This is a genomic window from Clostridium tunisiense TJ (genome assembly GCF_000300195.1).
GTDB classification, from domain to species: domain Bacteria; phylum Bacillota; class Clostridia; order Clostridiales; family Clostridiaceae; genus Clostridium_J; species Clostridium_J tunisiense.
This window is the reverse complement of the sequence record NZ_AMQH01000018.1, coordinates 1-115,343: the sequence shown is the minus strand read 5'-3', so window position 1 is coordinate 115,343 and position 115,343 is coordinate 1. Positions and strand designations below refer to the sequence as shown.

The 115,343-nt window shown below is 31.5% G+C and carries 115 protein-coding genes, 22 tRNA genes and 1 riboswitch; of the genes, 123 read left to right on the top strand and 14 right to left on the bottom strand.

What is annotated here, in order from left to right; all coding sequences use genetic code 11:
• The first annotated feature begins 228 nt into the window (after nucleotides 1–228).
• The 4 genes from C661_RS0118540 to C661_RS0118520 all read left to right on the top strand — a co-directional run bounded on the left by C661_RS0118540 (nucleotide 229) and on the right by C661_RS0118520 (nucleotide 4,837).
• Nucleotides 229–1,116, top strand: coding sequence for a YegS/Rv2252/BmrU family lipid kinase (locus tag C661_RS0118540; protein ID WP_017416834.1), 888 nt, complete (start codon nucleotides 229–231; stop codon nucleotides 1,114–1,116).
• Nucleotides 1,117–1,182: 66 nt separating this feature from the next.
• The gene (locus tag C661_RS0118535; protein WP_017416833.1) at nucleotides 1,183–1,827 is read left to right on the top strand and encodes a hypothetical protein; all 645 of its coding nucleotides are present in this window, start codon (nucleotides 1,183–1,185) and stop codon (nucleotides 1,825–1,827) included.
• 473 nt (nucleotides 1,828–2,300) lie between these two features.
• A complete protein-coding gene (gene rsgA / locus C661_RS0118525; protein ID WP_017416832.1) occupies nucleotides 2,301–3,377 on the top strand; it encodes a ribosome small subunit-dependent GTPase A in 1,077 nt (358 codons plus the stop codon).
• A gap of 155 nt (nucleotides 3,378–3,532) precedes the next feature.
• Entirely contained in the window at nucleotides 3,533–4,837 is a 1,305-nt protein-coding gene (locus tag C661_RS0118520) for a S41 family peptidase (RefSeq protein WP_017416831.1), read from the top strand.
• Nucleotides 4,838–4,982: 145 nt separating this feature from the next.
• Here the strand turns inward: C661_RS0118520 and C661_RS0118515 are convergent, their stop codons facing one another.
• Nucleotides 4,983–6,914, bottom strand: coding sequence for a YgiQ family radical SAM protein (locus C661_RS0118515; RefSeq protein WP_017416830.1), 1,932 nt, complete (start codon nucleotides 6,912–6,914; stop codon nucleotides 4,983–4,985).
• Between the two features lie 539 nt (nucleotides 6,915–7,453).
• Here C661_RS0118515 and C661_RS0118505 point away from each other — a divergent pair.
• On the top strand, nucleotides 7,454–8,716 hold the full coding sequence (locus C661_RS0118505; protein ID WP_017416828.1) for a magnesium transporter: 1,263 nt from the start codon (nucleotides 7,454–7,456) through the stop codon (nucleotides 8,714–8,716).
• 66 nt (nucleotides 8,717–8,782) lie between these two features.
• Here C661_RS0118505 and C661_RS0118500 read toward each other — a convergent pair whose 3' ends face one another.
• A complete protein-coding gene (locus C661_RS0118500) occupies nucleotides 8,783–9,823 on the bottom strand; it encodes a M42 family metallopeptidase (protein WP_017416827.1) in 1,041 nt (346 codons plus the stop codon).
• Nucleotides 9,824–9,975: 152 nt separating this feature from the next.
• Between C661_RS0118500 and C661_RS0118495 the strand changes: the two genes are divergently transcribed.
• The 19 genes from C661_RS0118495 to C661_RS0118390 all read left to right on the top strand — a co-directional run bounded on the left by C661_RS0118495 (nucleotide 9,976) and on the right by C661_RS0118390 (nucleotide 32,243).
• Complete coding sequence (locus tag C661_RS0118495; protein WP_017416826.1) at nucleotides 9,976–11,310, top strand: VanW family protein; 1,335 nt, start codon at nucleotides 9,976–9,978, stop codon at nucleotides 11,308–11,310.
• A 298-nt stretch (nucleotides 11,311–11,608) separates the two neighbouring features.
• The gene (locus C661_RS0118490; protein WP_017416825.1) at nucleotides 11,609–12,559 is read left to right on the top strand and encodes an AAA family ATPase; all 951 of its coding nucleotides are present in this window, start codon (nucleotides 11,609–11,611) and stop codon (nucleotides 12,557–12,559) included.
• Nucleotides 12,552–13,721, top strand: a complete 1,170-nt coding sequence (locus tag C661_RS0118485) for a DUF58 domain-containing protein (RefSeq protein WP_017416824.1) — start codon at nucleotides 12,552–12,554, stop codon at nucleotides 13,719–13,721. The genes C661_RS0118490 and C661_RS0118485 overlap by 8 nt, the downstream gene beginning before the upstream one ends.
• A gap of 24 nt (nucleotides 13,722–13,745) precedes the next feature.
• Nucleotides 13,746–16,112: a transglutaminase-like domain-containing protein gene (locus tag C661_RS0118480; protein ID WP_017416823.1), complete on the top strand. Its 2,367-nt coding sequence runs from the start codon at nucleotides 13,746–13,748 to the stop codon at nucleotides 16,110–16,112.
• A 10-nt stretch (nucleotides 16,113–16,122) separates the two neighbouring features.
• Nucleotides 16,123–16,959, top strand: a complete 837-nt coding sequence (locus C661_RS0118475) for a Cof-type HAD-IIB family hydrolase (RefSeq protein WP_017416822.1) — start codon at nucleotides 16,123–16,125, stop codon at nucleotides 16,957–16,959.
• A 136-nt stretch (nucleotides 16,960–17,095) separates the two neighbouring features.
• Complete coding sequence (locus tag C661_RS0118470; RefSeq protein ID WP_017416821.1) at nucleotides 17,096–17,563, top strand: tRNA (cytidine(34)-2'-O)-methyltransferase; 468 nt, start codon at nucleotides 17,096–17,098, stop codon at nucleotides 17,561–17,563.
• Between the two features lie 13 nt (nucleotides 17,564–17,576).
• Nucleotides 17,577–18,428 (top strand): DegV family protein, encoded by an 852-nt coding sequence (locus C661_RS0118465; protein ID WP_017416820.1) that lies wholly within the window; start codon nucleotides 17,577–17,579, stop codon nucleotides 18,426–18,428.
• A gap of 372 nt (nucleotides 18,429–18,800) precedes the next feature.
• A riboswitch (glycine riboswitch) is annotated at nucleotides 18,801–18,915 on the top strand.
• A 114-nt stretch (nucleotides 18,916–19,029) separates the two neighbouring features.
• Nucleotides 19,030–19,407, top strand: a complete 378-nt coding sequence (locus C661_RS0118460) for a GrdX family protein (RefSeq protein WP_017416819.1) — start codon at nucleotides 19,030–19,032, stop codon at nucleotides 19,405–19,407.
• A gap of 13 nt (nucleotides 19,408–19,420) precedes the next feature.
• Nucleotides 19,421–20,347 carry a thioredoxin-disulfide reductase gene (gene trxB / locus C661_RS0118455; protein ID WP_017416818.1) on the top strand — a complete coding sequence of 309 codons (927 nt, stop codon included), beginning with the start codon at nucleotides 19,421–19,423 and terminating at the stop codon, nucleotides 20,345–20,347.
• Between the two features lie 92 nt (nucleotides 20,348–20,439).
• The gene (locus C661_RS0118450) at nucleotides 20,440–20,769 is read left to right on the top strand and encodes a thioredoxin family protein (protein ID WP_017416817.1); all 330 of its coding nucleotides are present in this window, start codon (nucleotides 20,440–20,442) and stop codon (nucleotides 20,767–20,769) included.
• A gap of 84 nt (nucleotides 20,770–20,853) precedes the next feature.
• A complete protein-coding gene (locus C661_RS0118445) occupies nucleotides 20,854–22,140 on the top strand; it encodes a glycine/sarcosine/betaine reductase component B subunit (protein WP_017416816.1) in 1,287 nt (428 codons plus the stop codon).
• A 54-nt stretch (nucleotides 22,141–22,194) separates the two neighbouring features.
• Nucleotides 22,195–22,662, top strand: a complete 468-nt coding sequence (grdA, locus tag C661_RS0118435) for a glycine/sarcosine/betaine reductase complex selenoprotein A (RefSeq protein WP_083861716.1) — start codon at nucleotides 22,195–22,197, stop codon at nucleotides 22,660–22,662.
• A 94-nt stretch (nucleotides 22,663–22,756) separates the two neighbouring features.
• Nucleotides 22,757–24,061: a glycine reductase complex selenoprotein B gene (gene grdB / locus C661_RS0118430; protein WP_083861715.1), complete on the top strand. Its 1,305-nt coding sequence runs from the start codon at nucleotides 22,757–22,759 to the stop codon at nucleotides 24,059–24,061.
• Nucleotides 24,062–24,256: 195 nt separating this feature from the next.
• Nucleotides 24,257–25,795 (top strand): glycine/sarcosine/betaine reductase complex component C subunit beta, encoded by a 1,539-nt coding sequence (grdC, locus tag C661_RS0118415; RefSeq protein WP_017416810.1) that lies wholly within the window; start codon nucleotides 24,257–24,259, stop codon nucleotides 25,793–25,795.
• Nucleotides 25,796–25,941: 146 nt separating this feature from the next.
• Nucleotides 25,942–27,105: a glycine/sarcosine/betaine reductase complex component C subunit alpha gene (grdD, locus tag C661_RS0118410; protein WP_017416809.1), complete on the top strand. Its 1,164-nt coding sequence runs from the start codon at nucleotides 25,942–25,944 to the stop codon at nucleotides 27,103–27,105.
• Between the two features lie 292 nt (nucleotides 27,106–27,397).
• Entirely contained in the window at nucleotides 27,398–28,495 is a 1,098-nt protein-coding gene (locus C661_RS0118405; RefSeq protein ID WP_017416808.1) for a BMP family lipoprotein, read from the top strand.
• 212 nt (nucleotides 28,496–28,707) lie between these two features.
• Nucleotides 28,708–30,252 (top strand): ABC transporter ATP-binding protein, encoded by a 1,545-nt coding sequence (locus C661_RS0118400; protein ID WP_017416807.1) that lies wholly within the window; start codon nucleotides 28,708–28,710, stop codon nucleotides 30,250–30,252.
• Nucleotides 30,242–31,318 (top strand): ABC transporter permease, encoded by a 1,077-nt coding sequence (locus C661_RS0118395; RefSeq protein WP_017416806.1) that lies wholly within the window; start codon nucleotides 30,242–30,244, stop codon nucleotides 31,316–31,318. Before C661_RS0118400 ends, C661_RS0118395 begins: the two co-directional genes overlap by 11 nt.
• A complete protein-coding gene (locus C661_RS0118390; RefSeq protein WP_017416805.1) occupies nucleotides 31,311–32,243 on the top strand; it encodes an ABC transporter permease in 933 nt (310 codons plus the stop codon). Before C661_RS0118395 ends, C661_RS0118390 begins: the two co-directional genes overlap by 8 nt.
• Nucleotides 32,244–32,265: 22 nt before the next feature.
• Here C661_RS0118390 and C661_RS0118385 read toward each other — a convergent pair whose 3' ends face one another.
• The 4 genes from C661_RS0118385 to C661_RS0118370 are packed head-to-tail and all read right to left on the bottom strand — an operon-like array spanning nucleotide 32,266 to nucleotide 34,921.
• Nucleotides 32,266–33,777: a recombinase family protein gene (locus C661_RS0118385; protein ID WP_017416804.1), complete on the bottom strand. Its 1,512-nt coding sequence runs from the start codon at nucleotides 33,775–33,777 to the stop codon at nucleotides 32,266–32,268.
• A gap of 55 nt (nucleotides 33,778–33,832) precedes the next feature.
• Nucleotides 33,833–34,039 (bottom strand): hypothetical protein, encoded by a 207-nt coding sequence (locus C661_RS0118380; RefSeq protein WP_017416803.1) that lies wholly within the window; start codon nucleotides 34,037–34,039, stop codon nucleotides 33,833–33,835.
• A gap of 19 nt (nucleotides 34,040–34,058) precedes the next feature.
• Entirely contained in the window at nucleotides 34,059–34,529 is a 471-nt protein-coding gene (locus C661_RS0118375) for a hypothetical protein (protein ID WP_026051116.1), read from the bottom strand.
• Nucleotides 34,530–34,552: 23 nt separating this feature from the next.
• Nucleotides 34,553–34,921 (bottom strand): helix-turn-helix domain-containing protein, encoded by a 369-nt coding sequence (locus C661_RS0118370; RefSeq protein ID WP_017416801.1) that lies wholly within the window; start codon nucleotides 34,919–34,921, stop codon nucleotides 34,553–34,555.
• A 180-nt stretch (nucleotides 34,922–35,101) separates the two neighbouring features.
• Here C661_RS0118370 and C661_RS0118365 point away from each other — a divergent pair, with 180 nt between their 5' ends.
• Nucleotides 35,102–35,329 (top strand): helix-turn-helix domain-containing protein, encoded by a 228-nt coding sequence (locus C661_RS0118365; protein WP_017416800.1) that lies wholly within the window; start codon nucleotides 35,102–35,104, stop codon nucleotides 35,327–35,329.
• A 44-nt stretch (nucleotides 35,330–35,373) separates the two neighbouring features.
• The gene (locus C661_RS0118360; protein WP_017416799.1) at nucleotides 35,374–35,646 is read left to right on the top strand and encodes a hypothetical protein; all 273 of its coding nucleotides are present in this window, start codon (nucleotides 35,374–35,376) and stop codon (nucleotides 35,644–35,646) included.
• Here C661_RS0118360 and C661_RS0118355 read toward each other — a convergent pair.
• Nucleotides 35,636–35,815, bottom strand: coding sequence for a hypothetical protein (locus tag C661_RS0118355; RefSeq protein ID WP_017416798.1), 180 nt, complete (start codon nucleotides 35,813–35,815; stop codon nucleotides 35,636–35,638). The genes C661_RS0118360 and C661_RS0118355 overlap by 11 nt on opposite strands.
• 83 nt (nucleotides 35,816–35,898) lie before the next feature.
• Between C661_RS0118355 and C661_RS23785 the strand changes: the two genes are divergently transcribed.
• The 37 genes from C661_RS23785 to C661_RS24465 all read left to right on the top strand — a co-directional run bounded on the left by C661_RS23785 (nucleotide 35,899) and on the right by C661_RS24465 (nucleotide 62,514).
• Nucleotides 35,899–36,042 carry a hypothetical protein gene (locus C661_RS23785; RefSeq protein WP_017416797.1) on the top strand — a complete coding sequence of 48 codons (144 nt, stop codon included), beginning with the start codon at nucleotides 35,899–35,901 and terminating at the stop codon, nucleotides 36,040–36,042.
• Nucleotides 36,043–36,114: 72 nt separating this feature from the next.
• Nucleotides 36,115–36,252 (top strand): aspartyl-phosphate phosphatase Spo0E family protein, encoded by a 138-nt coding sequence (locus C661_RS0118345; protein WP_017416796.1) that lies wholly within the window; start codon nucleotides 36,115–36,117, stop codon nucleotides 36,250–36,252.
• On the top strand, nucleotides 36,239–36,547 hold the full coding sequence (locus C661_RS0118340) for a hypothetical protein (RefSeq protein WP_017416795.1): 309 nt from the start codon (nucleotides 36,239–36,241) through the stop codon (nucleotides 36,545–36,547). The genes C661_RS0118345 and C661_RS0118340 overlap by 14 nt, the downstream gene beginning before the upstream one ends.
• Nucleotides 36,548–36,753: 206 nt before the next feature.
• The gene (locus C661_RS0118335; protein ID WP_017416794.1) at nucleotides 36,754–37,503 is read left to right on the top strand and encodes a rolling circle replication-associated protein; all 750 of its coding nucleotides are present in this window, start codon (nucleotides 36,754–36,756) and stop codon (nucleotides 37,501–37,503) included.
• 175 nt (nucleotides 37,504–37,678) lie between these two features.
• A complete protein-coding gene (locus C661_RS0118330; protein ID WP_017416793.1) occupies nucleotides 37,679–38,440 on the top strand; it encodes a ParA family protein in 762 nt (253 codons plus the stop codon).
• A gap of 32 nt (nucleotides 38,441–38,472) precedes the next feature.
• The gene (locus C661_RS22950; protein WP_017416792.1) at nucleotides 38,473–39,606 is read left to right on the top strand and encodes a ParB/RepB/Spo0J family partition protein; all 1,134 of its coding nucleotides are present in this window, start codon (nucleotides 38,473–38,475) and stop codon (nucleotides 39,604–39,606) included.
• 15 nt (nucleotides 39,607–39,621) lie between these two features.
• The gene (locus tag C661_RS23780; RefSeq protein WP_017416791.1) at nucleotides 39,622–39,786 is read left to right on the top strand and encodes a hypothetical protein; all 165 of its coding nucleotides are present in this window, start codon (nucleotides 39,622–39,624) and stop codon (nucleotides 39,784–39,786) included.
• Entirely contained in the window at nucleotides 39,779–40,183 is a 405-nt protein-coding gene (locus C661_RS0118315) for a single-stranded DNA-binding protein (protein ID WP_017416790.1), read from the top strand. The genes C661_RS23780 and C661_RS0118315 overlap by 8 nt, the downstream gene beginning before the upstream one ends.
• A gap of 90 nt (nucleotides 40,184–40,273) precedes the next feature.
• Nucleotides 40,274–40,645, top strand: coding sequence for a hypothetical protein (locus tag C661_RS0118310; RefSeq protein ID WP_017416789.1), 372 nt, complete (start codon nucleotides 40,274–40,276; stop codon nucleotides 40,643–40,645).
• The gene (locus C661_RS23775) at nucleotides 40,629–40,796 is read left to right on the top strand and encodes a hypothetical protein (protein ID WP_017416788.1); all 168 of its coding nucleotides are present in this window, start codon (nucleotides 40,629–40,631) and stop codon (nucleotides 40,794–40,796) included. Before C661_RS0118310 ends, C661_RS23775 begins: the two co-directional genes overlap by 17 nt.
• 2 nt (nucleotides 40,797–40,798) lie before the next feature.
• Entirely contained in the window at nucleotides 40,799–41,095 is a 297-nt protein-coding gene (locus tag C661_RS0118300) for a hypothetical protein (RefSeq protein ID WP_017416787.1), read from the top strand.
• On the top strand, nucleotides 41,089–41,265 hold the full coding sequence (locus C661_RS0118295) for a hypothetical protein (protein ID WP_017416786.1): 177 nt from the start codon (nucleotides 41,089–41,091) through the stop codon (nucleotides 41,263–41,265). The genes C661_RS0118300 and C661_RS0118295 overlap by 7 nt, the downstream gene beginning before the upstream one ends.
• Nucleotides 41,266–41,278: 13 nt before the next feature.
• Complete coding sequence (locus tag C661_RS0118290; protein WP_017416785.1) at nucleotides 41,279–41,497, top strand: hypothetical protein; 219 nt, start codon at nucleotides 41,279–41,281, stop codon at nucleotides 41,495–41,497.
• 46 nt (nucleotides 41,498–41,543) lie between these two features.
• Complete coding sequence (locus tag C661_RS22325; protein ID WP_017416784.1) at nucleotides 41,544–42,647, top strand: DNA cytosine methyltransferase; 1,104 nt, start codon at nucleotides 41,544–41,546, stop codon at nucleotides 42,645–42,647.
• A 193-nt stretch (nucleotides 42,648–42,840) separates the two neighbouring features.
• Nucleotides 42,841–43,755, top strand: a complete 915-nt coding sequence (locus tag C661_RS0118275) for a restriction endonuclease (RefSeq protein WP_017416783.1) — start codon at nucleotides 42,841–42,843, stop codon at nucleotides 43,753–43,755.
• Between the two features lie 174 nt (nucleotides 43,756–43,929).
• Entirely contained in the window at nucleotides 43,930–44,226 is a 297-nt protein-coding gene (locus C661_RS0118270; RefSeq protein ID WP_017416782.1) for a hypothetical protein, read from the top strand.
• Nucleotides 44,227–44,395: 169 nt separating this feature from the next.
• The gene (locus C661_RS22320; RefSeq protein ID WP_017416781.1) at nucleotides 44,396–44,941 is read left to right on the top strand and encodes a hypothetical protein; all 546 of its coding nucleotides are present in this window, start codon (nucleotides 44,396–44,398) and stop codon (nucleotides 44,939–44,941) included.
• A 281-nt stretch (nucleotides 44,942–45,222) separates the two neighbouring features.
• Nucleotides 45,223–45,699 (top strand): hypothetical protein, encoded by a 477-nt coding sequence (locus C661_RS0118255; protein ID WP_017416780.1) that lies wholly within the window; start codon nucleotides 45,223–45,225, stop codon nucleotides 45,697–45,699.
• A gap of 122 nt (nucleotides 45,700–45,821) precedes the next feature.
• Nucleotides 45,822–46,697 (top strand): DUF2971 domain-containing protein, encoded by an 876-nt coding sequence (locus tag C661_RS0118250; protein ID WP_017416779.1) that lies wholly within the window; start codon nucleotides 45,822–45,824, stop codon nucleotides 46,695–46,697.
• A 286-nt stretch (nucleotides 46,698–46,983) separates the two neighbouring features.
• Complete coding sequence (locus tag C661_RS0118245; protein ID WP_017416778.1) at nucleotides 46,984–47,931, top strand: hypothetical protein; 948 nt, start codon at nucleotides 46,984–46,986, stop codon at nucleotides 47,929–47,931.
• A gap of 246 nt (nucleotides 47,932–48,177) precedes the next feature.
• Nucleotides 48,178–48,630 carry a hypothetical protein gene (locus tag C661_RS0118240; RefSeq protein WP_017416777.1) on the top strand — a complete coding sequence of 151 codons (453 nt, stop codon included), beginning with the start codon at nucleotides 48,178–48,180 and terminating at the stop codon, nucleotides 48,628–48,630.
• Nucleotides 48,631–48,752: 122 nt separating this feature from the next.
• A complete protein-coding gene (locus C661_RS0118235; protein WP_017416776.1) occupies nucleotides 48,753–49,139 on the top strand; it encodes a phage terminase small subunit P27 family in 387 nt (128 codons plus the stop codon).
• Nucleotides 49,139–50,815: a terminase large subunit gene (locus tag C661_RS0118230; RefSeq protein ID WP_017416775.1), complete on the top strand. Its 1,677-nt coding sequence runs from the start codon at nucleotides 49,139–49,141 to the stop codon at nucleotides 50,813–50,815. The genes C661_RS0118235 and C661_RS0118230 overlap by 1 nt, the downstream gene beginning before the upstream one ends.
• Before the next feature lie 209 nt (nucleotides 50,816–51,024).
• Complete coding sequence (locus C661_RS0118220; RefSeq protein WP_017416773.1) at nucleotides 51,025–52,275, top strand: phage portal protein; 1,251 nt, start codon at nucleotides 51,025–51,027, stop codon at nucleotides 52,273–52,275.
• The gene (locus C661_RS0118215) at nucleotides 52,253–52,891 is read left to right on the top strand and encodes an HK97 family phage prohead protease (protein WP_017416772.1); all 639 of its coding nucleotides are present in this window, start codon (nucleotides 52,253–52,255) and stop codon (nucleotides 52,889–52,891) included. The genes C661_RS0118220 and C661_RS0118215 overlap by 23 nt, the downstream gene beginning before the upstream one ends.
• Entirely contained in the window at nucleotides 52,884–54,038 is a 1,155-nt protein-coding gene (locus tag C661_RS0118210) for a phage major capsid protein (RefSeq protein WP_017416771.1), read from the top strand. Before C661_RS0118215 ends, C661_RS0118210 begins: the two co-directional genes overlap by 8 nt.
• A gap of 52 nt (nucleotides 54,039–54,090) precedes the next feature.
• Nucleotides 54,091–54,372: a head-tail connector protein gene (locus C661_RS0118205; protein ID WP_017416770.1), complete on the top strand. Its 282-nt coding sequence runs from the start codon at nucleotides 54,091–54,093 to the stop codon at nucleotides 54,370–54,372.
• Complete coding sequence (locus C661_RS0118200; RefSeq protein WP_017416769.1) at nucleotides 54,369–54,704, top strand: phage head closure protein; 336 nt, start codon at nucleotides 54,369–54,371, stop codon at nucleotides 54,702–54,704. Before C661_RS0118205 ends, C661_RS0118200 begins: the two co-directional genes overlap by 4 nt.
• Nucleotides 54,671–55,057 carry an HK97-gp10 family putative phage morphogenesis protein gene (locus C661_RS0118195; protein WP_242826014.1) on the top strand — a complete coding sequence of 129 codons (387 nt, stop codon included), beginning with the start codon at nucleotides 54,671–54,673 and terminating at the stop codon, nucleotides 55,055–55,057. Before C661_RS0118200 ends, C661_RS0118195 begins: the two co-directional genes overlap by 34 nt.
• Before the next feature lie 8 nt (nucleotides 55,058–55,065).
• Nucleotides 55,066–55,431: a hypothetical protein gene (locus tag C661_RS0118190; protein ID WP_017416767.1), complete on the top strand. Its 366-nt coding sequence runs from the start codon at nucleotides 55,066–55,068 to the stop codon at nucleotides 55,429–55,431.
• Complete coding sequence (locus C661_RS0118185) at nucleotides 55,432–56,016, top strand: major tail protein (RefSeq protein WP_017416766.1); 585 nt, start codon at nucleotides 55,432–55,434, stop codon at nucleotides 56,014–56,016.
• A 54-nt stretch (nucleotides 56,017–56,070) separates the two neighbouring features.
• Nucleotides 56,071–56,403 carry a hypothetical protein gene (locus C661_RS0118180; protein ID WP_017416765.1) on the top strand — a complete coding sequence of 111 codons (333 nt, stop codon included), beginning with the start codon at nucleotides 56,071–56,073 and terminating at the stop codon, nucleotides 56,401–56,403.
• A gap of 59 nt (nucleotides 56,404–56,462) precedes the next feature.
• Nucleotides 56,463–56,621, top strand: a complete 159-nt coding sequence (locus tag C661_RS24065) for a hypothetical protein (RefSeq protein ID WP_192812676.1) — start codon at nucleotides 56,463–56,465, stop codon at nucleotides 56,619–56,621.
• A 12-nt stretch (nucleotides 56,622–56,633) separates the two neighbouring features.
• The gene (locus tag C661_RS22945) at nucleotides 56,634–59,915 is read left to right on the top strand and encodes a phage tail tape measure protein (RefSeq protein WP_017416764.1); all 3,282 of its coding nucleotides are present in this window, start codon (nucleotides 56,634–56,636) and stop codon (nucleotides 59,913–59,915) included.
• A 2-nt stretch (nucleotides 59,916–59,917) separates the two neighbouring features.
• A complete protein-coding gene (locus C661_RS0118165; RefSeq protein ID WP_017416763.1) occupies nucleotides 59,918–60,616 on the top strand; it encodes a distal tail protein Dit in 699 nt (232 codons plus the stop codon).
• A gap of 11 nt (nucleotides 60,617–60,627) precedes the next feature.
• On the top strand, nucleotides 60,628–62,367 hold the full coding sequence (locus C661_RS22310; protein WP_017416762.1) for a phage tail spike protein: 1,740 nt from the start codon (nucleotides 60,628–60,630) through the stop codon (nucleotides 62,365–62,367).
• Between the two features lie 15 nt (nucleotides 62,368–62,382).
• Nucleotides 62,383–62,514 (top strand): hypothetical protein, encoded by a 132-nt coding sequence (locus C661_RS24465; protein WP_017416761.1) that lies wholly within the window; start codon nucleotides 62,383–62,385, stop codon nucleotides 62,512–62,514.
• 1 nt (nucleotide 62,515) lies between these two features.
• Here C661_RS24465 and C661_RS0118150 read toward each other — a convergent pair whose 3' ends face one another.
• Nucleotides 62,516–62,722, bottom strand: coding sequence for a hypothetical protein (locus tag C661_RS0118150; protein ID WP_017416760.1), 207 nt, complete (start codon nucleotides 62,720–62,722; stop codon nucleotides 62,516–62,518).
• 71 nt (nucleotides 62,723–62,793) lie between these two features.
• On the opposite strand from C661_RS0118150, the gene C661_RS0118145 reads away from it, so the two are divergent.
• The 26 genes from C661_RS0118145 (at nucleotide 62,794) to C661_RS0118020 (ending at nucleotide 89,131) form a co-directional block, all read left to right on the top strand.
• Nucleotides 62,794–63,867: a hypothetical protein gene (locus tag C661_RS0118145; RefSeq protein ID WP_017416759.1), complete on the top strand. Its 1,074-nt coding sequence runs from the start codon at nucleotides 62,794–62,796 to the stop codon at nucleotides 63,865–63,867.
• A 12-nt stretch (nucleotides 63,868–63,879) separates the two neighbouring features.
• Complete coding sequence (locus tag C661_RS0118140) at nucleotides 63,880–66,606, top strand: hypothetical protein (protein ID WP_017416758.1); 2,727 nt, start codon at nucleotides 63,880–63,882, stop codon at nucleotides 66,604–66,606.
• A gap of 24 nt (nucleotides 66,607–66,630) precedes the next feature.
• A complete protein-coding gene (locus C661_RS0118135) occupies nucleotides 66,631–66,882 on the top strand; it encodes a hypothetical protein (RefSeq protein ID WP_017416757.1) in 252 nt (83 codons plus the stop codon).
• Between the two features lie 84 nt (nucleotides 66,883–66,966).
• On the top strand, nucleotides 66,967–67,251 hold the full coding sequence (locus C661_RS0118130) for a hypothetical protein (protein ID WP_017416756.1): 285 nt from the start codon (nucleotides 66,967–66,969) through the stop codon (nucleotides 67,249–67,251).
• A gap of 2 nt (nucleotides 67,252–67,253) precedes the next feature.
• Nucleotides 67,254–67,460 carry a hypothetical protein gene (locus tag C661_RS0118125; protein WP_017416755.1) on the top strand — a complete coding sequence of 69 codons (207 nt, stop codon included), beginning with the start codon at nucleotides 67,254–67,256 and terminating at the stop codon, nucleotides 67,458–67,460.
• A gap of 2 nt (nucleotides 67,461–67,462) precedes the next feature.
• Complete coding sequence (locus C661_RS22940; RefSeq protein ID WP_017416754.1) at nucleotides 67,463–68,239, top strand: N-acetylmuramoyl-L-alanine amidase; 777 nt, start codon at nucleotides 67,463–67,465, stop codon at nucleotides 68,237–68,239.
• A gap of 180 nt (nucleotides 68,240–68,419) precedes the next feature.
• Complete coding sequence (locus tag C661_RS0118115; RefSeq protein ID WP_017416753.1) at nucleotides 68,420–68,602, top strand: type II toxin-antitoxin system HicA family toxin; 183 nt, start codon at nucleotides 68,420–68,422, stop codon at nucleotides 68,600–68,602.
• A 53-nt stretch (nucleotides 68,603–68,655) separates the two neighbouring features.
• Complete coding sequence (locus C661_RS0118110; RefSeq protein ID WP_017416752.1) at nucleotides 68,656–69,063, top strand: type II toxin-antitoxin system HicB family antitoxin; 408 nt, start codon at nucleotides 68,656–68,658, stop codon at nucleotides 69,061–69,063.
• A 135-nt stretch (nucleotides 69,064–69,198) separates the two neighbouring features.
• Complete coding sequence (locus C661_RS0118105; protein ID WP_017416751.1) at nucleotides 69,199–69,786, top strand: hypothetical protein; 588 nt, start codon at nucleotides 69,199–69,201, stop codon at nucleotides 69,784–69,786.
• A 232-nt stretch (nucleotides 69,787–70,018) separates the two neighbouring features.
• A complete protein-coding gene (locus C661_RS0118100; RefSeq protein ID WP_017416750.1) occupies nucleotides 70,019–71,020 on the top strand; it encodes a hypothetical protein in 1,002 nt (333 codons plus the stop codon).
• Complete coding sequence (locus C661_RS0118095; protein WP_017416749.1) at nucleotides 70,980–71,348, top strand: hypothetical protein; 369 nt, start codon at nucleotides 70,980–70,982, stop codon at nucleotides 71,346–71,348. The genes C661_RS0118100 and C661_RS0118095 overlap by 41 nt, the downstream gene beginning before the upstream one ends.
• A complete protein-coding gene (locus tag C661_RS0118090) occupies nucleotides 71,329–72,024 on the top strand; it encodes a hypothetical protein (RefSeq protein WP_017416748.1) in 696 nt (231 codons plus the stop codon). The genes C661_RS0118095 and C661_RS0118090 overlap by 20 nt, the downstream gene beginning before the upstream one ends.
• Nucleotides 72,025–72,239: 215 nt before the next feature.
• Nucleotides 72,240–73,070 carry a hypothetical protein gene (locus C661_RS0118085; RefSeq protein ID WP_017416747.1) on the top strand — a complete coding sequence of 277 codons (831 nt, stop codon included), beginning with the start codon at nucleotides 72,240–72,242 and terminating at the stop codon, nucleotides 73,068–73,070.
• A 348-nt stretch (nucleotides 73,071–73,418) separates the two neighbouring features.
• Nucleotides 73,419–74,162: a DUF429 domain-containing protein gene (locus tag C661_RS0118080; protein WP_017416746.1), complete on the top strand. Its 744-nt coding sequence runs from the start codon at nucleotides 73,419–73,421 to the stop codon at nucleotides 74,160–74,162.
• 335 nt (nucleotides 74,163–74,497) lie between these two features.
• A complete protein-coding gene (rpoN, locus tag C661_RS0118075; RefSeq protein ID WP_017416745.1) occupies nucleotides 74,498–75,880 on the top strand; it encodes an RNA polymerase factor sigma-54 in 1,383 nt (460 codons plus the stop codon).
• Between the two features lie 358 nt (nucleotides 75,881–76,238).
• Nucleotides 76,239–77,267: a sugar-binding transcriptional regulator gene (locus tag C661_RS0118070; protein WP_017416744.1), complete on the top strand. Its 1,029-nt coding sequence runs from the start codon at nucleotides 76,239–76,241 to the stop codon at nucleotides 77,265–77,267.
• A 63-nt stretch (nucleotides 77,268–77,330) separates the two neighbouring features.
• The gene (gap, locus tag C661_RS0118065; RefSeq protein ID WP_017416743.1) at nucleotides 77,331–78,338 is read left to right on the top strand and encodes a type I glyceraldehyde-3-phosphate dehydrogenase; all 1,008 of its coding nucleotides are present in this window, start codon (nucleotides 77,331–77,333) and stop codon (nucleotides 78,336–78,338) included.
• A 221-nt stretch (nucleotides 78,339–78,559) separates the two neighbouring features.
• Nucleotides 78,560–79,756: a phosphoglycerate kinase gene (locus C661_RS0118060; protein ID WP_017416742.1), complete on the top strand. Its 1,197-nt coding sequence runs from the start codon at nucleotides 78,560–78,562 to the stop codon at nucleotides 79,754–79,756.
• A gap of 22 nt (nucleotides 79,757–79,778) precedes the next feature.
• Nucleotides 79,779–80,525: a triose-phosphate isomerase gene (gene tpiA, locus C661_RS0118055; RefSeq protein ID WP_026051113.1), complete on the top strand. Its 747-nt coding sequence runs from the start codon at nucleotides 79,779–79,781 to the stop codon at nucleotides 80,523–80,525.
• Between the two features lie 24 nt (nucleotides 80,526–80,549).
• Entirely contained in the window at nucleotides 80,550–82,079 is a 1,530-nt protein-coding gene (gpmI, locus tag C661_RS0118050) for a 2,3-bisphosphoglycerate-independent phosphoglycerate mutase (protein ID WP_017416740.1), read from the top strand.
• A gap of 179 nt (nucleotides 82,080–82,258) precedes the next feature.
• Nucleotides 82,259–83,557, top strand: a complete 1,299-nt coding sequence (gene eno, locus C661_RS0118045) for a phosphopyruvate hydratase (protein ID WP_017416739.1) — start codon at nucleotides 82,259–82,261, stop codon at nucleotides 83,555–83,557.
• 119 nt (nucleotides 83,558–83,676) lie between these two features.
• Nucleotides 83,677–83,913, top strand: coding sequence for a preprotein translocase subunit SecG (gene secG, locus C661_RS0118040; protein ID WP_017416738.1), 237 nt, complete (start codon nucleotides 83,677–83,679; stop codon nucleotides 83,911–83,913).
• A gap of 227 nt (nucleotides 83,914–84,140) precedes the next feature.
• Nucleotides 84,141–84,446 carry a YerC/YecD family TrpR-related protein gene (locus C661_RS0118035; protein ID WP_017416737.1) on the top strand — a complete coding sequence of 102 codons (306 nt, stop codon included), beginning with the start codon at nucleotides 84,141–84,143 and terminating at the stop codon, nucleotides 84,444–84,446.
• A 156-nt stretch (nucleotides 84,447–84,602) separates the two neighbouring features.
• Complete coding sequence (gene pcrA, locus C661_RS0118030; RefSeq protein WP_017416736.1) at nucleotides 84,603–86,843, top strand: DNA helicase PcrA; 2,241 nt, start codon at nucleotides 84,603–84,605, stop codon at nucleotides 86,841–86,843.
• Between the two features lie 20 nt (nucleotides 86,844–86,863).
• Nucleotides 86,864–88,861, top strand: coding sequence for an NAD-dependent DNA ligase LigA (ligA, locus tag C661_RS0118025; protein ID WP_017416735.1), 1,998 nt, complete (start codon nucleotides 86,864–86,866; stop codon nucleotides 88,859–88,861).
• Nucleotides 88,862–89,131 carry a hypothetical protein gene (locus tag C661_RS0118020; protein ID WP_017416734.1) on the top strand — a complete coding sequence of 90 codons (270 nt, stop codon included), beginning with the start codon at nucleotides 88,862–88,864 and terminating at the stop codon, nucleotides 89,129–89,131.
• Between the two features lie 163 nt (nucleotides 89,132–89,294).
• Here the strand turns inward: C661_RS0118020 and C661_RS22300 are convergent, their stop codons facing one another.
• Nucleotides 89,295–89,543: a hypothetical protein gene (locus C661_RS22300; protein ID WP_017416733.1), complete on the bottom strand. Its 249-nt coding sequence runs from the start codon at nucleotides 89,541–89,543 to the stop codon at nucleotides 89,295–89,297.
• A gap of 198 nt (nucleotides 89,544–89,741) precedes the next feature.
• Between C661_RS22300 and C661_RS0118010 the strand changes: the two genes are divergently transcribed.
• On the top strand, nucleotides 89,742–91,310 hold the full coding sequence (locus C661_RS0118010; protein ID WP_017416732.1) for a peptide ABC transporter substrate-binding protein: 1,569 nt from the start codon (nucleotides 89,742–89,744) through the stop codon (nucleotides 91,308–91,310).
• A 526-nt stretch (nucleotides 91,311–91,836) separates the two neighbouring features.
• On the opposite strand, the gene C661_RS0118005 is transcribed toward C661_RS0118010, so the two are convergent.
• Entirely contained in the window at nucleotides 91,837–93,216 is a 1,380-nt protein-coding gene (locus tag C661_RS0118005) for a hypothetical protein (RefSeq protein ID WP_017416731.1), read from the bottom strand.
• Between the two features lie 101 nt (nucleotides 93,217–93,317).
• Here C661_RS0118005 and C661_RS0118000 point away from each other — a divergent pair, with 101 nt between their 5' ends.
• The 25 genes from C661_RS0118000 to C661_RS0117880 all read left to right on the top strand — a co-directional run bounded on the left by C661_RS0118000 (nucleotide 93,318) and on the right by C661_RS0117880 (nucleotide 98,107).
• Nucleotides 93,318–94,292, top strand: a complete 975-nt coding sequence (locus C661_RS0118000) for an AIR synthase family protein (RefSeq protein WP_017416730.1) — start codon at nucleotides 93,318–93,320, stop codon at nucleotides 94,290–94,292.
• A gap of 123 nt (nucleotides 94,293–94,415) precedes the next feature.
• Nucleotides 94,416–95,012 (top strand): XTP/dITP diphosphatase, encoded by a 597-nt coding sequence (locus C661_RS0117995; RefSeq protein ID WP_017416729.1) that lies wholly within the window; start codon nucleotides 94,416–94,418, stop codon nucleotides 95,010–95,012.
• Between the two features lie 16 nt (nucleotides 95,013–95,028).
• Nucleotides 95,029–95,502 (top strand): YfcE family phosphodiesterase, encoded by a 474-nt coding sequence (locus tag C661_RS0117990; RefSeq protein ID WP_017416728.1) that lies wholly within the window; start codon nucleotides 95,029–95,031, stop codon nucleotides 95,500–95,502.
• 543 nt (nucleotides 95,503–96,045) lie between these two features.
• A tRNA-Pro gene (locus tag C661_RS0117985) sits at nucleotides 96,046–96,121 on the top strand.
• A 13-nt stretch (nucleotides 96,122–96,134) separates the two neighbouring features.
• A tRNA-Gly gene (locus C661_RS0117980) sits at nucleotides 96,135–96,208 on the top strand.
• A gap of 8 nt (nucleotides 96,209–96,216) precedes the next feature.
• Nucleotides 96,217–96,293 (top strand) — tRNA-Arg (locus tag C661_RS0117975).
• Nucleotides 96,294–96,297: 4 nt separating this feature from the next.
• Nucleotides 96,298–96,373, top strand: a tRNA-His gene (locus C661_RS0117970).
• A gap of 5 nt (nucleotides 96,374–96,378) precedes the next feature.
• Nucleotides 96,379–96,453: transfer RNA gene (locus C661_RS0117965), tRNA-Gln, on the top strand.
• Between the two features lie 71 nt (nucleotides 96,454–96,524).
• Nucleotides 96,525–96,598, top strand: a tRNA-Gly gene (locus C661_RS0117960).
• A gap of 7 nt (nucleotides 96,599–96,605) precedes the next feature.
• A tRNA-Arg gene (locus C661_RS0117955) sits at nucleotides 96,606–96,682 on the top strand.
• A 4-nt stretch (nucleotides 96,683–96,686) separates the two neighbouring features.
• A tRNA-His gene (locus C661_RS0117950) sits at nucleotides 96,687–96,762 on the top strand.
• Between the two features lie 5 nt (nucleotides 96,763–96,767).
• A tRNA-Gln gene (locus tag C661_RS0117945) sits at nucleotides 96,768–96,842 on the top strand.
• Between the two features lie 4 nt (nucleotides 96,843–96,846).
• A tRNA-Lys gene (locus tag C661_RS0117940) sits at nucleotides 96,847–96,922 on the top strand.
• A 7-nt stretch (nucleotides 96,923–96,929) separates the two neighbouring features.
• A tRNA-Leu gene (locus tag C661_RS0117935) sits at nucleotides 96,930–97,013 on the top strand.
• A 29-nt stretch (nucleotides 97,014–97,042) separates the two neighbouring features.
• Nucleotides 97,043–97,117: transfer RNA gene (locus C661_RS0117930), tRNA-Gly, on the top strand.
• A gap of 3 nt (nucleotides 97,118–97,120) precedes the next feature.
• Nucleotides 97,121–97,194 (top strand) — tRNA-Gly (locus C661_RS0117925).
• A gap of 7 nt (nucleotides 97,195–97,201) precedes the next feature.
• Nucleotides 97,202–97,278 (top strand) — tRNA-Arg (locus C661_RS0117920).
• Nucleotides 97,279–97,282: 4 nt separating this feature from the next.
• Nucleotides 97,283–97,358, top strand: a tRNA-His gene (locus C661_RS0117915).
• Nucleotides 97,359–97,363: 5 nt separating this feature from the next.
• Nucleotides 97,364–97,434: transfer RNA gene (locus tag C661_RS0117910), tRNA-Gln, on the top strand.
• An 82-nt stretch (nucleotides 97,435–97,516) separates the two neighbouring features.
• Nucleotides 97,517–97,591, top strand: a tRNA-Gly gene (locus tag C661_RS0117905).
• A 3-nt stretch (nucleotides 97,592–97,594) separates the two neighbouring features.
• Nucleotides 97,595–97,668, top strand: a tRNA-Gly gene (locus C661_RS0117900).
• 7 nt (nucleotides 97,669–97,675) lie between these two features.
• Nucleotides 97,676–97,752, top strand: a tRNA-Arg gene (locus tag C661_RS0117895).
• Between the two features lie 7 nt (nucleotides 97,753–97,759).
• Nucleotides 97,760–97,835, top strand: a tRNA-Pro gene (locus C661_RS0117890).
• A gap of 14 nt (nucleotides 97,836–97,849) precedes the next feature.
• A tRNA-Gly gene (locus C661_RS0117885) sits at nucleotides 97,850–97,923 on the top strand.
• 107 nt (nucleotides 97,924–98,030) lie between these two features.
• Nucleotides 98,031–98,107 (top strand) — tRNA-Arg (locus C661_RS0117880).
• A gap of 239 nt (nucleotides 98,108–98,346) precedes the next feature.
• On the opposite strand, the gene C661_RS0117875 is transcribed toward C661_RS0117880, so the two are convergent.
• The 4 genes from C661_RS0117875 to pflB all read right to left on the bottom strand — a co-directional run bounded on the left by C661_RS0117875 (nucleotide 98,347) and on the right by pflB (nucleotide 103,464).
• A complete protein-coding gene (locus C661_RS0117875) occupies nucleotides 98,347–99,432 on the bottom strand; it encodes an AI-2E family transporter (RefSeq protein WP_017416727.1) in 1,086 nt (361 codons plus the stop codon).
• 137 nt (nucleotides 99,433–99,569) lie between these two features.
• Nucleotides 99,570–100,019, bottom strand: a complete 450-nt coding sequence (locus C661_RS0117870) for a YbjN domain-containing protein (RefSeq protein WP_017416726.1) — start codon at nucleotides 100,017–100,019, stop codon at nucleotides 99,570–99,572.
• 266 nt (nucleotides 100,020–100,285) lie between these two features.
• Nucleotides 100,286–101,035 carry a pyruvate formate-lyase-activating protein gene (pflA, locus tag C661_RS0117860; RefSeq protein WP_017416724.1) on the bottom strand — a complete coding sequence of 250 codons (750 nt, stop codon included), beginning with the start codon at nucleotides 101,033–101,035 and terminating at the stop codon, nucleotides 100,286–100,288.
• A gap of 200 nt (nucleotides 101,036–101,235) precedes the next feature.
• Nucleotides 101,236–103,464: a formate C-acetyltransferase gene (pflB, locus tag C661_RS0117855; RefSeq protein WP_017416723.1), complete on the bottom strand. Its 2,229-nt coding sequence runs from the start codon at nucleotides 103,462–103,464 to the stop codon at nucleotides 101,236–101,238.
• 672 nt (nucleotides 103,465–104,136) lie between these two features.
• Here pflB and C661_RS0117850 point away from each other — a divergent pair.
• The 8 genes from C661_RS0117850 (at nucleotide 104,137) to C661_RS22295 (ending at nucleotide 115,041) form a co-directional block, all read left to right on the top strand.
• The gene (locus tag C661_RS0117850; protein WP_017416722.1) at nucleotides 104,137–104,946 is read left to right on the top strand and encodes a YncE family protein; all 810 of its coding nucleotides are present in this window, start codon (nucleotides 104,137–104,139) and stop codon (nucleotides 104,944–104,946) included.
• A gap of 203 nt (nucleotides 104,947–105,149) precedes the next feature.
• The gene (gene tig, locus C661_RS0117845; protein ID WP_017416721.1) at nucleotides 105,150–106,442 is read left to right on the top strand and encodes a trigger factor; all 1,293 of its coding nucleotides are present in this window, start codon (nucleotides 105,150–105,152) and stop codon (nucleotides 106,440–106,442) included.
• Nucleotides 106,443–106,580: 138 nt separating this feature from the next.
• A complete protein-coding gene (gene clpP / locus C661_RS0117840) occupies nucleotides 106,581–107,165 on the top strand; it encodes an ATP-dependent Clp endopeptidase proteolytic subunit ClpP (protein ID WP_017416720.1) in 585 nt (194 codons plus the stop codon).
• 18 nt (nucleotides 107,166–107,183) lie between these two features.
• The gene (clpX, locus tag C661_RS0117835) at nucleotides 107,184–108,476 is read left to right on the top strand and encodes an ATP-dependent Clp protease ATP-binding subunit ClpX (protein WP_017416719.1); all 1,293 of its coding nucleotides are present in this window, start codon (nucleotides 107,184–107,186) and stop codon (nucleotides 108,474–108,476) included.
• Nucleotides 108,477–108,715: 239 nt separating this feature from the next.
• Nucleotides 108,716–110,407, top strand: a complete 1,692-nt coding sequence (gene lonB, locus C661_RS0117830) for an ATP-dependent protease LonB (protein WP_017416718.1) — start codon at nucleotides 108,716–108,718, stop codon at nucleotides 110,405–110,407.
• A gap of 714 nt (nucleotides 110,408–111,121) precedes the next feature.
• The gene (lon, locus tag C661_RS0117825; RefSeq protein ID WP_017416717.1) at nucleotides 111,122–113,455 is read left to right on the top strand and encodes an endopeptidase La; all 2,334 of its coding nucleotides are present in this window, start codon (nucleotides 111,122–111,124) and stop codon (nucleotides 113,453–113,455) included.
• Nucleotides 113,445–114,050 carry a ribosome biogenesis GTP-binding protein YihA/YsxC gene (gene yihA, locus C661_RS0117820; protein WP_017416716.1) on the top strand — a complete coding sequence of 202 codons (606 nt, stop codon included), beginning with the start codon at nucleotides 113,445–113,447 and terminating at the stop codon, nucleotides 114,048–114,050. The genes lon and yihA overlap by 11 nt, the downstream gene beginning before the upstream one ends.
• Nucleotides 114,051–114,312: 262 nt before the next feature.
• Entirely contained in the window at nucleotides 114,313–115,041 is a 729-nt protein-coding gene (locus C661_RS22295) for a CPBP family intramembrane glutamic endopeptidase (RefSeq protein ID WP_017416715.1), read from the top strand.
• Nucleotides 115,042–115,343: the final 302 nt, after the last annotated feature.

Genomic DNA, 115,343 nt, shown 5'->3' with positions numbered 1-115,343 from the left:
TATCACCATGAAAACTTATACTTTTAAGGATTACAATGCATTATTATAAAAGATATGGTATATTTAGTTTGAATTTATATATATAATTAAGTTAAGTAAAGAAGTTTATAAACTTCTTTAACTAAATCTAGGAGGTGAATTTCGTTAGATAATTAATCTTATGAAAGAAGAGTACATTCTGTAGTATTATCATAAAAGTTTTATAAGATTTTACTAACGTAATAAAGCATGAAAAGAGTTAAGTTTATTTATAATCCGTATTCTGGTGACAATTTAATTGTTAATAATTTAGATAAAGTGATAAAAATCCATCAAGAATATAATCATGTTATTGAACCTTTTAGAATCAGTAACAGTGTAGATATTAAGGATGCATTTAAAGATATGGATGACAGTTATAAATATATATTAATAGCTGGTGGAGATGGAACCATCGATTCTGTAATTAACAAAATGAAGGAAAGTAAAGTGGACCTTCCTGTAGCATTTTTACCTGTGGGTACTGCAAATGACTTTGCAAAATATTTAGGAGTACCTAGTGACGTGGTCTCTGCGTGTAAGCAAATTTTAGAAAGCAAGCCTAAGAGGTTTGATTTAGGAAAAATAAATGATAAGTATTTTGTAAATGTAGCAAGCTCAGGGATTTTCACAGATATATCGCAGAAAACCGATCCTCATCTTAAGAATACTATGGGAAAGCTAGCTTATTATTTAAAGGGCCTAGAAGAAGTAACTAATTTGAGGAAAATATATATGAAAGTCAAATCTCCAACTGTGTCCTTTGAAGGCAAAATGTATACACTTCTTGTTTTTAATGGCCAGACTGCTGGCAATATTAAATTTACAGATCTATCTGAGGCCGATGATGGACTTTTAGATGTAGTAATTATTAAGGAAGATGTAGTAAAAAGTGCTTTGAATAACATTCTTATAATGGCTAAGAAGGGAATGGTAGCTGATATGGATGGCGTGTTATATTTTAAAACTGATAGATTGACAGTAGAGTGCGAAGATGATATTGCCACAGATATAGATGGTGAAAGAGGTCCAGACTTTCCCCTAACAATAACTTGTGAGAGAAGAGCCATAAAAATATTAGGTTACAAAGAAAACTAATTTAGTTCATAAAAGTTATTCAATGAAAATATATATAAGTAAGATTGATTTTTGGAGAGTGAGTTTTTGTTTACTTATATATATTTAATAGCAATTTTGATTATGTTCATGTTGGTTTATGAAGGAATAACTACATCCTTTACTTATGCACCAACAAAGATAAAAGCTATAACAATAATTGCCATGGTCCTAGTGTTGTTAAGATTTTCAACGCTATTACTATTGTTTTTGTATGATAAAATGCAATATGTTTACTTACTAAAACCCTTAATTTTTCTAGAACTATTCTATATGCCAATAATTATATTTATTTGCATTTATATTTACTCTAGAAATGATAAAATAAAATTAAGTTTTTTTTATTTACTGTGTGGGATATTTGTTGTTGTATATTTCTTTTTGATTATAAAAGCTCCATTAGTAACTAACATTTCTACTATATATGGATACTCAATTACACTAAAAAATGGGTTAAATAGTTATCTAGTTCTATTATTTATTAACACATTTGTGTTTATTTTAGGTTTTAGAATTTATAGCTTTAAATATTCTAATAAATCAGGGGTAACAATAACCATGGTGGCAGCATTTGTAACTATAATAGCAACCATAACTTCCGTGTTACATGCTGATTTTGTAGGAGCTATTATTGCTGGTGAAATATGTTGGATGGCAACTTTAGATTATGGTTTAAGAAAATTCATTAGATAATATAATTTGTAGGTATTTAGGGAATAGCTTCACTATGTATAATCCTTAGAACAATTTATTTTTTATAATCATAAAAAAACCAAACAAAATAATGAATATTCTTGGCTATAATAATTTTAATAGGATTTCAATAACTAAGAGAAAATTAAGCACTATAAACTTATATACTTATAAGATATCAAAAAGCATTAAGATTAAATTCGAAAATTGCTATTGTAAGTTATTTCAATAAATGGTATTATAAATATATAAGTGAAACTGAAAGGAGTGGTGTAATATGAAAAAGTTAAGTGTTATTTTTGTTGAGACTAATTTTAATAATTACTACTCCAAGAATGGTATTGCTGATTTAACATAGTTTAAAAGTTAGACAGAAGTTTACTGCATTGTTAACATGTTTATTCAAAGCCTTGGAGTAGTTATAGACTAATCCAGGGTATTTTTATGCCCAAAATTAAGGGAGGAAATAAACATTGATTAATAATTTTACAGAACTATATAATTATGGATTAAAGGATAAAGTAATTGAGGAGTTTGATAATAATTATAAAAATTATTATTTGGGCAGAGTAATAGTTGAACAAAAAGCATTATATAAGGTTGCTACAGAAAAAGGAGAGATTAATAGCAGAATCTCAGGAAAATTAAACTTTGAAGGACATCAAAGAAGTAATTATCCTGCAGTGGGAGATTGGGTAGTTTTAGATAGAGAAGACTATGGATCTGGAGAAGCTATCATCCATGGAATTATTTCAAGGAGTAGCAAATTAGCTAGAAAAGCTGCTGGTGTGAAAAGCGATGAGCAGATTATAGCGGCTAATATAGATAAGGTATTTATATGTATGGCGCTAAATGGGGATTTTAACCTTAGAAGATTAGAAAGATATACAACAATTGTGTGGGATAGTGGTGCTACTCCAGTGATTGTGTTAACTAAGTCTGATTTATGTGAGGATTTAGAAATGAGAGTTACAGAAGTGAAAAATATTTCTGTTGGCATAGAAGTATTTACTATAAGTTCTCTAACAGGCAATGGGATTAATAATATTATAAATTATATAAAACCAGGAGAAACTGTAGCATTTATTGGTTCTTCTGGAGTAGGTAAATCTACGTTAGTAAACTCGCTTTTAGGGTATAATAGACAAGATACCAAAGAGGTTAGGGAAGGTGATAGTAAGGGGAGGCACACCACAACTTACCGAGAACTAATCCTAATACCATCAGGAGGAGTTATCATTGATACACCAGGTATGAGAGAGCTTCAACTTCTGAATAATATAGAAGGGGTAGAGGATTCCTTTAAAGATATAAGTAATATTGCTATGGGATGCAAGTTTTATGATTGTAGTCATAAATCTGAACCGGGATGTGCGATTAAAAAGGCTATAGAAGACGGTGTGATTACAGAAGATAGATTAGAAAGTTATTTTAAATTAAAGAAGGAAGCGGAGTTTATGGAGAGGAAAGTAAATAAAGTATTGGCAAGGGAATATAAAAAGCACTTGGGTAAAATTCATAAAGAGGCAAAAAGAAAAGGAAACAAATAAGTAAAGTAATTATTAATATTTTAAACTTAAATCAGGCTACTATGAAAATAATAGCTTGATTTTTATTTTTGCAAAAATATGTTTAATTGTGCATATAAATTTTAAAAGAGAGTATATTTATGTATTAATAAAATTCAAAAGGAGGATAGAGAAGTATGACTGCTAGTAAAAAAATAAAAACAATAATATTTGGCACATTTATTATGGTATTAATTATATTAGGAGTATTAATCTTAAAGGATAATAGGTTTTCGCCAATTGGACAACTTACCTATGAAGAAAAATTACAGGATAGTAAATATCTTATAGAAGTATTAACCAGCATCTATCCTTACTTTGAAGAGGATAAAGAAATAACTCATAAGGATTTTTATAAGAGTAAAAATAACCTGATTTGTAAGATAAGCAAAACAAAGAGTGATGAAGAGTTTTTAAGGAATATAGATGAAATTCTAGGCGATTTATATACTGGACATGGTGAAGTGGCAGCTTTAAACAATATTATGGGAGAGAACTACTATAAAGATGCCAAATTTGTGCCAATTACTACAATGGAATACGAAGATTTATATAGAAAATTAGATTATTGGAAGAAACTTTATAAAGATAATTATGGATTTAAAGAAGTAATAAAATTGAATTCAATGAACGAAACCAATATGGAGCTTATAAGTAAAAATAGTAATTGCTTTATAAATCCAGTTGAGGGGAAAAGCGCTGTATTATTAAATTTTGGTGCTGTGAATCCCAGTGAAGAAAAGTGGAGATATGAGTTTAGAGAAAATATGGACATGCTTAAGGAATATGATTCTATGATTTTAGATTTCAGAGGGAATAATTCTGTACATGGGCTGGAAGAGATACTGAATTTTATTGTTAGAAGGGAGGTGAAATATACTTCTTATAAGGTGTTTGCAAAAAATAACTATAATGAAAACTACTTATCCTTTAAAAGTGGTGATGAGCTTGAAAATTATAAAAATATATTTCAAAAGTACCCGGAAGACATAAAAAATAAATATACAGAAGATAAGTTTAATGTTTATGAATGGTGGAAAAAACAAGAGTATACTAAAGAGAAATACAATGGTAAAGTTATAGTTTTAATTGATAGTGAGGAAGTTTCTACGGAAACTATGATGTTCCTTGATATTATGAAAGAAAATAACCTGGGGAAGATAATAGGAGTTAAGAATATAACTTGTAAAATCAGCACTTACGATGATTTGTTCCTATTTATTTTACCTAAGAGTAAATTGCCTATTTTAGTAAGTAATAGTAAATTAGTGGATGGTTCAGGACAGTCCTTTGCCGTGAAAAGTATAAAACCAGATATAGTAATAAACTTTAGTAAGAACAAAGAGTTTAAAAACCAAGAGAGTATAGCTAAAGATATAGGTAAATATACTAGCAGGGATATACTTTTCAATAAATATATAGATTATATAGAAAAAAATTAATATTTACTTTGGGAAAACAATTTTAGGTCTTATTAAAACTTATGTAACAATATATAAATATTATAGTCCCAAGAACAAATTTAGTTAAGTATTTTGTGAATATATTTTAACAAGTAATAATCATAAAATATGAAAATAGCAGGGGTTACCTGCTATTTTTTTTACCATGGGTAGTTTTTTTATTTGATGAAGCTGTAGACTTTTTTGAAAATTGGCTACTAGAAGTGGTTTTACTAAACTTCTTTTCTTTATTTTTTATGTTACCACTAGATTTTGACGGAACAGGTGGTATTAAAGCACGTTTGTCATAACCAATTAAGTCTTCTCTATGAGCTTTTATCAGGGCATCCTTAACTAAGCTATGATTGTCAGGATTTTTAAACTGCATTAAAGCCCTCTGCATATTTTTTTCTCGTTGATTTGTTGGAACATAAACCTTTTCCTTTGTAAGTGGGTTTATTCCAGTATAATAAATAGCAGTAGAAAGGCTTCCAGGAGTAGGATAAAAATCCTGAACTTGTTCTGGCATATAGCCCATTGTATTTATATACTCAGCTAATTCCACCGCTGCCTTCATATCACTACCAGGATGGCTTGACATAAGGTAAGGCACAACAAATTGATTTTTACTTAAATTTTTATTTATATCGGAGTATTTTTTCTTAAATTTTTCATAAACCTCTTTAGAAGGTTTACCCATTTGAGTTAAAACTTTATCGCTTATATGCTCAGGAGCAACTTTTAGTTGTCCGCTAATATGATGTTCACAAAGTTCTTCAAAAAACTTTGTATTTTTATCATGAATTAAATAATCATATCTAATACCTGAGCGAATAAAAACTTTTTTTACTTTAGGTAAAGTACGAACCTTCCTAAGAAGGGATAAGTATTCAGTGTGGTCTACTATTAAATTCTTACATGGAGTAGGGAACATGCATTGTCTGTCTTTGCACACACCATGTTTTTCTTGCTTCTTGCAAGCCTTATGTCTGAAGTTTGCAGTGGGACCACCTATATCATGAATATAACCTTTGAAATCTTTATCATCAGTAAGCAATTTAGCCTCACCTATGATAGAATTTTGACTTCTATTTTGTATTACCCTACCTTGATGATAAGTAAGAGCACAGAAGGAACAGCTTCCAAAACACCCTCTATGACTAGTAATTGAAAACTTCACTTCATTTAATGCAGGGATACCTCCCATTGGTTCATAGGAAGGGTGATAAGTTCTGGTATAAGATAAATTATATACTTTATCCATTTCCTCAGTGGTAAGTGGGAGTTGAGGAGGATTTTGGACAACGAATCTATTATCATAAGGCTCTATTAAAGTTTTTCCCCTTATAGCATCCTGCTCCTGAGATGCAAGCTTATAGCTTTCAGCGTAAGCCGTTTTATCAGAAATTATAGAATCAAAGCTAGGCAGAGTTATATAATCCTTTAGAGTAGATATATCCTTTGTGACATAGGAAGTACCCCTAACTGAGGTTATTCTTGAAACATCCATGCCATAGCTTAAGAGATTAGCAACTTCTAAAATTGGTCTTTCACCCATGCCATATATTAGTAGATCAGCTTTAGAATCTAAAAGTATACTTTTTCTGATTTTATCATCCCAATAATCATAATGAGCAAAGCGCCTTAAGCTAGCCTCAATTCCACCAAGGATAATTGGAACATCCTTATAAGCTTCTTTGGCTCTGTTAGAATAAACAGTTACAGCTCTATTGGGTCTAAAGCCTGATTTCCCACCAGGAGAATACAAGTCATCTCTTCTTTTTTTCTTAGCTGCAGTATAATGATTTACCATAGAATCTATATTTCCAGAACTTATTAAAAAACCATATTTAGGTTTGCCTAGTTTTCTAAAGTCCTCTGTATTTTCCCATTTTGGTTGGGCGATAATGCCTACAGAAAAACCTTCACTTTCTAGTAATCTTCCAATAATAGATGTACCAAAGGAGGGATGATCTATATAAGCATCTCCAGTTATAAGAATAAAATCAAGCTGATTAATTCCAAGTTTATTCATATCTTCTTTGCTTGTTGGTAAAAAGTTATTATTTAAATTCATTTAAACACCTCCTGTAGGAGAAAAAATATTTATTTTAAAATCAAAACACATGATGAGTTTTTAAAAAAACTACTACAACTTATTCCGAAGTAAATTAACTTTATTGCTTTTGGGCAATATAACTATCTTAACATAATACTGATAAAATATGAACATGAATATAATAGAAAATCAAATATATCAAAGTAAAAGCGAAATTTAAAGGATTTATTAGATAAACTTCATAGTTCTGTGAAAATTCAATATAATGCGGCCTGTTGAATAAATTTGAACTTTTTTTAAATAATATAGTTACAAAATAGGTTTTTTCTAATATAATGATTATATAAATATAATGGACATTATGTGTCTAATAAGAAGTTCTAAGTATACAAAAATGATTTAAAGTTTAGGTGGTGAGTTTTAATGGATGGTGGCCCTCCAATGAGAGAGTCGGAAAAGTTTTTAAAATTTAATATAGGTGGAGGAAAGCTACTACACATTAAAGCTTATATATATTAGTTTTGTAGTTCTTCCTTCACATAAGAGGAGGAAGAACAATGGAGAGACTAAGAGAATTTCACTTAAGTAACCTTTTGAACAAATATGTTTATGATGAGTTTGAGGACTGCATCGGAAAGCTTCAAGACATATATGTAACTACAGAGGGGGGATATCCAAGGGCCATTGGATATCAAATAAGAAAAGGAAGAGATATATATAATTTTGAGTTTCGTGATATTGATGTATATAAACATAATGGAAATCATTTGATTAAAGTTAGACAAGTAAAAGATATAATTCCTAGAAAATATTCTTATCTCTTATCAAAAAACCTATTGAATAAACAAATTGTAGATATTAACGGTAAAAAAATTGTTAAGGTAACAGATTTAAAACTAGTAAAATGCAATGATGAAATCAAAGTTGTTGAGGTGGAGTCAGGGGTCCTAGCTACTGCAAGAAAGTTAGGTTTTGAGAATGGAGTAAAAAGATTATACGACTTGTTTGGTAAAGATCCAAAGGAAAATGTTGTTACTTGGGAAAGCGTACAGTCCCTTGAAATGACAGAGCATAGTTTACAGCTCACAACTCCATATAATAAATTGAGCCAGCTTCATCCAGCAGATATAGCGGAAATTATTGCTGATCTTTCCCCAGAGGATAGGGTGAAAGTAATTGAAGGCCTTGATAATGATTTAGCTGCAGACACATTAGAGGAATTGGATAAGGAGATACAACAAGAAATTTTAACCTTATTAAGTGAAAGCAAAGCCAGAGAAATTTTAGATCTTGTACCGAATGATGAAATAGCTGATATTTTAGATGAATTAGATGAGGAAATAGCAAATAAAGTACTAATAAATATTAATGATGAAGATGAAAATGAAATTAGAGACTTAATGAAATATGAGGATGAAGTAGTAGGTAGTATTATGAATCCCGACTTTATTTCCTTTAATATTGATATAACCGTGGCTGAAACAATGAATATTTTGAGGGAACTAAAGCCAGAAGATGAGGTTTCCCATTATATTTATATTATAGATAAGGATGAAAGATTACAAGGATTTGTGTCTCTAAGGGATTTGATTTTATCTGAACCTGATAACAAACTAAAATCAATTATGAATACTAAGGTATTCAAAGTTAGGGATACTGATGAAATTGAGAAAGCTATTGGATTAGCTGTAAAATATGACCTTTATTCTTTGCCAGTGGTAGATGAAGAAGAGAAGGTTTGTGGAGTAGCAGTAATGAATGATATTATAGATGAGTTGTTATCACCTAGTTGGAAGAGGAAAATTAGAAGGTCAAGTTAAAAAAGGATTATCCGTAAATTTTATAATTCATATAAAAAGCGTAGTGCTTAGCACTACGCTTTTAAATTATTCTTCAGTTACGTATTTAAGTATTAAATCAACAGTAGCTAAAACTGAATCCATATGAGTTCTTTCATATCCATGGGATGCAAATATTCCAGCTCCTATTAGAGCAGTTTTAATATCATAACCAGCTCTTAATGCAGCAGAAGCATCTGAACCATAGAAAGGATAGATATCTACTCTAAAATCAATGTTATGTTTTTTACAAAGGTTTGTTAATCTAACTCTTAAGTCCAAATCATAAGGGCCAGAAGAATCTTTTGCTGCTATACAACAAGCATATTCAGTAGAATTTTGATCAAGGCCTGGGCAACCCATATCTACTGCTATAAATTCTTTTGTTTTTTCTGGGATGGATGCACAAGCACCATGTCCAACTTCCTCATAGTTGCTAATGAACACATTAATTGTATTAGGAAGTTCTATTTTATTCTCTACAATGTACTTTAATGTGTAAAGTAATATTCCAACACTTGCTTTATCATCTAAGTGTCTAGATTTTATATATCCGCTTTCGGTGAATCTTGTTCTTGTATCGAAGCAAATGAAATCTCCAACGTTAATTCCTAAATTAGTTACATCTTCTTTTGAAAATACTTTTTCATCAAGAACAACTTCGTAGTTCTCAGGTACTCTTTTAAGGTCTCTAGCATCTCCACCACTAATATGAACTGATGGTTTTACTGTTTGAATTGTTCCTTCAAAAGTTTTTCCTTCTGCAGTTTCAATAGTAATATTTTCACCTTCCACAGAAGTCATCATAAATCCACCAAGTTGAGTTAAGGATAATCTACCGTTACCTTTAATTCCTGTAACCATAGCTCCTAGGGTATCAACATGAGCTGAAAGAGTTTTTTGATAATCCTCATTTTTACCTTTAATTGTAGCAATTACTGCTCCCTTGTTTGTAGTAATATAGGAAATGTTTAATTTATCAAGCTCTTTTCTTATATAATCCATTATTCTAACAGTATAACCTGTTGGACTTGGGATGGTTAGTATATTTTGTAGGTACTCTTTAATTTGATTGGAATTATAGTTCATAAAAACACCTCTTTTGATTATTTTAAAATAAAAAATATTTTAAATATTATATATTGATATTATGTTATCACAATTTTACTAAAAGGAGTAGAGTAATTTTATAATTTAATAGAATTCGTTTTCATATACATATTACTATGGAGGGGATTGGCTTGAAGAAAAAATGGTTATTAAGGGGCGTAATAGTACTAATTATATTTATAATTTATTCACTCACTATAATGTACTTAAGAGTTAAAAAATATGAAAATTTAATATACCCAGGAGTGTATGTAAATAATATTAGTATCGGTGGATTAAATAAAATAGAAGCAAAGAAAAAGCTGTTGGAGAATTCAACTAAAAATATAGAAAATAATAAAGTTGTTATTAAGGTTGAAGAGTTAATATATGAAACAAATTATAAGGAGTTTAATATCAATTATGATATTGAAAGTGAAATAAATAGTGCCTTTAGTTATGGCAAAAACCTGAATTTTTTCCAAAAACATAAGCTAATCAAATGGCCCAAAAGTATTACACAACAGATTATGCTGAAGGTTGATGAAGTTGCATTTAACAACGCAATAGAAAAACTGAGGAAGAAAGTAGAGAAAAAATCAGTAGATGCAAAAGTGCAAAAAATAGAGGGAGGGTTTAATATAACTCCAGAAGTCATAGGAAGAAAATTGAATACCTACGGAATAATGAAGGAGCTAATTTTGCAAATAAATAAGAATACACAAGAAACAATTATGGTTGAAGGGGTTATAGAGGAGGACATTCCTAAAATAAGAGAGAAAGAATTGAAAGCTATAGATACTAAAATTAGTTCCTTTAGCACTTCTTTTTATAATTCCTCAAAATCAAGAGTTAATAACATAAAGATAGCAACAGAAACAATAAATGGCACTCTCCTAATGCCTGGAGATACCTTTAGCTTTAATAAAATTGTAGGTAAAACTACTGTTGATAAGGGGTATGAAAGCGCAAAAGTCATTCTTGGAAATGATTTTGCAGAGGACATAGGAGGTGGGATTTGTCAGGTATCAACGACTTTGTATAACACTGTTATAAGAAGTGAACTTACTGTAGTTGAAAGAAAAAATCACAGTCTGCCTATTGCTTATGTACCTTTAGGTCAAGATGCAATGATATATTATGGATATTCAGACTTGAGATTTATGAATGATACAGATTTTCCCGTTTATATTGAAGGTATTGTAAATAACTCAGTGGTGAGTTTTAATTTTTATTCCAATGTGGATTTAACAGGGAATTTGTATAACATAGAAAGCAAAATTATCAAAACTACAGAGCCTAAAATAAATATAACACATGATGAAAGTTTGACTAATGGTGAAATGATTGTAGAAAAAGAAGGTAAAGCGTCCTATGTAGTAGAGGTATATAGAACTACTTATGTTGGAGGTAAGATGTTAAAAAAAGAGCTCGTATCAACTAGTAAGTATAAGGGAAGAGATAAACTCGTGAGAATGGGGAATTAAGAAAATAGTTTTAAGCTTAAAAACAAACTTCTGACAAAATTGCTTGTCGGCAGTTTGTTTTTTATGCTAATTGGGAGAATTAGCATGTGAAAATTTTAGAAAAATTAAAAGGATTATAAGGAAATAATTACAATTGTTAGAAATTATGGTATGATTATTTCAGGGGAAATGTGATAATGCTAATATATGTTTTTACTAATATTAAGTTAATTGTATACATTTCAAGTTTTTTAAAATTATGAATCAAAAGTTAAAGATTTAGATTTATAAGAGAGAATATTGAAGGGATGGGGTTTCAATGAATAATAACTTAGAACTAGTAGAGAGAATAGTTAACAATGTGGAAAAGGTTATTATAGGAAAAAGAAGTGAAATTTATAATATTATGAAGGGGTTAATAGCTGATGGTCATATTTTAATTGAAGATGTGCCGGGGGTTGGTAAAACTACTTTAATTAAAGCTATAACTAAAAGTTTAAATCTCACCTTTAGTAGGGTACAGTTTACGCCAGATTTGCTCCCATCGGACATTATTGGGGTATCTATATATAATGCTAAAAGTGGTGAGTTTGAGTTCAGAAAAGGACCTATTTTTGCTAATATAATATTAGCAGATGAAATTAACAGAACTTCACCTAAAACACAATCAGCCCTTTTAGAGGTTATGGAGGAAAAACAAGTTTCAGAAGGCGTAAATACTTATGTTCTCAATAGACCTTTTATTGTAATGGCTACACAAAATCCTATAGAGTATGAGGGAACATTTCCTCTACCAGAAGCACAACTAGATAGATTTATGATAAAAGTGAAAATTGGTTACCCAAGTGAAACTGATGAAGTATCAATTTTGAATATTTATAAAGAAGAAGAACCATTAGACACACTTACAGCGGTGGCTTCAAGTGAGGATATAATAGAGTTACAGAAAGCAGTAAGAAAAGTTCACATTAACAATGAGTTAAATAAGTATATTATTAGTATAATTAATGCAACGAGACACAATAAGAGTTTAGCTCTTGGAGGAAGTACTAGAGCATCTCTAGCATTACAAAGAATCTCTCAAGCTACAGCACTTATAAAAGGGAGAGATTATGTTATTCCTGAAGACATTAAAGAAAATGTAAAACTAGTTTTAAGTCATAGAATTATACCAACATCTAGTGCAAGAGCTAATAGGAATGATAGTGATGCTATTATTTCAGAAGTTCTTCGTACAATACCTGTTCCAAAGGTGATGAAACATGATTAAGATTAAAAAAACCTTTGTCCTAACAACGGTGATAGCCTTAGGTTTTGCTAAAATATCAGGAGGAAACTTACCTTATGCTGTATTTTATTCTTTGTTTCTTGTGTTATTTTTAGGGGTACTATATGTTTACTTTACAAGTAAACATATAAATTCAGAAATAAAATGTAAGGGACATGAATTTAGTGTAGGGGATACTCAAGATATAAGTCTCAAGATAAGTAATGATTCAATAATTCCAGTAGCATACATAGAAGTAGTTAATGATACCTTTGAGGATTTGTTGAGGAAATATCATGGGGATGCTTTTTTCCTTAATCTTAATAGTAGTAAGTTCTTAAAAAAGGATGTAGTATTCAGAAAAAGAGGAATATATGATTTTGGAATTACTACTATAAAAACAAGTGATATTTTTGGAGTTTTTAATCATACGAAAAAATATAAGAATAATGCAGGAATTAAAGTTTATCCAAGAATATATCAGCTAAAGTCTTTGTTTTTAGGAGGAAGTGAAAAGCTAGAAAATAGGCTTAGTAATGAGAGTAAAGTTGAAGACTTAACCTTGATAAAAGATATTAGAGAGTATAGAATCGGGGATAGTTTAAAAAGAGTTCACTGGAAACTTAGTGCGAAACATGGGGATTTATATGTGAAAAATTACGATTACGTTTCAGGAATCCAATGTAATTTGTTTTTAGATATGAGAAGAGATAGCTTCTACTTTGATAAGGATGGCACTAAAGAAGAACTATTAGTAGATTTTTCCGTATCATTATTAAATAAAATGATATCTGAAGGTGTTAGATCCAAGGTATTTATTTGTGGAAATGACTATAAAAAATTTGATATTGACACTAAAGAACAATTTAGTGGATTGATGGAATTCCTACTAACTCACAAAAGTGAAGGTCAAGGAAGTTTTATCGATTTTATCCATGGAAACTTGAACAATGTGAATAGGAGAAGTTATATTGCTATAGTTACTCCAGACATAACGGATGAAAATAAAAATGAGTTTATTGATTTGAAAAGCAAAGGATATGATATTAATCTTTTTTACTATAGCCAAGCTTTAGGCATAATTGAGGATATTAATGTGTTAGTTGCAGCAGGTGTTAAGTGCTATAGTATCTTAGAGTTAATAAATGGTAATAGCTCTCAATAATCGTAAAAGAAATTAGGTGAGATTATGGATAGACTTAAGGAAAAAATGATTTCCGTATTTATTGTATTAATAAACTTCATAGTATTTTTAAAATTACTTAAAGAAAGCTTCAGAATTGAAGATTTCGATTATGTTATTGTTACATTGCTTGTAATGTTCGGTATACTAATTTATTTATTCTATACCTTTATTTTGGATGAAAAGATTTACAAATTAGTTTTTACAGTTGTGGTACTAGCTATAATTTCAATTTTATTGTACAAATACAGAGATTTTATATCGGTATATGTTATAAAAGATTTTATTAATAATATTTTAGATATTAATGCTGCCTTGCTAAGGGATAAGCCTACTTATTTTTATCAGTATAAGAAAATATTTTTTGTTTTAATTCCAGCACTTGTTTCTCTATTAATAGTTTTGAATAACTTTTGGAGAAATAGTATTATTGTGTTCAATTTGTTAGTTATGGTTTCATTTTGGTACACAATTTTATACACAGCAGTTATAAAAAATATTTATTACTTTCTAGGAGTATCTTTAGCTACCTTCGCTTTGACTTCCTTCCTAAGAAAATTAAAGGAGTTTGAGAGTAAGGAAATTAAAGTTAGTCTGAGTATGAGGCACATTTTTGCTTATTCTATTGTTATTACGCTAGTTATTGTTAGAATAACTTCAATTCTTCCTCAGGACTATAGTGGTAGAAACATTAAAGAACTTACTGATTCATTTCAAAATAAGTTTGCGCCGAAACGAGGAATAGGTAACTTGAAAAATGCGCTTTTAGGTGAATTTGATTTGAATCAATCTGGTTACAATGATACAGAGGTAAAGTTAGGTGGGCCAATAACATTGGACAGAAAAGAAGTATTTAAAGTGAAAAGTGATAAACCTTATTACCTTAAAGGTACAGTTAAGGATTACTATTCTAAAAATTATTGGTTAAACACTGGAGAAGCACCTTTACCTAAGTATGAGGATTATGACTTTGAAAGGTCTGCTCTCAAAGCTATTGGAGAAGGTGAATCAAATGGGGTTATTAGTGCTTCAGCTAAAGAAATAGAAATATTTCCTACAAGTAACTTAAACTCAACTTCTTTCTTTATTCCTAATAACGGATTTGATGTAACAAGTGATTACAAAGGTGTTTTTTATACTAAAGTACCTACTTTTATCAATGATGTGGACATTAGAAATCCATATATGGTTAAGTTTTTTAGCTACAAGGAATATGAAAATTATGTTGAGGGTATTCAAAATCGACCTTCATCAGTTTCTATAAAGGAAGAAAATTATAAGTTACCAATTAGAGAAGAAAGCGAACCTTACCTAAATTATGAAAAAAGAATTGATTCCATAGAATTAAATAATTATGACAAAAGTCAGTTAAGTAATATTTTAGATAACTATGAAAGTTATCTGCAACTAGATACAGGAATTTCTTCGCAAGTGTATGATTTATTAAATAAGATTTTAACTGGTACTGGAAAGGATATAAACAAATTAACTAATTATGAAAAAGCGTTAGCTATAAGAAACTATCTCACAAAAAATTATCCATATACTCTACAGGTATCAGAAATGCCAGAAGATAAAGATTTTGTTTCATACTTCTTGCTTGAAGAGAAAAAAGGATATTGTACTTATTTTGCTTCAGCAACTACCATATTGTGTAGAATTGCAGGAATTCCAGCGAGATACGTTCAGGGATTTAAAACTCCAGATAAGATGGACAGTGAAGGTAAATATATTGTAACAAATGCAGAGGCACATGCCTGGTGTGAGATTTTAATAAATCCAGAGAAGGATTTATGGATTGTGGTAGACCCATCTCCAACACCAACCGAATTCGAGGCTTTGAATAACACAAACAATAATGAGGATGAAAAGACACCTTCAAATAATAATAACAATAATGGTAACAAAGAAAAACCAAATAAGAGAAATCCCATGGAAGAAGAATTTGGAGATGATACCTCAGTTAGTTTATTATATAATCTTGATTACAAATTATTTTCTGGAGTAGCCATACCTACAACAATCTTATTATATGTATTGTATAGGATATTAAGGTTTAGGAAAGGGATAAAAAATATATTGGCATCCTCAAGTATAATTCCACTTTACGAATACTACATGGATAGATTGGAAACTGCTGGGGTTGTAAAACCAGATAGTTTAGGGGACTTGGAGTTTATTAACAGCCTTAAAGAATCAGAGCTTAAAGAAAGGGTGTCAACTCTAGTAAAGCTATCCTATGAAGAGTTCTATGGAGGTATTGTTAGAAATACAGTAGAAAAAAACAGCCATATTGAATTTATTGAGGATTATTTAAAAGCTAAAGATAAAAGGATAGTATATTATATGAAGAAATATTTTGGTTTTAACTAAGGAGGAAAATATGAGTTATAAATTAGTTTGTATAGATATGGATGGGACTTTACTTGACTCTAAGAAGAATGTAAGCCAAAGAAACCTTGAAGCTATTGAAAAAAGTCATAAGTTAGGAGTTAAGATTGCAATTTGTACTGGGAGAATCTTTACTTCTGCTAAATATTATGGAGAGATAATAGGGGTTAAAGCTCCTATTATTGCTGCTAATGGTGCTTACATTCGTGAAAAAGATAGAGATGAAGTTATATATAAGTCTGTTTTAGGTTATGAAAATTGTAAGATAATATTTTCGGTATTTAAGAAATATGGCATCGTGCCTCATTTCTTTACCTCTGATAGTATATATACAGAAAAGCTAATATACTTTTCTGCATATTACAATGAGGAAAACAAAAAGTTAGAAAAGGAAAATCAGGTTGCTATAAAAATTACAGACCAATGGGAAAAGGTGTTCCAACATAATGAATTAGAAATTATAAAAGCTGTAGCAGTTGACGATGATTTGCATAAAGTAGCTCAAGCTAAGCGGGAGTTAACAAAAATTAGCTCAGTAGAAGTAGTGAGCTCTCACAACAATAATTTTGAAGTTATGTGTAGGGATACATCTAAGGGGAGAGGTGTGGAGATATTATCAGAGTTTTATGGTTTTTCTCCAGAGGAAATTATATGTATTGGTGATAATGAAAATGATTTATCAATGATAAAGTTTGCAGGATTAGGAGTAGCTATGGGAAATAGCAATGATGAAATAAAAAAGGCTGCAGATTATGTAACAAGTACAAATGATGAAGATGGAGTAGCTGAGGTTCTTGAGAATTACATAATAAATTATCATAGTATTTAAGTTTTTGTAATACTTATATAAAGAATTATCTAATTTATAGTAGGCTCAATAGGGGTATGAAATTAATACTAACTTTACTAAATACACTAATTAGAGTATTATAATCCTAAACGATAATTCTTTAGGAGGTAGCACTATGAATTTAAATATAGTATTATTTCAACCGGAAATTCCACAGAATACTGGAAACATTGGTAGAACATGCGTACTAACAGATTGCAAATTACATTTAATTAAACCCTTAGGATTTAGTTTAGATGAAAAGGAAATAAAACGTGCAGGATTAGATTATTGGCCTCATCTTCAATTGGAAATTCATGAATCTTATGAGGATTTAAGAGAAAAATATAAAAATAGTACTTTTTATTTTTGTAGCACCAAGGGAGAAAAGTACTATCATGAAGCAGATTTCAAGGAAGGAGATTTCTTAGTTTTTGGAAGAGAGTCTAAGGGGTTGCCTGATTATATTAGAAATGAAAATATTGAAACTCTAATAAAAGTTCCTATGATTAATACTACTTCAAGATCCTTAAATCTTTCTAATACAGTAGCTCTAATAGCATATGAAGCCCTTAGGCAGATAGATTTTCCAAATATGAAGTAAAGGTGGAGGATTAATGAAAAAAATTAAAATTATTACTGATAGTACCTGTGATTTGCCTAGACAGTTAGTTGAAGAAAAAAATATTGAGGTAATTCCCCTATCGGTTACAATAGATAATTCCACTTATCTAGATGGTGTTGATATAACTCTGGAAGAATTTTTAGAGAAAATGGAAAAGTCTAGTGAACCACCAAAAACAAGTCAAATAACTCCAGGAAAATTTTTAGAAATCTATAATAAATACATTGAAGAAGGATACACTATAATTTCTATACACTTATCCTCCAAAATGAGTGGAACTTTTCAGTCAGCTCTTATTGCAAAAGGGATGCTAGCTAGTGAAAAAATTCATGTTATAGATTCACAAAACGTAACTTGTGGTCTTGGTATGTTAGTCTTAAAAGGCTGTAAGTTAATGGAAGAAAACTATAGCCCGGAAGAGATATGTAAAGAATTAGAAAATACGATCCCTAGAATTAAAAGCACTCTAAACTTTGAATCATTAGATAACTTAGTTAAGGGGGGGAGGCTTTCTAAAGCTCAAGGAGTTATAGGTGGGTTATTAGGTATTAAACTTAATTTAGCTGTAGAACATGGTGAAATGACCGTAAAAGATAAGGTTAGAGGAAGTAAGAAGGCTTTAAGATGTATACTTGAATATTTGGAAGATACAGGAATTTCAGAGGAAATAAGCCCATTAGTTTTGAATGCTGCAGCAGATAAAGAAAATATGGAAGTGTTGCAAGGAATTAAAAACTATTTAAGTGAAAAAGGAATTAAATATGTGGAAGCAGAAGTGGGGTGCGTAGTAGGTACACATTCAGGAAGAAATGCTTGTGGAATATTTTTCCTTAAAAACCCATAAGAATTGGTGCTGTGAAATTATTATATATTATTATGTGTAAGTATATTAAACTAAAAAGCTTCTTAGTATAAGAGAACCTCTTTTATACTAAGAAGCTAAATTATTTTTTGCAAATAAGGAATAAAAAGTATATAACAATTTAAAACTATTAAAGTATAAAATTTAATAGATAAATGCCCTAGGTTCTATATAATTGTATTTAAATTGTTTAGAAATATTTAAAATTATGTTATTATTTTTCAAATAATATTAAAGGATTGATATTTTTATAACAACTATAGAGAAATCAAATAGAAAAAATTAAAAATTATGTAGAAATTTAAATTAGAATACTGTATACTTACGTTGTAAGTTAATTGAATATTCTAATGGATGATATTTTCGGGAGATAATCTGTTGCCAAATATGCAAAAGATAGCCGAAGAAGCAAGTGATTATTTAGCCAAATAATTACGAAACTCTCAGGCAAAAGGACCGCAAATGGACATAACTCTGGAAAGCGAAAGCACCGAAGGAGCAAAACTCTCAGGTTCAAATACAGGGCATATGGCAAAGGCAACTTTGGTCATATGTTTTTTTGTGCGTAAAAGGAGGTGTTTTTATGATAGAACCCTTATTCATAGTAACAAACAATCCAATGTCAGTAGAAAAATTTCATAATAAGTATGAAGTTATTTACTTGGATGGACCAGCTATGGAAATATTAAAAAAAGTTAGAGATTTTATACATATGGGACATAAGCTGTTAACACATCCTCTAATGGGTAGTGTAAAACCTAATGAAACACCTTACAGAACTGTTTGCGTTTCTAAAGAAAAGTTACAACATTTAGACTTACAATCCCTGGAGTTCATAGAGAATTCCATAGTAACTACAGAAAAATTTTTAAAGGATTTTAGAACTCCTAATTGGAGTGAAAAAATATTATTAGATTTTCAACTAATAGATTCAGATCTAATAGACCATGCTATAAATTAAGGAGGTAATACACATGTCACAAATTTTTGATACTATAATAATTGGTGGAGGTCCTGCAGGATTATCAGCTGGATTATATGCTGCAAGATCAAGAATGAAAACGTTAATAATTGAAAGAGCAAAATACGGTGGTCAAGCAACTACTACTGATGAACTAGAAAACTATCCAGGTTCAATTGAAGATTGTACTGGAACTTCATTAAGCCAAAGAATGAGAAAACAAGCAGAAGAATTCGGAACTGAATTTGTTAAAGACGAAGTTGTAGAAGTTCAACTTGAAGGCGATGTAAAAGTTATAAAATGTAGAAAAGGTGAGTACCAAGCTAAAACTATCATTATTGCAACTGGTGCTACTCCAAGACTTGGTGGATTCAAGAATGAAATTGAGTTAAGAGGAAAAGGAGTATCATACTGTGCAACATGTGATGCTGACTTCTTTACAGACTTAGACATAGCTGTTATTGGTGGAGGAGACTCTGCAATAACTGAAGCTATATATCTTGCGAAATTTGGTGAGACTGTAACAGTAATTCATAGAAGAGATTCTTTAAGAGCTGCTAAATCTCTTCAAGAAAAAGCTTTCAACAATCCAAAAATTAAATTCATCTGGGATTCAGTTCCTCTAGAAGCTAAGGGAGAAGAAATACTAGAATCTTTAGTTATTAAAAATGTTAAGACAGGTGAAGAAAGCGAATTACCAGTGAATGGATGTTTTGTATTCGTTGGATACTTACCTATTTCAGAATTATTTAAAGGCAAAATTACAATGACTGAAAGAGGAGACATCATTACTGATGAAGAAATGAGAACTAATATACCAGGGGTTTTTGCAGCTGGAGATGTTAGAGAAAAATCATTAAGACAAGTTATAACTGCTGCTGCTGATGGAGCTATTGCTGCTACAAATGCAGAGCATTATATAGAAGGAAACTTACACTAAAATTTAAAGTTACTGATTAAACAGTAATAATTATGGAAAATATAAGCATTAGGTAAACTATGCTATTATGTAATGAAAGGTAGGTAATTATAATGTTAGAATTAAACAAAGACAATTTTGAAGCTGAAGTTCTTCAAAGTGATAAACCAGTATTCGTAGATTTTTGGGGAGACAAATGTGAAATTTGCATCGAATTAATGCCAGGAGTTCACGGATTAGAACCAAAATATGGTGATAAAATTAAATTCGCTAGCTTAAATATCGGTGGCTCAAGAAGAGTAGCTATAGCACAAAAAGTTTTAGGACTTCCAACAATGAAAATTTACAATGGTGGAGAGTGTGTTGCTACAATCACTCCTGACAAAATTGCTACACTAGATGATATCGAAAACTTCATTAAATCATACTACGAAACAGTATAATTAAATGCTTATAAGGCGAGGAGGATATACCTCCCGTCTTCTAATAAACTTAAATAAACCCATATATTCTAGGAGGTGAATGTTTTGCGTCTAGAGATTGGAAACATTATAATAAAAGATCTTCAATTCGGACCAGAAACAAAAGTTGAGAATGGAGTTCTTTATGTAAACAAAGAGGAATTACTAAAAGAAGTATCTGGAGATGAAAGAGTTGCTAGCATAGATTTTGACATAGCAAAACCAGGTGAGGAAGTTAGAATAATTCCTGTTAAGGACGTAATTGAACCAAGAGTAAAAGTTGAAGGAAATGGTGGGATATTCCCAGGTTTCATCAACAAAGTTGATACAGTAGGATCAGGTAGAACTCATGTATTAAAGGGAGCTGCAGTAGTTACTACTGGAAAAATCGTTGGATTCCAAGAAGGTATCGTTGACATGTGCGGAGAAGGTGCTAAATACACACCATTCTCAAAAACAAATAACTTAGTAATTATTTGTGAGCCAAAAGAAGGAATACACCAACATGATCATGAAGAAGCTGTAAGAATGGTAGGCTTTAAAGCTGCTACTTACCTTGGAAAAGCTGGTAAAAATGTTGAACCTGATGAAGTTAAAACTTTCGAAACATTACCACTTTTAGAGCAAGTAAAACAATACCCAGAATTACCAAAAGTAGTTTATGTTTACATGCTTCAAACTCAAGGCTTACTACATGATACATATGTTTATGGTGTAGATGCTAAGAAAATAATACCAACAATTATTTACCCAACAGAAGTATTTGATGGTGCTGTTGTAAGTGGAAACTGTGTATCTGCTTGTGACAAGAACCCAACTTATGTTCATATGAATCATCCAATAATTACAGATTTATATGAGAGACATGGAAAAGATTACAACTTCTTAGGTGTGGTAATCACAAATGAAAACGTGTATCTTGCAGATAAAGAAAGATCTTCAAACATGGTTGCTAAACTAGTTGAATTCATGGGAGCAGATGCTGTTATAATTTCTGAGGAAGGTTTTGGAAATCCAGATGCCGACCTAGTTATGAACTGTAACAAAGTAACTGCTAAAGGAATAAAAACTGTTCTAGTTACTGATGAGTATGCAGGACAAGACGGAATGTCTCAATCTTTAGCTGACTCGACTCCAAAAGGAGATGCTGTAGTAACTGGTGGAAATGCTAACGAAGTTGTTATTTTACCAGCTATGAAGAAAATCATAGGACACATTGAAGCAGCAGATATTATTGCTGGAGGACACGTAGGAAGTTTAAGAGAAGATGGAAGCATAGAAGCAGAAATCCAAGTTATTACTGGAGCTACAAGTGAAGTAGGATTTAACTACTTAACAGCAAAAGGATACTAAAATAGAATTATTATACAGGGAAATATAAATTTTTTATAAAAAGGAGATAGAATTATGTTACAAGGAAAAAAAGCCATTTGTATAGGCGATAGAGACGGAATACCAGGACCAGCTATTGAAGCTTGTTTAAAATCAGCAGGAGCAGAAGTAGTTTTCGCATCAACAGAATGCTTCGTGTGAACAGCTGCAGGTGCAATGGATCTGGAGATCCAACAAAGAGTTAAAGATTTAACAGAAAAACATGGTGCTGAGAACATGGTAATTGTTATCGGTGGAGCAGAGCCAGAAGCTTCTGGATTATCAGCTGAAACAGTTGCTGCAGGAGACCCAACATTTGCTGGTCCTTTAGCAGGAGTTGCTTTAGGATTATCAGTTTTCCACGTAGTTGAGCCAGAAATTAAAGATGAGTGTGATGAAACAGTTTACGATGAGCAATGCGGAATGATGGAAATGGTTCTTGACGTTGAAGAAATAATTAAAGAAGTTAAGACTGTAAGAGATCAACATTGTAAATATCTTTAATTTTGAAATAGATAAATTATAAATTGAAATAATAATTGATCTGAAGGAATCTAACCTTTCTATAGGTCAATTCCCATGAAAGGGGGAAAAACGCATGTTAAAAATTGTTCATTATATAAACCAATTCTACGCTGGAATAGGCGGAGAAGAACAAGCACATATTAAACCAGAAGTTCGTGAAGGTTTCGTAGGACCAGGAATGGGATTAAACGGTTTACTACAAAAAGAGGGTGCAGAAATAGTTGCAACTGTTATATGCGGGGACTCTTATTATGCTGAAAACACAGAAGAAGCTCAAAAAGAAGTATTAGAAATGGTTAAAAAGTACAGCCCAGACTTATTTATAGCTGGACCTGCTTTTAACGCTGGAAGATACGGTGTAGCTTGCGGAGATATATGCAAAACTGTTAAAGAAGAATTAAACATTCCAGTTTTAACAGCTATGTATATAGAAAACCCAGGTGCTGATATGTACAAGAAAGAAGTACATATAGTATCAACTAGAAACAGTGCAGTTGGTATGAGAGATGCTCTACCAAAGATTGCTGCATTAGCAACTAAATTAATGAGAAATGAAGAAATAGGTTCTCCTGCAGAAGAAGGATACATCGAAAGAGGTATCAGAAAGAACTATTTTGCTACAGAAAGAGGATCTAAGAGAGCTGTTGACATGCTTGTTAAGAAGTTAAAAGGTGAAGAGTTTGTAACAGAATTTAAAATGCCTGACTTCGATAGAGTAGAGCCAGTTGCTCCAATAGTAGACATAACTAAAGCAAAAATTGCTATAGTTACATCTGGTGGTATTGTTCCAAAAGGAAATCCAGACCACATAGAATCTTCTTCAGCTTCTAAAATTGGTAAATACGACATCGAAGGAATAGATGATTTAACATCTGAAAACTTTGAAACAGCACACGGTGGTCACGACCCTGTTTATGCTAACGAAGATCCAGATAGAGTTATTCCAGTTGACGTATTAAGAAATATGGAAAAAGAAGGTAAAATTGGCAAACTACACAGATACTTCTATTCAACTGTAGGAAACGGAACAGCTGTTGCTTCTTCTAAGAAGTACGGTGCTTTCGCTGCTCAAGAGTTAATAGCAGATGGCGTAGATGCTGTTATACTAACTTCTACATGAGGAACTTGTACACGTTGCGGTGCAACGCTAGTTAAAGAAATAGAAAGAGCTGGATTACCTGTAGTACACATGTGTACTATTACTCCAGTTTCACTAACAGTTGGAGCAAATAGAATACTTCCAACAATAGCAATTCCTCATCCACTAGGAAACCCTGCATTAAGCAAGGAAGATGAATATGCATTAAGAAGAAAGCTAGTTGAAAGAGCTCTTAAAGCATTAGAAACTCCAGTAGATGGACAAAAGATTTTTGAATAGTTTATAACTATAAAATCTTAATTTTAAATATAAAAATAATTAGGGAACCATAAGTTCCCTAATTATTTATTAAAGTTATTAGGTGCACACTGCATAATGTATAATTCTCTTAATAAAAAATATTTAAGAATTATATATTCTGAATTGTGCATGATATATAATTTATTGCACATTAAAAAGGGAGGTTGAAATATAATGAATTTTCCAGTACTTAAAAAAGCATCATACATTTTAGTTAATACTCCAGATATGGTAATACATAATGGAACAACTCAAACTTTAGAGAGAGAGACAAATCCAAACTCTGAGTATTTACAAAATTTAAAAAATCATTTAAGACCATTTGAAGAGGTTGTTGCATATGCGCCAAACCAAACTTATATAGGTAACTTAACTCCAGAGCAATTAAGTGAAATGCCAAGACCATGGTATGGAAAAAATGCTGACAATGCAGATAGATTTGGTAAATTTGGCGAAGTTATGCCACAAGACGAATTCTACGGATTAATGAAAATATCAGATGTATTTGATCTTGTAATTCTTGAAGCTGCGTTTGCAGATGCTGTAAGAGAAAAATTAGTTAAACATCCACTTATAGCTGCAAAAGCAGAAAAAGTTGTAGGAGATAGCATTGAAAAAGTTCAAGAGTTAGTTAATAACTCTGGTGCAGAAGGTTTATATCAAGATGGTAACCTAATTGGATGTGTAAGAAGAGCACATGAATTTGATCCAAACCTTTCAGCTCACTATATGTTAGAAAACTTAGCTGTAAAAGCTTCAGGTGTTTTAGCAGGAATGCACTTAATAAGCAACTTAGATATACCAGTAAATGAAATAGAGTATATCATTGAGTGCTCTGAAGAAGCAATTGGAGATATGAATCAAAGAGGTGGCGGGAATATAGCTAAAGCTATTGGTGAAGTAGTTGGATTAACAGGAGCAACAGGAGCAGACATGAGAGGTTTCTGTGCAGGACCAACACACTCGTTAATAACTGCTGCTTCATTAGTTCAAAGCGGAATCTATAAAAATGTTGTAGTAATTGCAGGTGGAGCTACTGCTAAACTTGGAATGAATGGAAGAGATCACGTTAAGAAGAACATGCCTGTTCTTGAGGATTGTTTAGGTGGATTTGCTGTACTTGTTTCTCAAAATGATGGTGTAAGTCCAGTTTTAAGAACAGACGTAATCGGAAGACATACCATAGGTCATGGAGCTTCTCCACAAGCAGTTTTAGAGGCATTAGTTCTTGATCCACTAGTAGCTAATGGATTAAAGGTTACAGATGTAGAGAAATATGCACCAGAAATGCAAACTCCAGATATAACTGAACCAGCAGGAGCTGGAGATGTACCAACTCAGAACTATAAAATGATAGGTGCTTTAGCAGTTAAAAAAGGACAGCTAGATAAAAAGGAACTTCCTAACTTCATTAAAAAACATGGATATCCTGGATATGCTCCAACACAAGGACACATACCATCAGGAGCGCCAATTATTGGACACGGAATTGAACACATAAAGAATGGTGTATTAAATAACTTTATGATAGTTGGAAAAGGAAGCTTATTCTTAGGAAGAATGACTAACCTTTTCGATGGAGTATCAATACTAGTAGAAAAAAACACTGGAAAAATTGAAAATAATAGCGGAATAAGCAAAGAAGAAGTTAAATCAATGGTTGCAGATGCAATGAAAGATTTTGCTACTTTCTTAACTAATGCAAATCAATAATTAATTATTTTAACTTATTAATGAACATAAAATAATTCGTTAATAATAAAAGAGAAGAATTAATTATTTAAAAGCTGATATTTTTATAATTATATCGTACTCCCTTTTAAACAAAAGGGAGTATGGTAAAGAAAAGGGGTGTACACATGAGCCAAGATTCTACTAAAGCAATGATTGCTGAAGTATTTAATGATATAGCTAATGGAATAAAAAGCGGACAGTTTAAGAAAAAAGTTAGAATAGGATTAACAATATTAGGTTCTGAACACGGCATCGAAGAGATGGTGAGTGCTGCTGAACTTGCTAAAGCTAAGTATGGTGATTTTGATATAGTTTTAATCGGACCAAAGGTTGATGGAGATTTTGAAGTTGTAGAAGTGCAAACTGCAGAGGAAGGTCATAAAAAAATGACTGCAATGCTTGAAAATGGAGAGTTAGATGGTTGTGTTACTCAGCACTTTGATTTTCCAATTGGAGTTTCAACTGTAGGTAAGGTTGCTACTCCAGGCAAAGGTAGAGATATGATTATAGCTACTACTACTGGAACTACTTCAACAAATAGAGTTGAAGGAATGGTTATGAATGCAATATCAGGAATTTCAGTGGCTAAAGCTAATGGGATAAAAAATCCAAGAGTTGGAATTTTAAATCTTGATGGCGCTAGACAAGTTGAAAGAATATTAAAAGAAGTTCAAGACAATGGATACAACTTTGAATTTACTCAGTCTTTAAGAGCTGATGGTGGAGCTGTTATGAGAGGTAATGACCTTTTAGCTGGAACACCTGACGTTATGGTTTGTGACTCTTTAACTGGTAACCTACTTGTTAAAGTGTTCTCATCTTTTACTACCGGTGGAAATTATGAAACTGTGGGAGCTGGTTATGGCCCAGGAATTGGGGAGAACTATGATAAACTAGTTAACATAGTATCAAGAGCCTCAGGAGCACCACTTATTGCAGAAGCTTTAAGATATTGTGCTACTTGTGCTGAAAACAAAGTTTTGGATATAGCTAGAGATGAGTTTAAAAAAGCTAACAAAGCTGGATTAAAAGAAGTTATTGAAAAAACAATTAAGAAAGCTGCTAAGACAGAAGTAACAGAAGAAGTAAAAATGCCTGCTAAAAAAGTTGTTACATACTCAATAGCTGGAATAGATATACTTGAACTTGAAAATGCTTGCAAAGCACTTTGGAAAGAAGATATTTATTCTGAAAGTGGTATGGGGTGTACAGGACCAATAGTTCTTGTTGCAGAGGAAGATTCAGAAAAAGCAGTGGAAATATTAAAAAAAGCCGAATATATGGCATAATAAATTAGCTGGGCATAATTTTGTCCAGCTAATTTGTTTTATTGAACTACAGTTGTAAAGTGCTAAAAGTAATTATATATTTAATCATATTATGATAAAATATAGCATATTAATAAGGGTAGTAGTTATTAAAGTAAAATTAAATGGTATTATGTATAAATTCTAAGGTTTTTACTAAAAATATTAGAGAAAAAAATTAAAAAATTACCTTATTAAGAAGGAATTTTACACATTGTGTAGAATAATACATCGTTGGGACTTAAAGGTTTCTAAATTATAGGAGGTAAGAATTATGAAAATGAAAAAAATAGTTGCAATGTTAACTACAGTTGCAATGACAGCTTCACTATTAGTAGGCTGTGGATCAGCAGATAAAGGCGGAGACACTAACAAACCAGCTACTGGTGGAGACACAAAACAAGTAATAGTAGGACTATCAACAGATGAAGGTGGTCTAAACGACAAATCATTCAACCAATCTGCAGATACAGGAGTTAAAAAAGCAGTACAAGATTTTAAAGTAAAATATACTCCTATTGAGTCACAAAAGAAAGAGGATTATCAACCAAACCTACAATCACTTATAGATGATGGTTCAAATCTTGTAATTGCTGTTGGATTCCAAATGGCTGATGCAACAAAAGCTGTTGCAGAAAATAACAAAGATGCTAAAATTGCAATTATAGACTCTGTAGTTGAACAGCCAAATGTTGCTTCAATTACTTTCAAAGAGCATGAAGGTTCGTTCTTAATGGGAGTTATTGCAGGAAAAACTACAAAAACTAACAAAATTGGTTTTATAGGTGGAAAAGATTTTGATACAATAAATAAATTCGAAGCTGGTTTCGCGGCTGGAGTTAAAGCAGTTAACCCAAAAGCTGCTGAAGGTTTATTAAGTCCAGATGGAAAAACACCTGGAACAACTGTAAAATATGCTGATTCTTTTGCTGATACAAACAAAGGTTATGAGTTAGCAAAATCACTATATGAGGGTGGATGTGACGTAATATATCATGCTGCTGGTGGTGTTGGTATCGGAATGTTCAAAGCTGCTAAAGAATTAAAGGATTCTGGAAAACAAGTTTGGGCAATCGGAGTAGATATGGACCAAGCGGTTTCAGTTCCAGAGTATGCTGATGTTATTCTTTCTTCAATGATTAAGAGAGTTGACGTTGCTACTTATAATGTATCTAAATCAGTAGTTGAAAATTCATTCAAACCTGGTCATCAAGACCTTGGAATTAAAGAAGGCGGAGTAGGCATGGCTGAAACAACTTCAAAAAATACTGCTGAAGATGTATTAAAGGCTGCAAAAGACTTTGAAAAACAAATTTTAGATGGTAAAGTAGTAGTTCCAGCTACTAGACAAGGTGCTAAAGATTATAAATAAATCTTTACGACATAATTCGAACATAGTATAATTGAAGCTAGATGTTTAATCATCTAGCTTTTTTTGAAGAATAGGAAGGCAATATTCCTTAAAAATAAAAAAAGTTCTTCCTATTGTTCAAAAAAAATGTATAATAAATACATAACTGCAATTATCGAATCTTCTACTATCATAGTTTAATCTTTAGGTAATTTGTTTAAGGAGGAAGGGAAATGGAAAAGGTAATCGAAATGAAGGGAATAACCAAAGTTTTCCCTGGCACTGTAGCTAATGATAACGTTAACTTTGAATTACTATCAAGTGAAACTCACGTTTTGCTTGGCGAAAATGGTGCGGGAAAAACTACCTTAATGAATATCCTTTATGGTCTTTATCAACAGGAAAAAGGGGATATTTATGTAAAGGGTCAGTTGGTTAGAATCACTAATCCTAATGAAGCAATAAAATTAGGAATAGGTATGGTTCATCAGCATTTTATGTTAGTGCATAATTTCACTGTAGCAGAAAATATTGTACTAGGAACTGAACCTAAAAAAGGTATTTCAATTGATATGAAAACTGCTATTGAAAATGTTAAAAAGTTATCTGAAAAGTATGGCTTTGCTATCGATCCAAATGCCGTAATTGAGGATATATCTGTTGGTCAACAGCAAAAAGTAGAAATTTTAAAAGCCTTATATAGAGGCGCAGAAATTTTAATTCTTGATGAGCCAACAGCAGTTTTAACACCACAAGAAATTGAAGAACTTGGGAAAATAATTCATAACCTAAAGAAAGAAGGAAAATCTGTAATATTAATTACTCATAAACTAAAAGAAGTAATGAGCATGAGTGATAGAGTTACTATTATTAGAAGAGGTAAGGTAACTGGTACAGTAAAAACTAAGGAAACTAATATTGATGAATTAGCTGAATTAATGGTAGGAAGAAAAGTAAACCTTGTAGTAGATAAAAAAGAGGCTAGTATAAAAGGCGATATACTAACCATTGAGAACTTATATACTAACGACCACAGAGGAATTGAAGCAGTTAAAGACTTAAGTTTAACTGTAAGAGGTGGCGAAATATTAGGAATTGCAGGAGTGGATGGTAATGGACAGTCGGAATTCTTAGAGGTTTTAACCGGACTAAGAAAGCCGACAAAGGGTAAAATACTGTTAAATGGAAAAGATATATATGGTAAGTCACCGAGAGAAATAATTGATTCTGGTATTGGACACATTCCAGAAGATAGACATAAAAGAGGTCTTATACTTAAATATTCACTTTTTGAAAACTCAGTATTAGGAATCCATAGAAATAAGCCTTTTAGTAAAGGTATAGTAATGGATTATAAAGCTATTAAAGAGCATTGCGATAAATTGATAAAAGAGTTTGATGTTAGAACTCCTAACAATGAAGTTTTTGCTTCAGCGTTATCTGGCGGTAACCAACAAAAACTAATTGCTGCTAGAGAAATATCAAAAGACCCAGAGTTACTTATTGCTGCGCAACCAACAAGAGGCCTTGATGTTGGAGCTATAGAATATATTCATGGTAGGCTTGTTGAAGAAAGAGATAAAGGGAAAGCGGTTTTATTAGTTTCACTAGAACTAGATGAGGTTTTATCACTTTCAGATAGAATAGCAGTAATGTATGATGGCAAAATAGTTGCCGTATTAGATAGAAAAGATGCAGATGAACAAAAGCTTGGAGTGTTAATGGCGGGCGGAACTTTGCATGATGTTAAGGAAGGAGTTGTAAGTAATGAACAATAAAGGAAAGCAGATTTTAAGTTCTTTACTCTTTCCCTTATTAGCTATTGTGGTATCTTTTTTCGTGTCCGTATTTTTTGTAATGTGGGCGAAAGGCTATCCAATAACTCAGTATTTTTCAGCATTAAGTGATTTGATAGGTACTATATGGAAGGGAAGTTTTGGTACAACTAGAAACTCTATGACTACCCTTGCTGAAATCACACCTCTAATATTTACAGGGGTTGCCAATGCAGTTGCGTTTAGATGCGGTTTATTTAATATAGGTGTAGGTGGACAATTTGTTTTAGGTATGCTTGCAGCAGCTTTAGTAGGTACAATACCAGGATTAACTCCAATAGTTCATATACCACTAATGGTTATCAGTGGAATTATAGCTGGGGGTCTTTGGGGAGCAGTTCCAGGTTTCCTTAAGGCAAAGTTTGGAACCAGTGAAGTAATTAATACAATAATGATGAACTATATCTCTCTTGCTTTTGCTAACTATATTATTTTAAGAACACGTTTTGGGGTTCCAGGAAAAGCAAGTACTGCCACTATTGAAAAAAGTGCAGAATTTGCAAGGTTTATGACTACGTCCCAAGCCAACACTAGTATATTTCTTGCTATAGTGGTTGCTTTATTTATGGCTTGGTTCCTTTGGAGAACAACTACTGGTTACGAAATCAGAGCTGTTGGTATCAATCCTCTTGGAGCAGAGTATGGCGGTGTGAATGTTTCTAAAAATGCAGTGTTAGCTTTAGTTTTATCAGGAGCTATAGCAGGGCTAGGAGGAGCAACTCACGTAGCTGGAGTTACTCATTTAGCTCAAGACTTTATGGTATTACCTTCTTATGGGTTCGATGGAATAGCTGTTGCATTGCTTGCTAAAAACAATCCAGTAGCTTGTATTGCATCAGCAGTGCTCTTTGGAGCTCTTAATAGTAGTTCAAGAGCACTACAAATAAGCGGAATTCCTAAACAAATAGTATTTTTAATTCAATCAATAATAATAATTTTCGTAGCTACAGATTATATTGTAAAATATTTCAGCGATAAGAAAAAGAAAGGGGCGATAATGAATGAGTGATTTTAATTTAATTTCATTATTAACTGCTACCTTAAGAATAGCTACGCCTCTGATTTTTGCAGCACTTGGAGGTGTGTTTTCTGAAAGGTCTGGTGTTGTTAACATAGGACTTGAGGGAATGATGACAATAGGTGCATTCTTTGCAGTCTATGGAAGTTTTATTACTGGAAACCCAGTGATTGGTATAGTATTTGCTATGGTTGCAGGAGGCTTACTAGCTCTTGTGCATGCAGCGTTAAGTATAAATCTTAAATCAGATCAAGTTATTTCTGGTACAGCAATAAACTTATTTGCAACGGCTTTAGCCAGTTTCTTAATATTTATATTATTTAATGGTAAAGGTGGTCAAACAGATATAGTTAAGGAACTACCATATAATTTACCAGAAGGAATTTTAAATATACCAGTTATTGGTGAGTTCTTAGGTGGATTAAACTGGTTCGTAATACTAGCTATACTGCTTGTATTTGTTTCCCATTATGTTCTATACAAAACCCCAATTGGGCTAAGAATTAGAGCCGTAGGAGAACACCCTAAGGCGGCAGATACTCTTGGTATAAATGTATATAAGGTTAGATATTTATGTGTAATTTTATCAGGAGTTTTAGCTGGACTTGGTGGCGCTGCTTTATCTTTAGGAATCACACCATTATATAGAGAGGGTATGGTTGCTGGTCGTGGATTTATTGCTTTGGCAGCAATGATATTTGGTAACTGGAAGCCTTTTGGGGCACTTGGAGCATGTTTACTATTTGCTCTAGGGGAATCTTTCCAAATAATAGCTCAAGGTTTTTCATGGTCAGTACCAACTGAGTTCTACTCAATGATTCCTTATATTTTAACTATGCTTGCTCTTGCGGGATTTGTAGGAAAGACAAATGGTCCAGCAGCAAATGGGTCACCTTACGAAAAGAATAGTAGATAATAAAAAGTGTATAAAAATAGAGCTAGAAGTAAGGATCTAGCTCTATTATTTTATTTAATCCATCAATATTAACTCTTTTAACTAAGCTCTTAACTAACTTCCTTTTAGTCTCAACATCAACACTTCTTTCAAATAAATCTTTAAAATTTTTCAAGTTATCCAAAAAGGCTTCTCGATTGTAACTATCAACATCATTCATTAAATTTTGTCTTTCTATATCATCCATACTTTTTTCAATTTCAGTAACTTCATTTTTAAGTTCTTTAATTTGCTCAAGGAAAATATCTTCTAGCTCTTCATCCAAGGATATTTTCATTACTAAATTCTTTATTTGCCTTTTTTTCTTATCTAAATCAGCTTTAAGGATAGAAGTATCAGCTAGGTCATTTTCAACCTGTACAGAGCCAACTTTGTAATGATATAGCTTATCTAAAACAGTTTCCTCTACATCACTAATCTTAACCATTATATTTTTACAGTCATTTCGACCGCTATCTCTATTTCCACATGCGAAGTACCTATATATACTTCCATTAGGATTTTTCTTTTGCTTAGTTCTCATATAGCCTTTACAATAAGCACACCTACATAAACCATTAAGATATGTTACTTCTCCAGTTCCTCTACGGCCGCTATTAGTTTTCTTTTCCAAAGTCTTTTGGATATGAATATACTCAGCACCGGTAATAACTCCTTTATGTTTTGCTACTGATACAATCCATTCAGATTCCTCACGGAACTCCATACCTTCCTCTTTAGTATTATTAGTTTTTCCATAAGATAAAAGTCCATTATTATTAAGTTCCCCATGAAGAACAATACCTTTGTTCTGTAAATATCGATATATATCATTATCAGCTTGAACATAAACTAGATTTTGAAGGATTCTTTTAATGCTAGTAGGTTGTTTATTGATTGCATAGTTAGCTTTAAGCCACTTTGAAACAGTATAAAGACTTTCTTCCTCTAAATACTTTTTAAATAGTTTAGAGGCTATTTTGATGTTATTTTCATCCTCTATAAGATACTTCTTACCTTCAATGGAATTAACTTTAAATCCAAAGGGGACTGTACCACCAGTCCAACGCCCTTGTTTAGCCATTTCATTCATATTGGTGGCTACTCTTTGAGATATGTTCTTTCTTTCCATTTCCGCTACTGCAGCAAGCATTGTCATCATTAACTTTCCAGCAGGGGTACTAGGGTCAAAACCTTCAGTAACAGATACAAGATTAACACCTATTTTTTCTAACTCTTTATGGAGAGCTAGGAAGTCCAGGGCATTTCTAGCAACCCTATCCAGTTTCCAGAAAATAATTGATTGATAATAACCTTTTTTAACTAACTTCATCAGTTTAGAAAACTCAGGACGATTCATATTTCTTCCTGAATAGTCATCATCAAAATATTCATCTATAGAAGCATCTTTATAATAATTTTCAGCATATCGCTTACAAATATTTAACTGGTTTTGTATACTCTCACCAGTTTCTTTTTCTTCAGATCTTCGAGCATATACAGCAACTTTTTTCATATTAAAACTCCTTCACGAATAAATGTTCGGTTGAAAAGCTAAAAAATAAAAAAGACTATATTCTTATAAAAGTATCACAATTTTTACATTCAATTACACCATGCAGAGAATCACCATACATGATTAGTGATGCTTGTACTTCATGTCCACATATTGGGCAATCAAAATTTATAAGTTTATTATCTTCTTCGTAAAGGTTAAATGCAGTAGAAATTAGTAATAATGAATTATCAATGTTTATATCAGTAGTTTTAGTTTCCATAAGTAAATCTCCTTTTCATCTAAAATAGTTTAACTACTCCTAGGGGGGCAAAATAAACTATATAATTATCAATAACATAATATAGTCCGTACTTTTCTTTATAATGATTAATTGAGTTTTCTAAAAACTCTTCAGTGACATTTAAATACTCTATTAATTCGTACTTATCAGTACAGTTGGCATTGTAAGCATTTATAATATTTACAATACCAACTAACTTTTCATATCCCCAATTTCTGGCACGCTTTTCTTGTTTAATATTTCTTATATCCTCAATGTCTAAGATATTCCCATTGCTAGTATAATGGTGACCCAATTCCTCAGCTAAAACGCATACTCTTTCTGAATCCAATGTAAGATTACAGTCTATAGCAATATTTCCGTTTTTATATAAACCTTTAAAGCCTCTAAGAAAGTCATGTTTTGAAAAATCATCTTCTCTGACTTTAACTATACCATCATAAGCAATCATTAAATTCTCATAAGTCAACCCAATCACCTCAATATGTAATACTATTCTTCGTCATCTTGAAATAAAGCATCTATGTATTGCTCTATTAATTTCATTTTTTTAGGAGTTATATTTTTACCCTCAAAGTGAGCTGCTAGTGTATCTATTACAGGGTTTAAATTTTTATTTGGCTGTTCTAGATTTGGTTTAAGAGGAACTGTGATATTTTTTTCAGCCATTTCTTCAAGTTCTTCAATAGTTATTCCTAATGTCTTACATATTTTCAAAACATTATTAACTGATGCATTTCCTATTCCTCTTTCAAGCATAGATCTTAATGTGGAATATGGTAAATCTGATTTTTGAGCAAATGCTTTTAGGTTAAGCCCAGTATTTTCGATTAAAATCTTTATTAACTCTGTTCTGTCCATTTTATACCCCTTCACATACGATATATCGTTCTTTTAAGTATAGAATACTATAGAAACATCTATAAGTAAATATAAAAGTGTGAAATTTCGTGACAAAGTGCAAAAAAACTATTGACATAACACGCAATTGAACGTATTATTGAGTTAATAAAACGCAATTGAGTGTTAGGTGGTGATTAAATGTATAAAAACTTAGCAGCAGAAATGGTTAGACACGGAATATCTAAAACTCAAATTTCAGATGTACTTGGAGTTAGACGTGCTACCTTATCTGATAAGATTCGAGGAAAGCATCCATTTAAACTGAATGAGGCAATAAAAATTAAGAATCAATTTTTCCCTAATCTAAGCTTTGAATACTTGTTTCAAGAACAGGAAAACAAAGAGAGTGAAAAAAGATTAAATTAGTAGAGAGTAGATAGAAGAAGCAGAAGGGAAGTAAGGTGAGAAGGATGGATAACGTAAAAAAAATAGATGGTCATTTAATTGAGGTTGAAGTCTTTCCAGTAGAAAATGAAGAAACTGTTCCTGAAGTACCAGTTCAAGAGCAGTGCACCATTAATATAAATCAACTTAGGATTAAAAATGGGTTAAAGCCTAGTTATGGTGGAGATATAGAAATAGTCATCTTAGTAAAATTTGATAAGGAATATCTAATTAATCAAATAATCAATGGCATTAATGATTTACAAAGAAAACAGGCAAAGGAAATGATTATTCTGTAAAGGTGTCAATAATACCTAATTTTTGAAGAATCTTTAGATTTGTTAAACAGCTTAGTTGAACAGCCAATTCGATAGTTTTATCGAGTTGACCTTCAAGCATTGGTGAGTTTTTCGATAAAACTTCATCAGTAGTTTCTTGAATTATTTTTGCAATAGTGCTTTTATCCAATTATTTCACCCCCTTTCAAAAAAAATTTTAACATAGTTGCCGTTGGGGGACAAGAAAGAAGAAAAACCAGAGGAGGTATAGAAATGTTATTAGAGTGTGTAGTAAAAGGAAAACAAGACCCAGAGGAAGCAAAAAGGATTTTAGGTAAAGTTGCTAGTGAATTAATTAAAGCAGGAAAAATCAGATTAGATTTTATAGATAAAAATGAAGATATTAAAAAAAGTTAAACTTACTAAGCTTCTAGGGGTGAAAGGTAATTAGCTTAGAGGCTTAGTAAAAAATAAATAGGAGGTAGTTCCATGGAATCATTAAGACAAAAACTTTATTTATATATAGAGCAATATGGAGCATTAGATCCTAGAACAGTAGCTCTAAGCCAGGAGCTAGACAAGCACATTATTAAGGCTATGAGGGAGATAAATAGTGAGTATTGTTAGTGGACAAGCTTGTGTAGTATGCGGCAAGAAAGCTAATGAAGTTAATTCCAAAGTGTTATGCCCCAAATATGAGAAGCTTGTATGCATGAAGCATTGTTTTGATGGATGTAAGTATTTGGAGGATAGTACAAGCAGGATATGTTGTACTTATAGGTTTAAAAGAAATGAAGAAAAAAAGAACATGAAAAAACACATTACTGTACGGTCGAATGTAAAGGTAATGTGCTTAACAACCCAAGGCCTTAGTGTATGCCTTTATACATATTTTAACATAAAGGTGGCACTAAGGCAATAAAAATAACATTTTTAGAAGCTTTTAAGAGCTTGTAATAGGTATTATCTTATCAAACATTCTATAAAATAATATCTATTATTAATAAATAATATTACTTAGATAATAGTAAATAAACTATAAATATTACTTAGGTATGTAAATAGAGATAGAAGAAAGATAAGAGAGATTTAATATCACTAGAAGATTACTTACTGGAGGGATTAAAAGTGCCATATAGAGAGAAAAGATTTTATACAGGGAATACGTTAGAGGTTGATATATTTCCAATAAGCTTTAAAGAGAAAAGAAAGAGCAGAAAAGAGAAAAAGAAGTTATCTTCATTAAAGCAAAAAAATCTGAATGATAAAAATGCTATAAGAAATCTTATTAGATTAATTAATACTAATTTTACTGATGCGGATTTAGCAGTTCATTTAACCTTTGATGATAAACATTTACCAGCCACAGAAGAAGAAGCAAAAAAAGTAAGGGATAATTACATTCTCAGAATAAGACGCTATAGGAAGAAAAATGGACTTCCTCCAATAAAATACATAATAGTGTATGAGTATTCAGAGGAAGAGGAAAACAGTAAAGGGGTTAGGAAGCACTTCCACATAATAATGAGTGGTATGGATAGAGATACAGTAGAGAAGTTATGGGGAAAGGGATGGGCAAATGCGGATAGACTTCAAGCAAATGAGTTTGGCTATGAAGCACTAGCTAGATATGTGGCTAAGAAGCCACGTGGAGAAAAACGTTGGCAACCATCAAGAAATCTTGAAAAGCCAAAAGTAGAGGTAAATGATACAGATTTTAACAGAAGAAAAGTAGAAAAGATTGCAAAATGCCCAGAAGATAGAGAGTTTTTTGAAAAACGTTATAAAGGTTATGTATTTACTCAATGTGAAGTTGCATGGAATCAAGAGACTAGCAGATATTATTTATACATCAAAATGAGGAAGATTAGAAATTAAAAACTATCAACAAAGTTATTAACAGTTTATCAACATGGCATGTTAATAAAAAAGGGAAATATAAAAGGAGTTAACAAATGAATAGAATAAGGAAAAAGGTAGTAGGCAATTTGATTTAATCTTTGCAAATAATAGAGCTAAACGTAAAGTTAACTAGATATTGAGGAGGGAAATTATGAAAACTATTTCTGTAATTAATTTAAAAGGTGGAGTAGCTAAAACTATTTCAAGTGCGAATATTGCACATATATTGTCAGAAGTACATGGATTTAGAGTACTTATTATAGACAATGATAAGCAAGGAAATGTGTCCAAGCTATTTAGTAGACATAGTTATGAGCATAAGGGCACAGAAACTATAATGACTCAAAGAAATATTGATGTAGCTGAAGTTATTCAAACAACCCAATATGAGAAGCTAGACATTATAGCAGCCAATATGAACTTATTAAAAGCTAATTTAGAGGTGCTACTAGACCAATCAAGACAACAACAAACACGATTTAAAAAGGTTTTAGAGAGCCTAGAGAGTGATTATGACTTTTGCATAATTGATAATGCACCAGATATTAATATTTCTACCATAAATGCTTTAGTTGCTTCTACAGATGTACTTATACCAATTAAAGTTGATGATTTTGCATTTGATGGGTTATCAGAACTTAAGGAGCAGATAGAAAATACTAAAGAAGATTTAAACCCTAACTTAACATTTAAAGGATGTTTTGTAACTCAGTATGTGAAGAATGATGTAAATCTACAAGGGGAAGAGTGGCTAAATAGTCAAAATGAATATCCTATGTTTAAAACTCATATAAGGCGGACTGATAAGGTAGACGAAAGTACCTTTGCCAAAATGCCAATATTAGAGTACTCGAAACGTTGTGGAGCTGCTAAAGATTACTTGGAGTTGGTAGAAGAATATTTAAAAATGTGACCAATTCGGACACATTTTGAAGGGGGTAAATTATGGCCAAAGAGAAGTTTAATTTAAAGAGTTTATTGAATGAACGGTCAAAAGTTGGAGTAAATGAAGAAACTCATGAGGAAGGGCAAGAAGATTTTGAAGTAAAACTTCTAGACGTTTTTGACTTAGAACCATCAAGAGAAAACTTCTATAACATAAGCGAAATTGAGGACATGAAGCAATCTATTGAATTGCTAGGAATTGAACAGAATTTAATTGTTAAAAAAATAAGTGAGGGTAAATATAAGTTATTGGCAGGACATAGAAGAAGATTGGCTTCAATAAAGCTTGTTGAAGAAGGTAAGCAGAAGTACAGACTAGTTCCATGCCGTATTAAAAATACAACTAATGAGATCCTTAATAAATTAACAATGATTATGACCAATTCTACGCAAAGAGAATTAAAAGATTGGGAGAAAATGAGACAAGTACTAGAGATAGAAGAACTTGTAATAGAGCTAAAGAAAGAAGCTAAAATACCAGGAAGAACGAGGGACTTATTAGCAGAGATATTAAATACTTCACCTTCACAACTAGGAAGATATAAAGCTATACAAAATAATCTTTCTGAGGAGCTAATGGAAGAGTTTAAAAATGATAATATCGGATTTTCTGTAGCATATGAGGTAGCAGGGCTTTCAGAGAATGGGCAACAAAAGGCATTAGAGCTATTAATCGAAAATAGCGATTTAATCCTAAATGATGTAAAGCAGATAAAAAAAGCAGAGGAAGAAGCTAAACCAATATCAGGTCAAGTAGAGTTATTTCATAAAAATAATGAAGTAAGTGAGGATTATGAAGTGGAGAATGAACCAGAGAAAACAAATAACTCCATAGAGCCAGAGCAAAATAAGCTAGAAGTTAATAAAAAAATAGATGAGATAGAGAATGAAGAGCTTGAAAGTCAAGAAGAACCTTTAGAGGAACATAAGGAAGAAAAGAAAAGTGAATGCAATTTTTGTAGTGGTGAAGAGAGTATTTCAACTCATAACGGAACTTTTGTGATGAATCTTGAACCAACTACAAACCAAGTAAGAATAATAGGGAGAGATACAGGGGAAATAGATATAGTTCCATTTGTATGGTGTCCTATATGTGGGAAGTTAATAGGGAAAAGTGAAAAAGAATCTACTTAAGTGGGGGTTGAGAAAATGTTACTTAAAATAATAGCGGATTTAGCACTACAGGAGATTGAAACTAGTGGTAAAGATATTGGACAGGCTGTTGTAAGAGCTATCAATACAATTAAGATTAATAGAAATATGTCCCAAGAGGAGATTGTAAATAGAGTCAAGGAGGAATGTCAATATGAATAAGGTTGTTTTAATCGGAAGGTTAACAAGAGATCCTATTTTAAATTTCACACCAGGGACAGGAACTGCAGTTACTAAATTCACTTTAGCAGTTAATAGAATATATAAAAAAGAGGGACAACCAGAAGCTGATTTTATTCCAGTAGTAGTGTGGGGTAAACAAGCAGAAAGTACAGCCAATCACAAGAGAAAAGGTGAACAGATAGCAGTATCGGGGAGAATAGAAGTAAGAAGCTACGACAAAGATGGTGAACGTAGATATACAACTGAAATAGTAGCAGATGAAGTATATTTTATTGGTTCAACAAAGAATCAACAAGACAATAGTAATTCGGTTCCTGATGATTATTTTGGCAGTGGATTTAAGCAAGATGATTCAGGAGAGGATATACCTTTTTAAGAATCAATTAAAGCTAAGTGAGGAGCTTAAGAGCTTCATACCCTTAGTGGATTGATACTATAACATAAATTAGTTTGGGGTGATTTAGAAATGGAATATTGCGAAGTGTGTGGCAGAAATCAAGTAGAACATCACCACATAGTTTCCAGGGGACAAGCTGTATACATGATTAATATAAAGCTCAATATTAAACCCGTATGTATAGAACATCATAAAGGTAGCAAAGGAGCACATGGAAATAGAGAGGTGGATTTAAAGTATAAATTAGAATTTCAAGAAAAGTTGTTTTTACTGTTTGATAAAGACTTTTACTCAGAAAAAGAAATTAAGGAAAAATTAGAAACTAACATAAATGAAGTTAGAAAAATTACTAAGAAAATGATGTTTTACAAAGAAGGATATAAAAAAGAGGAGCTTATACGCAGACTTATGGGAGGTAGAATTTATGGGGAACAAGATTGACTTCATGAATTATGCCACTTCTAGATTAAATAAAAAGAAAATAGAAACTGAAAAAGGTAGAAAAGCAGCAATATATCATCTATTAGAAAATAGTAGGAGAATACAGAGCAAATTAAGAGGTGAAAGAAAATTAGTACACAAGGAGTGGTAAGTATGGATGAATACAAAGAGGATGCAGAGAATTATATAAAGCTTGTAAATGAGTTCCATGGGTTACATGATACAGAATACGATAAAGCTTATGCAATGCATAAAATGGCACTAGCACAGTATGAGAGATGGAGCTTTATCTTACTTGAAGTAAGGAAACATGAAATAGAAACAAAGACAAAGAGGCCAGCCTTAAAAGATAGAATAGATCATGTCATGAGAACCTTAAACAATATTTATACAAGCTCTAGGATGGTATGGAGTAAAGCCAAAAATGATTTAAACCAGGGCAAATGTTAGCTATAAATAAAGAAGATAAAAGGTGTGAAATTATGACTTGGATAAGAGGTGTAAAAATAATTGCAATACCCTATAAAACATTCAAGCAGAAGATAAGAATTACTAAGGAGTATTCAAGAAGATATAAAATTGAAGATTTAGGTGGAATGTTATATATGGAGAGAAAATGAGGAGGATTATAGAATGAGTAGCTTAGAGCAAAAAGTAGAGGAAAAGTTAAATTATCTTCATGAAATGCAGAAAAAGTATCATAAGTTAAATGAAATAACTATGAATGAATATGATTGGAGAGAAAGAGCTATAAATGAACAAATAGGAGTTCTAGAAGAATTAAAAAATGAATCCATATGCAAAGAGTGGGATGAATGCTATAAAGAAGATTTAAAAGAAGCAGGGTTTTAGTTCACACACTGAAAATATTGAGTCATAACATCGGGGGGGGGATAATTTGAAATTTATAGATTTTTTCTGTGGTATTGGAACTATAAGAATGGGCATGGAAAAAGCAGGGTATGAATGTGTATATAGCGTAGAATGGGATAAGCATAAAAGGGGGATTTACAATGTTATATTCGGTAGCGAGCCAGAAGGCAAAGACATTCGGCAAGTACGAGGTTTTGAGCTTCCTAGAGCCGATTGTTGGTGTTTCGGAGCACCATGTCAAGACTTCTCAATTGCAGGCAAAAGAGAAGGACTTGAAGGAGATAGAAGCAGCTTGGTTAGAGAAATATTTAGACTCCTCAGGGAGGTTGAAGAAGAATATAGACCCAAATACTTGTTCTATGAAAATGTTAAGGGAATGCTTTCATCAAATAAAGGGTTTGACTTCCTCGAAATACTCTCTGAAATGGCCTCAGTCGGCTACGATAGAATTGAATATAGTTTACTTAATTCCAAAAACTATGGAGTTCCCCACAATAGGGAAAGAGTGTATACTGCAGGACATCTTAGAGGAGCAAGTACCAGAAAAATATTTCCTATCGGAGAAACTACAACAGGTAATCTTGAGCAATTAAATAATCCTTCACATAGTACTAATAGGCTATATAGTAGTAATGGTATTGCAAGGTGTTTAAGGGCAGAAGCTGGAGGAAAGGGTGCTAAAACCGGTTTGTATCTTGTAGGGAATACTCATCCCAGCGGAAAAGGAATGAACGGAAATGTATGGGATAGCAAAGGATTTTGTCCTGCACTAACAACAAATAAAGGCGAAGGTATGAAAGTATTAGTTAGAGAAGCTACGAAGAAAGGTTATGCGGAAGTTCACGAAGGTGACAGCATAAATCTTGCAGTGCCTGGAAGTAAAACTAGACGTGGAAGAGTAGGAAAATGTGTTGCAAATACACTTGATACATCATGTAATCAAGGCACTTTAATAAAAGGCAGAATAAGAAGATTAACTCCCAAAGAATGTTGGAGACTTCAAGGAATATCAGATGAAATAACTGATAAAGTAAGAGCAGCAGGCATATCAGATAGTCAAATGTATAGAGGTGCTGGAGATGCCTGTACAGTAAATGTAATTTATGAGATAGCAAGACGGATGAGTTAAATCGGTAAAAGAATTAAAGAAAATTGATCTTTGAGAATTGAATAATATGGTGTTTGCAAAATAAGAGTATATATTTTTGTACACAGGAATATAACATGTATGGTATAGTTTTATTATCATGAGACGTTACTTTTTATTAAAATATATGCTTATTTATATTGAGAAGCATTAATATGCATGAAAGGGGAAATAAATGGAATTTAAGGACTATGATACATTTGAAGAGTGGTTAACCTTAGTAGAAGCAAATGAAGAGGTGCTTCCGCGATTCAGCATCCCTTATCAAGAGTGGGTGGATGAATACATCGGATGTATTGAGAATAAAAGCGAGGACGAGGTTAAAGCTTTGGTTAGATGCTTATTGTTTCCGTTCACTAGAAATTTAGATGTTTTGAACTATAAAACTCATTGTAGTATAGCTAATAATGTGAAGGCTAAAACAAAAGGTTATGAGCAACTTAAAGAGCTCGTAGATAACTCAGGTATTATAGAGTATTATAGGAGAATAAAAAATGTTCAGGAAGCTTGGGAAGGATTAACTTGGGTGATACAGTTACTACCATTTCATCCATATAAGGCAATTAATGCACTTAAATTATATTTGGATGCAGAAATTATGTATATGCCAGATGATAGGATTATTGGAATAAGTCAGTGCATTGAAATAATTGAAGCAAAATTTATACACACAAACAAGGGCTTTGAAAATTCCATATTAAATCTACAACCAAGAGAATTTGAAATGCTAATAGCAAGTTTATACAGACATATTGGGTATGAGGTAGTAGTAACTTCTGCAACAAGAGATGGAGGAAAAGATATTATTGCAAGAATTCAAAGAGAAGATGGTAAAGAAACAGTTTATGTAGAATGTAAACTTTATAAAACGACTCAATTAACTAACGATAACGTTAAATCCTTCGCATATAATGTAATAAAGGATAACATAAATAGAGGAGTTATGTTTTGTACAGGCTATGTTAGCGATAAATTAAGGGAATTGGATTCGCGCATTCAAATATGGTCGTTAGAAGAAATTATTATTTTACTTAATGCGCATCTCGGGAGCGATTGGAATAAAAGACTAGATAGGTTCATTAGATTGTAGAGATGAAAGTATTTAAACTAGCTATCAATATATAAATAGTTTTCAATATACTTACTAGAGTAGATACCGTATTATTCAGAGATGAATTGTACGGTATTTTTTCGTCTTGATTCCAAAAAGAACGAAATAAATTAAAGGGGGAATTTTTAAATAGGAAAAGTTAAAATTTCAACATTGACAAAGGACACTATAGTTTATGTGGAAGGTAAATCTAATATTGTTACTGTAGCCGAGGTTTTAGAGGATATAAACTACTATAAAGAAAAAGAAATATATACAACAACACCACATCATGCTTGTTTTGATGCTGAAAGTATTATAGATATCATAATCGAAGATGAATATTGCAATGGTATTTATGATGATTGGGATAACAACATAAGAACTGATATAACTAATGTGGATATAGCAGAACTCCAAGTTATTATTGACAGGATATTAGCAAGAAGCCCAGAGCAAAATATTGCTTAGGATTCAGATAGATTAATTGAAATAGATGCTTAGTGAGAAATTTGTCAATTAAACGATCTTTGAAAATTGAATAATGCGGTATAAAAGCACACATCTTTTTATTTGTTCAGCTGTCTTATTAGCACTAATACTGATAAAATATAAGTATTAATAGAGTTGAGGTGATTTTATGAATTGGATTTCAGTAGGAACTTTACTAATATCAGCTTTAACGTTGATAATGGTTGTAGTACAGCTACTTGTAAATACTAAACAAAGAAAAATAGACAGAGAAATAGAAGTTACCATCGGGGAACGTAGACGAATGCAACAGGAGTTGTTTAAAAATGTACTTGGAATTCTTGAAATTGATAGAGAATTGGAATATGAAAAATTCTTAAAAGAAAAAAACATTCTTTTTCATCAAGTATTAAATTATAAAATAGGAGTTTGGATAAATTTAAATCGTGAAAATAGTTTTTATGTAGATTTAAGGAGAAACTGCAACTCATTAGCCACTTGGATTGCAAGTGCCTTAGAAACAGCAAATGATGATAATGAAGAACAGTCATATTTTGAGGCTAGAGACCGTAATAGACAGCATATATGGATATTAATAGATAAATATATTGAAGAAGAAGAAAGATTAGTTAAATTAATCGTAGCTGGGAAAAAATTAAAAAGACAACATCAATTTAAGCTGAATGAGAGTAAAAAGATTCATGCTAAGGATTAAAAAATAAATAACAGGTTTAAATACCGCATTATTCATGTTGAATAATTCGGTATTTTTTATGCAATAATTCAAAAATTAGGTGAAGGATGTGGGGACAATGAATGAGAAGATATTAGAACTACTTAGATATATAAAGTTATTTAGTGAAGCTGAAGTGTTAGAAGAGTAGTTTGAAGCCTTCAGTCAATATGATGAAGAGATAGAGACTATAGATGATTTAATAGAAGCTTGTGAAACGGAAGTAAGTTATTGGCAAGCTAATTGAAAGGTGTGGGATTAACATGAAGGATTACTTAAGAGATTATGCTACTGCTGCATTTAGATTTTATGCAAAGAATGGAATGTCAGCCGAGAAGTTTAAACAGAAGATATATTTTGAAACATTAGATGAAATAAAGAGGAAAGAAACTTATGCTAAGAGTGGGGTATCAAAACCAACTGAAGAAGCTCTTATTAAGGCAGAAAAAGCAGTTAACGAGAGAATATCAGAAATATTAGATATGGAAGCTGTGGACAAGGTGTTAGCCGAACTAGAAGCTAGGCACAAAATAGAAGTGCTTAAAGCTATTAAGATAGTTTACTTTAAAGATTCAGATAAGGAGCTGCAACTTGGTGATATTAAAGATAGAGTTATTAAGGCTAGTGTTGAAATAGGAGCTTCAGATAGAAATATTTATCGTTGGTTAAAACAGTCAAGAGAATTGTTTTCATATCAAAGAGGGTTAAGAATTAGTAGTTTAAATGATAATAGACATTAATGATTTGGATAGTTCATGAAATGAGCATTGATAGAAATATCAGTGCTTATTTTAAATTTATGCTATAAAAGAAAGGGTTTTAATTGGAAGTATATAATATATATACTATGGGGGTGGAAGAAGTGAGCGATTATAGGACTAAAGATTGTTGTAAAGAGTGTAAAAGGTATTATGAAGAAAATGATTGGAAAAGAGATTATATTTATAATAAATTTCCAATAGATGATGAACAAACTGATAAAATAAAAGACATATCACAAGGTATTAGCAGAATGCCTAAAAGTTTATATAAGTATAAGTCTGCTGCCTTTTGCAAGGATAACTTAAAAGATGATACAATGTGGATAAGTTATTCAAATGAATTAAATGACCCGTTTGAGTGTCAAATATCAATGGGGAATGATAAAGAAAAGTTAGAGAAAATGTATAACAATGACTTAGGATTAGAACCAGAGCTATTTAAACAAGCTAGAAAATATAATTACAAAAACAATCTTGAAAAGGATTTAAGACCAATTTATGATGAATTTAGAAAATGTGTTGCTGTTGGCTCGTTTAGTGAAGAGTTCAACTTAGTACATATGTGGAGTTACTATGGAGGAAGTCATAATGGTATATGTTTACGGTACGATTTCCAAAAGGTTAAACATCTTCATTCTGACATATATCCAGTAGTATATCAAAAATGCTTACCAGATATAACTGCGACTAATAATGATAAAAATTGTGATAATTATTTTTATAGAGCACTGCTTACTAAGTCATTAAGTTGGAAACATGAAAAAGAATGGAGGATAATCAAATTTAATAATCAAGATACAAATGGATATGATATTGAAATGCCTAAACCTAAAAGTGTGTTTTTAGGATGCAGATTAAGCAATGCAGATAAAGAAGAAATAAAACATATTTGCAAAGAAAAGAAAATAGATGTATGGGAAATGGAATTAAGTAAAGATGAATATGCTATGTTATTTAAAAAGTGTACCAACGAATAAATGTATATTTTGTTAAAACAATAAAGTAGGAATTAGTTTTCATCTGCAATACTTATCTCATAAAAGAATGATAGGCAATTATAATATAAAAAGTTGTCAGTAATGAGGGTATATTATATGTTATTATGTATATAGTTGATATAGTAAGCACTGGCGAGAAGCTGGTGCTTTTCTTCTTAAAGTAAAGCTCCCATATTTCTTAGATGGTATTGCTTTTTTGAAGTGATAATATCTGTTGTGAAATATTAAGTAATATTGTAAAGTATTGCATAGAGGGGGAGATAAAATGAATAAAAAAATTAAGAAGACAACAGTAATTTTATATTTATTGTTATTATTATTATCATTATTATTGGGTTTAGTATGGTTTCTATCACCATTGAGTGGGTTTATGTATGATAAGCAAGTAGAAATAACAATTACTTTTATAGGGTCCTTAATAGGTGGAATTACTACACTTATAGCATTATGGATAAGTACCAATGAAACAAGAAAGATACAAGAAGAAAATAGAAAAGATCAAAATAATTTAATAATACTAAAAGAAAAAAAAGAATTCAGAACTAATGCATTTATAATAGAAAATGATTTAAAAATATGCTTTAAAGATTTGTTTAATATACTTGTGCAATATTCTCTTGATAATGCAAAGCCAGATATGAAAAAAGAAGAAAGAATAAGAGCGATTTTATCTTGGAAAGAAATTTTAAGAGGAATTAATTATTCTTCAAGTTGGAGAGCAGAAATCAGGACATTATCAAGTATAATGAAAATGGATGATTTAAATTATATCTACGAAATGTATACATTATTAGAAAAAAGCAAACAGTTTTTAAATTTATCAGAAAACAATAAACATAGTTATGTGGAGGTACATAGAAATATCGAGTTAATTCCTAAGGAGTTTGTATTTAATGAGAAATTTCTAGAAGATTATAGTAACTTGAAATACTGTGTTGAAGAACATGACTATTATGTAAAGATATATGAGTTTGATCATAATAAGCCAAGTACTCCTGGTATGGAACCGCCACCAAAGGTTAGTTTAGAAGAAAAGGAAGATTTAAAAGTTAACATAGAAAATTTAAAATATATCATATATAGTTCTAAAAAAGTATTTGAGGATATAAGAGAAGAACAGGAGAATAATCATTTGAAATACTATGATTTTTTAAATGATAAATGGAAAAGCATATTTAAAGAGTTACATGAAATTAGCAACGATAATAATTAAAATAATTTTCATGATTTATAGAACTACCTTCATTGGTAGTTCTTATCGTTTTAGGAGGATATACATGCATAAAGATTTAGTTAAAGTGAGTGATTTGCGTAGGTCAGCAGCAAATATATTAGGTAAGTTTTTAGAATTGTAAAGAAAAGAAGCTCAAGGAGAAAACGTTGAAAAAGAACATAAATCTATAATGGGAAGATTTATGCTTAAGATAGTGGAGCGTCAGGCTTTAGGAGAAAAGGTTTAATGGCAATACTAAGACTATGTGGTTGGACAGGATGTACTAAGGTTATAAAAAATGAAGCTAAGTACTGCAGTAAGCATCAAGCTATTCATGCTGAAGCAGAGAAGGCTAGACATACTGAGTATAGATTAAAGAGACCAGATAAAAAAGAGCAAGACTTTTATAATACCTTAGAATGGAAGAGAATTCGTGATGTAGCTAGAGCAATGCAGAATGGTGTAGATGTATTTAGTTATTATATCTTAGACAAAGTAGAAGAAGCTGAAACATATCACCATATTATTGAGATAAAGGAAGACTGGACAAGAAGATTAGATATAGATAATCTAATAGGATTAACGGAAAGTAATCATCGAAGGATACACAAACTTTATAATAAGTCCATAAGAGATAAGAAACAAATACAAAAACTATTATTTAATTTAGTTCAAAGATACTATAAAGAGTTTGGATAATAGGGTGGGGGTATCAAAAGTTTTTCTTTTTATTAAAATGTCGCGGGTCCTAACCTTCTGTGAATTTTTTGGCTACTTTTTGCTATGGGGGGAGTCCTAGCCTAATGAAAGGAGGTAAATGTATGAAAGATAAAATCACATGCCCTTCCTGGATGGATAGTGAAGCTAAGAAAGAATGGAAAAGAATAATAAAAATTGTGGAAACTGAAAACAAGGAAATTACTGCTAAGGATTTGAAAACTTTGGAAGCTTATTGCATGAACTATTCCAAGTGGAAGGAGTGTGAAAATATACTTAGAAAAAAAGGGTATACATTTACTACTCCTAATGGATATGAGCAGCAACGACCAGAAGTATCAATAAGTAATAAGGCCCAAGAGCGGATGGTTACCTGTGCTAAGGAGCTAGGATTGACACCAGCAGCGAGGGCTAGAGCAAATAAAAGTATTACTTCAGGTGGTGAACCAAAGACAGAAGAAGAAAAACAAATGGAAGGGTTAATTTCATAATGGTTAGCACACGCCTAGAAAAACTTTTAGAAGAAAATAGGCTCAAGCAAAAACTTGACTTAGAATCTTTCCTAGCAGAAATGAAAATTAAGTGGGATAGCAATAAATATTATTATGATGAAGAAGAAGCTAGAAAAATATTTAAGTTTATTAGTTTGTTGAAAAATGACAAAGGTACTTCAAGGAAATTCACAGTATTAAAGTTTCAGTTTGAAATAATTACAGAAATATTATGTGTTAAGCATAAAAAGAATAACCTGAGAAGATTTAGAGAAGCACACATAAACATTGCAAGAAAAAACTCTAAGTCTTTTTTAATTGGAATAATTTTAAGTTATCTATTCTTCTGTCAGCCTAAGATATTTGGAGCTTTATTTATAATTACAGGTAATACTACAAAGCAGGCTGCAGAGCTATACAATACCTTTAAGGCATTTGTCAGAAGTAATAAAGCATTATTAAAGAGATGTAAAATATTAGATAGTACTAAGACAATAATAAGAAAAGACAATGGTAATAAGTTAATTGTATTATCTAATGATGGTGGAGGAGCTGACTCATATGCAGTTTATTCATGTGCTTTAGATGAAATTCACGAGTATGCAAGTGATGAAATCTACGGCAAATTAAAAACTGGTCAAGGTATATGGGATGAACCATTAACCTTCACAATTACTACTGCTTCCAGCGGAGAAGATGAAACCAATCTTGAAATGCAGTTATATAAAATGGCAAAAGCTATGGAGGAAGGCAAAGGAGAAGATGAAACATTCTACTATAAAATCTATGAAGCTGAGAAGGATTGTAAAATTGATGATTATATGCAGTGGTTTAATGCTAATCCAGCCTTAGGAGAGTTTAGAAAGCCTGATGATATAGTTAACTTTGCAAATAGGGTTAAACTAATGCCGCTTCAGGAGAATATGTTCAGAAGAATGTTTTTAAATCAACATGTAGCTACAGATCATATTAAGAGTGCCATTAATATGGAATTGTGGGACAAGTGCACAGCTAAAATTGACATTGGGGATTTAAAAGGGTGGAAATGTTGGTGTGGACTAGACTTATCATCAAAGAATGACGTTACAGCTTTTGTTCTTGTATTTTATAATGAGGAAATAGATAAGTTTATAATATATCCTTATTTATATACTCCAAAAGCCACAATGGTGGAAAGGCAGGAAAAAGACAATAACCCATATGTTAAGTGGGAAAAACAAGGAGATTTAACTGCATTAGAAGGTAAATATATTAACTTTGAGAGACTTCTTGATAACCTTTATGACTTAGACAGTGAGTTTATTATAGAGCAGATTGGTTTTGATAGGTGGGGTAGTGCAACTATTATTAATAGACTAGAAGAAAAGTGGGACGTAATACCTATAGGTCAAGGTAGTAAGACAATGACTCAGGTAATAAATGATTTTGAGAATCTTCTAATTGATGAAAGATTAATTATTGCAAATAATGAGGTTTTCAGGTTCATGGCAAAGAATTGTGTAGCTAAAATAGACGAAAATAATGGAGTTATGTTCTCTAAAAAGAGGTCAGAATTCAAAATAGATGGAATTATTGCCATGCTGATGGGTCTATTGCTAGCTATAGAAGAAAATGAGATAAACCATTATGACCCAATAGATGCTTTAGATAAGATGGGAGAGAGCTGGGATGATTAAAAATTTAAAAGAAAAAATTAAAAAGAGGTTCAAACTTAATATTACTATCAGGAAAAAGAAGATATTAGTTGCTGATGTGCTCCTAATTACTTCTTTTTTTATTATGGTTAGTACTACATTTATACTCAATAAGTACATAGCAATGTATTTACTAAGCACAATTTTAATTATCCTGAGTTATTTTATTGCGAGGGAGGTGAAATAAGTGAATGTTTGCTAACAAATTATTTGAAAGAAGATCAATAGAGCTATCAAGGCAGGAAATTAGCTTGCTAGATTTGATTGGCATAGATGGAGGAAACTTTGGAAGCAGTGATGCTCTTAAAGAGGCAACATACTTTACCTGCATCAAAGTTTTAGCAGAGAACATAGGGAAAATGCCTTGCCATTTAATGCAAAGGACAGAAGATGGAAAAAGAATTGCTAGAGAGCATCCTCTATATGAGATGGTGAACTTAAGACCTAATGAATTCATGACAGCTATTGATTATCAAAAGGCTATAGAAACCATTAGACAGCATGAGGGGCATTCATATGCGCTAATTGTTAAAAAGGGTAACTATGTAAAAAGTTTATATCCTTTTAGGCCATCTAGAATAGTAATTGATGATAAAGGAATTGTTAATAGTACTAAATTAAATAAAATTCTAATTTATTATAAGGATGAAACAGGCAAAGAACAATCAACATTATATGGCAATGTGCTACATTTCAAAGGATTTTCTAAAGATGGTTACAGGTTTTCTAGTATAAGAAGTAGTCTAAAAGATACAATTGAAACTAATATAGAAAGTCAATCTTATCTAAAACGTCTATTTACTAATGGATTAACTTCTAAATTGTTATTACAACTTACATCAGATATTAAAGATGATAAGGAGTTAAAGAAAATACAGACTAGATTTGAAAAGTTAGCTAATGGTACTACAAATACAGGGAAAATATTACCCGTACCAGCAGGATACAATGTGACTCCAATAAATTTAAGTTTGGCAGATGCACAGTTTGAACAAATAAAGAAAATGTCTATTAAACAAATAGCTGCAGCATTTGGAATTAAAATGCACCAACTGAATGATTTGCAAGACACAAATAATAATTCTCTAGAACAACAAAATTTAAGTTTTTATGTTGACACCTTACTTCCATTACTTACATCAATAGAACAGGAGATGGATTGGAAGCTACTAACTGAGGATGAAAGAAAGCAGGGGTACTATTTTAGGTTCAATGAAAATGTAATTCTAAGAACAGATAGTAAGACTCAAGCGGAAATATTAACTAAATATGTAGCTGGATCCATAAAAGCACCTAATGAAGCAAGGTGGGATTTAGGGTACATGAAAAAAGAAGGGGGAGACGACCTTATTGTTAACAGTGGGGTGTTTAAACTTAAGGATATTAATGAAGTAGTACGATTGAAAGGAGGTGATAGCAATGGAGGAAAAAGAGAAGGATAAACTTGAGTTTAGGAGCCTGGAAAATATAGAGGTTAGAGAAAGCGAGGATGAGGCAAAAGAATTAGTCTTAGAGGGGTATATTGCTAAGTTTGATTCAGCAACAGAACTCTGGACAGGGTATTTTGAGAAAATAGATAGAAGTGCTTTTGATGATACTTTGAAAGATGGACATAATATTTTCTTGCTTTATAGTCATGATTATTCAAAGCCTTTAGCAAGTACCAGGAATGAAACCTTAAAGTTATCCGTAGACAAAGCAGGTTTAAAGTTTGAAGCTAAAGTTAACTCGAAACTTAGTTATGCTAGTGATGTTCACGAACTTGTTAAATCAGGAGAAGTAAGAGGGTGTTCCTTTGGCTTTAGAGTGCTTCAACATAGTGTTGAGTACGATAGAGAGAATGACACTGTAATGAGAACTTTAAAGAAAATAGATTTAAGAGAGGGTACAATTACAGCTATTCCAGCCTATGAGGATACTGTAGTTCAGGCAAGAGCAAAGCAGTTTAGGGAAGAATTTAATAATAAAGATGAAGAAGTAAGAGCTTTAACTCAGGATTTAGATGAGTTAGAGCTTTTATATTTAGAAAAAGAATTTGGAGGGAATATTAATGGATAAAATTTTAGAATTAAAATCAAAAATAGGTAACTTATTAGGGGAAACAAGAAGCTTAAAGGACCAAGGTAAAATTGAAGAAGCTCAGGCAAAACTTACTGAAATCAGAACACTTCAAAAGCAATTAGAAGTAGAGGAAGCTTTAGCAGCAGAGGAGAAAAGAGATCTTGAAGCTCAAGGAAATCATCAAAAGAGGGACACTAATACAGATGATGATGAGCATTTAGAGTATAGAGACATATTTGTTAAGGCTTTTAGAGGCAGGAAACTTTCTGAAGATGAAGAAAGAATGCTTGATGAACACAGAGCATTATCTTCAACAACAGGTGAAGATGGTGGATATTTAATTCCAATAGACCAAGATACTAAGATAAATGAACTTAAAAGGGACTTTACAGCATTAGAAAACTTTGTAACTGTGCAACCTGTTACTACGCTTACTGGTTCAAGAGTACTAGAGAAGAATGCTGATACTGTTCCAATGCAAGAGTTTACTGAGGATGGAGATGTTCCAGATGCAGATACACCAAAATTTGTGCCTTTAGAATATAACATAAAGGATAGAGGGGCATTTTTACCTATACCAGGTAATTTAATGGCTGATTCTGATCAAAACATTCTAGCATATATTGAAAACTGGGTTAGAAAAAAGGACAAAGCTACTAAGAATGCTCTTATATTAGAAGAATTAGGGAATTTGTCTAAGAAGGCAGTAGCTAATGTAGACGATATAAAAGACATAATGAACGTTAATTTAGATCCTGCGATTGAAGCGGGAGCAATAGCGCTAACAAACCAAGATGGTTACAATTATCTTGATAAGTTAAAAGATGCAGATGGAAAGTATATTCTTCAACCAGATCCTACACAACCAGGAAAAAAGCTTATAAATGGTAAGCCTCTTCATAAAATATCAAATAAGGTTTTAAAAACAGTTACTGATGGAGTTACAAAGAAAGCTCCACTTATTATCGGTGATTTGAAAGAAGCTATTGTTCTATGGGATAGACAGCAATTATCAATAAAAACTACAGATGTTGGAGGAACTGCATTTAAAAAGAATAGAACAGAAATGAGAGCAATTACAAGGGTGGATGTGTCAAAGTTTGATACTGAAGCAGCTGTATATGGCGAAATTACATTGCCATAGTAATAAAAGGAAGGGTTCATCCCTTATTTTCTAATTCTAGGAGGGATGGGAAATGACTTTAGAAGAGGTAAAAAGCTATCTTAGGGTAGATTATGATGAAGATAATAACTATATTACAGACTTAATAGAAATAAGCGAAATTTATATTGACGAGTGTTGTGGTACTAACTACAAGGTTATCCCAAATGGAGCTAAGTTGGCATCCCTGGTACAAAGAAAGTTAATTTATGATATGTATGAAAATAGGGCTACAACAATAAGTGAAAATATAAAAAGAGACAAAATTGTTGAAACCATATTTAATAAGCTATCATTAATGGAAGTGGTTATATGAATATAAAACTAGATAAGAGAATTACAGTTCAAAAATGTGGACCTGTAGAAACTAACGATAATGGATTTCCTACAAAAGCTGATGGATATTCAGATTATAAGACTATTTGGGGTTCAATTAATAATTTATTTGGGAAGGAATTTTGGGCAGCAAAAACAATAAACTCTGAAAATACGGTAGAAGTTATCATAAGATATTCAAAGGAGTTTGAAGAACTTAACTCTAAAACTTATAGAATTAAGTGGAAGGATAGAGTTTTCAATATAACTTTTGTAGATAACATACGATATGAAAATAAATGGATAAAAATAAAGGCTATAGAGGTGATATAGTGAATAATGGTATTCATATAGAAGGATTTAAAGAAATAGAAAACTTATTGCAGGATATGACTATTACTGAAGCTGATGAGAAAAAAGCTATGAATAAGGCATTAACACCAATCCTTTCTGAAGTAAAGAAAAATACACCTCATAGAACTGGTAAACTTAGAGGCTCTGTTGTTAAAAATGTTAAAAAAGAGGGATTTGCTACAATAGGAACAGTTAGAATGAGAAAATTTTACGATATATTTCAAGAGTTTGGTACATCACAACAAAAGGCTAATGTAGGATTCTTTGAAAGAAGTGTTAATAAAACTCAAAATGAAGCTATTGCAATTTTAAGTCAAGAATTGCTAAGGTAGGTGCTTATATGTTTAATATTAAACAATATATAAAACAAGTGTTAAGTAATGATGAAATATTAAATCTAACTAGTGATAAAAAAGTTCATTTTCTTCATGCTTTAGATCCTATTCCACCTTACGTTGAATATGAAATATTTGATGAGGATGGAGCTGCATGGTCAGAGGGAAAGGAAGTAGCAACTAATTACTATGTTCAGATTGATATTTTTTCTAAAGAAGACTATACAGAACTTGAAAATAAAATAAAAGAAAAAATGATAAACGCAGGCTTTGAGAGAACTGGTGGCGCTGACTTATATGAGGAAGATACCCAATTATATCATAAACCCATGCGTTTTATTTATACTACTAAAATTGAAGGAGGAATTTAAATGGCTAGAGTAAACATAGATAGATTATTTCTTGCAACTATTACAGAAGACGATATAGGTACTGGAAAGTTACTTTTTGCAAAACCTGAGTATATACCAGGTATAAGAGAATTTAATGCTAAGGTAAAAGCTAACACAGAGAAACTTTATGCAGAAGGTAAAGTATGGGAGCAAGATACATCACTAGAGGATATAGAGATAGATTTTGATTTAGCAGACTTTACTAATGCGCAGCATGCAAAATATTTAGGTCATGCTATTGCAGCTGAGGGTGGAATAATTGCTAAGTCAAATGATATTGCACCATATGTAGCGGTTTTATATGAGGCTACAAAAAGCAATGGTAAAAAGGCATATAGAGTTTATTATAAAGGCAAGCTTGTAGAGCCAGATGATTCTACAAAACAAAGAGAAGGCAAAACAGATTTTCAGACTAACAAGGTTACAGCAACTTTCCAACCGTTAAAAAATAATGGAATGTGGAAATATGCAGTAGATGAAGATGATCCAGATGCACCAATAGATTTAGGAACAACATTCTTTAATACTGTTATTATACCAACAGCAAAACAAGCAACACCTTAGCATTTCAGGATAGAGGAAACTCTATCCTAGTTTTTTGTAGAGAGGAAGATTTATATGAACGTAGGAGACATAAAGGAATATAAAATAGAGATAGGTGAGAAAGTCTATACTTTTAGGCTAGATTTCAAGGCTCTAATTAAATTTAATAATAAATATGAAAATGCATTAGAGATTTTTAATAATTATTTATCACAAAAGAATGAATATGAATGCTTAATAAAAATATTAAGTTGCTCATGTGTTGAGAAAGATTTTTCAGAAGAAGAACTTTTAAAAAGTTTTAGTTTTGATTTACCAACTATGAAGCTATTAGATCTAATAGGAATCAACATGATTACAGGAAGTATTTTACTAGATAGTAATGGTGGAAATAACGAAAAAAACTAAAAAGCCAGTCAGAATCTAAGGATTTACTTGATTTTGACTGGTATCTTTATGTATCAAAAGTGCACCTCAATTTTACTAGAGAAGAATTTTTAAGGAGCTATCCTAAAGAAATAATTACTTTATGGAATATACACGTTGAATTTAATGACTGGAAAGTTAAATCAGATGGTAGTGAAGATAATAGAGTATATTCCATAGATGAACTTTCATGGCTTTAAGGAGGTGGGATAGTGGCAAATGATGTTGAAAAACGAATAACAGCCAAGATGGTGCTAGATTCTTCAGGTTTTAATAATTCTCTTAAAGGAGTAAACTCACAATTGGCTATGGTTCAAAGTGAGTTTAAAGCTGGTACTGAACGATTAGTTGGCTTTGGCAAAGAAACAGAAAAACTTAAATATACTTCTGAAAGTCTTAGCAAACAAATAGATATTCAAAGACAAAAGGTAGATATTTGGAGCCAAAGCATGCAAAAAACTACAGAGAAAATGAATGGCAATATAAAGGCTAGAGATGAACTTAAAGATAAACTTAAAGACTTAGGAATGGCCCACCAAGAAATAATTAAGCAGTATGGAAAAGAGAGCGAAGAGGCTGGAAAATCTAGGGCAGAGCTTAAAGCATTAGGACAGGAATATAAGAATAAGGGCAATCAAATTGAGAGCAATGCAAAACAAATAAACTATTATACAACTCAAATGAACAAAGCTGATGAAGGTCTTGTCAAAATGGAAAATCAACTTAAGCAAACTAATGCTGAACTTGCTAAAAGTGAAAATAAATGGCTTGGAGCTAGTGCTGCTTTAAAGGAGAGTGGAGAGCACTTTCAAAAGGTAGGAAGTACTGCTAGTGCTGCAGGAGATAAAATTTTAAGACTATCAGCACCACTCATAGGGGTTGGAATAGCAGCTGCAAAAGTAGGAATGGACTTTGATTCTCAAATGTCCAGAGTTAAGGCAATTTCAGAGGCAACAGGAGATGAGTTTGAAAAACTAAAGAAACAAGCATTAGAATTAGGAGCTAGTACCTCATTTAGTGCCAAACAATCTGCACAAGGCATGGAGAACTTAGCTAGTGCTGGTTTTAATGTCACTGAAATAATGCAAGCTATGCCTGGTATGTTAGATTTAGCAGCTAGTAGCGGTGAAGACTTAGCAAATAGTGCTGATATAGCCGCTAGTACATTACGAGGGTTTGGATTGGCAGCTGATAAGGCTGGTCATGTAGCCGATGTGTTAGCAAAGAATGCTAGTGCTACAAATGCAGCTGTTTCAGATACTGGAGAAGCTATGAAGTATGTGGCTCCACTCGCTAGTTCAATGGGAAGAAGTTTAGAAGAAGTTACAGCAGCTATAGGAATCATGGCAAATGCAGGAATTAAAGGTTCACAGGCTGGAACTACTTTAAGAGGAGCTTTAAGTAGACTAGCAGATCCTTCAAAGGAAGCAGCAGGAGCAATGAAGGAAATTGGATTTAATGCTTTTGACAGTGAAGGTAAGTTAGTTTCATTAAAAGACTTAATAGAAAGACTAGGAAAATCAACTGAAAGTTTAACTGATAAACAGAAACAACAGGCTATAAGTACTATCTTTGGACAAGAAGCAATGTCGGGTATGTTAACTCTTATTAAGGCTGGTCCTCAGGAGCTAGACAAACTTACTCAAAGCCTTTTAAGTAGTGATGGTGCTGCTAAGAATATGGCGAACACCATGCAAGATAATGCTAAGGCTAGTGTTGAACAGATGATGGGAAGTCTTGAAACAGCAGGAATTAAATTAGGTCAATCCCTTGCCCCAACAATAATTAAGGTAGCTGATTCGATTGGGAAGTTAGCTGATAAATTTGCAGCTTTACCACCTGAAACACAAGAAACTATTTTAAAAACTGCAGCATTAACTGTAGGTTTAGGCGGAGTTCTTAAAGTTGGTGGAGGAGTAATATCAACTGTAGGAAGTATAGCAGGAGGATTAAGCAAACTAACTGGCGCAATGGGAATAGCAAGCACTGCAACAGGTGCAGTAGGAGCTGCAGGAGCTGTAGCTGGTGGAACAACAGGAATGGGAGCATTAGCTGGTGGGCTTGGAGCCGCAACATTAGCAGTTGCCCCATGGTTACTAGCTGGAGCTGCAGTTGTGGGAGTAGGTTATGGTATTCATAAAGCAATGTCCCAAGAAGTAGTTCCTTCAGTAGATTTATTTGCTGACTCAGTAGAACATAGCGCACAAGCTATGGAAAACTTTGAAGGTAAAGCAAACACATCTATGACTTCTACAGTAATATCTATTAGCGAAGGAACTAAACAAGCTGTAGGAGCATACATGGAGCTTGACAATGGTGTTAAGGCGGAGTTAGATAGTTTGTATATTAACTCTACTACAATAACTGATGAAATAAAAAACACTACTACAGCTAAATTTAATGAAATGAGTAATATGGTCATTGAAGGATATAGAAAGCAGAAAGATACAGCTATACAAGAAACTACAGAACTATTTAATCAGACTAAAAGTATCACTGATACAGAGCAGCAAGAAATATTAACTAGTATGAATCAGTATTATATTGATCAAGAGACTACAGTTAATAATGCAGAAACTCAGATTAAAAGTATTTTAGATAGGGCTTCAGCTGAGCACAGAGAGTTAACTCAAAGCGAATATGAAACAGTTACTATGTGGAGAGGAAAAATGAAAGAAAAATCAATTTCTGCTTTATCCGAAAATGAAGTTGAAGCTAAAATAATTCTTCAAAGAATGAAAGATTATGATGGAAGGGTGACTGCTGAACAGGCAGCACAACATATATCTAAACTAAATGAAAGTAGAGATAAGGCAGTTGCTACAGCTAACAGTGAATATGAAAAAAGAATTGCCTTAATTGAGAAGATGAAGTCAGAAGGTGTCATAAAATCACAAGAGCAGGCAGATAAAATGATTGCAGAAGCTAAAAGACAAAAGGATGGTATCATTGAAAATGCTGAAAGAACTAGAATGGATGCAATTGAAAAAATGAGGGGAATGAATTCAGATTTAGAAAAACAAGTAGATACATCTACAGGTAAGATATTAAATTGGTGGGATAAACTTAAAAGATGGTGGAATGGATGGAAACCAGAAAATAAAAATTTCTCATATGAAGTTAATCCAACTGCTCGTAGAGGGCAATCATCCTCAGCAATAGATGGGAACTGGACAGGAAATAGGAGCTTTCAAGGTGGTCTTACAACATTGCATGAAAAAGGTTATGAAGTATATGATTTACCAAGGAGTACACGAATTTATAATCATGAGGCAAGTGAAGATTTAGTAATGAAAACAGCTGAAAGTGTAGCTAGTAAAGTTGCGTCAAGTGTTCTAGATAATATGAGTTTTTCAGGAAATGGAGAACAAACAATAATAATTCCTGTAAATATTGATGGTCGAGAGATTTCAAGATTAGTTGCTCCCTATGTGAATGAAGAATTGGGTTTTATAGGAAATAAAATCTCCCTGTCATATGGAAGGAGGCCATAGTAATGCTTACTTTAGATTTTAATAATACTAATTCATATAATAAGTTTAATTTAATAATGGAAAAAAAGCCAAACATTCCAATGCCAGAAGAGGATATTGAGTTTATTAAAATTGAGGGTAGACATGGATCATTAACAGTAAACAGGAAAGGATATAAAGATATATCTATACCAGTTGAATTTGGTCTTATAGATAATACTGGAGATATATTTACAAGAAGTAGCTATATACGTAGCTGGCTAACAGGCTCAGGAATATTATTCTTTTCTCATATACCAAATATAATCTTTAAAGTTAAGGCTATAAAGTCAAGTAATATAGAAATGTCATTAAAAAAATTTGGAAGATTTTCAGTGAATTTTATATGTGAACCTTTTAAATATGGCAATGAAATTATTAGAACAATAACAACTAGTAATAATTCTTTTAATTATAGCGGTACTGCAGAGGTTAAACCATTGATTAATGTTTATGGTCAAGGAGATATAACTTTAACCGTTAATAATGAAAATATTATTCTTGAACAAATAGCAGATTATATAACCATTGATGGTTTATTAGAGGATGCATATAAGGATATAATGCTTCAAAATAATAAAATGCATGGTGAATTTCCTATTTTAAAGCCAGGAGAAAACATCATTGACTTCATAGGAAATGTAACCAAGATAGAAATAACTTATAGAGAAGCTTTCCTATAGGAGGGGATAACTTGATCTGTGTATATGACAGCAAAACAACGAATTTTAATAATAATGGTATTACTCCTCTTATACCTACATTGTGTGAGGTAGCAGAAGAAAGAAATGGAATGTTTGAACTAGAATTAGAGCATCCTTTTGATTTAAATGGAAAATGGAAGAACCTTATAGATGAAAATATAATTAAGGCTCCAACTCCAACAGGTGAACAATTATTTAGAATATATGGGAAATATAAAAATATGTTTGGCATAAGAATATTTGCTAGACATATTTTTTATGACTTAATTGATAATTTCATTGAGGATTGCAGACCTACAAACACTGATGGTGCTGGAGCTTTAAATAGAATATTATCTTCAACACAATACCCACATAGCTTTAATTCTATTAGTGATGTACCCGTACCCAAAACAGCCTATTTTGTTAGAAGGAATCCTGTAGAGGTTATATTCTCTGAGGATGGAGTCCTTGGTAGATGGGGAGGGGAATTAGAAAGGGATAACTTTTTAATTAAACTTCTTCAAAACAGAGGGCAAGACAGAGGAGTAGCTATTAGGTATGGTAAAAACCTTTTAGCAATTGAAGAAGATCTTAAATTAGATTCTGTTATAACTCGCATAATGCCCCAGGGATATGATGGATTATTTCTTCCTGAGAAGTATGTAGATAGTCCTTATATAAATAATTACCCTCATCCTAAAATAAGAAAAATAGAGTATTCAGATATAAAAATTGATGTAGAAAATGGAATAACTGAAGCTATAGCTATAGATCAACTTAGAGCAAGGGCACAGCAGGAATTTAGTGTTAATAAAGTAGATATTCCTGTAGCTAATTACAAAGTTGACTTTATAGAACTGAGTAAAACAGAAGAATATAAGGACTATGCAGTTTTAGAAAGAATATACCTTTGCGACACTGTGACTGTAAAGCATCTTAAATATGGATTTGATTTAAAGGCTAAGGTAATTAAGTATAAGTATGATTGCTTGCTTAAAAGATATAAAGAAATTGAGTTAGGCAGCTTTAAAGAAAGTATTGTAAATACCTTAAGCAGTTTATCTTCTTTAAAAAGTACTGTTGATGAATTACTTCAAAATGCTGTAACAGGTACCAAGATGCAAAGTGCCATAGACCATGCCACAGAGCTATTAACAGGTGCATTGGGTGGTCATGTTGTTTTTAGACCAAAAGATAAACCAGTAGAGATATTGATTATGGATACTGACAATATTATGACAGCACAAAAAGTTTGGAGATGGGGACTTAATGGCCTAGGATATAGCAATATAGGTGTTAATGGTCCTTATGAAACTGCTATGACCATGGATGGCTATTTATTAGGAAAATTTATTGCTGCTCATTCCATTACAGCTAATCAAGTGTCTAGTGATTTTGGTCAAAACCTTGATTTAAGTTCCAATACAAGCATTAGTTTAACTGTAAGTTCAAAAGTAATGGAAAAAATTGAGGAAATAAAACCTTATACTGTAGATATAATTTCAACTAATGGCATTGTTTTTAAAAATGGAGTTATAAATACAAAACTAATTGCAAGGGTTTACAAAGGGAGAGAAGATATAACTGACACTATAGATGCTAATAAGTTTAGATGGACAAGAGTATCTAATGATATTGAAGCAGATAAGCTGTGGAATGCTTCACATTTTGGTGGAACAAAAGAAATAACAATAACAAAAAATGATGTGTATACAAGAGCGACATTTAACTGTGAAATTTTAGAATAATGAGGTGTTTAAATTATGGATAAACTTTTAGAAAAAATTGAAATGCTTGAAAAAAGGGTGGCTGAACTAGAAAAACAAGTTCAGCCTAGAGTTACAATTGAAAAAACAAAGTATGGAGCAGAAGAGCTAGTATTCCATTATGACTAATTTAATCTTCAGTAACATCTATACCTTTACATTGAAGTGTAAGAAGTCCACACTCACGACAACCATAAAGTGTTATAGGTGTAGCCGTAGATTGTCTTCCTGTAATGACGTCAAATTGTACTAATGAATAAATCTTATTTTCGTCAGTTTTTAGTTCATCAAATTTCTGTGATTTACAGTATGGGCACACTTTAATTTTAGAAAACATAATATCACCCCCTCTAAATAACAATTTTATCATGTCAATACAAAATAAGTAAATAAAAAGGAGATGTTAATATGGCAATTGCTACTGGTCAATTTACTATTATCGATTATAATGACGCATTAACTTTAACAGGATATATAGGGTCTAATAAAGCAAAAACTCAAATGTTTAACCCCGATAACAATAGTTACAATCCTGATTGGTCAACAGGAAATTTAGTATTAACTCCATCACTTTTTAAACTTGGAACTGCAAGCGACATTATTACAGATGCAGCAGTGCAATCCATAGATTGGTATGATGTTACGAATGGTACCGAAACTATTATTACAGCTAATGCAAGTTATGCTATAGGAGCATCAAAGCCTAAGTCTCTTACTGTTAAAACTAACGTGTTGGCTGGACTTCCAGGTAAAGATTTCATGTGCAAAATAGTCTACAGAGATCCTTCTACTAACCTAGACTTAATATATAAAATGTCTATATCATTTTCTAGGGTAGTAAATGGTGGAGGTATAGCTGATGCAGTTGCATGGTGTCCAGATGGTAATGTATTTAAAAATGGTACAGTTGCTTCACTGAAGGCTCAATGCGACCTATGGAGAGGTTCTGTTATTGATTCTACCTTAGTTAGCTATCAATGGTATCAGCAGGATTCTTCAGTAACTACAGACCAAGGCGGTGGAGTAGGCTGGAGAAAATTAGTAGATGCAGCTAATGTGGTTACTGGAACAACTTCAAACATATTAGTAATTTACCCTTCAGCAGTAAATGTATATGGTGTATTTAAGTGCATTGCTAAAGATACAGACTCAGGAAGTAATACCTATAATCAATTTTTTGTGGATACAGTAACTATTGCTGACCAATCAGATCCATTACAAGTAACTATAATAAGCACTGGAGGAGATGTTTTTAAAAATGGGGTAGGAAGTACTACTTTAACTGCTAAAGTGTATCAAGCTGGAAATGAGATAGATACTGCAGGAGCAAAATACACTTACAAATGGTTCAAATATGATAAAGATGGTACCTTAGTAGCTAACTTTGGTGGTACAGGAATTAACTTTAAAGCAGGAAAAACTTTGGCAGTAGGAGATGCAGATGTTGATGTAAAGGCAACATTCTCTGTTGAAGTAAACTAAGGAGAGGATCACATGCCTAAAGGTATAGCACAATTTACTATAACAGATTTTAACGATGTTAATATAAGCACGACAGCGCCATTAAATCCAGTAAAAGACCAGTTATGGTTAGATAGTTCTTTAACACCGAATTTATTAAAAAGATATAATGGTTCCGCATGGGTAAATGCTTCAGTAACACCAAGTGACATAGACAATGCAGTTAATAATGCTAGAACTATGGCTAAATTAAATGGTATTGAGTTACTAAATTTAGAGTACATGAGAAATGCAGCAACAGTAAATAAACCTTTTTTACTAGGTTCTTATACTATAGTTCCAGCGACAGAAATTGGTGGAAATGCAAATGAACAAAATTACATTAAAATTGTAAATGGTACCTCGCTTTATACACCTTATATAGCTTGTAATCCAAACACAGCTCAATATTTTAAGGTATCTCTTCATAATAAGGATACTAATATTGGTACTTTATATGTCCAATGTTGTTATTATGATAAAGATAAAGTTCAAATTGCTACAAATGAAGCAGCGGTAGGTTTTAGTAACTTGTCTAATGTAGGCAATACTGCAGCGAACGTATGGAATACTTTTGAAGGATATATAGATGCACTATCAAGTACTGACATAAGGCAAAGAGCTGTATATATGAGAGTTAGAGTACTACCTAGATATAGTGGTCAAGTTGGTACAAGTTATATTAGAGATTTATCATGGAAGCAGACATCACCTCAAACAGTTTCGAATCAAGAAACAAGATTAAGTACACTTGAACAAACAGCCACAAATCTTGATATTAAATTTTCTAAGAGCGGGATAAACTTAATCAGGAATAGTAGAGGGTATGAAGGGACTAGATATTTTTATTTATCCGATTGGGGGAATATAACTGTATATGATTCCAAACATGCGACATTCAAGGCTCGCTCCCCATTTAAAACGGGTTGGGGGTTAGATCGTCCTGTGAATCAGAGCATCGAAAATCTTTGGTATTCTGATACTTTTGAAGTTAAAACCAATACTAAATATAAGCTAGTTGTTAAGATGTTATTAGAACCTAACGTTACAAGTGCAGGAGTGACATTTTTAGGCATGTTATTTGATGGGGGTACAGTAACTTACACGCCTAATTCGACGACATCAACGAAGGGAATCATCACTGAGGTTATAGTAGATATAGATACCCCAATAGATTGCTCTTATGCACAAGTATCTATATGGCATAATGGTACTGGAGCTAGTGGCAATTCAGTGTTATGGGTAGCAGAGATGCGACTATTTGAGGGTACAGTTGACTTTGGATGGCGTCCATATGTAGGTGAAATCTATTCTGGAGTAACAAGTATAGATGAATGTGGAATAGCAGTCTCACATACTATAAATGAGACTAAGACTAATATGACATCAGAAGGATTCTATTTAAAAGATAATCTTAATAACACTATTGCTTCATTGGGTATGATTAATGGTGTAGCCTCCTTACTCGTATCTGATATTACGAGTCCGTCTATTCTAAAAGTGGCGTCATGGTTAGGCACAAAGAGTATATATGTAGCTCCAACAAAGACCGGTGATGGTAGTGGTAGAGATGTTAATAATAAATGTACTAGTATTAGAGCAGCAATACTTAACGCCCTTAATGGATGTATGGTATTAAATGATGGACAGAATTTAGTTGTGGAGGTTGCAGGTGGAAGTTATAGTGAATACTGTGCTATATGGGATGTTAGAGGAGCTGGAACTATACGGATAAACCTAGCACCTACAGTTGTTTGGAATGGAATGTTCAATTTTACAAATGATGAAATAACCGTATTCATAGAAGGTAATAGAACTGGAATAAACTCAAATGATGGTGCAATGATAAATCCAAGTAATGTACCAGATGGGGTTGGGGTATGGGTAAATAAGTGTAAGCTTGTTTGGGTAAATGGTATTAGAAGTGTAGTAACTAGAAAGCCATCTACATGGCCTAACTTTTTGGGAATTACAGGAGGAAGTACTGCAATACTTGCGAACTCAGATATATCAAACTATCAATCTCCAATTTCCGTTGATATGGTATCAAGGGCTTACATGGATAATTGTAGAGGAAGTAATAATGACTTAGCAGGAATAGCATATAGCGGATCTTATTTAGGTGTTAATGGACAAATACCAGCAAACGGAAGTTTCGCAGAAAATTATGGAGGCCTAGTAGTAAAAACAAATACAGTGCAAACAACAAGTTGTAATCCAGCACTAGCACCTACCTTTGTAGATGTAACACAAAATCATACATTTAGCACTATTAGTTATCGTTCTATAAGAAGCGACTGGGATAACCCTGGTCTATTTGCTCAATCTGGATGGTCACCATATGCACCTTGGACTGGCTATGCTTATTTTAGTAACATTAAAAGTTGGACAGATGGAAGAAAAACTGGAGCAACCCTAAAAGGGCAAATATATCTGCAAAGAAAATCAACCTCACATGGTGTTAATGGTCCAGTAGCAATAAATCTTTATGGAATAAGAAATTCAGATGGAGCCTTAATTTCTTATGGCAGCCCTTGCTCTTTAAGTAGAGGAGGCATTGGTGGTAGTGGTTGGTTTCCAGTGGATTCACTTGTAACTGACATAGCAAGTGGTTATATTAAGGAAACAGTTGTAATCAAGGGTAGCGGAAATAGTCAATATGCTATATTAGAAAACAACTGTCAACTATATATTTCAACCACATTTAGTGTAAGAGCTTAAATAATTTTGAAAGGTGGAGTATAAATGTTAAATGTATTAGATGAAAGTGTAATTAGTTTAGATAAAGCCATTACAACTAAAGATCCAGATGGCAATGATGTTGTAGTTCTTCAGATGTCTTGTAAACTTGAAAAGAGTAAGGGGATTCAGTACAGAATTGATGTTCAAAAACCATCAGTGTTTGAACAGAATAAAGAGCAGGTACAATCAATGGTAAATGAGTTCAGGGCTGAGTGTGAAGTATTGGCAATTCAATATGGAGTACCTGTTATATAATCTAGAATAACCATTTAAGGCAAGATAGAGCACCAAAAGAAGGTGTTTTTATTTTGCCTATTTTTATAAAAAGGAAGGTGTGAAATGGAGACAATTACAATAGGTTTAATTTGTACTATCATTGGAGCATTTGGGACATTTATTACACAGAAGAGGAATTTTAAACAAGACACTAAAGAGGAAACTAAGGGCTTTACTCAAGTAGAAACTAAAATAGACTATATAAGCAAAGGTGTAGATGATATAAGAATTGATATAAAGGCCCAGGATAGAAAAATTAATGATATTAGTGAGAGATTAGTTAGAGTAGAGGAATCTGCTAAATCAGCTCATAAAAGATTAGATGGCGTAGAAAAGGAAGGTGTATAGTAATGGATAAAGAAAATAAAAATATTAATAAGTTTATGAACCTTATTGAAATTAAAAAGATTATAGCACTAACATTGACTTTAGTATTTTGTTACTTATCAATTACAAAAAGTTTAGCAGCAGAGCAATTCTTAACTGTATTTAGTTTAGTAATTGCTTTTTATTTTGGTCAAAGTACTGCTAGACAAGCAAATAGGGAGGGAAAATAGTTATGAGTATAATAAAAATAAAGATATTCTTAGATTTTGGCCATGGTGGAAGTGATTCAGGAGCCGTAAGTGGAGCATTAATTGAAAAGGCTATGAATTTAATTACTGGACTAGAGTGTAAAAACATTCTTGAACAGTATGATATTGAAGTAATGACTTCTAGGGATATTGACAAAACTGTATCTTTAGCTGAAAGAGTTAGAATGGCTAATGAGTGGGGAGCTGATTATTTTATTTCTATCCATTACAATGCTGGAGGGGGCGACAGAGGGGAAGTTATTCACTCTATCTATAGAAATAAAGGATTAGCACTTGCAAATAGTATAGCTGCAGCAATGAAATCATTAGGGCAAAATACAATAAAGATATACGAAAAACGAGGTCAAGATAATAAAGATTACTACTATGTAATTAAAAACACAAGAATGGATGCTGTAATTGTAGAAGGGGGATTTATAGATAATGCAGTAGATAGGCAGTTATTCGATACTGTAGATGAACAAAAGGCTATGGGTAGAACAATAGCTTATGGAATCTTAAATCACTTAGGAATAGCAATTAGGCAATCTAATCTACAACAAAATATCCAATACGGAACTGTTACCGCAACAGAGTTAAATGTTCGTGCTGGAAGAGGCACTAACTATGATATTTGGGACACTTTAAAAAGTGGTGCTAAAGTAGAACTTGGAGAACTAAGAGATGGCTGGTATTTAGTGTATTACAACAATGGCAAAGCAAGTGGATATGCATCTGCAAAATATATAAAAAAAGATTAGTTTAAAAAAAAGAAGGTAGACTCTATTTTTAGAGTCTACCTTCTTTTTTTATGCTTAAATATACGGAATACACGCAAATAAATTATAATATTTCATTGAATTTATGGGAATTATTTTAATAAAATATGTTGACACGTGTTATAAACACGTGTTATACTATAATTGTAGGGAGGGTGATGGATGAAGCCAAAAGAAATAATAAAAATCTTAGAAAAAAATGGTTGGTTTGAAGTAGCACAAAGAGGTTCACACAAACAGTTTAAACATCAAATCAACAAAGGTAAGGTCACAGTTCCTTATCATAACACAGACTTAGATATAAAAACATTAAACACAATCTTGAAACAAGCAGGGCTCAAATAGCCCTCCTTGTTAGAGGTTAATATATAGATAAAATTTAATTAGGAGGTTTTAAGTTGGATAAATATATGTTTCCAGCAGTATTTGAACAAGGAGAAAAAGAAGGTTATTGCATAACATTCCCCGACCTACCAGGGTGCATCACTGAAGGGAAAACACTTGAAGAAGGTATAGTAATGGCAAAAGAAGTTTTAGAGCTTTGGATTTGGAGCATGGAGGAAGATAATGAAAGTATTCCTGAAGCAACTAAGCCTGAGAATATTCAAATTGAAAAAGGTAGTTTTGTAGTTCCAGTGTTAGTTAATATGGTTCCAGTAAGAGAAGAAATGAATAATAAATCAGTCAACAAAACTGTTACTTTGCCATATTGGATGAAAAAAATAGCAGAAGAGAATAAGGTTAACTTCTCTCAAATTCTGCAAAGAGGTATAATTGAACATTTAAACTTATCAAGAAAAATATAATAGGTTAAAAAAGTTTAAAGTTAAAGGAAGTCTCTAGTTTCATAGAGACTTCTTTTTTATTTTTTTGTCCATCTATGTAAAATATAGTAAAGTATGTTAAAATATATACGAGTTTGAATTTATGGAGGGATAACAATGAAATTAAAAAAACAAATAGTAATACCTGTAGTTGTAGGTTTAGTTGCTTTTGTAGCTGGATTTTTTATTGGAGATGCTTCAGCTATAAGTAGGGTTAAGAAAGAAATTGGGTCAGCTATTTCTACAAATGTAAAAGTAGATAAAGAAGAAGCAAAAAAAGATGAACAAGCTAAGCAAGAACCTAAAAAAGAAGAAATTAAAGTTCTAAAGGTAGGAGAAAAATATAACTATAAGGATAAATATGAAATAACAATAAACAAAGTTATTTTAACAGATAAAAGAAATCAATTTACAGAGAAGAAAGCTAATAAAGTTGCTGTTATTGAATTTACCTATAAAAACTTAACATTAGATGAGGATTTGTTTATATCGGAATCTAATTTTAAAACATATGATGAAGTTGGTAACGTATTAGAGAGCTATCCAGCAGGAGCTGAAAAAATGCCTCAGAATATAGCGCAAGGGAAACAATGCACTGCTGAAATGAGCTATGGATTTAATGAGGGTAGTAAACTAGAACTAGATTATTATGATAATATGTTTAATGATAAAGCAGATGTAAAATTTATGGTTGAAATGCAGTAAAAATTTAGAGGTAGTATCTATGTAATTAGAGACTACCTCTTATTATTTAAAAAATACGTAATGTTTTGTCGAAAACTGTACAAGTTGTAAAAAATAGTATATATTAGAAATAAATAAACCACCCTGACCGCAAATCACAGGTGGCTTAAAGAAAGAATGCATTTATATCTTTATTATCTCTATTATATAGTAATAAAGAAACAAGTGCAATAATATAATTAATGGAGGAAAAATGATAGAGTATAATTCAATTAGGTGGGAAAGAATAAAAGAACTTGAGGTTGAATTTTCATATATTAAGGCAATTGTTATAAAAATTTTTGATTATCAAATAAGAGAGAGTAATCTAGATGACTTCATTAAAAATATAGATAAGTATAGAGATATAAATGAATGCAAATTATTGGACGAATTAGAAGGAGAAACATATAAAAAAATGGTTATACTCTCTATTCGTAGGTATAAAAAAAATAAACATATGCCAATAATAGAAGATATAACGAACTCCGTATATTCTATGATATTTAAGACAAGCAATGGAGTGAAAATGGCTAATGGTGAGCATTATGATGGACAATTAGATGAATGCTTTAAAGTAACCTATCTCAAAAAAGATGATAAATTTGCTACTATAAAACTATCACGTGTTATAACTAATAAATTAGAGGAAAATTTAGAAGATGGCACAACAAATTTAGTGGATAAGACAATATATGATTGTTGTAAATTTATAATTGACATAAACAATAAATTAGTAGCAATGTTTTTTAATGATATAAAGAATAGCAATAAGAATATTACAAAAGAGATTACACTAAAAAAATGTGCATTTAGATCGTTATTTGCTGAAGTAACTAATAAAAATATAATAAAATATTATCTAAATACATATTTAGAGAAGTATTTTAAAAGTTATATGGAAGATAAGAGAAATGGAAATGAACGCAAATTAATAAGTATAATAGAAGCATCATGTATTGATGGAATTTGTGAAGAAAGAAGTTTAATAAGAAGTATAAATAATAACTATATACATAGTGATCAACGATTAATGGCTATAGAAGATGATGTGAATAAAAAAGGTCTTACAATATCAGAATTAGAATGTTGCATTAATGATTCAATAGTTGATTTAAAAATGGATGGAGAAATTACTTGTGTAAATAGCTTTTTTTATGAGGAGGTTATAACAAATGTATGTAAAGAATTCTTTGGAGGGTATAAATTATCTTAAGTTTATAGAAGATTACAAAGAGTTAATTGATGTGTTTGCTTCAGCAGATAATGCTGGGTTAACAGAAGTATCAATACCATACCTATTAAAGAATTCTAAAATTTCACAAAAAGAGCTATACAACCAATTACACACATTATTAGAGTTAGATTTCTTAGAAGGAAATGAATTTTCAATATGTCCATATTGTGCACATGTTGATAAACTTATAGAAAATAATAAAAGAAAATGTACTAGGTGCAAAAGGCTATATATAGCTAACAATACCATAGAAAAATTTAGGTTTGTTAACATTAATGGAGAGTATAATGAGCAGCAAAAAAAATAATACAAAACTATATTTAAGATATGCAATGTTATTGATTTTGATAATAATATTTATAGGATATACTAAATATTATTATGGAACAGTAAATTTTAAAATATTAGGAACTAATCTTATTATATGTTTCAATATTATTTTTCAATTTATTTATGAAATAATTATAAAACTAATTAATTCTTTACTAACAGAAAATAATATTAAAATTATAATAATATCAATTGTGCTTTTATATGTTATTCGTGAACTACAATTAAAGGAAATATTGTTTAGTATAACCAATTTTGAGTTTGGGAATTTTAAAGTGATGAAAAAAGTTGAAATGATAAATGAACTAAATAAAAAAGAGGAAGAAAAGATTGAAAAACTTGAGAAATCAAATGGTAAAAAAAATAAAAATGAAGAAGAAATAAAAATTATTGAAAAGAAAATACAGTTGCTACAAATAATGGCTAATGATCCTTACACTATAATCATTTTGGAACGTTTTTTTAAACAGAAAATTGGTTCGCTAGTTATACCTATGAATGTATTTAGTATGAAGACTTCAATAGAGAATATAAAAGAAATATTTGATTATAGTATTGGCGCTAATTCAGTAAAGATACTAGGAATTAAAGAGTCGATTAGAGAATTAGTTTATGAAATATATTTAAGTCTTGAGCAAGAAAAACACAATTAAGGTGGGGACAAGCCTCTATAAATAAAGTGGATTTTGATACAAAATAGTTAAAGTTATTAAGCAACATATATAATTCAAGGTAGCACACAAAGCTACCTTATTTCTTTATGAATAGTAAGCTTATCTTAGTTCGTATTAAATAGTTGAAGGCTGGAAAATTTTAGACAGAGTATTGAAATAAATTTTATTAAATCATAGATGTAATGGGGGATTATATGAATATACTTAGTGAAATTACAAAGTTAATTCTGAATGGTGATTATACATCATTAATTTGGTTAATACTACTGGCTTTATTTATTTTTCTTTTTAAAGAATTTAAAAAAAGTAACTCCGAGATAGATGAACTAACCCAAAAAAGAGCTGATAGTGCTCTAGAAGTATATAGCAAAGCCTTAGCAGCATTAGTAAAGTGTCGAAATAACGCCATTGATAAAAGCCAACTTATTGATAGCTTGTATGCGGTATATCCATTCACTGCAAAGGATGTAATAATTAAAATTAATGATTTAATTAAGAGTGAGGATACTAAAGGAATTATTGAAGTAATACAAGAAGAAATTTTAAGGGTGAAATCTTTACAACGTGATAATGTGTCTTATCAGTATTCTAATAAGGCAGTAGATTTACTTTCAAATATAATAAGAAAATATAATATTTCATCATTAGTAACTCCGCTGATCCTTGCTATTTCTAGTGTTCTTATTTTACTAATCTCATTTGGATTACTTACCATATTAGCTGAACAAGGTAATTTTATGAAAAAAGTAATATTGATAATTTTAATTATAGGCATTACAATTAATTTTTTAATGTATTTAGTTACGATAGATGTATTATCAGAAAAAAATTTCAAACTTAACCTTTTTACTGGTTTTATGATTCTTTTATTTGCAGTAAATAATTTTCTACCAGTTATAACTACAGAAACATTCTTTTCCTTCGCATATATAATTAATACATTCATATATGCAGCATTTATGATATATAAAATATTTAATACTCATAAGAACAGACTAAAAGAGATAAGAAAAGAAGTAACTTAAGGTTGATAAATGTTATAGTAAACTAGTTAAAAAAATGGTATATAATTAAGAAGGGATTTTTTGAGATTAGAAATTCATAGTAAATATAGTATTCTTTTTATTACACAAGGTTCACCTTACGAAAAAGGTTCGAGATAAAAAAAATGGCTTCGGCCATTTTTTTATTTTCATTTTTATTTTAAAAGTAAGTTTTGTACATAAAATAACAAATGCATCATATTAATTTATAAAATAATATTTTAAAAATTTTCAAATAACTTGAATACAAATCTACTAAACCAGTATATAATATGATATATAGTAATTTATTATGAGGTATTATATAACACATTTTATTGGGGTGATAAAATGAATGTAATTGGTATTAATGTCTGTAATGGAGGCTGGCTTGGAGTAAAACTTTCAAATAGCTGTTGGAGTATAAGAATTTTTAAAACCATTGATGAGCTTGTAGATGTATGGAAAGATAGCGATTTATTTTTTGTTAGTATTCCTATGGGTTTTTTAGAGGGGTCGGTGGAAGAGAGAAAGTGTGATATAGAAGCTAGAAAACTTCTTGATTCTAGTCATTTAGATCTGCCAGCTGTTCCTTGTAGAGAAGCTATTTACTGTAATAGTTTCGGAGTTGCTAATATTGTTAATAAGAGGCTTACAGGTAGAAGTGTTTCAACTAGATTATGGGATGTTATAGAAAAGATAAGAGAATTAGATAAATTTTTATTTAATCATATTGAGTACAGAGATAAGTTTAAGGAAAGTAATTGCGAGATTGGTTTTTTTGTTCTTAGCGGGAGATTTATGAGGAATAGCAAAACTGTTTTAGCGGGTTATAAAGAAAGAAGAGATATATTACGAAAGGTTTACCCCAATGTTGATGAGATTTTAGACTACAGCATAAAAACTTTTAGAAGAAAAGATGTTAGAACTGAAAACGTTTTAGATGCTGTATGCTTAGCTATAAATGGATTTATAGGCCTTAAAAATGGATTTATATCTATGCCTGAGGAGCCAGAATATGATATAAATAATATTAAAATGCAGATTGAAATACCAAAATCTATTGAATATAGTTATGGTAAAGATGTTATATAATAATATTAAGAAGTATAGTTAAATAAATCGAAAGGTCACCATAATCTTAAAAATGGTGGCTTTTTTTATAACCTTTAATAAATGTAATTTGTTAAAGGTCCTCTTTTAGTTGAAAATTACTGCATAAGAAAACTATAGGCATGAACTAACATAAATATAGTACATAAATTAAATACTTGGCTTATTAAAGTAGATTATAAGATAAGGGGGTAATTACTTTATCCTAGTATAATAAATGTCAAATCTATAACTTTTGATAATTTTCAACCTTTATGAAAAAAAGATAAAATTATTTATAAATATGGTATAATATATTAGGTTGTGGAGGTGGGAAAATGCACTTAGATTTTGGATTGAGATTAACTCAAGAACAAAAATTAATTATGACTACAGAAATGCAATTGTCAATTAAACTTTTGCAAATGTCTTCTTATGAACTTTTACAACATATTAATAATGAGGTGCAAGAGAATATAGTTTTAGAATATGCTAATAGCAGTGAGGCTGCCTCTAATGATAACAATACTAAAAAAGATTTATTTGATTATAAAGAAATGATAAAATACTTAGAGTTTGATAATTATGGGGGCAAAAACTACATAACAAATAATTATGTAGAAGAAATATCGCCTTTCACCTTTATTGGAAATAAATCTACTTTAAGTGATTATTTAAAAGAACAGTTAGCAGAAAGTAATATAGATTATAAAAAAAACATGATTTGTAGTTATTTAGTGGACAATCTAGACTGCAAAGGTTATTTAACCTTGGATCTTAATGTTGTTTGTAAAGAATTATCAATTTCCATGGAATTATGTGAGTTATGCTTAAGTATTATTCACCAATTAGATCCTTGTGGTATTGGTGCAAGGAATCTAAGTGAATGTCTTCTGATTCAAATAAAACGAAAAGGACTATACAACGAAGACCTTGAAGAGATAATTTCTAGTCATTTACAATTGCTGTCGGAAAATAAATATACTTTAATAGCTAAAAAGTTAAAAATATCACCTATGCAGGTTCAAAAGTATGGAGATTTAATCAAAGGGTTAGAACCCAAACCATCTAGAGGTTTCTACACAGGGGATGAGATAAGTTATATATTGCCAGATGCTTATATTAAGAAGGTTAATGATGAGTATTTAGTCTTAATGAATGAGGAAATAGTACCGAAACTAAATATCAATAGTATATATAAAGAAATAATAAATAGTTCTGATGATAAGGTTGCAGTAGAGTATGTTAAAGAAAAGATTAATAATGCTATGTTTTTAATAAAAAGTGTTGATAACAGAAAAAGAACATTATATAGAGTTATCAGTGAAATAATTAATTATCAAAGAGATTATTTCGATTATGGAGAAGAATATATTAAGCCAATGACTATAAAAAATATATCTGGCAAGCTAAATTTACATGAATCTACAGTGAGCAGAGCGATAAGAGATAAATATATTTCACTAAATAGTGGTAGAATAATAAAGATAAAGGATTTATTTACTACTGCTATAAATATTAGTAGTGAGCAGTTGTCTAACCAAAACATAAAAAGAATAATAAAAGAAATAATACAAGAAGAGGATGAGAAAAAGCCATTATCAGATTCTAGTATTCGAAGTGTTCTTTTAAGCAGAGGTTTGGATATATCTAGAAGAACTATTGCTAAGTACAGAGATGAAATGGGAATAAAACCATCTTCTCAAAGAAAAAGATTTTAAGTTATGTAACTATAGAGAATGAGTATAGTGAGGTTTTACAACATTTTTGAAGCTTTAAGTCTGCCATCCTATTTAAGTGGCAGTTACTCAGCCTAGATAAGTTGCTTTGGTGTAACAAATGCAGTTTGTTCACAAAGACACCGTTGCTTAGTAAAAACCTGATTCCTAAGCTGCTCCACAATATGAACTTATTCATTATTTAATTATATTAAGCTGTGTTAGATCTAAGATGTTAGCAATTTAAAATTTTTATATAAAAATGTTATTTTAGCTCTTCACAAATTGTGGTAAATATTGTACAATTTATATAGGGATAAAAATTAACCGCAGGGACAAAATTTGTCCAAAGAGGTGAGATATGGAAAACATATTAAAATTACAACAGAAACTTATTCCTGAGCTATTAGAGGTTCTAAAAATAAGATACAAAATCTTAAGGAATATAAAATACTATCAACCAATTGGCAGAAGACTATTAGCTACTAATATAAATTTAAGTGAAAGAGTAGTTAGAAGTGAAACAAACTTTTTAAAGGAACAAAATCTTATAGAAGTTAATACTATAGGTATGTCAATTACTACAGAGGGTGAAGAAGTTTTAAGTGGATTAAAGCTGTTTATTCGCGAAATTAATGGTATTCAAGGTTTAGAAAAAGAAATCAAAGAAGAACTAAAGATAAAAGATGTTATCATTATTTCTGGAGATGTGAGAAATGATGAAACTTTACTTAATGAGATAGGTAAGGCTGCAAGTAGCTACATAAAAGATATATTAAAAGATGATATTGTAATATCTCTAACTGGGGGCAATACTGTAAAAAAAGTAATAGATGAGCTAGATAGAATAAATAAGTTTAATAACATTAAAGTTTTACCTGGAAGAGGTGGAATGGCAAAGGATATTGAAACACAATCTAATACTTTAGTACAAAGGTTTGCTGATAAGCTTAGTGCGGCTTATGAACTTTTACACATGCCTGACAATTTAAGCCACAGTGCTTTTCAGATGTTACTTCAAGAAAATGATATAAAAGAAATTTTTCAACAAATAAGTCATTCTTATATTTTAATTCATGGTATTGGAATTGCAGAAACTGCATGCAAGAAAAGGAATTTACCAGAAGAAATTAAAATTAAAGTAGAAGATAATGGTGGCGTAGGGGAAGCTTATGGACATTATTTTAATATAGATGGAGAAATTGTATATTCTATGCCTTTTGTTGGGATTTCAAAGGATCAGGTATCTGATGTGGAAAACATAATTGCAGTGGCAGCGGGTGTAGAAAAATCAAAGGCTATTATAGCAGTAGAAAAAAATAGAACCAACAGTATTTTAATTACTGATGAAGCAACAGCAAGAGAAATAGTTAATATTTTAAAGGGATAAATACTACTTGCATAAATCAAGTTATATAAGTAGAATAATTATAAATTTTAGGAGGTAGCTCAAATGATAAGAGTTGGAATCAATGGATTTGGTAGAATTGGAAGAAATGTTTTTAAGGCCTTAGTTGAAAAGTATAGCAATGAGTTAGAAGTTGTTGCAATAAATGATTTAACTAATCCCAAAACACTAGCACATTTACTTAAGTATGACACATTATATGGAAGATTTAATGGTACAGTAGAAGCAACTGAGAATTCTGTAATAGTTAATGGAAAAGAAATAAGAATTTTCGCTGAAAAAGATCCTAAGAATATTCCATGGGGGTTACAAGGCGCAGAAATAGTGATTGAATCAACAGGATTCTTCACTGATGCAACAAAAGCAAAAGCTCACATTGAAGCAGGTGCTAAGAAGGTTTTAATTTCTGCTCCAGCTAAAAATGAGGATATAACAATTGTTCTAGGAGTTAATGAAGAAAAATATGATGCTAGCAAACATCACGTTATTTCAAATGCATCTTGTACTACAAACTGTTTAGCTCCATTTGCAAAGATATTAGATAGAGAGTTTGGGATTGTTAAAGGATTAATGACAACAGTTCATTCTTATACTAATGATCAAAAAATATTGGATGCGCCACATAGTGACTTAAGAAGAGCTAGAGCAGCTGCTGAAGCAATGGTACCTACAACTACTGGAGCAGCTAAGGCAGTATCTCTTGTTTTACCACAATTAAAAGGTAAATTAAATGGTATGGCAGTAAGAGTTCCAACACCAACAGTATCTATGACAGATTTAGTTTGTGAACTAGAAAAAGCTGCAACAGCTGAGGAAATAAATGAGGCTTTCAAAAAGGCTTCTGAAGGTGAATTAAAAGGAATTCTTGGATATACTGATGAGCCTCTAGTATCAATGGATTTTAAAGGAGATGAAAGATCTTCTATAGTAGATGGTTTATCAACTATGGTTATGGATGGAAACCTAGTTAAAGTTGTTTCATGGTATGATAATGAATGGGGTTATTCAAATAGACTAGCAGACTTAACAAAATATGTTGCTGACAGACTATAGTATATAATTAGATGAATCTATATAAATAACTAATAAAAATCTAGTTCTGTAGCACATTCTACATAACTAGATTTTTAATTTAGCTAATAATTATATTTTTATGACTTTATATTGGATAATAGTGTATTATTATATTAAAGGTTTAAGGAAACCAGTTTAGTTTTATTATCAAGAAAATTTTAAATAGGTTTCTTAATTAATGAAATAGGAGTGGAATAAAAATGGTATTTAATAAAAAAACTATAGAAGATGTAGCCGTAAAAGGAAAAAAAGTTTTATTAAGATGTGATTTTAATGTACCAATAGTAGATGGAGTTATAACTGATGAAAATAGATTAGTGGGAGCGCTACCTACTATAGAATACTTATTAGAAAATGGAGCTAAGGTAATACTTTGTTCTCATCTTGGAAAACCAAAGGGGGAAGCAAAAAAAGAGCTATCTTTGGAACCAGTAGGAGCTAGATTGTCAGAACTATTAGGAAAACAGGTTGTCTTTGCAGATGATGACAATGTAGTTGGAGAAAATGCAGTTAATGCTGTTAACAATATGACAGAAGGACAGTGTGTGCTTCTTCAAAATACTAGATTTAGGAAAGAAGAGACAAAAAATGAAGAGAACTTTTCTAAGGAATTGGCATCACTATGTGATATATTTGTAAATGATGCTTTTGGAACTGCTCACAGAGCACATTGTTCTACTGTAGGTGTAACTAAATTTGTAGACACTTCAGTGTGCGGATATTTAATACAAAAGGAGTTAAAGTTCTTGGGAGAAGCAGTGGAAAATCCTGAAAGACCTTTTACTGCCATTTTAGGAGGATCTAAAGTATCAGATAAGATAAATGTAATAAATAACTTGCTGGAAAAAGTTGATACCTTAGTTATTGGAGGAGCAATGGCTTACACATTCTTAAAGGCTAAGGGATTCCAAATTGGAAACTCTAGAGTTGAAGAAGATAAGTTGGATTATGCTATTGAAATGATGAAAAAAGCTGAGAATAAAGATGTAAAGTTACTTCTTCCTCTTGATCATGTTATAGCTAATGAGTTTTCAAAGGATGCTACACCTTTAGAGACAGTAAGTGAAAATATTGAAGATGGATACATGGGATTAGATATTGGACCTAAGACTAGAGAAAATTATAGTAAATGGATTTCTCAGTCAAAGACAGTTATTTGGAATGGACCAATGGGAGTTTTTGAATTTGAAAACTTTAGTAAGGGTACAAAAGCAATTGGAGAAGCCATGGCAAAGTGTGGTGGTACTACAATTATAGGTGGTGGAGACAGCGCTGCTGCAGTTAATATTTTTGGAATGGGAGACAAAATGACTCATATTTCTACTGGTGGTGGTGCATCACTTGAGTTCCTTGAAGGAATTGAGTTACCAGGTATAGTTGCTTTAAATGATAGATAATATTGAAGGTGGAGGTAATGTTATGAGAAAGCCAATAATAGCAGGAAATTGGAAAATGCATAAAACTGTAAGTGAAGCGGTATCTTTGGTTCAGGAGTTAAAGCCATTAGTTAAGGATGCTAAGTGTGATGTGGTGGTTTGTCCTACATTTTTAAGTTTGCCAGCAGTGATCGAAGCTTGTAGAGATACAAATATTATGATAGGTGCTCAGAATATGCACTTTGAAACAGAAGGAGCATTTACAGGAGAGGTATCTCCAAAAATGCTTAAGGAGTTAGGAGTAGATTTTGTTATAATAGGACATAGTGAAAGAAGACAGTATTTTAATGAAACTGATAATACAGTAAATAAGAAATTAAAGGCTGCAATTCAGTATGGGTTAAAACCTATTCTTTGTGTGGGAGAATTGTTAGAAGAAAGAGAAACAGGAATTACACAGGAAGTTTTAGCTACTCAAGTTAAGTTAGATTTAGCTGGAATCTTAAGTGATGATGTGAAAAACATGGTAATAGCATATGAGCCAATTTGGGCTATAGGAACTGGAAAAACTGCAACAGCTGAGGATGCTAACGAAACTATAGGATTTATTAGAATGGTAATTGAAAAAATCTATGGAAAAGATATAGCAGATAGTGTTAGAATACAATATGGTGGCTCTGTAAAACCATCAACTATAAGAGAGCAAATGGAAAAAGAACATATAGATGGTGGTCTTATTGGAGGTGCTAGTCTAAAAGCACAAGATTTTAGTGCTATTGTAAACTACTAATTTATAAGGGTGGGATAATTTAGGATGCCAAAAAAACCAGTAATGCTTATGATACTAGATGGATTTGGTTTAAGTGATAAAGTAGATGGAAATGCAGTTAGAGCATCTAAAAAACCAAATTATGATAATTTAATAAACAGTTATCCAAGTACTGCAATTTCTGCAAGTGGATTAGATGTAGGTTTACCAGAAGGACAAATGGGAAATTCGGAAGTTGGTCATTTGAATATAGGTGCTGGAAGAATAATTTATCAAGAATTAACCAGAATATCTAAAGAGATAAAAGAAGGAAGATTTTTTGAGAACCCAGCTTTAAACTATGGTATCGAGAAAGCTATAGAAAATAACTCTTCTTTGCATTTAATGGGTCTTTTATCTGATGGAGGAGTGCATTCTCATATAGAACATGTTAAAGCGCTGATAACTCTTTGTAAAAATAAGGGGTTAAAAAAGGTGTATGTACATGGATTTCTTGACGGAAGAGATGTAGCACCATCATCAGCTCTACAATTTATTAATGAGTTAGAAAATCATATGATAAAAGAAGAAACAGGTAAATTTGCTACTATTTCTGGTAGATATTATGCTATGGATAGAGATAATCGTTGGGAGAGAGTTCAACTTGCATATAATGCTATGGTCAAAGGTGAGGGAAGTTATGCCGATACACCTCAAAGTGCAGTAGAACTTGCTTATCATGATAATAAGACAGATGAGTTTGTTATTCCAACAGTAATTCTCACTGAAGGAAAGCCTACAGCTACAGTTACTGATAAGGATTCAGTAATTTTCTTTAACTTTAGACCTGATAGAGCTAGGGAACTTACAAGAGCTTTAAACGACAAAGTATTCAATGGGTTTGAAAGAAAAAGTTTAGATTTAAATTATGTTTGCATGACTCAGTATGACAAAACAATAGAAAATGTTAAAGTTGCGTATAGAGCTGAGAGTTATGTCAATACTTTAGGTGAGTATGTAAGTAATAAGGGTTTAAATCAATTAAGAATAGCAGAAACTGAAAAATATGCTCATGTAACCTTCTTCTTTAATGGTGGCATTGAAGTGGCAAATAAAGGTGAGGATCGAACTCTAGTACCTTCTCCAAAGGTAGCAACCTATGATTTAAAACCTGAAATGAGTGCTTATGAGGTAACAGATAAAGTGCTAGAAGCTTTAGAAGAAGATAAATATCATATGATTATTTTAAACTTTGCTAACCCAGATATGGTTGGTCATACAGGAATAGTTGAAGCTGCAATAAAAGCAGTGGAAACTGTAGATTATTGCTTAGGTAAAATTGTGAGCAAAGTATTAGACAAAGATGGAACAGTGTTTATTACTGCTGATCATGGAAATGCTGAAACTATGATTGATTACTCTACAGGTAAACCAATGACAGCACATACTAATAACCTAGTACCATTTGTATATGTATCAGAGAATGCAGCACCATTAAGAGATGATGGTATATTAGCTGATATAGCACCAACTATGCTTCAAGTTATGGGATTACCACAACCAGAAGAAATGACAGGTAAATCTTTAATAATATAAAGATCTTAACCCTTGTGTTAAGGCCATGTTTAACTTTAAAGTATAATTAGTTTAGGATTAATGCACAATAGGTAAAGCTTTTAAAATTAAGTTAAACTCTATTGTGCATTAAATTATAAATATAAGTTCAGAATATTTTTAAAGCTAGTACAATTTGAAAATTGTCAGGAGGAATAATTATGAAACAGTATGTAGAAATTATTGACGTTTACGCTAGGCAGATATTGGACTCAAGAGCCTTTCCAACTGTAGAGGTAGAAGTAGTTCTTGAAGATGGAACTGTGGGAAGAGCAGCAGTACCTTCAGGTGCATCTACTGGGCAATTTGAAGCAGTAGAGCTAAGAGATGGAGACAAGGATATTTACAACGGTAAAGGTGTTATGAATGCTGTAGACAACGTAAATAACATCATTGCTGAAGAATTAATAGGAATGAATGTATTGGATCAAGTTGCTATAGATAAAACTATGATTGAGCTTGATGGTACAGATAATAAAGGAAAACTTGGTGCTAATGCGATGTTAGGCGTTTCACTTGCTTGTGCAAGAGCAGCTGCAAGCTATTTAGGTCTTGGACTATATCAATATATTGGTGGAGTTAATGCTAAGGTTCTCCCAGTTCCAATGATGAATATATTAAACGGTGGTAAACACGCAGATAATAACGTAGATTTACAAGAATTTATGGTTATGCCATGTGGTGCATCTTCCTTTAGCGAAGCCCTTAGAATGAGTGCTGAAGTATATCATGCCTTAAAAGGTATATTAAAATCAAAAGGGTTAGCAACTGCAGTTGGTGATGAGGGTGGTTTTGCTCCAGACTTAGCATCTAACGAAGATGCAATCAAAGTAATCATGGAAGCTATAGAAAAAGCTGGTTATAAGGCTGGAGAAGAAATTTTTATAGCCCTTGACCCAGCATCTTCTGAGTTCTTTGAAGATGGAAAGTACAATTTAGCTGGTGAAGGAAGGGTTTTAACACCAGAAGAAATGGCTAATTACTATGTAGAACTTTGTGACAAATATCCAATTATATCAATTGAAGACGGTATGGCAGAAGAAGATTGGGAAGGCTGGAAGCATATTACTGAAAAGTTAGGCAATAAAATACAATTAGTTGGAGACGACTTATTTGTTACAAATACTAAGAGATTAGAAATGGGTATAGATAGAGGCGTTGCCAATTCTATATTAATTAAACTTAATCAAATAGGAACACTAACTGAGACAATCAATGCAATAGAAATGGCAGCAAGAGCTGGCTATACAGCAGTTGTTTCTCATAGATCAGGAGAGACTGAGGATACTACCGTAGCAGATTTAGTTGTGGCAATGAATGCAGGTCAAATTAAAACTGGTGCACCAGCAAGAAGTGAAAGAGTAGCAAAATATAATCAGCTATTAAGAATAGAAGAAGAACTTGGTGAAATGGCTGAATATAGAGGGTTAAAATCTTTCTATAATATAAAAAGAAAATAATTGATTTGGAGCAGAGGGATCTAAATCTCTCTGCTTAATTTATTGTAAAAAGATTATTACTATGTTAGAATAAAGTATATTCTTGTAAAATGGCAATAATGTTGCAAGGGGGTGTACATATGATGTTAAAGGTGCTTATGGCAGTACTTGTTATATCAGCATTGGTCGTTATTGGCTCCATAGCTTTACAACCAAGTAAAACCAATGGGTTAAATAGCTTAATGACTGGAAGTTCTGAAACTTTTTTCTCAAAAAATAAAACTAAAACTCGTGAAGCTTTTTTAGCTAGGGTAACAGTTATTTCATCAATTATATTTGCGTTATCTGTTATTTTAATAAACATACAAATAGGCTAGAGTAGTTATTACTACTTTAGCTTTTTATTTTCAATTATGATATTTTATAGCTAATGTATAACTATAAATTTAGTTTTTTATTAAAACAGCTGAGTTTATTCTGTTTGTAAGTGCTGTTGAGAAAAAGTATTTGAATAAAATAAATATTCTGTATTTACACTTTAAAACATTAAACTTATAATAAAGGTATAAATTGAACAAAAGCATGAGTTTTAGGGGGATTAACTATGGGAGAATTTAAATCTAAGTTTGAAAGTAAAGAAATGGATTTTTTGTTTGAAGGTATAGCTAGTTTAAAAACTAAAGAAGAGTTTTATAAGTTTTTTGAAGACATATGTACAATAAATGAAATAAAAGCTATAGAACAGAGATTACAAGTTGCTAGAATGTTAATGGAGAAAAGAACCTATCTAGATATAGCAAGTACTACAGGAGCAAGCACAGCAACAATCAGTAGGGTGAATCGATCTTTAAATTATGGTAACGATGGTTATAAAATTGTCTTTAATAGAATTAAGTGGACAGAGGACTAATTTAAAGTGCATTTTAATATATTGTACTAATTTAAGTATTGAAACCAAATTTTAAAAGCGACTCTGTCGCTTTTTTGTTTAATCTAAATAAAATATGATATAATTAAGGATAGTGCAAATTTAAACTAAATATAGTTTAAGTTAGGAGTGATTTAAATGGATTTAAAAAAATTATTAAATAAAGAGCAGTATGAGGCAGCCATTAATGTAAATGGACCATTATTGATATTGGCGGGTGCAGGATCAGGAAAAACAAGGGTTTTAACCTATAGAATTGCACATATGGTAAAAAACTTGGGAATATTTCCATCCCAAATACTGGCAATAACTTTTACCAATAAGGCTGCAGGTGAAATGAAGGATAGGGTGAGGACTCTTGTAGGTGACGTGGCAGATAATATGTGGGTATCTACCTTCCACTCTAGCTGTGTAAGAATACTAAGAAGAGAGATAGATAAATTAGGATATAATAAAAACTTTACAATTTATGATACCTATGATGCAAAAACATTGGTTAAGCAATGTATGAAAGAATTAAACATTAATGAAAAGGATATTACAGACTCTGAAATTATGGGGAAAATATCTTCATCAAAAAATAATATGATTTCTACAGAAACTTTTAAAAAAGAGAATGAAGGAGACTTTAGAAAGAATAAAATTGCAGATGTGTACACTCTTTATCAAAAAAGGCTTAAAGCTAATAATTCTCTGGATTTCGATGACCTTATTTTCTTAACTGTTAGACTTTTAAAAGAACAAACAGATGTAAGAGAATTTTATCAAAGAAAATTTAGATACATAATGGTTGATGAATACCAAGATACAAATAAGTCTCAGTATGAACTTGTAAAACTTTTAATCAATGAAGAAGAGAATATTTGCGTGGTTGGTGACGATGATCAATGCATTTATGCTTGGAGAGGGGCTGACATTACTAATATTTTAGATTTTGAAAAGGACTTTCCTAATGCAAAAGTAGTAAAACTTGAACAAAATTACCGTTCAAAATCTAATATTCTTCAGGCTGCAAATATGGTTATTAAGAATAATGCTCAAAGAAAAGAAAAAGAACTTAGAACTGAAAGTGAAGCGGGAGAAAAACTAAAGGTATATAGAGGGTTTAGTGATATCGATGAAGGAAGTTTCGTTGCTAGTGAAATTAAAAGATTAATAAAAGAAGAGGGAAGAACATTAAATGACTTTGCTATTCTTTATAGAATGAATTCACAGTCGCGTATATTTGAGGAAACCTTTAGAAGAGGTGAAATTCCCTATAAAATCGTGGGAGGACTTAAGTTCTATGATAGAAAAGAAATTAAAGACATTATGGCTTATTTAAAGCTAGTAAATAATCCCCTTGATGATATTAGTCTAAGAAGAATAATCAATGAGCCAAAGCGAAATATAGGTGATACAACTGTAGAGAAAGTTCAAACCTTTGCCAATGAGACAGGAGATTGTATGTACAATACTTTGTTGGATGCTGAATTCATACCAGGCATTTCTTCAAGAGCGATTGCATCAATTAATAAATTTACAGGATTAATAAATAGTTTTATTGCTAAGGCTGATGAAACACCTATATCTGAGTTGATTATGGATATTTTAGATGAAAGTGGCTACATGAATATGCTAAAGGGTTCAAAGACTCCTGAAGATGAGAGTAGGATTGAAAACCTTAAAGAACTAGTTTCAGATGCAGTTGCTTTTGAGAAAGATTCAGAAGATAAGTCATTAGCTGCATTTTTAGAAAAAGTTGTTTTAGTTTCTGATTTGGACAATTTAGGGGAAGAAGAAAATTCGGTGGTAATGATGACTGTTCATAGTGCTAAGGGGTTAGAGTTTCCTGTAGTATTCTTAGTTGGTATGGAAAACGGAATATTCCCTGGAATGTCTTCTCTCAACAGCTTTACGGAGATGGAAGAATCAAGAAGACTTTGTTATGTTGCAATAACAAGAGCAAAAGAAGTGCTTTATATAACTTCTGCTGAACAAAGAATGGTATTTGGTAGAACCGTTGCTTATTCGGTATCTGATTTTGTAAGTGAAATTCCACCAAGCTTAAAAGAGTTGGTTGGTGGGAAGTCCCGAGCTGTAAATGTACTAAAGAATACAGGAAATAAACCATCCTATAATAATCCCCACACTTTGAAAAATATGCAATCAAATTATGCTAAGGAAGTAGCTACTTCTATAATAAATAGTGGTGACAAAAAAGATACTATAATGGTGGATGAAGTTACTATAGGGAGAAAGGTTAAACACAGTAAATTTGGAGTTGGGACAGTGGTTTCTGTATCAGGAGATAATGCAGACGTTATTGTAACTATTGCTTTTAACAGTATGGGAATCAAAAAACTTATGCTATCATCAGCACCATTAGAACTTTTGTAGCATTATAAGGAGGAAGCAGTATGAAAAAAAGAGCTAGAATGATAGAGCTTGTGGAGGAACTTAATAAGAATTCTTATGAGTATTATGTTTTAGATAGTCCTTCTATATCTGACATTGAATATGATAGAAAATACGATGAATTGAAAAGTTTAGAGAAAGAGTTAGATGAAGTACTACCATACTCACCAACTCAGAGGGTAGGAGATGTTGTTTTACCAGAATTTAAAAAACATTATCATAGATCACCACTTTGGAGTTTAGATAAAGCACAAAGTCTGGAAGAGTTAATGAATTGGCATAATAGAAACTTAAAGACAATTGAGGAATATAATAAAAATCATGATCAGCAGCTACCACCATTGGCCTATGTTTTAACAAAAAAGTTTGACGGATTATCAATAAACTTAACCTATAATGAAGACGGGGTGCTTGTTACTGGGGTATCAAGGGGAAATGGAGAAGTAGGAGAAGATATAACAGCTCAAATTAAAACTATAAAGTCTATTCCACTTAAAATCTTAAATAATGCTGTAGTAGAAATACATGGTGAAGCTATTATGACAAAGGCGGCTTTTGAAGAATATAATAGCAAGGCAGTAGTGCCTTTAAAAAACTTACGAAATGGTGCGGCTGGTGCTTTAAGAAATTTAAATGTTAAAGAAACTGCAAAACGAAATTTATCAGCATTTTTTTACGATGTGGGATATACAGAGGGGGAAGGATTTAATACTTATGAGGAAATGATGGAGTTTATACGTAATATGGGACTTCCTGTTGACTCCTATTTTCAAAAGTGCCATAAGTTCCAAGAGGTAATAGATGGTGTGAAATATATAGAATCCTTAAGAGCTAGTTTAGATTATGATATTGATGGAGTTGTAATTGCTATAGATGATATTAATACTAGAAATTACTTAGGATACACAGTTAAATTTCCAAAGTGGGCTATTGCCTATAAATTTGAGGCAGAAGAGACAACAACAACTCTTTTAGATGTAGAATGGAATGTGGGAAGAAGTGGTAGGGTAAGTCCTACAGCTTTGCTGGAGCCAGTTGAATTAGGGGGAGTTACTGTAAAGAGAGCTACTTTGAATAATATGGATGATGTTAATAGAAAGGGAGTAAAGATAGGATGTGAAGTTTACATTAGACGTTCCAATGATGTTATTCCTGAAATAATAGGAGTAGTAGGCACATCCCTAGAAACTGCAAAAAACATTGAAATACCAGAGGTATGTCCTAGTTGTGGAGCAAAACTTCTTAGACAGGGAGTACATATATTCTGTGAGAATACTTTATCTTGTAAGCCGCAAATGGTTAAAAGTATGGTTCATTTTGCGAGTCGAGATGCTATGAATATCGAAGGCTTCAGTGAAAAAACAGCTGAACAACTTTTCGAAAAATTACAGGTTAAATCAATTCCAGATTTATATAAGATAAAAAAGGATGATCTTTTAGGCTTGGAAAAGTTCGGAGATAAAAAGGCAGATAATCTTATAAATGCTTTGGAAAAAAGCAAAAGTTGTGAATTAGCATCTTTTATTTATGCTCTTGGCATTCCAAATGTAGGAAAGAAAACAGCAAAGGATTTAGTTAAAAACTTAAAAAACTTAAAGACTATTGAAGGAGCAACTTTTGAACAACTTATAGTAATAGAGGATATCGGGGAAGTTGTAGCCAATAGTATAATTGAGTTTTTTCAATCTTCAGAGGTGAAAAATAGCATCAAGGAACTTTTAGGTTTAGGGATTACGCCTTACTATGAGAGTATACAAATTGAAGAAAGCATATTTAAAGGGAAAACAGTAGTAGTTACTGGAACCTTAAAAAATTACTCAAGAAATGAGATAAAGGAAAAACTAGAAGGGTTAGGAGCTAAAATTTCCAGTAGCGTAAGCAAAAAAACAAATTATGTGCTTGCAGGAAAAGAGCCTGGATCGAAGTATGATAAAGCTTTAGAACTTGGAGTAACTGTGGTTACAGAAGATGAGTTTTTAACCATGGTTGGAGGGAACTAAGTGAAAAGAAGTATAAAATTAATTTTATGGGCTTCTATGTTTATTACAACAGTAATAATAATATTAACAATTTTATCTATGTATAGTATTCACTACAACAAGTTTTTCGATAATTATCATCCATTTCAAATATCACTGTTTTTTACCCTTATAATTTGGAGTTTGGAGATAATTGTAAATAAAAAAGGTAAAAACTACATTTTTTATGGAGTAACTTTTATTATTTTAGCCAATATGATTTTTCTGTTTATGTTATGGGGAGTTAAATAAATAAAAAGATAGCCGGTTTGAAACACCAGCTATCTTTTTATTTTTATAAGATATTGATTTAAGCAAGTTATAATTTCATAAGGGTATATCTTTAATAAAGATGAAGCTTTTTCTAATAAGCTGAGTTAATAGGATATACACATTAATTTATAACATAAAAATTCTAATCATTTGGAGAAGAACTTTCTTTAAATTCGGTAGGAGAAGGTGACGGGTTAACGTCTTCCTTATCATATATCTTTTTAAAGTTGTTAGATAAGGTATGAATATTGTGAGAAACCTTTTCTAATAGATAATTCCTATATCTAATTTGATTGTAGAGATAATTAAAGAGTATAAAACTCCAAACACCAATAAAGGTAAAGGTTATTATGGATATAATAACTAATATTTTTAAAACTATATCTAACATAGGTTACCTCCAAGTAAACATTAGTATGTAAAGTAGCAAAAGGATAAATTTAATCAATTACACACATTATAGCATAAAATCAAATTGATGTAATAATAAATTAATAAAAAATCATTGAAATTTTGGATTAATTAATGTGAAACTGTAAATAATTTTAAAAGTACAATAATTGGGGTGTAGGAGAAATGAGGTGCTACTGTGAAAAAGTTATTTTATATAATTTTCTTAATAGGAATATTAATTTGCTCGGTTTCTATTGAAAATGAAAATAGAGCTATTAATACCACCGATTATATTTCGTACAATTTAGGGCAGAGGCCAAATAATCTAGTTATGACTGATAACCTTGATGTTAGAAAAAAAGACATTTTGTTAGCCTTATTTCAAGGATTAGTTACTGAGGATGCTAATGGTGAAATCATCAATGGAATAGCAGAAGAATATACTGTTTCAGAAGATGGATTAGAATATACTTTCAAAATTAGAGAGTCTGCAAAATATAGCAATGGAGATAAAATAGTTGCACAAGACTTTACGAATTTTTTTAAAAGTTTCATAGAGGATAAAAATAATATTTATGCAGAGCAACTAAATTGTATTTTTGGGGTACAAGATTTTAAAAATAGAAAAGTGGGATTTGAGGAGGTGGCAATTAAAGCAAAAGATGAGAGGCTACTGTCTATTAGGCTCAATTATAGGTGTCCATATTTCATAAAAATCCTTAGCCAACCAGTTTATTCATTAAGAGATTACAATGTTTTAATGAATGGATTTGATGAGAGTTATAAAAAAATAAGATATACAGGTCCTTTTATAGTTGATAAGATAAATGAAAAAAAACATATAATTATAGCTAAGAATCTAAATTATTATGGCAGTAATGAAGTTACTAATGAAGTAATTAAATTTACATTTGTTGAAGATAAGGAAAAAGCATTGGCGAATTTTGAGCTAAATGGGGAGGGGGAAGAAAATATCCACATTGTGGCTGACACCCCAGTAAATGAATATTTCAGGTTAGAGAACGAAGGGAAATTAAAGAGCTTTCCTAGTAATAGTGTGTATTATTTAAACTTTAATATAAAAGGCAATAAACTCGCTGGTGATATTAATTTTCGAAATGCACTAAACTCAATACTTTCAAAAGAATATTACTCTCAACAAATTGCCAAAAATTTTGCAATACCAGCATCACTTTATGTACCAAAAGGAAATGCTGATAAAAAGCTTTTTGACACTTTTGCAAATAAAAATCAAAGTGAAGAGTACTTAAAGAAAACTAACATAAAAGGAAATGAAACTATAACTTTAGTTTATGAAGAGGATGGTTTAAATAAAAGAATTGCAGAAGATTTGGCTAAAAATATCCTTCAAGATTTAGGTATACATATATCAATTAAAGGATACCGCCAGGATGAATTAGAGCAGGTAATACAGAAAAATCAGTATGATATGCATCTTAGCAAATTTAAACCTATATTCGATGATATGTATTTATACTATGATATTTGGAGTAGTAAGTCTAAAGAAAATCTTATAAGGTATAGCAATCCTAAGTATGACGAAATTGTCAAAGCCGCAAAATATGAATGGAATGAAGAACAAAGGAGTGTTTTTTATAGGCAGTGTGAAGACATATTAAGAGAAGATTTGCCATCAGTACCTATATACTATATAAATACTATACTATGCATTAAGCCAAATATTACTGGGGTATATGCTACTCCTTCAGGAAACATAAAGTTGGAATATTTAAAAGTAAATTAACCATATATGTAAGATTAAATACTAATAATACATGAAAATTAAAACTAATTATCATGTACATTTTGAATTAGGAGTTTTATAAATTGCAACTCATAAACTTTCAATTATTTTAATGCTTTTACACTGGGAAATAAAAACATTAAAATAATTTACTCAATGTTGGGAAGTCTAAACGTAGATTATGTGTCGTGACTTAGAAAATTGGGAATAATGGTTAGTCTTTCGTAGCTACTTAGCAGAACAATAGTTAAATTAAGTTGCTAAAATAGAAATTATAGTATTAAATACAAAACAACTGTGAAATTAACTTGTATCACAGTTGTTTTTATTAAATATTATGAGATAAGCACACAAGTATCTTAGAGAAAACTACAAATACTAACGATTTTAGAATTGTATCAGCATTTTCTCTGATGAGATTAAGAAACATTCATTATACAGAGATGTTGAGAATTCATTATCAATATTTACAATCACTCTAACGTTGTGTAAGGTGAAAGTTGTTTTTACTTGAGATGGAAAATCTTTAATTAAGAAATAGTATTAGGAAAAAGATAAACATATTTTTCGAAGCATCAAAGCTATGTTTATACTGCTTATATCTTTCCTTTCTTTTATTTAAGGTAACGTATTTTATAAAAATCGGTGCTAACTCATTACTTTCAGGGCTTGGCATTGATGGCATTCTAAAATACTCATCTTTTAAAAGATCCTCTGCTTTAGAGGTGAAATTTCTATATCTTTCTACATTGTCTAAGTCAGGAACTTCAGGCCAACTTAAAACTATGCCAGAGTTAACCAACTGGTTTTTGTAAATATTATGGACTTTAGAATAATCCACTTCTTTATCTTTACTACTTTCATATTCGTTATGAAGCATCATCATATATAAATAAAGAATTATTTCATCGCAATTAAATTTATTTTCTTTTTCATCTAGATCTTTTACAAATATACCCTTATCAGTTTGATAGAGTTTTTCTAAATTTAAATAAATTTTATTAGCAGTTTCCTTAAACTTAGAAATATGAGAAATGTCGTAGGCCATCATACAGTTAATATAAGCAAGACAAGACACATCAATTTTATCTTTAATTACTGATGAAGGAATGTGTTTTAGATTTTCAGCCATTAAATCAGAAAAATCTAAAAGTAGTGCCTTGGCATCTTCTAAGTCAGAATATTTATAAAAAATATTAAAAGCAAAACAAACTTTTACAAGTTCATCATGAGGGATGTTATAGATTTCATTTTTAAATTGCTTGAACATATTTAATATATCTAAAGAGAAGTTTTTAAATTGATTTTCATCCAAATCTTTATAAAGTGAATATTTGTAATACGCAGCCATTAAAAGTCCTTGAGTTGAAAAACTAAATTTTAAGTCTTTATCAGTTAAATTATATTCCTGTGCCATTGGATCAGTTGAATCATACTTATCAATAAATACACCTTCGTTATTTCTACAATAAACAGCATAGAACTCAAGTTGTTCGCCAACCAAATTAAGTAGATAATTTTTAAAAGCATATTTCTTATCATCTACATCTATGAATTTACTGTAGTATTCTACCAACTGAAGAAGTGATAAAGTCATATAAGCATTTGAGGAAATATTTATTTCCTTCTTAAATTTACGGTGATTCCAGTGTAATTTACTGTTTTCATTCACTAGTTTTCCATCAGCTTTTCTGTAAACACATAATAGTGGAGAAATAGTACTATTTATGATATCATCATTTTTAGGTAAAGGTTTAGATTTTAGCTCTTCATTCTTAGATACTATTCCACAACCTGAGTGCAGAGATATGTGTCTTACTGATTCTTTAGATAAGTAAAATAATTGACTTTTTATGTTTGTATTGTCTAATACATTGATTCTTAAAAAAGGTCCTATATATTTCAACGTAACACCACCAAAATATTAATTATATTTAATAATATGATGTGAAACTTGAAAATGTGCCAAAATCACAAAAACTTTAAAAAAATATAAGGAGAATTCAAATGAGAGTGGGAAAACTTAATTGGGATGATTTAAAATATGTTATAGATAATCATAAGGGGGGGAGAAGAGACGACATTAGAATAAGTAATGGTATTGGGGAAGATTGTGCTGTAGTTAATTATGGAGATTATGAGTGTGTTGTATCAACTGATCCAGTAACAGGAGCAACAGAAAATATAGGCAGGATTGCAGTACATATAAATTGTAATGATATAGCATCCTGTGGGGTAGAGCCAGTAGGATTATTAGTAACAATACTTGCACCACCTAGTGCAAGTATAGAAGAATTACATAAAGTTATGGAAGAAATACATGAGGAAGCTTTAAAATTAAATGTTCAAGTAATTGGTGGGCATACAGAAATAACAGAAGCTGTGAACAAGATAATTGTTTCTTGCACAGCTATAGGAAAGGGTTTAAAGAATTCAGCTATATCAACTGCAGGGGCAAAGGTGGAGGATGATATAGTTGTTACAAAGCATCTTTGTATTGAAGGAACTACAATATTGGTGAATGATTTCGCAGATAAGTGTAAGGAAATATTATCTGATGATGAGTACATTGAAGCACAGCAATATGTTAATAGCATAAGTGTGGTAAAAGAAGGCGTTGTAGCAGGACAAGTAGGGGTAAACTCTATGCATGATATTACAGAGGGTGGACTTTTAGGAGCTTTATGGGAATTGGCAAAGGCAAGTAATGTTGGTTTTAAGGTTTATGAAGAGAAAATGCCTATAACAAAAATTACAGAAAAGCTTTGCAATGTGTTTAGCATCGATCCACTAAAATTTATATCTTCAGGAAGCATGATAATAACATGTAAGAATGGAGATGAACTAATTAAAGAACTTAAAAAGGGTGGAATCAAGGGAACTATTATTGGGAAAATTACTAAATCTAGAGGAATGTTAGTAAAGAATAACATAGAGATTGAAGTAGAACCTCCAGAAGCAGACGAATTATTTAATATGTAATTTTAAACTAGCAATAATTATAATTGATCAAGTTGAAATAACAGTATTTATATAGTATTAATGGATAACTAAGTATTAAATACAAAAAATTCTAAAAAAATATAATACATAAGGAGGAACAATATGAAAAAATTAATTGTTGCAAGCAATAATAATCATAAAATAGATGAAATAAAGGAAATGCTAAAAGGGTTTAATTTAGAGGTGATTGGATTAAAAGAGGCAGGTATAGACATAGATGTAGATGAAACGGGTAAGACTTTTATGGAAAATGCTGAAATTAAGGCGAGAGAAATATTTTCAGTAGCTAATGGAAATATGGTTTTGGCTGATGATTCTGGATTGTCAGTAGAAGCTTTAGGAGGCCTTCCAGGAATATATTCAGCGAGATACAGTGGTGGACACGGCAATGATAAGGAAAATAATAAGAAGCTTATAAAAGAACTTCAAGGAGTACCATTTAATGAAAGAAAAGCAAAGTTTATTTGCGCTATGGTACTGATAGTAAATGATATTACAGTTGTTAAGGTTCAGGGAGAAGTTCAAGGCTACATAGTTGAAGAATATAGAGAGAAAGAGGCTTTTGGATATGATCCACTATTTTACGTACCTGAACTAAAAGAAACCTTTGCAGATGTACCAGCTGAGGTAAAGAATTCTATGAGTCATAGAGGGCGTGCTCTTGACCTGCTAAAAGATGAATTGAGTAAGTATATTTAATAAGTTGGTGGAATAGATGAAAATAGGAGTTTTAAGTGATTCACATGGAAATAAATTTTCATTGGGAAGAGCCATAAAAGCTCTAGGTCAATGTGATATTATATATCATTTAGGGGATTATGCAAGTGATTGTAAAATAATAAAAGAAAATTTAGATATACCTGTGATTACAATTAGAGGAAATTGTGATAATAAGGACGAAGGTATATTAGAAATAGTACAAAAAATAGAAGGTGTAAATATATTTCTAACCCATGGACATAACTATGGAGTTAATTTTAATATATTTAAGCTTAGATTTAAGGCACTTGAAACAGATAGCAAAATAGTTTTATATGGACATACCCATGTTGGTAGGATAGATTTGGAAGAAGATATATACTTCATAAACCCAGGAAGTATAAGTGAGCCTAGAGATGGTTCTAAACCATCTGTGGCAATTATTGAAATAAATAATAGAATTATAATTCCAAAATTAATTCATATATAAATTTAAAAGGACGAATACAAAACATTAAAGGCATTAAATGCTTTTATGCTTTGTATTTGTTTTATTATGGATATAAAATATCAAAGATGAGGATTTTAGAGGGAGTTTAATTCTAATATTTATGGTGGTTTATAGTTGTTGATAATTCGAAAGAAGAAGTTAGTACCTTAGAGTTGTTAGTGGTTTTGGGGAAAAATAAATAACTTTATCTTTAAAATTCATGAAGAAAATCATATAAAAATAATATAAAAAATACTATTTATAATCAGGAGACAAAAATAAAAATCTATATACAAGTGATATGAAGATGGTATAAGTTTTTTAATTCACAATATGAAGAGATTAAAATGAAAAAAATACATAAAAAACTATGTAGTGGAAAGCTAGGAAAATCAAGGGCTAATGACCTGTGATGATTTCAAAAGAAAATTTTATGAAAAAAAGTTACTAAAAAGTGTTGACTAATGAAATATATTGTTGTAGAATAACTATTGTCGCTGGGGTTACTAATTAAGAAACAACGACGATGAGGAAAGTGAATTTCGGGGTGTAGCGCAGATGGGAGCGCGCGTGGTTTGGGACCATGAGGTCGCAGGTTCAATCCCTGTCACCCCGACCACAAAATATATTATGCGGGTGTAACTCAATGGTAGAGTGCTAGCCTTCCAAGCTAGTTACGAGGGTTCGATTCCCTTCACCCGCTCCAAAAAAAATGCGTCTTTAGCTCAGCTGGATAGAGCAACGCCCTTCTAAGGCGTGGGCCAGGGGTTCGAATCCCTTAAGACGCACCAAATGGTGGACGTAGTTCAGTTGGTAGAGCACCAGATTGTGGCTCTGGTTGTCGTGGGTTCGAATCCCATCGTTCACCCCAAATAATGGGATATCGCCAAGCGGTAAGGCACCAGACTTTGACTCTGGCATTCGTAGGTTCAAATCCTGCTATCCCAGCCAATATGGTTCACTAGCTCAGTCGGTAGAGCACATGACTTTTAATCATGGTGTCCGGGGGCAAAATATATTATGCGGGTGTAACTCAATGGTAGAGTGCTAGCCTTCCAAGCTAGTTACGAGGGTTCGATTCCCTTCACCCGCTCCAAAAAAATGCGTCTTTAGCTCAGCTGGATAGAGCAACGCCCTTCTAAGGCGTGGGCCAGGGGTTCGAATCCCTTAAGACGCACCAAATGGTGGACGTAGTTCAGTTGGTAGAGCACCAGATTGTGGCTCTGGTTGTCGTGGGTTCGAATCCCATCGTTCACCCCAAATAATGGGATATCGCCAAGCGGTAAGGCACCAGACTTTGACTCTGGCATTCGTAGGTTCAAATCCTGCTATCCCAGCCAATATGGTTCACTAGCTCAGTCGGTAGAGCACATGACTTTTAATCATGGTGTCCGGGGTTCGATCCCCCGGTGAGCCACCAGTAATATGCAGATGTGGCGGAATTGGCAGACGCACTAGACTTAGGATCTAGCGCCTACGGCGTGGGGGTTCGACTCCCTTCATCTGCACCATATTACTTTAAAATTTGCCATTAAAATATGCGGGAGTGGCTCAGTGGTAGAGCGTCACCTTGCCAAGGTGAACGTCGCGAGTTCGAATCTCGTCTTCCGCTCCATATGCGGGTGTAACTCAATGGTAGAGTGCTAGCCTTCCAAGCTAGTTACGAGGGTTCGATTCCCTTCACCCGCTCCAAAAAAATGCGTCTTTAGCTCAGCTGGATAGAGCAACGCCCTTCTAAGGCGTGGGCCAGGGGTTCGAATCCCTTAAGACGCACCAAATGGTGGACGTAGTTCAGTTGGTAGAGCACCAGATTGTGGCTCTGGTTGTCGTGGGTTCGAATCCCATCGTTCACCCCAAATAATGGGATATCGCCAAGCGGTAAGGCACCAGACTTTGACTCTGGCATTCGTAGGTTCAAATCCTGCTGACTAGACTTAGGATCTAGCGCCTACGGCGTGGGGGTTCGACTCCCTTCATCTGCACCATATTACTTTAAAATTTGCCATTAAAATATGCGGGAGTGGCTCAGTGGTAGAGCGTCACCTTGCCAAGGTGAACGTCGCGAGTTCGAATCTCGTCTTCCGCTCCATATGCGGGTGTAACTCAATGGTAGAGTGCTAGCCTTCCAAGCTAGTTACGAGGGTTCGATTCCCTTCACCCGCTCCAAAAAAATGCGTCTTTAGCTCAGCTGGATAGAGCAACGCCCTTCTAAGGCGTGGGCCAGGGGTTCGAATCCCTTAAGACGCACCAAATGTATCGGGGTGTAGCGCAGATGGGAGCGCGCGTGGTTTGGGACCATGAGGTCGCAGGTTCAATCCCTGTCACCCCGACCACAAATTTATATTATGCGGGTGTAACTCAATGGTAGAGTGCTAGCCTTCCAAGCTAGTTACGAGGGTTCGATTCCCTTCACCCGCTCCATTTAACTTTTTTGTGGTTTATATTATAAATTCAGTTTGAAATAATTAAGATAAGTTTTAATATGAAAAGAAATATCATGTTGCTACGGCAATTTTTTTTATAGCTATGCACCCATAGCTCATTTGGATAGAGCGCTGGACTTCGAATCCAAAGGTGACAGGTTCGATCCCTGTTGGGTGCACCACCAAGAAAAAATGTTAAAGTTTATGAGTTATTTATATAATACTATAAACTTTAAATTGCATATGAGTAAAAAGCTTATAATTATATGTGAAAATATAATTATAAGCTTTTTTATTTGGTTTATTAAGCATTGTATTAGTGAGGTTAAAGTCTCTTGTAAGTCCTAGAAGAAAATTAACTAGTTCATTATTTAGGCAAAAATAAAACTAAGGATTATCATAAAATCCTTAGTTTTATTAGCTATTTAGCTTGAATATCAATGGTAGAATTATTCTTACTAGAATAATAATCATATATATTTTTAATAATAATTTTTATAATATTATATATAGGAACAGCGAGGAAGGCAGCTAAGAATCCACCAAAATAGACACTAACAGTAACTACTAAGATCGTTGTAAGTGGATGCATATGAAGTTGGTTACCGGTTATATTTGGAGTTATAACATTACCTTCAAGTTGTTGAACGATTACAGTTAGAATAAGGATTTTAAATATCATACCAAAGCCCATACTGAAGGCTATAAGCAAGGCAGGTAGAATTCCTAGTATTACTCCTAAAAAAGGAATAAAAGCTGTTATCAAGGAAAATAACGCTAATACAAGAGCGTTAGGCATTCTAATAATCATATATCCTATAAACATTAAGATCCCTATAACAGAAGCTACCATCACCTGAGATGTAATATACTGTTTCAAAACTGTATCAACTTCATGTAGTATTTTAAGGGTAAAAGATTTTATTTTAGAAGGAAGCATAGAAGAAAAAGTATCATAAATTCTTCTATCATCCTTTAATATATAGAACATTATAATAGGAATTAATATAGCTTGTGTGAAAAAGTTACCTATAGAACTTGCTACAGCAAATACATTTTTACTTATGTCAGCAAAAGAGTTGGAAATGAAATTTATAGCTCTTTGTATAGCATCATTAATATTAAAATACTCGTTTAATTGAGGGTAGATGTAGCTATATTTATTGTTAATACTTTGTACAGAGCTTGTTAAGGTATTAACTAAACTTTGTCCCTCAGATGCTATGATTGAAGATGAATAGGTAATTATATAAATCAGCAATCCTATAATTAAAAGGATAGATATGGCAGTAGACCATACACTAGATATTTTGAATTTTTCAAGTTGTCTTTTGACTGGTCTTACCATATAGTAAAGAAAGATAGCTAACACCATTGGAATAAACATTGCACTTATAATAGTTCGAAAGGGTGTAAAGATAAAGGGCATTTTACTAATTAAGAAAATAATTAGTAAACATAAATTTATAATAATTAATCCGGGAATTAATTTATCATTCTTAAACAATTAAATACCTCCTTGTACAATAAAGTTTATAATACTATAAGTATAACCTATAATCATATACTAAATCAAAGTAAAAGTGAAGAAAATAGTAAATATAACCAAAAGTAAAAAGCTCATATACAAATATGAGCTAAAAATTACTTTATACGTGCCATAATTCTTGGATATTCTTGTTCTGCAGCTTGAAAAATTACTGCTAGCATCTCAAAAACTAATTCTGCATCAAAGTTATTATTAAACGGTATACATATTTTTGAACTAACAACATTTTGATCTTCATAAAAACTGATATATTTGTAAGTTGAATTCAATTCGTTGAATAGCTTATATAATAAAGTTTTTTTGCTTTCATCATTTGGAACAGTAGCGATGTGAAAACAGAATATATCTGCTAAAGTGTCATCATCTCTTAGGGCTATTACAGCTCTTCTTTCAGCACCACCGCCTAATACGGGTCTCTCTACACCGTCAATAACTACTTTTTCAGGAAAAGTAAAAATAGTAAAATCTTCTACATTCATACCTTTGTTCATATGAATTTCATGTTCACCTATGTATTTTTCAAAAGCTAAAGCGTTGTTTCTCATTATTACAAAGTCCCCCTTAGAAAGTATAAAGTTATTAAATATTTTCAAAATATTTAAATATTATTTATTCATATTATCTCACAAAAAAAAATATAAGTAAACAAAAAAATAGTAACACCAAGAATAAATGTCATAGTGGACTAGTATATTATATATAAGGAAAGTTATTACCAAAATGTGGATAAAATTGTGGATAATGTGGAAAAAAATGGTTAAAGCCATGAATCTCTTTGAGTCATGGCTTTATTATTTAGAGTATATTATTGTTAAGATATTTTAGAGTTTGTTTTAGAATCTGAGTTAACTAGAGATACTAAATAATCTTGAAGTTGTTTTACCTTTTCTTTATTCATTGGTTCAACTCCGTCTAATCTGTAGCTAATTCCTAGCTTTTCATATTTATTTACGCCTAACACATGATAGGGAAGGAGCTCAATTTTATCTACATTTGGAACTTCATTTGTAATTATTTCTGCAATCTTTTTCATATGATCTTCTGTATCTGTATACCCAGGTACCACTACATGTCTAACCCAAACTCTAGTTTTAGAGCGGCGTAGGGCTTCAAGAAATGTATTTACATCCTTTGTGTCTCTTCCAGTTAGAACTACATAGCCATCGCTATTTATATGCTTAATATCAAGTAGTACTAGGTCGGTATATTTTAATATCTCATCATAGTTGCCATCACCATATCCAGCAGTATCAATTGCTGTGTGAATTCCATTTGCCTTGCATAATTTAAGCATTTCTAATAGAAACTCTGGCTGAACTAAAGGATCTCCACCAGAAAAGGTAACTCCGCCACCAGAACGCGAGAAATATGGTTTAAATCTGAGAATTTTTTTTATTACTTCCTCAGGAGTAACTTCAATACCACTATTCAAATTCCAAGTATCAGGATTATGGCAATATGCACATCTTAATTTGCAACCTTGAATAAATACTACAGTTCTAATACCAGGACCATCTACAAGTCCCATGCTTTCTATTGAATGTATTCTGCCTTTAATCATAATTTATTCCTCCTTAATTTATAGGAATACTTGAGTCCATGGTTCATTTCATACTGAAATAAAAACTATGTTTTTACTTTAGTATGAAATGAAATTTTTAATACAGCAGAAGCACCTGTATTAAAACAGGTACTTCGCACTGTATACTTAGGACAATTCATCCTAAATCTATATATTATATTTACAATAATTTATTTAAACTACATAGTTTCATGGAAAGTTCTGCTTATAACTTCCATTTGTTGAGCTTTAGTTAATCTGTTGAAGTTAACAGCATAACCTGAAACTCTTATAGTTAAAGTTGGATAATTTTCTGGGTGCTCTACAGCATCTAAAAGCATTGCTCTGTTAAGTACGTTAACATTTAAGTGGAAAGCACTTTGTCCAAAATATCCATCCATTATTGATACTAAATTGTTTATTCTTGTATCTTCATCTTTTCCAAGAGCATCTGGAACAATTGTGAATGTATTAGAAACTCCATCTTGGCAGTAGTTTCTGTATGGAATTTTAGCAACTGAGTTAAGTGATGCTAATGCTCCGTTTTCATCTCTTCCATGCATTGGGTTAGCACCTGGTGCAAATGGTTCTCCATCTTTTCTTCCATCTGGAGTAGAACCAGTTTTCTTACCGTATACAACGTTAGAAGTGATTGTTAATATTGATAGTGAATGCTCAGCATCTCTGTATAATGGATGTTTCTTAAGCTCATCAGAGAATTTCTTAACAACCTCAACAGCAATATCATCTACTTTATCATCATCATTACCGTATTTAGGGAATTCACCTTCAATTTTGAAGTCTATAGCAATTCCTTGTTCATTTCTAATTGGAGTAACTTTTGCATATTTAATAGCACTTAAAGAGTCAGCTACAACTGATAAACCAGCAGCTCCGAATGCCATAAATCTCTTAATCTTTGTATCATGTAATGCCATTTGACCAGCTTCATAAGCATATTTATCATGCATATAGTGGATTGTGTTCATTGTATTAGCGTATAATTCAGCTACATATTCAAGTACTTTCCAATAGTTAGCTTTAACTGTTTTATAATCAAGAACTTCATCTGTTATTGGAGACACTACGTTACAAACTTTTTTGAAAGTTTTTTCGTCTACGCCACCATTGATAGCATAAAGTAATGATTTAGCAAGGTTAGCTCTAGCTCCGAAGAACTGCATTCTCTTACCAAGTTCCATAGCAGATACACAACAAGCTATACCATAATCATCCCCGTAAACAGGTCTCATAACATCATCATTCTCATATTGAATTGAGTCAGTTAAAATAGACATTTTAGCACAGTACTTCTTGAAGTTTTCTGGTAATTTTTCTGACCAAAGAACTGTCATATTTGGTTCTGGTGCTGGATTTAAGTTAATTAGAGTGTGTAAGAATCTGAATGAAGTCTTAGTTACAAGTGGTTTACCATTTACACTAACTCCACCTAAGCACTCAGTAATCCAGTTAGGATCTCCAGCAAATAAATCATTGTATTCTGGAGTTCTTAAATGTCTTGCAAGTCTTAATTTAATTACAAATTGATCAACCATTTCTTGAGCTTCTTCTTCAGTAATAACACCATTTTGAAGATCTCTTTCAATGAATATATCTAAGAAAGTAGTAACTCTTCCAAGTGACATTGCAGCACCATTATTTTCTTTTATAGCTGCTAAGTAACCGAAATATAAGAATTGAACTGCTTCTCTAGCAGTAGTTGCAGGATTAGAAATATCAACGCCATAAGAGGCAGCCATAGCTTTAATTTCTTGTAATGCTCTTATTTGCTCAGATAATTCTTCTCTTAATCTTATCATTTCATCAGTTGTATGACCTGTTAGGTTTTTAGCATCTTGCTTTTTCATTTCTACTAAGAAATCAATACCATATAGAGCTAACCTTCTATAGTCACCTATGATTCTTCCTCTTCCATAAGCATCTGGAAGGCCAGTGATTAATCCTGCGCTTCTTGCAGCTTTCATATCAGCTGTATAAGCATCGAATACTCCTTGGTTGTGAGTTTTTCTATATTTACTGAAATACTTATCTATTTCAGGATTTATTTGATATCCATAAGCTTCAAGTGAGTTTTGAACCATTCTATATCCACCAAATGGATTAACGATTCTTTTTAATGGAGCATCTGTTTGAAGTCCAACAATTACCTCGTTGTCTTTGTCAATATATCCAGCTGCATAATTGTTAATGCCTGAAACTTCATTAACCTCAACATCTATAATTCCTTTTTTTATTTCTTCTAATATTAGAGCATGAGCTTTATCCCATACTTTAGCAGTTTTCTCAGACTTACCAACAAGGAAACTATCATCTCCCTCATATAAGCTGTAGTTCTTTTGAATGAATTCTCTTACGTCAATTTGTTCTTGCCAAAGTTCGCCTTTGAAGCCTTCCCATTGTTTAAACATTTGTGTTCCTCCTATGCAATGTGATTTAATAATAATTACTTGTTAATAATTATTATTATAACCTATTTATGTAAACAAGTAAAGAGTTTTATATAACAGTTTACTTGTTAAATATAACAGTTAATATAGTATAAAATACTAAATAAAGTATTTTAGCTTAATAATTATCTGTCTGTTATAATTGTATAACTGAAACAGATTTCTTTCAAGTATTTTTTACAAGAATAATATATTCAGAAAATTTAAAAATAAATACCGATTTTAAATGGAGGGGGAAATAAATATAAATTTAAATAAAGCTAGAAACATCAGTCTGTTTAGAAATAAAATGTGAAGATGTTTTTTAAAAATATACGTATGAAAATATTAGTAAAAAATATTGAATTGAATTTAGTTCATAATAGAACAGCATAACTAAATTTTGATACAGCAATATAAAAAACATAAAATTGTATAATTAAAATTAATATAAGGTAAATTAAAGGTGAAACAGTAGGTAAAGCTTATTTTTGAAAGTAATTTATCAAAAAAATACTAATATTACTAAATTTGAGGTATAATAAATTTGATTACATATATTATAAATGTTACTATATTAAGGGTATGTTGATGAGTTAAAACTCTTAAAGTCATAATGAAAAGTATAATATGAATTTAATGGAGGGATTTCTTGTGGGTAGAAAACCTAGTATGTTTAGCAGTAATTATCGTAACCAATTAAGAAAGAGAAGGATTAGATATGCAACAGCAATATCTGTTATAATAATAATATTCTTAGTTGTAATTTTTAGTAGTAGTTTTAAGGGGATTACCTCAAATATCAAAACTTCTATTATATCTGTGTTTTCGAAAAAAAATAAGGATACAACAGAAAATCCAAACAAGTCAAATGAACAGGGAAAAGAAAGTGAAGTAACGCCAAGTACTGAAACTGAAACAAAACCAATTTTAGCTGAGGAACAATTCGTCTTGACTTTAAAATCAAATGAAAGTGTAAATATAGTATATAAAGTAGAAGGAGATAAGAAAGAGATAAAAGCAGTTACTGGTAATGGAAAAATTAGTTACAATATATCTCCTTCAAAAGAAAAGGTAGTAATTTCAGATAGTAAGACACAGGACTTATATATTGCAGACTTAAATAAAAATATATCTAATATTACCAAAGAGGAATATGTTTCAACTAAAAAAGAAGTTTTTAAAAAGGAAACAGTGCTAACAAAATTCCCAAGCTATATTTGGTTAGAAAATCCTACATTTATAGATGATACACATATTGCATATGTTAGCAACTTGCCTTGGATTAATAATAGTGGAACAAAGTATTTGTGGATTATTGATACAACTACAACACAGCATAAGAGTTATTCCAAGATTAAAGGTAGCAATATTCAGTTTGGTGACATAACACCTAAAGGACTTACATTAAATATTGATAGTAAAACTATGTACGTTGATATACAAGGTAATACAACCATGTAATTATAAACTATGAAAAAAACTTGTAAATATGGATAAACTTATTGTATAATTTATTAAGTATATTTCTATACGAATATAAATTTCAAAATTATCTAGTATTATATCTAATAATTTAATTATGTAGAACCAATACTATGTAATTTATGTAATTTATGTTATAATGTTAAAATGAATATATAGTCAGTTATTAGGAGGAAGAAACAATGAACGTTAAAATGGAGAAATTAGAGAAAAACGTTGTAAAATTTGAAGTAACAGTAGAAGCAGAAAAATTTAATGAGGCTTTAAAGAAATCTTATGCTAAAAATGCTAATAGATTTAACATACCAGGCTTTAGAAAAGGAAAAGCTCCAATGCACATAGTTAAAAAGTTTTATGGAGAAGGAGCATTATATGAAGATGCAATAAACTTTATATATGAGACTACATATCCTCAGATTTTAGTAGAAAATAATATAAATCCAGTGGATTATCCTTCAATAGATATTGTTGAAATTGGAGAAGGAAAAGACTTTGTTTATACAGCTACTGTACCAGTTATGCCAGAAGTAGAACTAGGTGAATATAAAGGTATAGAAGTGAAGAAAGAAACATATACAGTATCAGAAGAGGATATTGAAAACAGATTAAAAGAGTTACAAACTCAAAATGCTAGAGTAGAAGCAAAAGAAGATGGTAAAGTTGAGCAAGGTGATATAGCTGTAATAGATTTTAAGGGCTTCGTTGATGATGTTGCTTTTGAAGGTGGAGAAGGACAGGATTATGAATTAGAAATAGGTTCTGGTACTTTTATAGATAACTTCGAAGAGCAATTAGTTGGCTTAAAAGCTGGGGAGACTAAAGATGTAAATGTAAAATTCCCAGAGCAATATGGAAGAGAAGAATTAAATGGTAAACCAGCAAAATTTGAAGTTGCTATAAAAGCAATCAAGAAAAAAGAATTACCAGCTATAGATGATGCATTTGCAAGTGAAGTTTCAGAATTCGAAACTTTAGAAGAGTTAAGAAATGACATTAGAGAAAAAATGGAATCTGCTAATGAATTAAAAGCAAAATCAGAATTTGAAAATGCTGTTATAGAAAAAGTTGTTGCTGATGCAAAGGTAGATATTCCACAAGCAATGATTAATAAAGAACTTGATGGAATGGTTCAAGATTTAGAGATGAGATTAAAATATCAAGGATTAGATCTTGAAACATACTATAAATTTACAAACACAACAGAAGAAAAATTCAGAGATCAAATGCAAGAAGTAGCTGCTAATAAAGTGAAAACTGATTTAGTAATTGGAAAGATTGCACAAGCTGAAAATATTGCTGTTTCTCAAGAAGAAATCAATAATAAAGCAAAAGAAATTGCTGCAGCATATTATGCTGGAGAAGAGATGGAAAAAACAGCTGAACGTTTAGCTCAAGTTCAAAAAGATTACTTAGAAGTTGAAATAATTAATGAAAAAGTAAAAGGACTAATATTAGAAAACAGTAAATCCTTATAATATTTCTTAAAGATATAAATAACTAATTAATTGCCAGTATATGCTGGCAATTAATTTTAAATAAATAAGGTTAAAAATATGTAATAAGGATAAAATTTAAGTGTAACTTAAATTTTATTGCAATAAGGAGGGTATTTTATGAGTTTAGTTCCAATGGTAGTAGAGCAAACTGGAAAAGGTGAAAGATCTTATGATATTTATTCTAGACTTTTAAAGGAGAGAATAATTTTTTTAGGAGATGAAGTTAATGATACAACAGCTAGTTTAGTAGTAGCACAACTTCTATTCTTAGAGTCTGAAGATCCAGATAAAGATATTTACTTGTATATAAATAGCCCTGGTGGCTCAATAACTTCAGGAATGGCTATATATGACACAATGAACTACATCAAACCAGATGTATCAACTATTTGTATAGGTATGGCAGCATCTATGGGAGCTTTTTTATTAACTGCAGGTGCAAAGGGGAAAAGATTTGCATTACCTAACAGCGAAATAATGATTCATCAACCATTAGGGGGATTTAAAGGCCAGGCAACTGATATAGACATACATGCAAAAAGAATTTTAAAAACAAAAGAAACACTTAATAGAATTTTAAGTGAAAAAACAGGTCAACCAATCGAAAAAATTAGTAATGATGTAGAAAGAGATTATTTTATGTCAGCAGAAGAAGCTAAGGAATATGGGTTAATTGACGAGGTAATTGATAAGAAGAAATAGCTTTAAAGGGGTGTCGGCATGCCAAGAAATGATGAAAAGAAAAAGTTTAAATGTTCCTTTTGTGGTAAGAGTGAGGAACAAGTAAGAAGACTTATTGCAGGACCTGGAGTATACATTTGTGACGAATGTATAGAACTTTGCTCTGAAATTATAATTGATGAGCGTGAAGGTGATGTACAAATTGACATGGATGCACTACCAAAGCCAGAGGAAATTAAAAAATATCTGGATCAATATGTAGTAGGTCAGAATGATGCGAAAAAGTCCCTAGCAGTTGCAGTTTACAATCATTATAAAAGGATTAACTCACCTATAAATGATGGAGATGTTGAATTGCAAAAAAGTAATATCTTATTATTAGGACCAACAGGTTCAGGTAAAACACTTCTAGCACAAACTTTAGCAAAAATGCTTAATGTACCATTTGCTATAGCAGATGCCACTACATTAACAGAAGCGGGATACGTGGGAGAAGATGTGGAAAATATACTTTTAAAATTAATTCAAAACTCTGACTATGATGTAGAAAGAGCTGAGAAGGGTATAATATATATTGATGAGATTGATAAGATTGCGAGAAAATCAGAAAATCCATCAATAACAAGAGATGTATCAGGCGAAGGTGTTCAACAAGCGCTATTAAAAATTCTAGAAGGAACAGTGGCTTCTGTGCCACCGCAGGGTGGAAGAAAACATCCTCATCAAGAATTTATTCAAATTAACACATCTAATATATTGTTTGTTTGTGGAGGCGCTTTTGATGGCCTAGAAAAAATAATTACAAGAAGAACCCAGAAATCTTCAATTGGTTTTGGTGCAGAAGTGCAGTCCAAAGAAAACAAGGATGTTGGAGCACTATTAAAACAAATAATGCCTGGAGATTTATTAAAGTTTGGATTAATTCCAGAGTTTGTTGGTAGACTTCCAATAATTGTTACACTAGAAGCACTTGATGAAGAAGCTTTAGTTAGTATATTAAAAGAACCTAAAAACGCATTGATTAAGCAATATATGAAACTTCTGGAAATGGATGATGTTCAACTTGACTTTGATGATAATTCTTTGAAAGCTATCGCTAAAGAGGCTATGAAAAGAAACACTGGAGCAAGAGGATTGAGGGCTATAATAGAAGAAATGATGAAGGATATTATGTTTGAAGTGCCTTCAAGAGAAGAGATTGAAAAAATCATAATTCATGAAGATACTTTATTAAGTAAGAAGCCAGAATACGTTTTAGCAGAAAGCGGAAAAAGGCAACCTCTTAAAATCGAGAGTAAAAGTAGAACTAAAAGAGGATCAGAGCCAGCATAATATGTAGTTAAAATACCCTTATGTACTTAACATAGGGGTTTTATTTTTTAGAAAAGATTAGCAGTAAAACCTAGCTAATCTTTTCTTTTTATATAATGGAATAGATATGAATTGTAGCAAAATTTTCTATAATTTAGAATATAAATACACTTATATGTTAAGAATAATGTTATAATCAATAATTTAAATAACATATAGGGAGGGAAGTTAGTTTAATAAGGTATTAAACTAAAAAAATTATGGGATCAGCAACAGTGATAATTATGTTAATTCAGCTGTTTTTTACAGTGGTAATAGGCTTGTACTTTTTTAATGCCTTAAAAGGACAACAAAGTTCCAAAGTAGTTATTAATAAGGAAAATGCCAAAGAAGTAGAAAATTTAAGAAGATTAAAGAGTATAGCCCTTTCAGAACCCTTAACTGAAAAAAGCAGGCCTTCAAAGTTTGAAGATATAATAGGGCAAGAAAAAGGGATAAAGGCATTACAAGCAGCAATTTGTGGACCAAATCCGCAACATGTAATCATTTATGGGCCTCCAGGGGTTGGAAAAACTGCGGCTGCAAGACTAGTATTAGAAGATGCAAAAAAAAGACTTACATCACCATTTGGACCACATGCAAAGTTTGTAGAAATAGATGCTACTACTATTAGATTTGATGAACGTGGAATAGCAGATCCTCTTATAGGATCAGTACATGACCCTATATATCAAGGTGCGGGACCTTTAGGAGTAGCTGGAGTACCACAGCCAAAACCAGGTGCTGTTACGAAAGCTCATGGAGGTGTGTTGTTCATTGATGAAATAGGAGAACTACATCCTATTGAAATGAATAAACTATTAAAAGTATTAGAGGATAGAAAAGTTTTTTTAGATAGTGCATATTATAATGCCGAGGATCCCAATATGCCCTCATATATAAAGGAAATATTTGATGAGGGATTGCCAGCAGACTTTAGACTTGTTGGTGCAACCACAAGGAGTCCTGAAGAAATTATACCAGCAATTAGATCAAGGTGCGTAGAAATATTTTTTAGAGGTTTGCAACCAGAAGAGATAGAAATAATTGCTCGAAGAGCAATGAATAAGATTGGATTATCCCTAGATGATAAAGCTGCAAAACTTGTTGGTAGATATGCTACCAATGGAAGAGATGCAGTAAATTTGATACAACTTGCTTCTGGCATTGCAATTAATGAAGAGAGAAATGTAGTAAGTGTAAGTGATGTTGAATGGGTAATTGAAAATGGCCAATATTCTCCACGTCCTGATAAGAAAATTAATGAAAGACCACAAGTTGGGTATGTAAATGGATTGGCAGTTTATGGTGCAAATATGGGAGCAATGATGGAAATTGAAGCAAGTGCAATAAAATGCAAAACTAAGGAAGGAATAGTTAAAATAACAGGGATTGTTGAAGAGGAAGAGATAAGTGGAAATAACAGAAAAATGAAAAGAAAGAGTACTGCAAAGTGTTCAACTGAAAATGTGATTACTGTTCTAGAGAAATTTTACAATATAGACACTAAAAGTTTTGATATACACATAAACTTTCCTGGTGGAACACCTGTAGATGGACCTTCAGCAGGAATAGCTATCACTACAGCAGTATACAGTGCTATAACAGGTAAAAATGTAGATAATAAGATTGCTATGACAGGGGAAATATCTATTCATGGTCTTGTTAAGGCAGTTGGAGGTGTAAATGCTAAAGTTCAAGCCGCAAAAAAAGCCGGAGCTACTAAAGTTCTTATTCCTAAGGATAACTGGCAAGAAAGTTTTTTAGAAATAGAAGGAATCAAGGTAATTCCTGTGTCCTCAATTAAAGAAGTTATTGAAGAAGCAATTATCACAGAACAGGTTTTCCATATAACTGTCGAAAATATAGAGAAGAAATTAGATATATTATCTGCGACTTCTCTTGATGCTTAAAAAGAATATGTAACAATAAATATTATAGAAGAAATAAATAAAAACCTATAGAATATCTTATAGTGTTTATTAATAAGAGAATCAATAAGAAATAGGGTTTAGTAAATAATGAAGCTAATTTACTAAACCTTTTTTGTGTTAATTAATGTTTTAAATAAATTTTAAAACTGAAAATCTTAAGTAAAACCAATAAAAAAGGAAAGTAATGTATTTTATTTGAAAGAAATAGTAGATTAATGATTAAAATAACTATTGGTTGTTGTATTAGAGATAATACAATATGAGTTTATACTAGTACAACTTTCACTCATATATAAGTTTATATACCTAATAAAAACTAACATTTGGTTTAGTGGTAAAACAAATTAATCCAATATTAATTGAAAAAAATTACTTTTATAGGTATAATATATAAGTCTTATAGCAATGCATAATTAGGATATAATACAATTAAAGAAGAAAGCATGTATATTTATCAATACTATATATAATATGTTGTTTAACTGTGATATAATTAGATATTTATAGCAAGATTTTGAGTTATCATAAGAATTATATGATATAAGCTTAAAATTTGATGATTCAATCGCTTAGAGATTTAAAAAAACAAATATTTTAATATGGTTTTCAAATGTATCAAGAAGAATTGCTTATTTTAATAATATTTATTTTAGTATGTATTATTTACATGAATGTAGAAGAGAGGGAAGAACAATGGAGAATAACTTTTTAAAACTTCCTGTAATTCCATTACGAGGTGTTAACATTTTTCCTTATATGGTATTACATTTCGATGTAGGAAGAGAAAAATCAGTAGCAGCAGTTGAAGAAGCAATGTCTACGGATCAAAAGATTTTTTTAGTTGCTCAAAGGGATGCAAAGGTTGAAGAACCTTCTGCTGATGAAATATATAATATTGGAACTATATGTCACATTAAGCAATTTGTGAAACTTCCAGGGGATCAGCTTAGAGTTTTAGTGGAAGGGGAGCAAAGAGGAAAATTAAGTAATTTTGCTGATGAGAAGGGAATGTTCTATGGAGACATTGAAATACTAGAGGACATATCGTGCCAAGAGGAGAATGAATGCGAAGCATATAAAAAACTAATTGATAAAGCTTTTGATGAATACCTAGAATTAAGTGGTGAAAGCTTAAATGAAATATTCACTGAGCTTGAAGAAGAAAGTGGACTAGGCAGATATTGTGACATTATTGGTGCATTTCTAATGTTAAAGACTGAAACAAAACAAGAGCTTATAGAAATAGTAGACGTTAAAGAAAGGTTAGAAAAGCTATTACTAATTATTAAGAATGAGATAGAAGTTCTTAAAATAGAAAAAGCTATTGGAAGTAAAATAAAAAATAAAGTTAATAAGGTTCAAAAGGAATTTTACCTCAGAGAACAGCTAAAGGTGATTCAAGAAGAATTAGGTGAAGATGATGAGGAAAGTAAGGAATTAAAGCAGTATGAAGAAAGGATTTATAAGGCTAAGCTTTCAAAAGAAGCAAAAGATAAGGTTTTGTATGAATTTAATAGGTTAAAAAGTACAGGAGTAGGAAGTCAAGAAAGTGCAGTAATTAAAACCTATTTAGATTGGGTTTTAGATTTGCCTTGGAATAAGTTCACAAAAGATAATTTAGATATTAAAAATGCCAGAGAAGTATTAGACAAGGAGCATTATGGACTTGAGGATGTTAAGGAAAGAATAATTGAATACTTAGCAGTAAGAAAAATAAGTAAAACTCTAAAGGGACCAATTCTTTGCCTAGTAGGTCCTCCAGGGGTGGGAAAAACATCCATAGCAAAATCGGTTGCCAACTCCTTAGGTAGAAAATTTGTAAGGATGAGTCTTGGTGGAGTTAAAGATGAAGCAGAAATAAGAGGGCATAGAAAAACCTACGTTGGTGCAATACCAGGAAGAATAATTTATAGTATGAAACAGGCTGGATATAGAAACCCACTATTCTTACTTGATGAAATAGATAAAATGGGTGCAGACTTTAAGGGAAGTCTTGCTGATGCATTGCTTGAAGTCCTTGATAGCGAGCAGAATTCTACTTTTAGAGATCATTACTTAGAGCTAGATTTTGATTTATCAAAAGTACTTTTTATTACAACAGCAAACTCTTTAGAAGGCATATCAAGACCGTTATTAGATAGAATGGAAATTATTGAAGTATCTGGATATACTACTGAAGAGAAATTTCAAATAGCAAAAGCACACCTTCTTCCTAAATTATTAAAAGAGCATAATGTGGAAGATGGCAAATTATTAATTCAAGATAATGCAATAAGTACACTAGTTGAAAATTATACTAGGGAGACTGGGGTTAGAACTCTAGAGAGAAAAATTGCTTCAGTTATTAGAAAAGGTATTACAGAATTAGTAGAGAAAGATAAGAATAAAATAATTATCAATTCTAACTTAGTAAAAAAATATCTAGGGCCAGTAATATATACCTATGATGATCTAGATAAAGAAGACAAGATAGGAGTAGTAACAGGTTTAGCTTGGACAGGATACGGTGGAGATACCTTACCAGTAGAAGTTACTGTAATGGAAGGCGACGGTAAGTTACAACTTACAGGTCAACTTGGGGATGTTATGAAGGAATCTGCCAAGGCAGGATTTAGTTATGTAAGAGCAAATGCAGATAAGTATGAAATAGATAAAGACTTCCATAAGAAAAAAGATATTCATATCCATATTCCGGAAGGTGCTATTCCTAAAGATGGTCCTTCAGCAGGTGTAACAATGGTAACTGCTATGATTTCTGCCTTAAGTGGAAGAAAAGTAAACCACAAAGTAGCAATGACTGGAGAAATAACATTAACAGGTAGAGTTCTACCAATAGGTGGATTAAAGGAAAAAAGTTTAGCAGCCTATAGAATGGGCATAAAAACAGTAATTATTCCAAAAGATAATAAGAAAGATTTAGAAAATGTGCCAAAAGCAGTTAAGTCAAAAATTAAATTTATAATTGCAGATAAAGTAGACGATGTACTACAAAATGCACTAATTGGAGAGATAGAACATGGAAATTAAACAATCAGAATTTATTACGTCGGCTGTAAAGCCAGATCAATACCCTACGGATAACAGAATAGAAATTGCTTTCGTTGGCAGATCTAATGTTGGGAAATCATCCTTGATTAATACACTTACTAACAGAAGAAAGCTTGTAAAAGTAAGTGGAACCCCAGGAAAGACAAGACTAATTAATTTCTTCTTAATTAACAATGAATTTTATTTCGTTGATTTACCTGGGTATGGTTATGCTAAAGTCTCAAAAAGTGAAAAAGCTACCTGGGGAAGTATGATGGAAAAATATCTTATAAGTCGCCCCCAATTAAAGAAGGTATTGCTTTTAGTAGATTCAAGACATAAGCCAACAGGTGATGATATACTTATGTATGAATGGATTAAACATTACGGCTATGAAGTTGTTGTAGTAGCTACAAAGAAGGATAAGCTTACAAAAAATGAGCTTCAAAGAAGTGTAAAAGTAATTCGAGAAGCATTAAAACTTAACAAGGATGAAAAAATTCTATTTTTCTCATCTTTAAAAAAGGAAGGAAAAGAAGAATTACTCAGAGAAGTTTTCGGAGATATATACCCAGAAGAGAATACTGAAGTTTAGAATAAAGAGTACCTAACAGCGAATAGGTACTCTTTGTTTTATAGCAGTATGATATAATAATTATATCAGTATAATGAATTTATTACATTATGGAAACTTAAACTTACTAAGGGGAAAATCTGTTGTATGAACTTTTATAATATTCGCAAGAGGTTATTGTGAGAAAACAATAATAACATATAAGATTCATGGCATTCTTTAGGAATGGAAAGTAGTTGAATTGAATAATATTAGAAGTGTAAAAAATAAATTGGAGGTTTTTATGGAGATATTAATAAATATTCTTATAGTAATATTATTGTACGTAGTTCCGTTAATTGTGTTTGTAAAAACAGTTAAATGGAGAAAATACTCAAAGAGTATAAATATTATTATTATAATTGTTTACTTAGGCTTAATTTTTATAGTACCTAGTATGCAATCAAATGTGCTACCTTTTGCTATTGTGTTGATTATTATGTATAGAATGAAAGGTAATTTCCGTGGAGATAATGATTACTTCACATATGGTTTTTCTATAAGAGAATTTAAGCTTTCTAGTGGATTTAGGTATGCCTTGGTTGGATATGGAATGGTGTTTTTAGTTTCACTAATTACACAAGTCCTACTTATGGCTCTAGGTATTGAATTTAAAACACAAGAAGTTATAGATAGTTTGGCTAGTTATGATATTGTAAAATTTTTAATTGCTACACCTTCAGTAATAATTTTCGCTCCGATTGTAGAGGAGTATGTTTTTAGATATATTTTATTTGAAAAGATATTTAGAAAAGTCCTTAAGGGAAATATTGGATTTATATTAAGTGCCCTTCTAGTAAGCTTAATATTTGCAACGGTTCACAATAACTTGGCTGCTTTGGGAATGTTGTTTGTTATTAGCTTCTATAACTGTTACTTAATTGAGAAAAAGGGCTACTGGTATGCCGTTTTTAATCACTTCTTTGTTAATATGCTTACTACCACATTTTTATTTGTTTCAAAGTTAATTTAGAGTGGAATAATTTTATATAGTATACTGGACTAAGACTATCTAAAAGGAAGTAAGGTTACTTATGATATAAGGAGATTAAGAATCAAAAAAATAGTGAAATCTATTAGCACATTAGTGTAGCTAATGATAAAGCACTTTCCACTATAAAATAGTGAATCATTAAGTAGTTTCTTGATGTTAAGAATCAGTAAAAAAAGAAAAACAACTTTAAGCTTAAAAAAGCTTTTAAAGTTGTTTTTCTTTTTTTATTATTTAGTAACAAAAAAAGTACTTAATAATAATATATTATTAAGCAAAGGAAT

Coding starts and splice junctions, on each gene's coding strand:
- C661_RS0118540 (WP_017416834.1), top strand. CDS start 229: ATGAAAAGAGTTAAGTTTATTTATAATCCGTATTCTGGTGACAATTTA.
- C661_RS0118520 (WP_017416831.1), top strand. CDS start 3,533: ATGACTGCTAGTAAAAAAATAAAAACAATAATATTTGGCACATTTATT.
- C661_RS0118515 (WP_017416830.1), bottom strand. CDS start 6,914: ATGAATTTAAATAATAACTTTTTACCAACAAGCAAAGAAGATATGAAT.
- C661_RS0118505 (WP_017416828.1), top strand. CDS start 7,454: ATGGAGAGACTAAGAGAATTTCACTTAAGTAACCTTTTGAACAAATAT.
- C661_RS0118500 (WP_017416827.1), bottom strand. CDS start 9,823: ATGAACTATAATTCCAATCAAATTAAAGAGTACCTACAAAATATACTA.
- C661_RS0118490 (WP_017416825.1), top strand. CDS start 11,609: ATGAATAATAACTTAGAACTAGTAGAGAGAATAGTTAACAATGTGGAA.
- C661_RS0118485 (WP_017416824.1), top strand. CDS start 12,552: ATGATTAAGATTAAAAAAACCTTTGTCCTAACAACGGTGATAGCCTTA.
- C661_RS0118480 (WP_017416823.1), top strand. CDS start 13,746: ATGGATAGACTTAAGGAAAAAATGATTTCCGTATTTATTGTATTAATA.
- C661_RS0118475 (WP_017416822.1), top strand. CDS start 16,123: ATGAGTTATAAATTAGTTTGTATAGATATGGATGGGACTTTACTTGAC.
- C661_RS0118470 (WP_017416821.1), top strand. CDS start 17,096: ATGAATTTAAATATAGTATTATTTCAACCGGAAATTCCACAGAATACT.
- C661_RS0118465 (WP_017416820.1), top strand. CDS start 17,577: ATGAAAAAAATTAAAATTATTACTGATAGTACCTGTGATTTGCCTAGA.
- C661_RS0118460 (WP_017416819.1), top strand. CDS start 19,030: ATGATAGAACCCTTATTCATAGTAACAAACAATCCAATGTCAGTAGAA.
- trxB (WP_017416818.1), top strand. CDS start 19,421: ATGTCACAAATTTTTGATACTATAATAATTGGTGGAGGTCCTGCAGGA.
- C661_RS0118450 (WP_017416817.1), top strand. CDS start 20,440: ATGTTAGAATTAAACAAAGACAATTTTGAAGCTGAAGTTCTTCAAAGT.
- grdC (WP_017416810.1), top strand. CDS start 24,257: ATGAATTTTCCAGTACTTAAAAAAGCATCATACATTTTAGTTAATACT.
- grdD (WP_017416809.1), top strand. CDS start 25,942: ATGAGCCAAGATTCTACTAAAGCAATGATTGCTGAAGTATTTAATGAT.
- C661_RS0118405 (WP_017416808.1), top strand. CDS start 27,398: ATGAAAATGAAAAAAATAGTTGCAATGTTAACTACAGTTGCAATGACA.
- C661_RS0118400 (WP_017416807.1), top strand. CDS start 28,708: ATGGAAAAGGTAATCGAAATGAAGGGAATAACCAAAGTTTTCCCTGGC.
- C661_RS0118395 (WP_017416806.1), top strand. CDS start 30,242: ATGAACAATAAAGGAAAGCAGATTTTAAGTTCTTTACTCTTTCCCTTA.
- C661_RS0118390 (WP_017416805.1), top strand. CDS start 31,311: ATGAGTGATTTTAATTTAATTTCATTATTAACTGCTACCTTAAGAATA.
- C661_RS0118385 (WP_017416804.1), bottom strand. CDS start 33,777: ATGAAAAAAGTTGCTGTATATGCTCGAAGATCTGAAGAAAAAGAAACT.
- C661_RS0118380 (WP_017416803.1), bottom strand. CDS start 34,039: ATGGAAACTAAAACTACTGATATAAACATTGATAATTCATTATTACTA.
- C661_RS0118370 (WP_017416801.1), bottom strand. CDS start 34,921: ATGGACAGAACAGAGTTAATAAAGATTTTAATCGAAAATACTGGGCTT.
- C661_RS0118365 (WP_017416800.1), top strand. CDS start 35,102: ATGTATAAAAACTTAGCAGCAGAAATGGTTAGACACGGAATATCTAAA.
- C661_RS0118360 (WP_017416799.1), top strand. CDS start 35,374: ATGGATAACGTAAAAAAAATAGATGGTCATTTAATTGAGGTTGAAGTC.
- C661_RS23785 (WP_017416797.1), top strand. CDS start 35,899: ATGTTATTAGAGTGTGTAGTAAAAGGAAAACAAGACCCAGAGGAAGCA.
- C661_RS0118345 (WP_017416796.1), top strand. CDS start 36,115: ATGGAATCATTAAGACAAAAACTTTATTTATATATAGAGCAATATGGA.
- C661_RS0118330 (WP_017416793.1), top strand. CDS start 37,679: ATGAAAACTATTTCTGTAATTAATTTAAAAGGTGGAGTAGCTAAAACT.
- C661_RS22950 (WP_017416792.1), top strand. CDS start 38,473: ATGGCCAAAGAGAAGTTTAATTTAAAGAGTTTATTGAATGAACGGTCA.
- C661_RS23780 (WP_017416791.1), top strand. CDS start 39,622: ATGTTACTTAAAATAATAGCGGATTTAGCACTACAGGAGATTGAAACT.
- C661_RS0118315 (WP_017416790.1), top strand. CDS start 39,779: ATGAATAAGGTTGTTTTAATCGGAAGGTTAACAAGAGATCCTATTTTA.
- C661_RS0118310 (WP_017416789.1), top strand. CDS start 40,274: ATGGAATATTGCGAAGTGTGTGGCAGAAATCAAGTAGAACATCACCAC.
- C661_RS23775 (WP_017416788.1), top strand. CDS start 40,629: ATGGGGAACAAGATTGACTTCATGAATTATGCCACTTCTAGATTAAAT.
- C661_RS0118300 (WP_017416787.1), top strand. CDS start 40,799: ATGGATGAATACAAAGAGGATGCAGAGAATTATATAAAGCTTGTAAAT.
- C661_RS0118295 (WP_017416786.1), top strand. CDS start 41,089: ATGTTAGCTATAAATAAAGAAGATAAAAGGTGTGAAATTATGACTTGG.
- C661_RS0118290 (WP_017416785.1), top strand. CDS start 41,279: ATGAGTAGCTTAGAGCAAAAAGTAGAGGAAAAGTTAAATTATCTTCAT.
- C661_RS0118275 (WP_017416783.1), top strand. CDS start 42,841: ATGGAATTTAAGGACTATGATACATTTGAAGAGTGGTTAACCTTAGTA.
- C661_RS22320 (WP_017416781.1), top strand. CDS start 44,396: ATGAATTGGATTTCAGTAGGAACTTTACTAATATCAGCTTTAACGTTG.
- C661_RS0118255 (WP_017416780.1), top strand. CDS start 45,223: ATGAAGGATTACTTAAGAGATTATGCTACTGCTGCATTTAGATTTTAT.
- C661_RS0118245 (WP_017416778.1), top strand. CDS start 46,984: ATGAATAAAAAAATTAAGAAGACAACAGTAATTTTATATTTATTGTTA.
- C661_RS0118240 (WP_017416777.1), top strand. CDS start 48,178: ATGGCAATACTAAGACTATGTGGTTGGACAGGATGTACTAAGGTTATA.
- C661_RS0118235 (WP_017416776.1), top strand. CDS start 48,753: ATGAAAGATAAAATCACATGCCCTTCCTGGATGGATAGTGAAGCTAAG.
- C661_RS0118230 (WP_017416775.1), top strand. CDS start 49,139: ATGGTTAGCACACGCCTAGAAAAACTTTTAGAAGAAAATAGGCTCAAG.
- C661_RS0118220 (WP_017416773.1), top strand. CDS start 51,025: ATGTTTGCTAACAAATTATTTGAAAGAAGATCAATAGAGCTATCAAGG.
- C661_RS0118215 (WP_017416772.1), top strand. CDS start 52,253: ATGGAGGAAAAAGAGAAGGATAAACTTGAGTTTAGGAGCCTGGAAAAT.
- C661_RS0118210 (WP_017416771.1), top strand. CDS start 52,884: ATGGATAAAATTTTAGAATTAAAATCAAAAATAGGTAACTTATTAGGG.
- C661_RS0118205 (WP_017416770.1), top strand. CDS start 54,091: ATGACTTTAGAAGAGGTAAAAAGCTATCTTAGGGTAGATTATGATGAA.
- C661_RS0118200 (WP_017416769.1), top strand. CDS start 54,369: ATGAATATAAAACTAGATAAGAGAATTACAGTTCAAAAATGTGGACCT.
- C661_RS0118195 (WP_242826014.1), top strand. CDS start 54,671: ATGGATAAAAATAAAGGCTATAGAGGTGATATAGTGAATAATGGTATT.
- C661_RS0118190 (WP_017416767.1), top strand. CDS start 55,066: ATGTTTAATATTAAACAATATATAAAACAAGTGTTAAGTAATGATGAA.
- C661_RS0118185 (WP_017416766.1), top strand. CDS start 55,432: ATGGCTAGAGTAAACATAGATAGATTATTTCTTGCAACTATTACAGAA.
- C661_RS0118180 (WP_017416765.1), top strand. CDS start 56,071: ATGAACGTAGGAGACATAAAGGAATATAAAATAGAGATAGGTGAGAAA.
- C661_RS0118165 (WP_017416763.1), top strand. CDS start 59,918: ATGCTTACTTTAGATTTTAATAATACTAATTCATATAATAAGTTTAAT.
- C661_RS24465 (WP_017416761.1), top strand. CDS start 62,383: ATGGATAAACTTTTAGAAAAAATTGAAATGCTTGAAAAAAGGGTGGCT.
- C661_RS0118150 (WP_017416760.1), bottom strand. CDS start 62,722: ATGTTTTCTAAAATTAAAGTGTGCCCATACTGTAAATCACAGAAATTT.
- C661_RS0118145 (WP_017416759.1), top strand. CDS start 62,794: ATGGCAATTGCTACTGGTCAATTTACTATTATCGATTATAATGACGCA.
- C661_RS0118140 (WP_017416758.1), top strand. CDS start 63,880: ATGCCTAAAGGTATAGCACAATTTACTATAACAGATTTTAACGATGTT.
- C661_RS0118135 (WP_017416757.1), top strand. CDS start 66,631: ATGTTAAATGTATTAGATGAAAGTGTAATTAGTTTAGATAAAGCCATT.
- C661_RS0118130 (WP_017416756.1), top strand. CDS start 66,967: ATGGAGACAATTACAATAGGTTTAATTTGTACTATCATTGGAGCATTT.
- C661_RS0118125 (WP_017416755.1), top strand. CDS start 67,254: ATGGATAAAGAAAATAAAAATATTAATAAGTTTATGAACCTTATTGAA.
- C661_RS22940 (WP_017416754.1), top strand. CDS start 67,463: ATGAGTATAATAAAAATAAAGATATTCTTAGATTTTGGCCATGGTGGA.
- C661_RS0118115 (WP_017416753.1), top strand. CDS start 68,420: ATGAAGCCAAAAGAAATAATAAAAATCTTAGAAAAAAATGGTTGGTTT.
- C661_RS0118105 (WP_017416751.1), top strand. CDS start 69,199: ATGAAATTAAAAAAACAAATAGTAATACCTGTAGTTGTAGGTTTAGTT.
- C661_RS0118100 (WP_017416750.1), top strand. CDS start 70,019: ATGATAGAGTATAATTCAATTAGGTGGGAAAGAATAAAAGAACTTGAG.
- C661_RS0118095 (WP_017416749.1), top strand. CDS start 70,980: ATGTATGTAAAGAATTCTTTGGAGGGTATAAATTATCTTAAGTTTATA.
- C661_RS0118090 (WP_017416748.1), top strand. CDS start 71,329: ATGAGCAGCAAAAAAAATAATACAAAACTATATTTAAGATATGCAATG.
- C661_RS0118085 (WP_017416747.1), top strand. CDS start 72,240: ATGAATATACTTAGTGAAATTACAAAGTTAATTCTGAATGGTGATTAT.
- C661_RS0118080 (WP_017416746.1), top strand. CDS start 73,419: ATGAATGTAATTGGTATTAATGTCTGTAATGGAGGCTGGCTTGGAGTA.
- rpoN (WP_017416745.1), top strand. CDS start 74,498: ATGCACTTAGATTTTGGATTGAGATTAACTCAAGAACAAAAATTAATT.
- C661_RS0118070 (WP_017416744.1), top strand. CDS start 76,239: ATGGAAAACATATTAAAATTACAACAGAAACTTATTCCTGAGCTATTA.
- gap (WP_017416743.1), top strand. CDS start 77,331: ATGATAAGAGTTGGAATCAATGGATTTGGTAGAATTGGAAGAAATGTT.
- C661_RS0118060 (WP_017416742.1), top strand. CDS start 78,560: ATGGTATTTAATAAAAAAACTATAGAAGATGTAGCCGTAAAAGGAAAA.
- tpiA (WP_026051113.1), top strand. CDS start 79,779: ATGAGAAAGCCAATAATAGCAGGAAATTGGAAAATGCATAAAACTGTA.
- gpmI (WP_017416740.1), top strand. CDS start 80,550: ATGCCAAAAAAACCAGTAATGCTTATGATACTAGATGGATTTGGTTTA.
- eno (WP_017416739.1), top strand. CDS start 82,259: ATGAAACAGTATGTAGAAATTATTGACGTTTACGCTAGGCAGATATTG.
- secG (WP_017416738.1), top strand. CDS start 83,677: ATGATGTTAAAGGTGCTTATGGCAGTACTTGTTATATCAGCATTGGTC.
- C661_RS0118035 (WP_017416737.1), top strand. CDS start 84,141: ATGGGAGAATTTAAATCTAAGTTTGAAAGTAAAGAAATGGATTTTTTG.
- pcrA (WP_017416736.1), top strand. CDS start 84,603: ATGGATTTAAAAAAATTATTAAATAAAGAGCAGTATGAGGCAGCCATT.
- ligA (WP_017416735.1), top strand. CDS start 86,864: ATGAAAAAAAGAGCTAGAATGATAGAGCTTGTGGAGGAACTTAATAAG.
- C661_RS22300 (WP_017416733.1), bottom strand. CDS start 89,543: ATGTTAGATATAGTTTTAAAAATATTAGTTATTATATCCATAATAACC.
- C661_RS0118000 (WP_017416730.1), top strand. CDS start 93,318: ATGAGAGTGGGAAAACTTAATTGGGATGATTTAAAATATGTTATAGAT.
- C661_RS0117995 (WP_017416729.1), top strand. CDS start 94,416: ATGAAAAAATTAATTGTTGCAAGCAATAATAATCATAAAATAGATGAA.
- C661_RS0117990 (WP_017416728.1), top strand. CDS start 95,029: ATGAAAATAGGAGTTTTAAGTGATTCACATGGAAATAAATTTTCATTG.
- C661_RS0117870 (WP_017416726.1), bottom strand. CDS start 100,019: ATGAGAAACAACGCTTTAGCTTTTGAAAAATACATAGGTGAACATGAA.
- pflA (WP_017416724.1), bottom strand. CDS start 101,035: ATGATTAAAGGCAGAATACATTCAATAGAAAGCATGGGACTTGTAGAT.
- pflB (WP_017416723.1), bottom strand. CDS start 103,464: ATGTTTAAACAATGGGAAGGCTTCAAAGGCGAACTTTGGCAAGAACAA.
- tig (WP_017416721.1), top strand. CDS start 105,150: ATGAACGTTAAAATGGAGAAATTAGAGAAAAACGTTGTAAAATTTGAA.
- clpP (WP_017416720.1), top strand. CDS start 106,581: ATGAGTTTAGTTCCAATGGTAGTAGAGCAAACTGGAAAAGGTGAAAGA.
- clpX (WP_017416719.1), top strand. CDS start 107,184: ATGCCAAGAAATGATGAAAAGAAAAAGTTTAAATGTTCCTTTTGTGGT.
- lonB (WP_017416718.1), top strand. CDS start 108,716: ATGGGATCAGCAACAGTGATAATTATGTTAATTCAGCTGTTTTTTACA.
- lon (WP_017416717.1), top strand. CDS start 111,122: ATGGAGAATAACTTTTTAAAACTTCCTGTAATTCCATTACGAGGTGTT.
- yihA (WP_017416716.1), top strand. CDS start 113,445: ATGGAAATTAAACAATCAGAATTTATTACGTCGGCTGTAAAGCCAGAT.
- C661_RS22295 (WP_017416715.1), top strand. CDS start 114,313: ATGGAGATATTAATAAATATTCTTATAGTAATATTATTGTACGTAGTT.